The sequence below is a fragment of the Pseudomonas putida genome, assembly GCA_041071465.1.
Classification (GTDB): domain Bacteria; phylum Pseudomonadota; class Gammaproteobacteria; order Pseudomonadales; family Pseudomonadaceae; genus Aquipseudomonas; species Aquipseudomonas putida_P.
This window is the reverse complement of the sequence record CP163498.1, coordinates 2,495,515-2,610,857: the sequence shown is the minus strand read 5'-3', so window position 1 is coordinate 2,610,857 and position 115,343 is coordinate 2,495,515. Positions and strand designations below refer to the sequence as shown.

The 115,343-nt window shown below is 61.6% G+C and carries 100 protein-coding genes, 2 tRNA genes and 4 pseudogenes (2 of these 106 only partly in view); 52 read left to right on the top strand and 54 right to left on the bottom strand.

Translation table 11 applies throughout. The features are described from left to right. Positions 1-145, bottom strand: the start of a protein-coding gene (gene bioB / locus AB5975_12030) for a biotin synthase BioB (GenBank protein ID XDR22469.1). It extends 914 nt beyond the left edge of the window; the window shows 145 of its 1,059 coding nt (coding positions 1-145); the start codon lies at positions 143-145; its stop codon lies beyond the left edge, outside the window. A gap of 89 nt (positions 146-234) precedes the next feature. Here bioB and AB5975_12025 point away from each other — a divergent pair, with 89 nt between their 5' ends. The 6 genes and pseudogenes from AB5975_12025 to rarD all read left to right on the top strand — a co-directional run bounded on the left by AB5975_12025 (position 235) and on the right by rarD (position 6,711). Next, the gene (locus tag AB5975_12025; protein ID XDR22468.1) at positions 235-966 is read left to right on the top strand and encodes a phosphoribosyltransferase family protein; all 732 of its coding nucleotides are present in this window, start codon (positions 235-237) and stop codon (positions 964-966) included. Between the two features lie 58 nt (positions 967-1,024). Beyond that, positions 1,025-1,789: a TOBE domain-containing protein gene (locus tag AB5975_12020; GenBank protein ID XDR22467.1), complete on the top strand. Its 765-nt coding sequence runs from the start codon at positions 1,025-1,027 to the stop codon at positions 1,787-1,789. A gap of 157 nt (positions 1,790-1,946) precedes the next feature. Next, a pseudogene (locus AB5975_12015) lies at positions 1,947-2,923 on the top strand (serine/threonine protein kinase). A gap of 272 nt (positions 2,924-3,195) precedes the next feature. Then, a complete protein-coding gene (locus tag AB5975_12010; protein ID XDR22466.1) occupies positions 3,196-4,269 on the top strand; it encodes a hypothetical protein in 1,074 nt (357 codons plus the stop codon). Positions 4,270-4,286: 17 nt separating this feature from the next. Next, positions 4,287-5,639, top strand: a complete 1,353-nt coding sequence (locus tag AB5975_12005; GenBank protein XDR22465.1) for a hypothetical protein — start codon at positions 4,287-4,289, stop codon at positions 5,637-5,639. Between the two features lie 184 nt (positions 5,640-5,823). After that, complete coding sequence (rarD, locus tag AB5975_12000; protein XDR22464.1) at positions 5,824-6,711, top strand: EamA family transporter RarD; 888 nt, start codon at positions 5,824-5,826, stop codon at positions 6,709-6,711. Positions 6,712-7,046: 335 nt separating this feature from the next. On the opposite strand, the gene AB5975_11995 is transcribed toward rarD, so the two are convergent. Then, positions 7,047-7,565 (bottom strand): glycine cleavage system protein R, encoded by a 519-nt coding sequence (locus tag AB5975_11995; GenBank protein XDR22463.1) that lies wholly within the window; start codon positions 7,563-7,565, stop codon positions 7,047-7,049. 449 nt (positions 7,566-8,014) lie between these two features. On the opposite strand from AB5975_11995, the gene AB5975_11990 reads away from it, so the two are divergent. After that, a complete protein-coding gene (locus tag AB5975_11990; GenBank protein ID XDR22462.1) occupies positions 8,015-10,192 on the top strand; it encodes a malate synthase G in 2,178 nt (725 codons plus the stop codon). A 34-nt stretch (positions 10,193-10,226) separates the two neighbouring features. Here AB5975_11990 and AB5975_11985 read toward each other — a convergent pair whose 3' ends face one another. Next, positions 10,227-10,766, bottom strand: coding sequence for a response regulator (locus AB5975_11985; GenBank protein XDR22461.1), 540 nt, complete (start codon positions 10,764-10,766; stop codon positions 10,227-10,229). Positions 10,767-10,882: 116 nt separating this feature from the next. Here AB5975_11985 and AB5975_11980 point away from each other — a divergent pair, with 116 nt between their 5' ends. The 7 genes from AB5975_11980 to AB5975_11950 all read left to right on the top strand — a co-directional run bounded on the left by AB5975_11980 (position 10,883) and on the right by AB5975_11950 (position 19,192). Further along, entirely contained in the window at positions 10,883-12,820 is a 1,938-nt protein-coding gene (locus tag AB5975_11980; protein ID XDR22460.1) for a DUF294 nucleotidyltransferase-like domain-containing protein, read from the top strand. Further along, positions 12,817-13,527, top strand: coding sequence for a PolC-type DNA polymerase III (locus tag AB5975_11975; protein XDR22459.1), 711 nt, complete (start codon positions 12,817-12,819; stop codon positions 13,525-13,527). The genes AB5975_11980 and AB5975_11975 overlap by 4 nt, the downstream gene beginning before the upstream one ends. A gap of 200 nt (positions 13,528-13,727) precedes the next feature. Further along, positions 13,728-14,246, top strand: a complete 519-nt coding sequence (locus AB5975_11970) for an RNA polymerase sigma factor (GenBank protein XDR22458.1) — start codon at positions 13,728-13,730, stop codon at positions 14,244-14,246. Further along, positions 14,243-15,199, top strand: a complete 957-nt coding sequence (locus tag AB5975_11965; GenBank protein ID XDR22457.1) for a FecR domain-containing protein — start codon at positions 14,243-14,245, stop codon at positions 15,197-15,199. Before AB5975_11970 ends, AB5975_11965 begins: the two co-directional genes overlap by 4 nt. A gap of 218 nt (positions 15,200-15,417) precedes the next feature. After that, positions 15,418-17,850, top strand: a complete 2,433-nt coding sequence (locus AB5975_11960; GenBank protein ID XDR22456.1) for a TonB-dependent siderophore receptor — start codon at positions 15,418-15,420, stop codon at positions 17,848-17,850. Positions 17,851-17,906: 56 nt separating this feature from the next. Then, positions 17,907-19,019, top strand: coding sequence for a PepSY-associated TM helix domain-containing protein (locus AB5975_11955; protein XDR22455.1), 1,113 nt, complete (start codon positions 17,907-17,909; stop codon positions 19,017-19,019). Beyond that, positions 19,016-19,192: a hypothetical protein gene (locus tag AB5975_11950; protein XDR22454.1), complete on the top strand. Its 177-nt coding sequence runs from the start codon at positions 19,016-19,018 to the stop codon at positions 19,190-19,192. The genes AB5975_11955 and AB5975_11950 overlap by 4 nt, the downstream gene beginning before the upstream one ends. A gap of 44 nt (positions 19,193-19,236) precedes the next feature. On the opposite strand, the gene AB5975_11945 is transcribed toward AB5975_11950, so the two are convergent. The 8 genes and pseudogenes from AB5975_11945 to glnE form a co-directional block, all read right to left on the bottom strand. After that, positions 19,237-20,679 (bottom strand): lipopolysaccharide kinase InaA family protein, encoded by a 1,443-nt coding sequence (locus tag AB5975_11945; GenBank protein XDR22453.1) that lies wholly within the window; start codon positions 20,677-20,679, stop codon positions 19,237-19,239. Beyond that, on the bottom strand, positions 20,679-21,431 hold the full coding sequence (locus AB5975_11940) for a lipopolysaccharide kinase InaA family protein (GenBank protein XDR22452.1): 753 nt from the start codon (positions 21,429-21,431) through the stop codon (positions 20,679-20,681). Before AB5975_11940 ends, AB5975_11945 begins: the two co-directional genes overlap by 1 nt. After that, a complete protein-coding gene (locus AB5975_11935) occupies positions 21,428-22,162 on the bottom strand; it encodes a lipopolysaccharide kinase InaA family protein (GenBank protein ID XDR22451.1) in 735 nt (244 codons plus the stop codon). Before AB5975_11935 ends, AB5975_11940 begins: the two co-directional genes overlap by 4 nt. Continuing rightward, positions 22,162-22,968: a lipopolysaccharide core heptose(I) kinase RfaP gene (rfaP, locus tag AB5975_11930; protein XDR22450.1), complete on the bottom strand. Its 807-nt coding sequence runs from the start codon at positions 22,966-22,968 to the stop codon at positions 22,162-22,164. The genes AB5975_11935 and rfaP overlap by 1 nt, the downstream gene beginning before the upstream one ends. Next, positions 22,965-24,089: a glycosyltransferase family 4 protein gene (locus AB5975_11925; protein XDR22449.1), complete on the bottom strand. Its 1,125-nt coding sequence runs from the start codon at positions 24,087-24,089 to the stop codon at positions 22,965-22,967. The genes rfaP and AB5975_11925 overlap by 4 nt, the downstream gene beginning before the upstream one ends. Then, positions 24,089-25,146: pseudogene (waaC, locus tag AB5975_11920) on the bottom strand (lipopolysaccharide heptosyltransferase I). The gene AB5975_11925 and the pseudogene waaC overlap by 1 nt, the downstream one beginning before the upstream one ends. Beyond that, entirely contained in the window at positions 25,147-26,196 is a 1,050-nt protein-coding gene (gene waaF, locus AB5975_11915) for a lipopolysaccharide heptosyltransferase II (protein ID XDR22448.1), read from the bottom strand. A 133-nt stretch (positions 26,197-26,329) separates the two neighbouring features. Next, a complete protein-coding gene (glnE, locus tag AB5975_11910) occupies positions 26,330-29,263 on the bottom strand; it encodes a bifunctional [glutamate--ammonia ligase]-adenylyl-L-tyrosine phosphorylase/[glutamate--ammonia-ligase] adenylyltransferase (protein XDR22447.1) in 2,934 nt (977 codons plus the stop codon). A gap of 383 nt (positions 29,264-29,646) precedes the next feature. Here glnE and aceE point away from each other — a divergent pair, with 383 nt between their 5' ends. From aceE to AB5975_11885, 5 genes are all read left to right on the top strand, one after another. Then, a complete protein-coding gene (aceE, locus tag AB5975_11905; protein XDR22446.1) occupies positions 29,647-32,292 on the top strand; it encodes a pyruvate dehydrogenase (acetyl-transferring), homodimeric type in 2,646 nt (881 codons plus the stop codon). Positions 32,293-32,305: 13 nt separating this feature from the next. Further along, a complete protein-coding gene (gene aceF, locus AB5975_11900) occupies positions 32,306-33,943 on the top strand; it encodes a dihydrolipoyllysine-residue acetyltransferase (GenBank protein ID XDR22445.1) in 1,638 nt (545 codons plus the stop codon). A 271-nt stretch (positions 33,944-34,214) separates the two neighbouring features. Beyond that, on the top strand, positions 34,215-36,905 hold the full coding sequence (locus AB5975_11895; protein XDR22444.1) for a putative bifunctional diguanylate cyclase/phosphodiesterase: 2,691 nt from the start codon (positions 34,215-34,217) through the stop codon (positions 36,903-36,905). A 163-nt stretch (positions 36,906-37,068) separates the two neighbouring features. Further along, the gene (msrA, locus tag AB5975_11890) at positions 37,069-37,737 is read left to right on the top strand and encodes a peptide-methionine (S)-S-oxide reductase MsrA (protein XDR22443.1); all 669 of its coding nucleotides are present in this window, start codon (positions 37,069-37,071) and stop codon (positions 37,735-37,737) included. A 3-nt stretch (positions 37,738-37,740) separates the two neighbouring features. Next, the gene (locus AB5975_11885) at positions 37,741-38,364 is read left to right on the top strand and encodes a glutathione S-transferase (protein ID XDR22442.1); all 624 of its coding nucleotides are present in this window, start codon (positions 37,741-37,743) and stop codon (positions 38,362-38,364) included. 166 nt (positions 38,365-38,530) lie between these two features. Here AB5975_11885 and creD read toward each other — a convergent pair whose 3' ends face one another. From creD to AB5975_11865, 4 genes are all read right to left on the bottom strand, one after another. After that, complete coding sequence (gene creD / locus AB5975_11880; protein XDR22441.1) at positions 38,531-39,859, bottom strand: cell envelope integrity protein CreD; 1,329 nt, start codon at positions 39,857-39,859, stop codon at positions 38,531-38,533. 165 nt (positions 39,860-40,024) lie between these two features. Next, positions 40,025-41,461, bottom strand: a complete 1,437-nt coding sequence (gene creC / locus AB5975_11875) for a two-component system sensor histidine kinase CreC (GenBank protein ID XDR22440.1) — start codon at positions 41,459-41,461, stop codon at positions 40,025-40,027. Further along, positions 41,461-42,141, bottom strand: a complete 681-nt coding sequence (gene creB, locus AB5975_11870; GenBank protein ID XDR22439.1) for a two-component system response regulator CreB — start codon at positions 42,139-42,141, stop codon at positions 41,461-41,463. The genes creC and creB overlap by 1 nt, the downstream gene beginning before the upstream one ends. A gap of 181 nt (positions 42,142-42,322) precedes the next feature. Then, entirely contained in the window at positions 42,323-42,823 is a 501-nt protein-coding gene (locus AB5975_11865; GenBank protein ID XDR22438.1) for an ATP-dependent zinc protease, read from the bottom strand. Positions 42,824-43,005: 182 nt separating this feature from the next. Here AB5975_11865 and AB5975_11860 point away from each other — a divergent pair, with 182 nt between their 5' ends. Both AB5975_11860 and AB5975_11855 read left to right on the top strand, forming a co-directional pair. Further along, the gene (locus tag AB5975_11860; GenBank protein ID XDR22437.1) at positions 43,006-43,893 is read left to right on the top strand and encodes an acyltransferase; all 888 of its coding nucleotides are present in this window, start codon (positions 43,006-43,008) and stop codon (positions 43,891-43,893) included. A 243-nt stretch (positions 43,894-44,136) separates the two neighbouring features. Beyond that, positions 44,137-45,510: an APC family permease gene (locus AB5975_11855; protein XDR22436.1), complete on the top strand. Its 1,374-nt coding sequence runs from the start codon at positions 44,137-44,139 to the stop codon at positions 45,508-45,510. 234 nt (positions 45,511-45,744) lie between these two features. On the opposite strand, the gene AB5975_11850 is transcribed toward AB5975_11855, so the two are convergent. Next, positions 45,745-46,326, bottom strand: a complete 582-nt coding sequence (locus AB5975_11850; GenBank protein XDR22435.1) for a DUF2780 domain-containing protein — start codon at positions 46,324-46,326, stop codon at positions 45,745-45,747. A 200-nt stretch (positions 46,327-46,526) separates the two neighbouring features. Here AB5975_11850 and AB5975_11845 point away from each other — a divergent pair, with 200 nt between their 5' ends. Beyond that, a complete protein-coding gene (locus AB5975_11845; protein XDR22434.1) occupies positions 46,527-47,477 on the top strand; it encodes an RHS repeat-associated core domain-containing protein in 951 nt (316 codons plus the stop codon). A gap of 156 nt (positions 47,478-47,633) precedes the next feature. Here the strand turns inward: AB5975_11845 and AB5975_11840 are convergent. Beyond that, positions 47,634-47,883, bottom strand: a pseudogene (locus AB5975_11840) (formaldehyde dehydrogenase, glutathione-independent). A gap of 106 nt (positions 47,884-47,989) precedes the next feature. Between AB5975_11840 and AB5975_11835 the strand changes: the two are divergent. Beyond that, positions 47,990-48,934 (top strand): RHS repeat-associated core domain-containing protein, encoded by a 945-nt coding sequence (locus AB5975_11835; protein XDR22433.1) that lies wholly within the window; start codon positions 47,990-47,992, stop codon positions 48,932-48,934. 42 nt (positions 48,935-48,976) lie between these two features. Here AB5975_11835 and fdhA read toward each other — a convergent pair whose 3' ends face one another. The 7 genes and pseudogenes from fdhA to AB5975_11800 form a co-directional block, all read right to left on the bottom strand. Continuing rightward, positions 48,977-50,176 carry a formaldehyde dehydrogenase, glutathione-independent gene (gene fdhA / locus AB5975_11830; protein XDR22432.1) on the bottom strand — a complete coding sequence of 400 codons (1,200 nt, stop codon included), beginning with the start codon at positions 50,174-50,176 and terminating at the stop codon, positions 48,977-48,979. A 274-nt stretch (positions 50,177-50,450) separates the two neighbouring features. Next, on the bottom strand, positions 50,451-51,308 hold the full coding sequence (purU, locus tag AB5975_11825) for a formyltetrahydrofolate deformylase (protein ID XDR22431.1): 858 nt from the start codon (positions 51,306-51,308) through the stop codon (positions 50,451-50,453). Positions 51,309-51,320: 12 nt separating this feature from the next. Next, positions 51,321-51,953, bottom strand: a complete 633-nt coding sequence (locus AB5975_11820; GenBank protein XDR22430.1) for a sarcosine oxidase subunit gamma — start codon at positions 51,951-51,953, stop codon at positions 51,321-51,323. A 174-nt stretch (positions 51,954-52,127) separates the two neighbouring features. Next, entirely contained in the window at positions 52,128-55,142 is a 3,015-nt protein-coding gene (locus AB5975_11815) for a sarcosine oxidase subunit alpha (protein ID XDR22429.1), read from the bottom strand. Then, positions 55,139-55,474 carry a sarcosine oxidase subunit delta gene (locus AB5975_11810; protein XDR22428.1) on the bottom strand — a complete coding sequence of 112 codons (336 nt, stop codon included), beginning with the start codon at positions 55,472-55,474 and terminating at the stop codon, positions 55,139-55,141. The genes AB5975_11815 and AB5975_11810 overlap by 4 nt, the downstream gene beginning before the upstream one ends. Positions 55,475-55,488: 14 nt before the next feature. Then, on the bottom strand, positions 55,489-56,739 hold the full coding sequence (locus AB5975_11805) for a sarcosine oxidase subunit beta family protein (GenBank protein ID XDR22427.1): 1,251 nt from the start codon (positions 56,737-56,739) through the stop codon (positions 55,489-55,491). Positions 56,740-56,754: 15 nt separating this feature from the next. Beyond that, a pseudogene (locus tag AB5975_11800) lies at positions 56,755-58,007 on the bottom strand (serine hydroxymethyltransferase). A 339-nt stretch (positions 58,008-58,346) separates the two neighbouring features. Between AB5975_11800 and AB5975_11795 the strand changes: the two are divergent. Further along, complete coding sequence (locus AB5975_11795) at positions 58,347-59,387, top strand: low specificity L-threonine aldolase (protein ID XDR22426.1); 1,041 nt, start codon at positions 58,347-58,349, stop codon at positions 59,385-59,387. Between the two features lie 53 nt (positions 59,388-59,440). Here AB5975_11795 and mcpH read toward each other — a convergent pair whose 3' ends face one another. The 3 genes from mcpH to AB5975_11780 all read right to left on the bottom strand — a co-directional run bounded on the left by mcpH (position 59,441) and on the right by AB5975_11780 (position 62,113). Continuing rightward, complete coding sequence (mcpH, locus tag AB5975_11790) at positions 59,441-61,378, bottom strand: methyl-accepting chemotaxis protein McpH (GenBank protein ID XDR22425.1); 1,938 nt, start codon at positions 61,376-61,378, stop codon at positions 59,441-59,443. Between the two features lie 205 nt (positions 61,379-61,583). Beyond that, entirely contained in the window at positions 61,584-61,886 is a 303-nt protein-coding gene (locus AB5975_11785) for a cell division protein ZapA (protein XDR22424.1), read from the bottom strand. Then, the gene (locus AB5975_11780) at positions 61,883-62,113 is read right to left on the bottom strand and encodes a hypothetical protein (protein XDR22423.1); all 231 of its coding nucleotides are present in this window, start codon (positions 62,111-62,113) and stop codon (positions 61,883-61,885) included. The genes AB5975_11785 and AB5975_11780 overlap by 4 nt, the downstream gene beginning before the upstream one ends. A 265-nt stretch (positions 62,114-62,378) precedes the next feature. Between AB5975_11780 and AB5975_11775 the strand changes: the two genes are divergently transcribed. Continuing rightward, positions 62,379-64,004 (top strand): methyl-accepting chemotaxis protein, encoded by a 1,626-nt coding sequence (locus AB5975_11775; protein XDR22422.1) that lies wholly within the window; start codon positions 62,379-62,381, stop codon positions 64,002-64,004. Positions 64,005-64,048: 44 nt separating this feature from the next. Here the strand turns inward: AB5975_11775 and gbcB are convergent, their stop codons facing one another. Beyond that, positions 64,049-65,149, bottom strand: coding sequence for a glycine-betaine demethylase subunit GbcB (gene gbcB, locus AB5975_11770; GenBank protein XDR22421.1), 1,101 nt, complete (start codon positions 65,147-65,149; stop codon positions 64,049-64,051). A gap of 295 nt (positions 65,150-65,444) precedes the next feature. Here gbcB and gbcA point away from each other — a divergent pair, with 295 nt between their 5' ends. Then, positions 65,445-66,737 (top strand): glycine-betaine demethylase subunit GbcA, encoded by a 1,293-nt coding sequence (gene gbcA / locus AB5975_11765; protein ID XDR22420.1) that lies wholly within the window; start codon positions 65,445-65,447, stop codon positions 66,735-66,737. 45 nt (positions 66,738-66,782) lie between these two features. Here gbcA and AB5975_11760 read toward each other — a convergent pair whose 3' ends face one another. The 7 genes from AB5975_11760 to AB5975_11730 all read right to left on the bottom strand — a co-directional run bounded on the left by AB5975_11760 (position 66,783) and on the right by AB5975_11730 (position 76,121). Continuing rightward, complete coding sequence (locus AB5975_11760) at positions 66,783-67,604, bottom strand: RHS repeat-associated core domain-containing protein (protein ID XDR22419.1); 822 nt, start codon at positions 67,602-67,604, stop codon at positions 66,783-66,785. A gap of 681 nt (positions 67,605-68,285) precedes the next feature. Continuing rightward, the gene (locus AB5975_11755) at positions 68,286-69,056 is read right to left on the bottom strand and encodes an electron transfer flavoprotein subunit beta (GenBank protein XDR22418.1); all 771 of its coding nucleotides are present in this window, start codon (positions 69,054-69,056) and stop codon (positions 68,286-68,288) included. Between the two features lie 10 nt (positions 69,057-69,066). Then, the gene (locus tag AB5975_11750) at positions 69,067-70,299 is read right to left on the bottom strand and encodes an electron transfer flavoprotein subunit alpha/FixB family protein (protein ID XDR22417.1); all 1,233 of its coding nucleotides are present in this window, start codon (positions 70,297-70,299) and stop codon (positions 69,067-69,069) included. Next, the gene (dgcB, locus tag AB5975_11745) at positions 70,299-72,251 is read right to left on the bottom strand and encodes a dimethylglycine demethylation protein DgcB (protein ID XDR22416.1); all 1,953 of its coding nucleotides are present in this window, start codon (positions 72,249-72,251) and stop codon (positions 70,299-70,301) included. Before dgcB ends, AB5975_11750 begins: the two co-directional genes overlap by 1 nt. 208 nt (positions 72,252-72,459) lie before the next feature. Beyond that, a complete protein-coding gene (gene dgcA, locus AB5975_11740; GenBank protein ID XDR22415.1) occupies positions 72,460-74,520 on the bottom strand; it encodes a dimethylglycine demethylation protein DgcA in 2,061 nt (686 codons plus the stop codon). Positions 74,521-74,535: 15 nt separating this feature from the next. Continuing rightward, positions 74,536-75,066 carry a DUF5943 domain-containing protein gene (locus tag AB5975_11735; protein ID XDR22414.1) on the bottom strand — a complete coding sequence of 177 codons (531 nt, stop codon included), beginning with the start codon at positions 75,064-75,066 and terminating at the stop codon, positions 74,536-74,538. A 77-nt stretch (positions 75,067-75,143) separates the two neighbouring features. Then, complete coding sequence (locus tag AB5975_11730) at positions 75,144-76,121, bottom strand: dipeptidase (GenBank protein XDR22413.1); 978 nt, start codon at positions 76,119-76,121, stop codon at positions 75,144-75,146. Positions 76,122-76,405: 284 nt separating this feature from the next. Here AB5975_11730 and AB5975_11725 point away from each other — a divergent pair, with 284 nt between their 5' ends. After that, positions 76,406-76,807, top strand: a complete 402-nt coding sequence (locus AB5975_11725; protein XDR22412.1) for a lysozyme inhibitor LprI family protein — start codon at positions 76,406-76,408, stop codon at positions 76,805-76,807. A gap of 81 nt (positions 76,808-76,888) precedes the next feature. Here AB5975_11725 and AB5975_11720 read toward each other — a convergent pair whose 3' ends face one another. Next, positions 76,889-77,833, bottom strand: a complete 945-nt coding sequence (locus AB5975_11720; protein XDR22411.1) for a GlxA family transcriptional regulator — start codon at positions 77,831-77,833, stop codon at positions 76,889-76,891. Between the two features lie 146 nt (positions 77,834-77,979). Between AB5975_11720 and choX the strand changes: the two genes are divergently transcribed. From choX to AB5975_11695, 5 genes are all read left to right on the top strand, one after another. Next, a complete protein-coding gene (gene choX / locus AB5975_11715; protein XDR22410.1) occupies positions 77,980-78,924 on the top strand; it encodes a choline ABC transporter substrate-binding protein in 945 nt (314 codons plus the stop codon). A 125-nt stretch (positions 78,925-79,049) separates the two neighbouring features. After that, entirely contained in the window at positions 79,050-79,934 is an 885-nt protein-coding gene (locus AB5975_11710) for a 3-keto-5-aminohexanoate cleavage protein (GenBank protein ID XDR22409.1), read from the top strand. 18 nt (positions 79,935-79,952) lie between these two features. Then, positions 79,953-80,918: an L-carnitine dehydrogenase gene (locus AB5975_11705; protein ID XDR22408.1), complete on the top strand. Its 966-nt coding sequence runs from the start codon at positions 79,953-79,955 to the stop codon at positions 80,916-80,918. A 10-nt stretch (positions 80,919-80,928) separates the two neighbouring features. Beyond that, a complete protein-coding gene (locus tag AB5975_11700; protein ID XDR22407.1) occupies positions 80,929-81,405 on the top strand; it encodes a thioesterase family protein in 477 nt (158 codons plus the stop codon). Positions 81,406-81,670: 265 nt separating this feature from the next. Continuing rightward, complete coding sequence (locus AB5975_11695; GenBank protein ID XDR22406.1) at positions 81,671-81,928, top strand: hypothetical protein; 258 nt, start codon at positions 81,671-81,673, stop codon at positions 81,926-81,928. A 58-nt stretch (positions 81,929-81,986) separates the two neighbouring features. Here AB5975_11695 and AB5975_11690 read toward each other — a convergent pair whose 3' ends face one another. Together AB5975_11690 and AB5975_11685 are read right to left on the bottom strand one after the other, a co-directional pair. Continuing rightward, complete coding sequence (locus tag AB5975_11690) at positions 81,987-83,093, bottom strand: GlxA family transcriptional regulator (protein XDR22405.1); 1,107 nt, start codon at positions 83,091-83,093, stop codon at positions 81,987-81,989. 449 nt (positions 83,094-83,542) lie between these two features. Next, a complete protein-coding gene (locus AB5975_11685; GenBank protein XDR22404.1) occupies positions 83,543-84,919 on the bottom strand; it encodes an L-serine ammonia-lyase in 1,377 nt (458 codons plus the stop codon). Positions 84,920-85,361: 442 nt separating this feature from the next. On the opposite strand from AB5975_11685, the gene AB5975_11680 reads away from it, so the two are divergent. The 3 genes from AB5975_11680 to choV all read left to right on the top strand — a co-directional run bounded on the left by AB5975_11680 (position 85,362) and on the right by choV (position 88,414). Continuing rightward, on the top strand, positions 85,362-86,309 hold the full coding sequence (locus tag AB5975_11680; GenBank protein XDR22403.1) for a choline ABC transporter substrate-binding protein: 948 nt from the start codon (positions 85,362-85,364) through the stop codon (positions 86,307-86,309). 81 nt (positions 86,310-86,390) lie between these two features. Next, positions 86,391-87,239 (top strand): choline ABC transporter permease subunit, encoded by an 849-nt coding sequence (gene choW / locus AB5975_11675; GenBank protein XDR22962.1) that lies wholly within the window; start codon positions 86,391-86,393, stop codon positions 87,237-87,239. Continuing rightward, a complete protein-coding gene (choV, locus tag AB5975_11670) occupies positions 87,236-88,414 on the top strand; it encodes a choline ABC transporter ATP-binding protein (GenBank protein XDR22402.1) in 1,179 nt (392 codons plus the stop codon). The genes choW and choV overlap by 4 nt, the downstream gene beginning before the upstream one ends. A gap of 119 nt (positions 88,415-88,533) precedes the next feature. Here choV and hisF read toward each other — a convergent pair whose 3' ends face one another. From hisF to AB5975_11640, 6 genes are all read right to left on the bottom strand, one after another. Further along, on the bottom strand, positions 88,534-89,304 hold the full coding sequence (hisF, locus tag AB5975_11665; protein ID XDR22401.1) for an imidazole glycerol phosphate synthase subunit HisF: 771 nt from the start codon (positions 89,302-89,304) through the stop codon (positions 88,534-88,536). Positions 89,305-89,314: 10 nt separating this feature from the next. Beyond that, complete coding sequence (hisA, locus tag AB5975_11660) at positions 89,315-90,052, bottom strand: 1-(5-phosphoribosyl)-5-[(5-phosphoribosylamino)methylideneamino]imidazole-4-carboxamide isomerase (GenBank protein ID XDR22400.1); 738 nt, start codon at positions 90,050-90,052, stop codon at positions 89,315-89,317. Positions 90,053-90,079: 27 nt separating this feature from the next. Further along, positions 90,080-90,340: a DUF2164 domain-containing protein gene (locus AB5975_11655; GenBank protein ID XDR22399.1), complete on the bottom strand. Its 261-nt coding sequence runs from the start codon at positions 90,338-90,340 to the stop codon at positions 90,080-90,082. Beyond that, positions 90,340-90,978 carry an imidazole glycerol phosphate synthase subunit HisH gene (gene hisH / locus AB5975_11650; GenBank protein XDR22398.1) on the bottom strand — a complete coding sequence of 213 codons (639 nt, stop codon included), beginning with the start codon at positions 90,976-90,978 and terminating at the stop codon, positions 90,340-90,342. The genes AB5975_11655 and hisH overlap by 1 nt, the downstream gene beginning before the upstream one ends. Further along, a complete protein-coding gene (gene hisB, locus AB5975_11645) occupies positions 90,979-91,572 on the bottom strand; it encodes an imidazoleglycerol-phosphate dehydratase HisB (GenBank protein XDR22397.1) in 594 nt (197 codons plus the stop codon). Positions 91,573-91,742: 170 nt separating this feature from the next. Continuing rightward, positions 91,743-93,404 carry an OFA family MFS transporter gene (locus AB5975_11640; GenBank protein XDR22396.1) on the bottom strand — a complete coding sequence of 554 codons (1,662 nt, stop codon included), beginning with the start codon at positions 93,402-93,404 and terminating at the stop codon, positions 91,743-91,745. Positions 93,405-93,711: 307 nt separating this feature from the next. Here AB5975_11640 and AB5975_11635 point away from each other — a divergent pair, with 307 nt between their 5' ends. From AB5975_11635 to AB5975_11620, 4 genes are all read left to right on the top strand, one after another. Next, the gene (locus tag AB5975_11635) at positions 93,712-95,958 is read left to right on the top strand and encodes an AsmA family protein (GenBank protein XDR22395.1); all 2,247 of its coding nucleotides are present in this window, start codon (positions 93,712-93,714) and stop codon (positions 95,956-95,958) included. Next, positions 95,955-97,022, top strand: coding sequence for an A/G-specific adenine glycosylase (mutY, locus tag AB5975_11630; GenBank protein ID XDR22394.1), 1,068 nt, complete (start codon positions 95,955-95,957; stop codon positions 97,020-97,022). Before AB5975_11635 ends, mutY begins: the two co-directional genes overlap by 4 nt. Further along, complete coding sequence (locus tag AB5975_11625; protein ID XDR22393.1) at positions 97,019-97,291, top strand: oxidative damage protection protein; 273 nt, start codon at positions 97,019-97,021, stop codon at positions 97,289-97,291. Before mutY ends, AB5975_11625 begins: the two co-directional genes overlap by 4 nt. A 90-nt stretch (positions 97,292-97,381) precedes the next feature. Beyond that, positions 97,382-97,457: transfer RNA gene (locus tag AB5975_11620), tRNA-Phe, on the top strand. Between the two features lie 136 nt (positions 97,458-97,593). On the opposite strand, the gene AB5975_11615 is transcribed toward AB5975_11620, so the two are convergent. Together AB5975_11615 and AB5975_11610 are read right to left on the bottom strand one after the other, a co-directional pair. Further along, positions 97,594-97,896 (bottom strand): addiction module antidote protein, encoded by a 303-nt coding sequence (locus AB5975_11615; GenBank protein ID XDR22392.1) that lies wholly within the window; start codon positions 97,894-97,896, stop codon positions 97,594-97,596. Between the two features lie 9 nt (positions 97,897-97,905). Continuing rightward, entirely contained in the window at positions 97,906-98,196 is a 291-nt protein-coding gene (locus tag AB5975_11610) for a type II toxin-antitoxin system RelE/ParE family toxin (protein ID XDR22391.1), read from the bottom strand. Between the two features lie 149 nt (positions 98,197-98,345). Between AB5975_11610 and ppk2 the strand changes: the two genes are divergently transcribed. Together ppk2 and AB5975_11600 are read left to right on the top strand one after the other, a co-directional pair. After that, positions 98,346-99,326 carry a polyphosphate kinase 2 gene (gene ppk2, locus AB5975_11605; GenBank protein XDR22390.1) on the top strand — a complete coding sequence of 327 codons (981 nt, stop codon included), beginning with the start codon at positions 98,346-98,348 and terminating at the stop codon, positions 99,324-99,326. A 60-nt stretch (positions 99,327-99,386) separates the two neighbouring features. Next, the gene (locus AB5975_11600; protein ID XDR22389.1) at positions 99,387-99,830 is read left to right on the top strand and encodes a hypothetical protein; all 444 of its coding nucleotides are present in this window, start codon (positions 99,387-99,389) and stop codon (positions 99,828-99,830) included. A 76-nt stretch (positions 99,831-99,906) separates the two neighbouring features. Here AB5975_11600 and gabP read toward each other — a convergent pair whose 3' ends face one another. After that, positions 99,907-101,292: a GABA permease gene (gabP, locus tag AB5975_11595; protein ID XDR22388.1), complete on the bottom strand. Its 1,386-nt coding sequence runs from the start codon at positions 101,290-101,292 to the stop codon at positions 99,907-99,909. Positions 101,293-101,933: 641 nt separating this feature from the next. On the opposite strand from gabP, the gene AB5975_11590 reads away from it, so the two are divergent. The 8 genes from AB5975_11590 to AB5975_11555 all read left to right on the top strand — a co-directional run bounded on the left by AB5975_11590 (position 101,934) and on the right by AB5975_11555 (position 107,591). After that, positions 101,934-102,707: an ABC transporter ATP-binding protein gene (locus tag AB5975_11590; GenBank protein ID XDR22387.1), complete on the top strand. Its 774-nt coding sequence runs from the start codon at positions 101,934-101,936 to the stop codon at positions 102,705-102,707. Positions 102,708-102,718: 11 nt separating this feature from the next. Next, positions 102,719-103,471, top strand: a complete 753-nt coding sequence (locus tag AB5975_11585; protein ID XDR22386.1) for an ABC transporter substrate-binding protein — start codon at positions 102,719-102,721, stop codon at positions 103,469-103,471. Between the two features lie 54 nt (positions 103,472-103,525). Continuing rightward, positions 103,526-104,218 carry an ABC transporter permease gene (locus AB5975_11580; protein ID XDR22385.1) on the top strand — a complete coding sequence of 231 codons (693 nt, stop codon included), beginning with the start codon at positions 103,526-103,528 and terminating at the stop codon, positions 104,216-104,218. Next, entirely contained in the window at positions 104,218-104,907 is a 690-nt protein-coding gene (locus AB5975_11575) for an ABC transporter permease (GenBank protein XDR22384.1), read from the top strand. The genes AB5975_11580 and AB5975_11575 overlap by 1 nt, the downstream gene beginning before the upstream one ends. Positions 104,908-104,971: 64 nt before the next feature. Further along, entirely contained in the window at positions 104,972-106,177 is a 1,206-nt protein-coding gene (locus tag AB5975_11570) for a methyltransferase (GenBank protein ID XDR22383.1), read from the top strand. A 416-nt stretch (positions 106,178-106,593) separates the two neighbouring features. Beyond that, entirely contained in the window at positions 106,594-106,842 is a 249-nt protein-coding gene (locus AB5975_11565) for a hypothetical protein (GenBank protein XDR22382.1), read from the top strand. Between the two features lie 98 nt (positions 106,843-106,940). Beyond that, positions 106,941-107,016, top strand: a tRNA-Thr gene (locus AB5975_11560). A gap of 368 nt (positions 107,017-107,384) precedes the next feature. Beyond that, entirely contained in the window at positions 107,385-107,591 is a 207-nt protein-coding gene (locus AB5975_11555) for a helix-turn-helix transcriptional regulator (GenBank protein ID XDR22381.1), read from the top strand. A gap of 122 nt (positions 107,592-107,713) precedes the next feature. On the opposite strand, the gene AB5975_11550 is transcribed toward AB5975_11555, so the two are convergent. From AB5975_11550 to AB5975_11535, 4 genes are all read right to left on the bottom strand, one after another. Further along, positions 107,714-107,962, bottom strand: a complete 249-nt coding sequence (locus AB5975_11550; GenBank protein XDR22380.1) for a pyocin activator PrtN family protein — start codon at positions 107,960-107,962, stop codon at positions 107,714-107,716. Beyond that, positions 107,959-108,288, bottom strand: a complete 330-nt coding sequence (locus AB5975_11545; GenBank protein XDR22379.1) for a hypothetical protein — start codon at positions 108,286-108,288, stop codon at positions 107,959-107,961. The genes AB5975_11550 and AB5975_11545 overlap by 4 nt, the downstream gene beginning before the upstream one ends. 337 nt (positions 108,289-108,625) lie before the next feature. After that, the gene (locus AB5975_11540; protein ID XDR22378.1) at positions 108,626-108,829 is read right to left on the bottom strand and encodes a hypothetical protein; all 204 of its coding nucleotides are present in this window, start codon (positions 108,827-108,829) and stop codon (positions 108,626-108,628) included. Between the two features lie 222 nt (positions 108,830-109,051). Continuing rightward, entirely contained in the window at positions 109,052-109,297 is a 246-nt protein-coding gene (locus tag AB5975_11535) for a hypothetical protein (protein ID XDR22377.1), read from the bottom strand. A 1,482-nt stretch (positions 109,298-110,779) separates the two neighbouring features. Here AB5975_11535 and AB5975_11530 point away from each other — a divergent pair. Continuing rightward, positions 110,780-111,340, top strand: coding sequence for a hypothetical protein (locus tag AB5975_11530; protein XDR22376.1), 561 nt, complete (start codon positions 110,780-110,782; stop codon positions 111,338-111,340). Positions 111,341-112,133: 793 nt separating this feature from the next. Here the strand turns inward: AB5975_11530 and AB5975_11525 are convergent. Then, the gene (locus AB5975_11525; GenBank protein ID XDR22375.1) at positions 112,134-112,748 is read right to left on the bottom strand and encodes a recombinase family protein; all 615 of its coding nucleotides are present in this window, start codon (positions 112,746-112,748) and stop codon (positions 112,134-112,136) included. Positions 112,749-113,001: 253 nt separating this feature from the next. On the opposite strand from AB5975_11525, the gene AB5975_11520 reads away from it, so the two are divergent. Further along, positions 113,002-113,985, top strand: coding sequence for a hypothetical protein (locus AB5975_11520; GenBank protein ID XDR22374.1), 984 nt, complete (start codon positions 113,002-113,004; stop codon positions 113,983-113,985). After that, on the top strand, positions 113,951-114,550 hold the full coding sequence (locus AB5975_11515) for a hypothetical protein (protein ID XDR22373.1): 600 nt from the start codon (positions 113,951-113,953) through the stop codon (positions 114,548-114,550). Before AB5975_11520 ends, AB5975_11515 begins: the two co-directional genes overlap by 35 nt. 108 nt (positions 114,551-114,658) lie before the next feature. On the opposite strand, the gene AB5975_11510 is transcribed toward AB5975_11515, so the two are convergent. Together AB5975_11510 and AB5975_11505 are read right to left on the bottom strand one after the other, a co-directional pair. After that, positions 114,659-114,982 (bottom strand): hypothetical protein, encoded by a 324-nt coding sequence (locus tag AB5975_11510; protein ID XDR22372.1) that lies wholly within the window; start codon positions 114,980-114,982, stop codon positions 114,659-114,661. Continuing rightward, positions 114,979-115,343, bottom strand: the 3' portion of a protein-coding gene (locus tag AB5975_11505; protein XDR22371.1) for a tape measure protein. 3,463 nt of this gene lie beyond the right edge of the window; only the last 365 of its 3,828 coding nucleotides appear in the window; its start codon lies beyond the right edge, outside the window; its stop codon occupies positions 114,979-114,981. The genes AB5975_11510 and AB5975_11505 overlap by 4 nt, the downstream gene beginning before the upstream one ends.

Sequence of the window (115,343 nt, the reverse complement as noted above, 5' to 3'; positions counted from 1 at the left end):
AAACCTGCACGCGGTTTGGGTCGAAATGCGCGCGGTGTACGGTCTGCGCCTGGAACAGCAAGTCATTGAACGGTTGCTGGAACAGCGCCTTGACCTCGGCCAGGGACCAGTCGTGACGTGTTGTTGCAGTTGTGCTGGCGCTCATCGGCGTTTCCTTGTTTAGGCTGTAGCTGGCGCCGGGACAGGAAAGCCCGCCAGCGCATCACGGATAGCTCGCATAGTCATGGAAGGCCTATGAACTGTCAACCACACTGGAAAAGGCTGGTTTACAAGTGCTCACTTATTAATCAAACGTGTTTGCTGTGCGATGAGCCTGCCGAGCAGCGCTACCCATTGTGCACCGCCTGCGAGCAGGAACTGCCCTGGCTGGGTGATCACTGCCAGCATTGTGCCCTGCCCTTGCCCATGGCCGGGCTGACTTGCGCCCAGTGCTGCCGCCGCTTGCCGGCCTTCGATCAGGTCATTGCCCTGTGGCACTACGGCTTTCCGGTGGACACGTTGATCAGCCGCTTCAAGCACAATCGTCAATGGCCATTGGGGCGCTTGATGGCTGAGTTACTCGGGCATGGGCTGCTGCACCGCTTTGCCGAAGGGCTACCGCGCCCAGACCTGCTGTTGCCTGTGCCCTTGGCAAGCCGTCGACTGCGCGAGCGAGGGTTCAACCAGGCGGGGATGCTTGGGCGTTGGTTGTCTTCGCAACTGCGGCTACCTTGCGATGAGCGATTGCTGATGCGCACGCGCGAAACGACTGCGCAGCAACAGCTGACTGCCAAGGCAAGGCGACGCAACTTGCGTCAGGCGTTTGCGGTCACTGGCAAGCTGACAGGTAAGCATGTCGCTGTTGTCGACGATGTGTTGACCACCGGTGCCACCGCGCAGGCCATTGCTCAGGTGCTGCGCAAGGCCGGAGCGCGACAGGTAGATGTGTATTGCCTGGCACGCACGCCCAAACCAGGGTATGCATGACCTGTGCAGTCCTACACAATTCACCTTCAGGCCCATCACCTACAACGACTCAATGCTCATGCCGCTGCCTACTCTGCTTACCCAGCACATCGCCCGCCGCCCCCAGCGCATCGCGCTGCTGCAGCACATTGCCGAACAAGGCTCGATCACCCGCGCCGCCAAGGCAGCGGGCATCAGCTACAAGGCGGCCTGGGATGCCATCGACGAGCTCAACAACCTGGCCAGCCAACCCCTGGTCGAGCGCAGCACCGGTGGTCGAGGTGGTGGCGGTGCGCGCTTGTCGCCGGAAGGCGAGCGGGTGCTGCGCCTGTATCAAAGGTTGCAGGCCCTGCAGGCGCAAATCCTCGAAGCCGCCGAAGAGTCCAGCGACCTCGACCTGCTCGGGCGCCTGATGCTGCGCACCAGTGCGCGCAACCAGCTGCAGGGCCAGGTCAGCGGCCTGCGCCGCGAGGGCCGGTATGACCGCGTCAGCCTGGCGTTGGGCGGCGGGCTGGAAATCGATGCGCTGATCACGCACGACAGCACCGCGCGGCTGGAGCTGACGCTGGGGACGATGGTAGTAGCGCTGCTCAAGGCCGGGTGGGTGCGGTTGTTGGCGCAGGGGGAGCAAGCCGAGGTCGGCAGCAACTGCTTGAGTGCTACGGTGGAAGAAGTGTTGGCAGCGGATGACGGGCCCAGCGAGGTCCGACTGGCATTGGGTAATGGGCAGACGCTGTGTGCCATTGCCGAAGCGGATTGGTTGGCCGGGCTACAAGTGGCGGCTGGTAGTTCGGTGCGGGTGCAGTTTAATCCGTCCGTTGTGCTGATCGGGGTACCTGCATAGCCTGGGCGGGCCTCTTCGCGGCTAAAGCCGCTCCCACAGGGACCGCGTCGCCTGAAGGATGCTCACAAAACCTGTGGGAGCGGCTTTAGCCGCGAAGAGGCCGGTACAGGTATAACGCTGTACCATGGGCTCCATGCCGCCTATCCCCGGAGCCATCATGTCCCACCCCTTCGACACCCTCACCCCCGACCTGGTCCTGGACGCCGTGGAAAGCCTGGGCTTCCTCAGCGATGCCCGCGTGTTGGCGCTGAACAGCTACGAGAACCGCGTCTACCAGGTGGGCATCGAAGACGCGCAGCCGCTGATCGCCAAGTTCTACCGCCCAGGCCGCTGGAGCGATGCGGCCATTCTTGAGGAACACAGCTTCACCGCTGAACTGGCCGACTGTGAAGTGCCGGTGGTTGCGCCGATGCAGCACGACGGCCGCACCCTGTTCGAACACCAGGGCTTCCGTTTCACACTTTTCCCCCGCCGCGGCGGCCATGCCCCGGAGCCAGGCAACCTCGATCAGCTTTACCGCCTTGGCCAGTTGCTCGGCCGTCTGCATGCCGTGGGTGCCAGCAGGCCATTCGAGCACCGTGAAGCCCTGGCTGTGGACAACTTCGGCCACGCCTCGCTGAACACCCTGCTGGAAGGTGGTTTTGTCCCTCGCGAACTGTTGCCGGCCTTCGAGTCCGTGGCACGCGACCTGCTCAAGCGGGTGGAGGACATCTACGCCCGTACACCGCATCAGCTCATCCGCCTGCACGGCGACCTGCACCCCGGCAACCTGATGCACCGCGACGAGGTGTACCACGTGGTCGACCTCGACGATTGCCGCATGGGCCCGGCGGTACAAGACCTGTGGATGATGCTGGCCGGCAACCGCGAGGAGCGCCTTGGGCAGCTGGCCGAGCTGATCGACGGCTACAACGAGTTCCACGACTTCGACCCGCGCGAACTGGCCTTGATCGAGCCCCTGCGCGCCCTGCGTCAGTTGCACTACAGCGCTTGGTTGGCAAGGCGCTGGGACGACCCGGCATTCCCCCACCCAGCTTCCCGTGGTTCGGCCAGCCACGTTACTGGGGCGACCAGATTCTTGCCCTGCGCGAGCAGATGGCCGCGTTGGACGAACCACCGCTGAAGTTGTTCTAGTGCTTGCATCAGAAATGATTTAGCTAGCAATACCCTGACACGCCAGCCGGCAGGCGAGATGCCGGCACCCCACCTGAAACTTCTCTATGGGCTGAACACCTAGCATTTTTGCCAGTAGGCAAATAATTAAAGCAGGCGTAGAAAATATTAAGCGGACCACTCAAATTAATGTTGGCAAGCCAACTAGCGCCCCCTGTCGGCTACCACTGGCCGCCTCATAACCAGGCTGGAACGGGGCGCCTTGCAGGCAGCTTAATTAAAGAGAGAAGACGATGAATAATTTTGTACGCCAGTCACTTGAAGATTTTCTGAACGAGATAGCCAAAGCACGGAAAAATTTTGGCTACCCCGTGATCGTGGCATTCGATAGAAAAACAGCAAACAATGTACTGAAACAGGAGTTTATTGAGCGCTACACGGGAGAGCTATTCCTGGACCCGATGAACAGTGAGGTCGATATCGAATCAGGCGTTTCTTATCATCAGTTGAGTGACTTCTGCCTGGACCAGCCAAGGCTGACATTTGAGAATGCAGACCTCAGCGATTCTAAAGCTACGCTGATGATGCGAACGGTCAGAGGCAAGCAGCTTCAGCTAAGTCAAGCGGTAGGCAGCACGCGCCGGCAGGTCACACGCTTGGCGAAGGCTTCCCCTATCAATGGGCCATCGCTTGTATTCGATATCGAGTTGAAAAACACTAGGAATGCAGTATCGGAGAATGGCAGAGTTTACTTCAGCTATGCTGCAGGTACTAACTATGCCTTCTACGGTGGCACAACACAATTCGAACTAGACAAACTGGGGTTGCATTTCAAAGAATACTTTGAAGCCTACACGGTACAACCCGGACAGCGAGAAATCATCGAGTACACACTGGGTGAACTAGCTAATCTAGCAGACCTTATACTCAAGCCAAAGGATTTCAAGATTCGCACCCACGGCGCACCCGGCACACGGCTTAGAAACCAGGCGTCCTTTGGTGACGGGGCCGTTGTTTTATTTGTAGAGCTCGAAGGGTTCGACAGTTCGAATGCCATCCCACCCGATCGAAACGACAAGCTGCCATACCTCTTGCCAGACGGTTACAGTGCAAACGTGCTGATCAACTCTGATTTCATAACGAAAAATCTGATAATCAAACAACTGAAGGAATCTGCTTCGGGTATCAGTCTACTTGACTGGGCACCCCTACTTACAGGCGGCTTAGGCTACAGGGCAACGGGAGAACTCTCTATTGATGGCTTTGAATTTTATGACAACGCTGGGCCAAACGTCACAACATTCACCAAATACAACGCCACCTACACCTGCCCCCCGAACATGACACAGCCAAAAATTTTAGAATAACTTTCAAAAACGACCTAATGATCGTCGATTGGAACGACGAACATCGCGCAGCTGGAAGGGCATATACACCGCGCTCGGGTCTCGATCCGATTATAGAGGACGGCGAATTTGTAAACAGCTGGAGCATACGCCTTGAATACAAGTTCACCATTGAAACAATTGAAGGCAAGCATTCGCTGGCACTCGAAAAAACCAAACAGGACTACACCTATAACTTGATGGCCACCGGAGACCTTGGGAAACACGTGCATTATGGCGAAAGAGTATACCGCCTTTGCTACGAACGGTCCGAACCCAAGTTTAAAGAGTTTCTGGATAGCATCATGTCTGGATTTACAACGCTTGACGTGGAGATTGACACGTTCATCCTATCATCACTGCTATTCCGAAACTCCCAGGTTGCCCTTGACTCCGTGCATTGGCCAAATGATTTGCTCACGGTAGGTCAATTGGCCCCTGATCGCACCAAGTTCAGCATTTCCACAAGTGACAACACCGCGATCGATCAAGGTGAAACAAGCGTACTGACCGGTGGCCGCATTGCCTTCACGACCGAGCCCGCTACCCCAGGCGTAGTCTGGAGCGTACAGCACCTCCCTGATTACACCGGTGACGACCTGAAAGGTGAGATCGACCCTGGAACGGGTGTGTACACTGCACCCGCTGCCGATACGTTCGACGACAGCTTCATCAAGGTCATCGTAACTGCCAAGTCTGGCGATAATGTTGCCCATGCCCTGGTAAGCGTGCTGCGAACTACCGTGAGTGTCTATCCGTCCGTCATGACGCTGAATCTCGGTGCCTACAACGATATCCTGGCGGGCGAGATGAACAAAGGCGCGATCAACTGGGCCGTCGAAGGGTTTGGCAAGCTTGAGGACATCGACAACGGCGACCCTTTGGCACAAGCGTCGAAAAGGTATCTAGCCCCCACTGTAGGCGAAGTCCCAGACTGGGACGACAGCATGCCATTGCTCGATATGTACATACGCCACAGCCGCATCAAGGTCAGCAGTGGGGCCACCAGCAAGTACGTTGATGTACTCCTGCCGATAGCTATTCAAGACAATCACTGGCTGGAGGCCACGCGGGCTGGCGAAGGTGTGAGGTTTGAGTTTTGGTGGAAGCCGAAAAGCAGACCCGCAGAGCTGGTGGACCCAGAAAATACGTCGTGGCACGTTCGCGTCGGTAGCGGCACCTGCATCGACGGTGTTTACACACCAGACCCATCAAAGGCGGAAGAGTACGCCGTTATTGTGGCAACAAACGACGTAACAGAAGATTACGCCAGCATGATCCTGCCACTGCCCTTCATCGACGTTGAACAGTTCATGGCGCTTCATGCGCCTGATGAAGCCAAGGCGGTTTAACGCCAGTCGTTCAACAACCGGCAATGATCGATGCAGCGATCATTGCCGGTTCAGGTATCAATGTCACGACCTCCAAAAACCAGGGCCAAGCCCTCGTTCCCACATTTAATTCGTCGCAGCACAACCGGCCAACCTGTGCTGAAATACCCCGCGCTATATTTAGCTAGCTGAGCAAGGATTCTGCATGCACGCCGCAAACCCGCGTCGCGGGTACACTTTGGGCCTGAGCGCCTACATCATCTGGGGCCTGTTCCCCATTTACTTCAAGGCGATACAGAGCGTCCCGGCGGTGGAGATCATCGTCCACCGGGTGCTCTGGTCAGCACTGTTCGGCTCGCTGCTGCTACTGGTGTGGAAACACCCCGGCTGGTGGCGTGAGCTGCGCGACAACCCACGCCGGCTGGGCATCCTGGCGTTGAGCGGGGCACTGATCGCCGGTAACTGGCTGACTTACGTGTGGTCGGTGAACAACGGGCGCATGCTTGAGGCCAGCCTGGGTTACTACATCAACCCGCTGATCAATGTGTTGCTGGGCATGCTGATTCTTGGCGAGCGCCTGCGCCGCCTGCAATGGCTGGCGGTGGGCATGGCCGCCGTGGGTGTGGCCCAGCAGGTGTGGCAAGTGGGCAGCCTGCCTTGGGTGTCGCTGGTGCTGGCACTGAGCTTTGGCTTTTATGGGCTGATCCGCAAGCAGGCACCGGTGGCCGCACTGCCGGGGCTGGTGGTGGAAACCTGGATGCTGGTGCCGCTGGCCCTGGGCTGGCTGCTGCTGCACCCGGCGGCGATGAGTGCCCAGGGGGCGTTCTACACCAGCAGCGAAGCACTGTGGTTGATGGCTGCCGGGCCAGTAACGCTGGTGCCGCTGGTGTGCTTCAACGCTGCGGCGCGGCACCTGCCGTATACCACCCTGGGCTTCTTGCAGTACCTGGCGCCGACCTTGGTGCTGTTGCAGGCGGTGCTGTTGTTCGATGAGCACCTGTCGTCGAGCAACCTGATAGCGTTCATGTTCATCTGGGCGGGTTTGGCGATTTACAGCGTCGATGCCTGGTTGAGTTTGCGCAAACGCAGCTGATCAAAAAACAACCAAAACTCTGCAGGCCATGTGGGCCGTGCCCTGCAGAGACATCTCCAAAGGTTATCCACACCCTCGTCCCCGTGCTTTGTGCACAAGCTGCTGATATTTGGGTGTTTTTTGAACAAAACCGTGTAAGGCTGATGGTACCTGGGCTGGAGAGGTACACCCCCAGGTTATCCACAGGGCCTTCCCCGTGATATCGGGATAACCGCAGGGGGCTGCTTTGCAGCCCATCGCGACACAAGGCCGCTCCTACAGGGGACCGCGTAACCCCTGTAGGAGCGGCCTTGTGTCGCGATGGGCTGCAAAGCAGCGGCCCCGGCAATCTCGGATCAATCCTCCGCCCGCAACTGCAACTCCACCATCAAGTCATCCGCCAGGCTCTCCAACTTTTGCTGCAGTTCATCCAGCGACAGGGTCAACGGCAGCGCCAGCAACGCATCGGCATGGAAAAGAGGCTCGCTGCTCATCGGCGCAGGCCGCACCTCAGTGGTGAACCGCTCAAGGTTCACCCCCAGATCCGCCAGCAACCGCGTAATGTCTCGCACGATCCCCGGCCGGTCATTACCCACCAGCTCCATGGCAATCGGCTTCCAGGTACACGACGGCTCGATCCCGCTTTCGGCAATCAGCACGCGAATGTCATACCGGGCCAGCCCCTGCAGTGAGGCCACCAGTTCTGCGTAGTTTTCGGCCGGCACCGCCACCCGCAAGATGCCGGCAAACTGCCCGGCCATGCGCGACATGCGGCTTTCCAGCCAATTGCCACTGTGGTCGGCGATGCACTGGGCAATGCGTTCGACCTGGCCGGCCTTGTCAGGGGCAATAACAGTCAGTACAAGATGATCCACAAGCCCTTCCTCGTGTCGAACCGCGCCGGGCGGCAGAAAATCGGGGGATCGACTCAGTATAGGCAAGGCGCGGCAACCTGCCGCAGGGCAATCCGCACAACGAATCGTGTACTGTTTCAAGATTTATCTGGAACAATCCACCTGTTTTTTGCGAACATACCCACTCCCAGCGTGACCATACGCGACCAACGGGTCGCAGAACGGCGCTTTTAGTCTGATTTTGCCCCGCCTACTGCTTCATGTAGTATCCCGTGGCGCGGACTACAAAACGTCGTTTGGATGTCTGCCAAGGCGCCTGTGAAAATACGCACACTGCCCGCCAGCCCGTCTGGCCGGCCGCACCCAGCCGCGCCCGGCACAACCGGGGAGCACGCACGGGTGCCGTGTTTAGAGAAGCGCTACAGGCTTAATACAGAAGAGCGAAATAGCTGAGCAGAGTGAGGCAAGCAATGACTGGATACGTTCAAGTCGGTGGCCTTCAGGTCGCCAAGGTCCTGTACGACTTCGTGAACAACGAAGCCATCCCAGGGACCGGCATCGTCGCCGAGCAGTTCTGGGCGGGTGCAGAGAAGATCATCAATGACCTCGCTCCAAAGAACAAAGCCCTGCTCGCCAAGCGCGACGAGCTGCAAGCCAAGATCGACGCCTGGCACCAGGCACGCCAAGGCCAGGCCCACGACGCCGTAGCCTACAAAGCATTCCTCCAGGAAATCGGCTATCTGCTGCCACAAGCTGACGATTTCCAGGCCACCACTCAGAACGTGGACGAAGAAATCGCCCACATGGCCGGCCCGCAGCTGGTGGTGCCGGTAATGAACGCCCGCTTCGCCCTGAACGCCGCCAACGCCCGCTGGGGTTCGCTGTACGACGCCTTGTACGGCACCGACGCCATCAGTGATGAAGGCGGCGCCGAAAAAGGCCAGGGTTACAACAAGGTCCGTGGCGACAAGGTCATCGCCTTCGCCCGCGCCTTCCTCGATGAAGCCGCGCCACTGGCCGCTGGCTCGCACGTCGACTCCACCGGCTACCGCATCGAAGGCGGCAAGCTGGTTGTTGCCCTCAAAGGTGGCAGCAACAGCGGCCTGCGCGACGACGCCCAACTGATCGGCTTCCACGGTGACGCCGCCGCACCGACCGCTGTGCTGCTCAAGCACAACGGCCTGCACTTCGAAATCCAGGTCGATGCCAACACCCCGGTCGGCAGCACCGACGCCGCCAGCGTGAAAGACATCCTGATGGAGTCGGCACTGACCACCATCATGGACTGCGAAGACTCGGTTGCCGCCGTCGACGCCGACGACAAGGTCGTTGTCTACCGCAACTGGCTGGGCCTGATGAAAGGTGACCTGGCCGAAACCGTGAGCAAGGGTGGCAAAACCTTCACCCGCACCATGAACCCGGACCGCGAGTACGCCGCGCCCAACGGTGGCAGCGTGACGCTGCACGGCCGTTCGCTGCTGTTCGTGCGCAACGTTGGCCACTTGATGACCAACCCGGCGGTACTCGATGCCCAAGGCAACGAAATCCCCGAAGGTATCCAGGACGGCCTGTTCACCAACCTGATCGCCCTGCACAACCTCAACGGCAACACCAGCCGCAAGAACACCCGCAGCGGCAGCGTGTACATCGTCAAGCCGAAAATGCACGGCCCGGAAGAAGTGGCCTTCGCCGCCGAAATCTTCAGCCAGGTCGAAGACCTGCTGGGCATGCCGCGCAACACCGTCAAGGTCGGCATCATGGACGAGGAGCGCCGTACCACGGTCAACCTCAAGTCCTGCATCAAGGCGGCCGCCGAGCGCGTGGCGTTCATCAACACCGGTTTCCTCGACCGCACTGGCGATGAAATCCACACCTCGATGGAAGCCGGCGCCGTGGTGCGCAAGGGCGCCATGAAGAACGAGAAATGGATCGGCGCCTACGAGAACAACAACGTCGACGTTGGCCTGGCCACCGGCCTGCAAGGCCGTGCGCAAATCGGCAAGGGCATGTGGGCCATGCCTGACCTGATGGCAGCCATGCTCGAGCAGAAAATCGCCCACCCACTGGCCGGTGCCAACACCGCCTGGGTGCCGTCGCCGACTGCCGCCACCCTGCACGCCCTGCACTACCACAAGGTGGACGTGCAGGCGCGTCAGCGTGAACTGGCTTCGCGTACCCCGGCCTCGGTGGACGACATTCTGGCCATCCCGCTGGCCGCCGACACCAACTGGTCGGCCGAAGAAATCCGCAACGAGCTGGACAACAACGCCCAGGGCATCCTCGGCTACGTGGTGCGCTGGATCGACCAGGGCGTGGGTTGCTCGAAGGTGCCGGACATCAACAACGTCGGCCTGATGGAAGACCGTGCCACCCTGCGCATCTCCGCCCAGCTGCTGGCCAACTGGCTGCGCCACGGCGTGGTCAGCCAGGAGCAGGTGCTGGAAAGCCTCAAGCGCATGGCCGTGGTGGTTGACCAGCAGAACGCTGGCGACGCCCTGTACCGTCCGATGGCGCCGAACTTCGACGACAACGTCGCGTTCCAGGCGGCCGTGGAGCTGGTAGTGGAAGGTGGCAAGCAGCCGAACGGCTATACCGAGCCGGTGCTGCACCGCCGTCGCCGCGAGTTCAAGGCGCGTAACGGGTTGTAAACCGCAAGGGGCCGCATTGCGGCCCCTTTCTGCTTCACTGCATTTTCAGTTCTTTTTTCACCAGTTCCAGCAGCTTGCCCAGGTCCACCGGCTTGAGCAGGAAATCCACCACTCCCAGGTGCATCACATCCACCGCCTCTTTCACATCGGTGTCGCCCGACACCACGATGATCGACAACGCCGCCCACTTTGACTCGCGTATCTGGCGGATCAAGTCCATCCCGTCCTTGGGTTCCATGCGCAAATCCGTGATCATCAGTGCGATTCTGGGTTCCCAGTGCAACTTCCAAAAAGCCTCCTGGGCACCATCGGCGGTCATGCTGTCGATACCCCTGCTTTTCAGGTAATAGCCTAGAGCCTCGCTGTTCACTGGGTTGTCATCAACGATCAACACCAACGGTTTTGGCGCGACAGGCGCACTCACCACGGCCAATGCCTCGCGTTCGGCGTCGCTCAGGATGTCGGTTTGCTCAGGCATGGCCATCTCGTCAAAAAAATTCTGCTTCAGCATTAGGACCGCATTACTTGCGTAACCCGTTTCGCCTTTCGTCGGGTCTCTGACAGGGGTACTCATAGACTTACGTCCAATGGGCACCACCCCGCCGCAAGCCGACCATGGAGGCAGAAAACAACAGGGCCGGCACCTATATATAGATATATATAGTTCGGCGTAGCGATACGGTCAGTTTCATGAGCAAAAAGGACGCCTACAGCCAGGCGGGCAGGACAGCAGTACTGCAGAACATTCAAGGCACCCTGCAGTTTCTGCAGCGCTTTCCGCCGTTCAACCAGATGGAGCACAGCCACCTGGCCTACCTGGTCGAGCAGTGCCAGCTGCGCTTCTACGCCGGTGGCGAAAGCATCGTCAAACCTGCCGATGGGCCGGTCGAGCACTTCTACGTCGTCAAGCAGGGCCGCGTGGTTGGCGAGCGCCAGCACCTGGTCAAGCCTGGCGTGGAGACCACCTTCGAAATCACCAGTGGCGAATGCTTCCCGCTGGCCGCCCTGCTGGGCGAGCGGGCGACCCGCACCGAGCACCTGGCCGGTGAAGACACCTTCTGCCTGCAGTTGAACAAGGCCGCGTTCATCCGCGTGTTCTCGATGTCTGAAGTGTTTCGGGATTTTGCCCTGCGTGGAGTGAGCAGCCTGCTTGACCAGGTCAACCAGCAAGTACGCCAGCGTGCGGTGGAAACCCTCGGCACCCAGTATTCGTTGAACACCCCCCTGGGCGAACTGGCCATGCGTCACCCGGTGGTGTGCAGCGGCGACACGTCCCTGCGCGAAGCCGTGCGGCTGATGCACGAGCAACAGGTGGGCAGCATCGTGGTGGTCGACCCGCAGCGCTACCCCACCGGCATATTCACCCTGCGCGACCTGCGCCAGGTGGTGGCCGCGGAGGATGCCGACCTGGGTGCGCCCATCGACCGGCACATGACCGCCAAGCCGTTCTACCTCAGCCCCCAGGCCAGCGCCTTCGACGCTGCCATGGCCATGACCGAGCGGCATATTGCCCATGTGTGCCTGGTGGAAAACCGGCGCCTGTGCGGGGTGGTTTCCGAGCGCGACCTGTTCTCTCTGCAACGGGTCGACCTGGTGCACCTGGCGCGCACCATTCGCCATGCGCCTCGGCTGGATACCCTGGTCTCGCTGCGCGGTGAAATCAGCCAACTGGTCGAGCGCATGCTGGCCCATGGCGCATCGTCGACCCAGATCACCCAGATCATCACCCTGCTCAACGACCACACCGTGTGCCGGGTGATCGAGCTGGCCCTGGCCGAGCGTGGCGACCCCGGCGTGCCCTTCAGCTGGCTGTGCTTTGGCAGCGAAGGGCGACGCGAGCAGACACTGCATACCGACCAGGACAACGGCATCCTCTTCGAAGCCATCGACAAGGCCGAGGCCGACGCCATCCGCGCCCGCCTGCTGCCACTGGCGCAATACATCAACCAGTGCCTGGCCCAGTGCGGCTTTACCCTGTGCAAGGGCAACGTCATGGCCGGCAACCCTGACTTGTGCCTGTCGCGCAGCGAATGGGCGCGGCGCTTTGCCGGCTTTGTTCGTGAAGCCAGCCCGGAAAACCTGCTGGGTTCGAGCATCTACTTCGACCTGCGGGTAGTGTGGGGCGACGAACAAGGCTGCGAGCAACTGCGCCAGGGCCTGCTTCAGCAGGTCGCCGACAACCGCATCTTCCAACGCATGCTGGCCGACAACGCTCTGCGCCAGCGCCCGCCGGTAGGTCGCCTGCGCGAGTTCGTGCTGACCCGCCAGGGCAACGACAAGGCCGCCACCCTCGACCTCAAAGTCCAGGGCCTGACGCCCTTCGTCGATGGCGCCCGCTTGTTGGCCCTGGCCAATGGCATTGGCGCCTGCAATACCCTGGAACGCCTGCGCCAATTGGTGGCCAAGGGCGTGATCGAGCCGCTGGACGGCGCCGCCTATGAAGAGGCCTACCACTTCATCCAGCAGACCCGCATGCAGCAGCACCAGCGCCAGACCCGCGACAACCTGCCGTACTCCAACCGGCTTGACCCGGACAACCTCAACCACCTGGACCGGCGCATCCTGCGCGAATCCCTGCGTCAGGCCCAGCGCCTGCAAAGCAGTCTGGCCTTGCGGTATCAGCTATGAGCCTGTTCGCCTGGCTGCGCCCCAGTGCGCCCGAACTGGACTCCATCACGCGCCAGCGCCTGGCCCGACACGCCAAACCGGCGCCCCTGGGTGTGTGCAGTTTGCGCGAGCAGCGCTGGGTGGTGCTGGACCTGGAAACCAGCGGGCTCAACCCCAACCGTGACCAGGTGCTGTCGATCGGGGCGGTGGCCATCGAGGACGGTGCCATCGACTTTGCCCAGCAGTTCGAGCGCACCTTGCACCGGCCGTTGCAGAAAACCAACGCCAGCGTGCTGATCCACGGCTTGGGCCCCAGCGCTCTGGCTGCAGGTTGCGACCCAGCCGAGGCCTTGCTGGATTTGCTCGATTTCATGGGCGACAGCCCGGTGCTGGCGTTTCACGCGCCATTCGACCAGCGCATGCTGGCACGGGCGTTGAAGGAAAGCCTTGGTCATCGCTTGCAATCTGTTTTTCTCGACGTTGCCGAGCTTGCGCCGATGCTCAACCCCGACACGGTGTTGCGCGAAGCCGGGCTGGATGACTGGGTGGCGCGCTTTGGCTTGCAAGTGGAAGAGCGCCACCACGCCAGCGCCGATGCCCAGGTGACTGCAGAGCTGGCACTGATCCTGTTCAGCCAGGCCCGGCGCCAGCAGTTGGACAGCCCGTTGCAGCTGGAACAGCGACTGCGCAGGTGGCGGCGGCGCAACGTGCAAAGTCACGGTTTGTAGGGTTTGAGTGCGGCAGGGCCTGTCAAATCGAGCGCCGCCCGGGGGCGCTCGATTTCACAGGCGCTAAAACACTCAAGCCAATCCCATCACCCTTCCCCATGATGGCAATCCGATAAGCGTCCATTGCACCCACCCCCTCCCCTCTGCAACAATCGCGAATAATTATCGTTAGTTAATACATTCGTTCCGGGGGACGCTGCTTGTCTTCTGCACAGAGCCCACACGCCGATCTGGTCGATTCGCTGTACCGCGACCATCGCGGCTGGCTGCTCGCCTGGCTGCAACGCAGCATGGCCTGCCGCCAACGTGCCGAAGACCTGAGCCAGGACACCTTCGTGCGCCTGCTGGGTCGCGAGCGACTGGACACACCCCGCGAACCCCGCGCCTTTCTCGCCGCCGTGGCCAAGGGGCTGATGTTCGACCACTTTCGCCGCGCCGCGCTGGAACAGGCCTACCTGGCCGAGCTGGCGCTGATCCCGGAAGCCGAACACCCCTCGCCAGAAGTGCAGCACCTGATCCTCGAAGACCTCAAGGCCATCGACCGCCTGCTCGGCAAGCTGTCGAGCAAGGCCCGCGCGGCGTTCCTGCATAACCGGCTGGACGGCATGGGCCATGCCGAAATCGCCGAGCGCCTGGGCGTTTCGGTATCGCGTGTGCGCCAGTACATCGCCCAAGGCATGCGCCAGTGCTACGTGGCCCTGTACGGGGAGCCGACGTGAGCAACGCACCGGTTTCGTCCCGGGTACTGGAAGCCGCCATCGCCTGGAAACTCAGCCTCGACGACGCCAGCGGCACACCGGATGAGCGCAACGCGTTCATGCGTTGGCATGCCGCCAGCGAAGAACACGCGCGTGCCTGGCGCCAGCTGGGCGCCATGGACCAACGTGTCAGTGCTGCGGCCGGCCCGGCACGCCAGGCCCTGCTGCAATCGCGTGTCGGCCTGCGGCGACGCATCGGCAAGGTTGGCGGCGGGCTGGCCGGTATGTTCCTGCTCGGTTCGCTGCTGGCCTGGGTCGGTGCCCCGTCGCTGGCGCCCAGCTACTGGCTGGCCGACCAGCGCACCGCCACGGGCGAACTGCGTACCTTGCGCCTGGAAGACGGCACACTGCTGAGCCTGAACACCCACACCGCCGTGGATATCGACTATGCCGGCGAACAACGGGTGATTGTGCTGCACCAGGGCGAAATCTCGGTCGAAACCGGCCACCAGGACCCGCGCCCGCTGCTGGTGCGCACCGACGACGGTCGCCTGCGGCCATTGGGCACACGCTTCCTGGTACGCCGCGAAGCTGAAGGTACACGCCTGGAAGTGCTGCAAGCCTCGGTCGCCGCCATGCCGCATAACAGCGGCGACGAACACGTGCTGCGTGAAGGCCAGCAAGTGCTGATGAATGCCAACGGCCTCGGCCAGGTCGGCACGGTGCCAGCCGGTGCCGATGCCTGGACCCGCGGCATGCTGGTGGTCGACAACGTGCGCCTGGGCGACCTGCTGGCCGCGCTGGGCCAGTACCGCAGCGGCTACCTCGGGGTGGACGCCAGGGTCGCCAACCTGCGCGTGACCGGCAGCTTCCCGCTGACCGACACCGATCTGGCGCTGGCATCGCTAGTGCCGGCATTACCGGTGAAGATCGAGCGGCATACCCAGTGGTGGGTCAACGTCGTTCCCAAATAAACCCGCACCGCCCTCATCGCGGGTGACCCCTTTCCCACAGCCCCCCACCCGTTTCAGGCCGTGTGAAACACCTGTGGGGGCGGGTTAACCGCGAAGCGGCCAATGCAGGCAAAAACCAATTTCAAATAATTCTCACTTTTTTTCAGATTCACCCTGTCACTTTTCAAATCTCGCTCGGCAAGGAAGCAGCAAGCACTTACCCGTCGAGGAACCGCCGCATGTCCCGTGCCGTAGATCGTATCCTGCGCCCCAGCCTGATGGCCCTGGCCATCGCCGTGGCCGCACCGCTGGCCAGCACTGCCTTGTTCGCCGCCGAGCAGTCCGCTCCGCGCGCCTACAACCTGCCCAGCGCGCCACTGGCCACCACCCTCAACCAGATCGCCAGCCAGGCCGGTATTGCCTTGGCCATCGACCCGGCACTGGTCAGCGGCCGCTCCTCGGCCCCGGTAAGCGGCCAGTACGACGGCCTCGGCGCCCTGCAAGCCGCCCTGCGCGGTACTGGCCTGCAGTTGCAACAGAGCAGCGCGGGCAGCTACAGCCTGGTGGCCGTCCCGGATGGCACCCTGGCGCTACCAGAAACCACAGTAGACGCGGCGAGCGTTTCTGAAAACGCCTGGGGCCCGGTAGACGGATACCTGGCCAAGCGCACCGCCGCTGGCACCAAGACCGACACCGCGCTGGTCGAAGTCCCTCGCTCCATTTCCGTCGCCACTCGCGAGCAGATGAAAGACCGCGGCGTGCACAGCCTGGATGATGCCGTGCGCTACATGCCTGGCATCGTGTCCGCCAGCTTCGGCAGCGACACGCGCTACGACTGGATGCGCGTGCGCGGTTTCGAGCCCACTCAGTTCCTCGACGGCCTGCCACTGCCACGCGGTGTGTACGCCAACCCGAAAGCCGAAACCTGGAACCTCGACCGCCTTGCCCTGTTGCGCGGCCCGGCGTCCTCGCTGTATGGCCAGACCCCACCCGGCGGCCTGCTGGACATGGTCAGCCGTCGCCCACAAGCAGAAAGCGAGCATGAGATCGAACTGCAGTACGGCAGCGACAACCATCGCCAGATCAACTTCGCCAGCACCGGCAAAATCGACGATGAAGGCCGCTTTCTGTATGGCGTCAGTGGGGTAATCCGCGACGGCGGCACGCAGATCGACCACATCGACGACAAGCGCTACAACATTGCCCCGAGCCTGACCTGGAACATCGACGAGGACACGACGCTGACCTTGCTCACCCAGTTCACCCGCGACGATACCGGTGCCACCAGCCAGTTCCGCCCTATCCAGGGCACCAAGATCGACATGCCATTCGGCAAAATCTCGCACCACAAGAACCTCGGTGACCCGGACTACGAGTTCTACGACCGCACCTATTACGCGCTGGGCTATGCCTTCGAGCACCGTATCAACGACGTCTGGCAGTTCCGTCAGAACCTGCGCTACACCAAGACGGACTTGTCGTTCCAGACCATCACGCCCGGCAGCTATTACGAGCCCGGTGGCCCGGTGAAAGACGATGGCACGGTCAGCCGCATGTCCACCAACACGGACGAAGACATCAGCCAGTTCGCCGTGGACAACAACTTCCAGGCCGACTTCACCACTGGCGACATCAGCCACACCCTGCTGCTCGGCCTGGACCACCAGCGCATCAACACCAATTACCTGTCGATCTTCGGCTTCAACGTGCCGGACAGCAATGTCATCAACCCGGTCTACGGGGTGCCGATCACTCGCCCGGACCGCTCCACGGCGTTCTACGACTACAACCAGAAATCCCGTCAGACCGGCTTGTATGTCCAGGACCAGATGGCGCTTGGCAACTGGCGCCTGACCTTGGGCGGTCGTGAGGACTGGGTGCATACCGGTACCAAGTACTTCAACCAGGGCGATGCCACCAATACCCAGCGCGACAAGAAGTTCAGCGGCAACGCGGCCATCAGCTATGTCTTCGATTCGGGCTTCGTGCCGTACCTGTCGTATGCCGAGTCGTTCCAACCTACCAGCAATGCCAGCGCTTCAGCGACCGAGTCGCTCAAGCCGACCGAAGGCCAGCAGTGGGAGCTGGGCATCAAGTACCAACCACCGGGCTCCAACACCCTGCTGTCGGCAGCCGTGTATGACCTGACCCAGAAGAACGTCTCGGTCACCAACAACGTCGGTGGCGTAACCGTCACCAGCCAGACCGGCGAAGTGAAAGTTCACGGCCTGGAGCTTGAAGCGGTTTCCGACGTTACCGAAAACCTGAAAGTGATTGCCGCTTACACCCTGGCAAAATCTGAAGTACAGGACGGCCTGTACAAAGGCAACCGCCTCCAGCTGATGCCGAACCAGCAAGCCTCGGTATGGGGTGACTACACCTGGCACTCCGGCGTGCTCGACGGCTTTGGCATTGGCCTAGGCGCGCGTTACACCGGCAATACCTATGGCGACCAAGGCAATACCTACCTGGGCAAGGCCAAGGCCTACACGGTGTTCGATGCATCCGTGCACTACGATCTGGGTCGCCTGGACACCAGCCTGAAGGGCGCGTCGGTGGCGGTCACTGCCACCAACCTGTTGAACAAGGATTACCTCTCTACCTGTGACTCGTACTACTGCTACTACGGCGATGAGCGCAGCGTTGTCGCCAGCGCCACTTACAAGTTCTGAGTGAGCTGGGGCCGCTTTGCGGCCCCAGGCTCCAACAGACAACAATCGGTACCGTGATGAAAAGCCCAACCATCCGCCGCTGGTCCGTGATCCACACCTGGAGCAGCTTGGTCTGTACCCTGTTCCTGCTGTTACTGGCAATCACCGGCCTGCCGCTGATCTTCCACCACGAACTCGAACACCTGCTCGGCGACGCCCCCGAACTGCGTGAAATGCCAGCAGGCACCCCACACCTCGATTTGCAGCAGCTCGTACTCAAAGCGCAGCAGCACCGACCCGGCGAGGTCATGCAGTACTTTGGCTACGAAGAGGACGAACCCAACGGCGTGGTGGCCATCACCGCCGCCACCGCTGGCACCGACCCCAACCTGTCGCACACCTTCATGCTCGACGCCCGCACCGGCGAAGCAGTGGCAATGCCCGCCGCCAATGGCGGCTTCATGATGGTGATGCTGCGCCTGCACGTGGACATGTTCGCCGGCTTGCCCGGCAAACTGCTGCTGGCCTTCATGGGTGTATTGTTCATCGTCGCGATCGTTTCTGGCACCGTGCTCTATGCGCCGTTCATGCGCCGCCTGGACTTCGGCACCGTGCGCCACGAAAAGTCCCGCCGCCTGCGCTGGCTGGACCTGCACAACCTGATTGGCGTGGTCACCCTGGCCTGGGCATTGACGGTAGGCGTGACCGGTGTGATCAGCGCCCTGTCCGACCTGGTCATCGCGGCTTGGCGCAACGACAGCCTGGCCGCCATGGTTGCCCCCTACCGCGACGCCCCGCCGCTCACCGAGCGCGCACCCGCCACACGCCTGCTGGAAATTGCCGAACAGGCCGCCCCCGGCATGCGCCCGGATTTCATCGCCTTCCCCGGCACGCGCTTCTCCAGCGAGCACCACTATGCGGTGTTCATGAACGGTGCCACGCACCTGAGCTCGCACCTGTTCACGCCGGTACTGATCGATGCCCGCACCCTTGAGGTGACAGCGGTCGGCGAGCGCCCCTGGTACATGGACGCCATGGGCCTGTCGCAACCCTTGCATTTCGGCGACTACGGCGGGCGGCCGATGCAAATCCTCTGGGCGGTGCTCGACGTGCTGACCATCATCGTGCTCTGCAGCGGCCTGTACCTGTGGTGGGGCAAGCAGCGCAAGCCCAGGGAGGCGCGTGCATGAGCCACAAGTCGCAAACCACTGCGCGCATTTTCGCCTGGCCGGCGCTGATCGCCTTGCTGGGCGCCCTGGGGCTGTTCGCCGCCTTGCTCGGTGATGGCGGCTGGGATGGATTGTCCTGGCTAGGCCTTGGGCTACCTGCGTGGTTCTCGATACGCGGCCTGTGGCGCCGCTGAGGTAGCCCGCTGAAACCGGGTGTTGCCGAACGATTACCCGCGGATCATTCGGCCAGCTTGGGCAGCAGCCGGTCTAGCCGCTGATGCAAGGCACTGCCGCTCGGCCAGTTACGCAGCAGCCGCGCCCGGTCACGGGCGTAGGCCGGGGCGAAGCTGAGCTGGGTAGCGTGCTGGCACATGGCGTCGAGGTCGATCAGCGACCACCGGCCGTTGTCCCAGAACAGGTTATGGCCCTTGAAGTCGCCATGGCTGATGCGTTCGCGGATCAGCTGCTGCATCACATGCACCAGGGCGTCTACCTGTTCCTCCGGTGCATCGCCGTTCTCCACGAACGGTGCGAAACACGCGGTGAGGTCCGGGCCATCGACGTACTCGGTCACCAGGTAAGCACGGCTGCGCAGCCCCATGACCCGTTGCTCCAGCACCGCCAACGGTTTGGGTGTGGCAATGTCGAGGAACTCCAGACGATGGCCCTCGATCCACGAATGCCAGGCACGGCTCGGGCGCCAAAAGCGTTTGAACCAATGCGCGGTGTTCTTGATGTTGTAGCGCTTGAGCACCAGCTGACGACCGTTCACTTCGATGCGTGCCACACTGGCGGCGCCACCGGTCTTGTACAGATGGCCCTTGTCGATCAGCGTATCGGCCTGCGCCAGCACCGGCTGCATGGCACTGACTTCACTGCGGCGGATCGCCTGCAACCCCGAGAGGCTGCGCTGGACGCTGAACAAGCTGCACTCGCGGCCGGCCTTTTCCAGGTAGTCCTTCTGCCGCCAGTTGCGCACCTTGTCTACCTGTTTCTGCAGGGCTTCCAGCGGTAGCGCATGCTCGGCATTGGCCAGCAGGTAGTGCACCAGCAGCTCTTCGATGAACGGCTCCAGGCGCTTGGGCAATTGGGCGAAGAACACGCCGAGGTTTTCCAGCACACGCGGACGCGACAACTGTTGGCCAGGTGTTTCGGCCTTGATGCCAGCGCCGTCGATCAAGTACAACTTGCCGCCATGGCGCAGCAGGTTGTCCAGGTGCAAGTCTTCCTGCCACAGGCCTTGGGCGTGCATGTGCGCAACGGCGGTGAGCGCTTCGCCTAGCACCAGGTGCTGTTCGTCACCCAGCACGGGCAGGTTTTCAACTGCGGCCCAGGCATCGGCCAGGCTTTCGGCACCGTCGAGGAATTCGAACAGCAGCCAGCCGCCTTCGCCTTCCTTGAGGCCGTCGGCCAGCAGCTTGGGCGTGGTCAGGCCCTGCTCGGCCAGCAACTTCACACCTTGCAGCTCGCGCTGGAAATGCCTAGCCGCGTTGCCGCCTACCAGCAACTTGGCCAGCACCGGGGTGCCGCGCCACACACCAGCGCCCACATAACGCTGGCCTGGCAACACGCGCAGCAAGCTGAGCAGTTGCAGGTCAGCGCTGCCAGCGGCATCGGCCAGGGTGATGCTCAGCGGCAACGACGGGTTGCGGCCGGCATCTTTCAATTCAGACAAACGCATCAGCGGGCCTCTTTTTCACGACGGCGTTGCGTCAGGCGTTGCAGCCAGGTATTCACCAGCGAACCATCGGCCGGCTGTGCCAGGTACGTGGCCAGCAAGGTACGCACATCCTGCTCGCTCCAGGCCTGGGCGCGGCGCAGCAGCGGCTCCAGGTCCTTGAGGCGGTCGCGCATGCCGAACAGCAATGGCCGGGTCTTTTCCAGGTCGATCAACTGCGCGTCCCAACCGTCGCGGCGTTGGCGCAGGAAGATGTGCTTGGGGTAGAAGCAGCCATGCACCTGGCCGGCGCTGTGCAGTGTGCGCGCCAGCTGGCCGCAGGCCTGCAGGATACCGTTGCGTTCGGCGTCGCCCAGCTGTGGCCATTGGGCCAGCAGGCCGTCGAGGTCGGCCCACTCGTCCAAAGCGCGGGTCATCAGGATGGCCCGGTGCTTGCCGCCCTGCTTGCGCTCACCATAGAACACTGCCTGCAACGCAGGAATGTGCAGCTTCTGGTAGCGGCTGATGTTGCGAAACTCACGGGCAAAGGTCGGCTCGCCGAACGGCCGGTGCAGGGTGCGGGTCAGGTAGTCGCTCTGGCGCTTGAGGTAGTAGCCCTTGCCTTCGAGTTCCAGGCGAAACACGCTGCTCCAGCCGCCACGGCCGGTGTTGGGTTCGTCCACAGCCTCGAGTTGCAGCGCCCACAGCGCCTCGAAGTCGTCCAGGCCATGGCGTTTGAGCAGCGCGAGGTCCGCGCTGGCCAGGTAATCGGTCATTCCCTTCCCTCGAAAAAGCCCAATACCTGGCGAATGCGCTTCTTGTCGCGCACATTCAGCCGGTCGCGGCCACGGTATTGCAGGTAGAAGCGCAGGCGTTGGGTGGCGGACAGGTGGTATTTGGCCACCTTGTCCAGGCATGCCAGGTCCTTGATCATCCGGTGTCGCCACATGAAACCGCGCCAGAAGTCGCCGGTGGGGCAGTCGATGAAGAATAGCGTGCCCTGGTCATCGACCAGCAGGTTGCGCCACTTCAGGTCGTTGTGGGCGAAACGGTGCTCGTGCATTACCCGGGTATGGCGCGCCAGCTGACGGCTGACATGGTCGACCCAGGCACGGTCGGCCAGGCGCGCATCGTGGCGCTCGGCCAGTGCCGACAGGTCTTCGGTGCGCGGCAGTTCACGGGTGATCATCGCCCCACGGCCAAATGCCAGGCCGTTGCGCTCCAGGCCCCAGGCCACCACCTCAGCAGTGGGGATGCCCCACTTGGCGAACTGTTTGAGGTTCTGCCATTCGGCCTTGATGCGCGGCCGGCCCAGGTAGCGACGCATGTGCTTGCCGGCCCCGGTGTAGCGCTTGACGTAGTAGTTGACCCCGCTGCGTTCGATACGGACCACTTCGCTGAGCGGGTCGCGGGTCAGGCGTTCGCCCTGGATGGCAAATACCGCATCGAGGCTGCCGAAGTCCGTCGCCAGGTGTTCGTAACCCGGCGCCAGTGTCCAACTCGCCATCAGAGTGCATCCCCATAGCGTTGCTTGCGATCGTAGAGTTTCTGCGCCTTGCGCTCCAACCAGGCGAGCAACGCGGCTTCGTCCTTGAGGACTTGGCGCAGCGGGCGCTGGAAGTAACCGCGCAGGAAACGCAGCTTGTCGCGCTGGGTCAGGCCGATGTCCAGCGCCGAGAAGTACAGCGCGGCCAGGTCCTTGTCACGCCAGCGGCGGCTGATTGTCGCCCGGGTTTGCGCGCGGTGCAGGTCGATCACCGACAGTTTGAAGTCATCCGCCGTCACCGGTCGGTCGGTGTGCAGCAGGAAATGGCAGATATAGCAGTCGCGGTGGTTGACCCCAGCGCGGTGCATACCGCCAGTCATCTTCGCCACTTCGGCGATCAGCGCGCGCTTCAGGCGCGGCTCGGGCGGCTGCTTGACCCAGTCGATGCTGTAGTCTTCAAGGCTGATGGTTGGCGCCAGTTCTTCGGTGATGATGAACGAGTGCTGCGTGGCCGGGTTGCTGCCGCGCTCGCCGTAGGCGACGGCGGTCATGGTCGGCACACCCACCTCATGCAGGCGCTGGATGGCCCGCCACTCCTGGCCGGCGCCGAGCACTGGCAGCTTGGCCGTGAACAAGTTCTTGAAGATTTCGCCCCAGCCAATGCCGCGGTGGATCTTGACGAAGAACCCCTCGCCCTCCACCTCGGTACGCAGCGTGCGGCGCCCTTCCAGTTCGCGATAGACCTCGCCTTGCAGCGCTTCTACGGCGTCGAAGGCATCACGCCCGGCCCACAGGCGTTTGAAGGGTTCGGCCACTATCAGCTTCATGCGGTTTTCTGCCCCAGGATCACGTCGGCAGCATGCTGCGGCATGCTGTACAGATCGGCGGTTTCTGCATATGCCAGGCCGTTGCGCGACCAGCTGGCGCGGGCCTGCGGGTCTTCGAGCATGCGCTGCAAGTAACCGTTGAGCTGTTCCTGCTCGAACGGCTCGTCCAGCACCAGGCCACTGTCGGCCTCGGCGATGTAGTGGGCGTAGCCGCACACCTTGGACACCAGCACCGGCAGACCGGCCACCAGCGCTTCGAGCAGCACTGTACCGGTGTTCTCGTTGTACGCCGGGTGAATCAGCAGGTCGGCACCCAGCAGGAAGCGCGGAATGTCGCTGCGGCCCTTGAGGAACTGCACCTGGTCGCCCAGGCCCAGGGTGGCGCTTTGCAGCTGGAACACCTTGGGGTCGTCCTGGCCGATCACCATCAGCTTCGTGCGTTTGCGCAGGGCCGACGGCAGCGCGGCCAGGGCCTTGAGGCTGCGGTCCACACCCTTGGTCTTGAAGCCCGAACCAATCTGAACCAGCAGCAGGTCATCCTCGCCCAGGTTGAATTCCTTGCGAAACTCGGCGCGAATCTCGGCGGCATTGGCCGGCGCACGGCGGTCCTGGGAAATACCCGGTGGCAGCAGGTGGAAGCGTTCCACCGGGGTGCCGTAGTGCTTGATGAACAGCGGCTGCTGCACTTCGGAAATCATCAACACTTCGGTATGGGCGTCCTTGGCGAACACCGCGCGCTCATACTCGGCAAAGTGCCGGTAGCGGCCCCAGCGGCGGTACAAGCCACCGCGCAAGGTCTGCGCCTTGTCCTCGAAGCAGCCGTCGGCAGCGTAGTACACATCCAGGCCCGGCATTTTGTTGAAGCCGATCAGGCGGTCGACCGGGCGCTTGGCCAGGTCGGCGGCCATCCAGGCACTGAGTTTCTCATTGCGGCGGTGGTTGAAAATCGCTTTCACCGGCGCCACCAGCACTTCGAAGCCCGGCGGAATGTCACCCTCCCAGATCAACGTGTACACACGGATCTGGTGGCCCCGCTTCTGGCATTCCAGGGCAATGCGCATGAAATCGCGCTGCAGCCCGCCGAAGGGGAAATATTTGTAAAGCACGAAAGCCAGTTGCATCAACGGACATCCTCAGCCAGCAGCAACGCGCTCAAGCGGCCCGCCACATGCTCGGGATTCAGGCGAGTGAAGCACAGCGGCCACTCGCGTTTCAGATCGAACCGGCGCAGGTCGTCGGCGCTCGGTTTGTAGGTGCACTTCTTCTGCAGGCAGGGAGCGCATGGCCAGTCACTGGCCTGGTGAATCTGGGTCCGTCCGTAGGCGCCAGTCAGGCCCGGGTTGGTCGGGCCGAACAGCGAAATGGTGGGCACATCGAGTGCCGCCGCCAGGTGGCCAAGGCCGGTGTCGACCGCCACGCAGGCTTTTGCCGCCGCCAGTACGCGCGCGACGCCGGCAAGGTTCAATTTGGGGAGCACCTGGCAGTTGTTCAAGCCCTGAGCGATACGCTCGGCCCGCGCCTTCTCGGCCGGGTTGCCCAGGGCAGACGCACTTCCAGCTTACGCCGGCCCATGCGCTCGGCCAGTTCGCGCCAGTAGGCTTCGGGCCAATGTTTGGTCGCCCAGGTGGTACCGTGCAGGAACACCACATAAGGCGCAGCCGGCGGCAACTGCAGGCGGTCGAGGTCCAGGCCGTAGTTGCCAATGCCCTCCGGCAGGTCGTAGGCCAGGGCCATGGCGAACAGCTGGCGTACCCGTTCCACGGCGTGTTGGCCGGTGGCAACCGAAAGGCGTCGGTCGTAGAAGCGGCTTGCCCAGCCTTCGCGTGCCGAATAACGGTCCAGGCCGGCGACCGTGGCCTTCACGTAGCGGGTCAGCCAGGCCGACTTGACCAAGCCCTGGGCATCGATAACCAGATCGTACTTGCGCTCGCGCACCCGTTGCTTGAACGCCTTCCACTCACCACTCTTGATGGTTTGCCACACGTTCTTGCGCCAGCGGCGGATGGCCACCGGGATCACTTGGTCGACCGCCGGGTGCCAGCTGGGGATTTCGGCGAAGCCTTCTTCAACTACCCAGTCGAAACGGATACCCGGAATGGCATGAGCGGCATCGGTGAGTGCCGGCAGGGTGTGGATCACATCACCCAGCGACGAGGTCTTGATGATCAGTACCCGCACTTAGTCGACCTCGGCCACGGTATCGATCAGGTCCGGCCCGCTCAGGCTGTGCAGGGCGGCGATGACTTTGCCCGGTTCCAGCAGGCGCAGGCAGTTGTAGTGGCCGAAGCGGCAGGTGCGGTCAAAGCATGGGCTGCACTCGATGCCCGTGCGCACTACTTCTACCTGTTCGGCCAGCGGCGGGGTGAAGCCGGGCGAGGTCGAGCCGTACACCGCCACCAATGGGCGATTCAGGGCTGCGGCCACGTGCATCAGGCCGGAGTCGTTGGACACCACGGCATGGGCGCAGGACATCAGGTCGATGGCTTCGGCCAGCGAAGTTTCACCGGCCAGGTTGGACGATTCTTCACGGAACCCCGGGATCAGCCGGTCACGTATCTGCTCGCCGACCGGGTGATCGTTCTTCGAGCCGAACAGCCACACCTGCCAGCCCTGGCGGATCATCGCGTCGGCCACGGCGGCATAGTGCTCGGCGGGCCAGCGCTTGGCCTCGCCAAACTCGGCGCCAGGGCACAGCGCCAGCACCGGGCGGTCCAGCTCCAGGCCGAACTTGGCCAGGGCGGCGTCACGGCTTTGCGCTTCGATCTGCAGGCTGGGGCGCGGGTACGGCTGCGGCAGCTCAGCGCCGGGGGCGTAGGCCAGGGCCATGAAGCGCTCGATCATCAGCGGGTAGCGGGCCTTGTCCAGTTTGCGCACATCGTTCAACAGGCCGAAGCGCATTTCGCCGCGCCAGCCGGTGCGTTTGGGGATGCCGGCAAAGAACGGCACCAATGCCGACTTCAGCGAGTTGGGCAGCAAAATGGCCTGGTCATACTGGCCGGCCAGGGACTTGCCGATGCGCCGGCGCGTGGCCAGCTCCAGCGCGCCGTGGCCGAGCGGGAAGCTCAAGGCCTGGCGCACTTCAGGCATGCGCTCCAGGATCGGCCGGCTCCACTCGGGGGCCAGTACGTCGATCACGCAGTCGGGGTGCTGCTGTTTCAGGCACTGGAACAGGGTCTGCGCCATCACCATGTCGCCGACCCAGCTGGGGCCAATGATCAGTATTCTCATGCTTAGTCCAGAAACGCTCGGGGAGGCTACAGGCTGTGGTACAGCCTGGCCTCCCCTCTTTATATTCAGGCTATGTGGCGGACAGTGTACCACTCAGGCAGGTCCATGGCTGATCGCGGCCCCTGCGGGACCTTCAAGCCAACCCCAATTCACCCCAGATCCGCCGCACTTCGCGGCGCTCGTCGGCAAACTGCGCCGCATCGATCACCCCGGCCTGCTTCTGCAAAGCCTGGCGGTGCGAAGCCGAGCGGAACGCCTTGTACACTTCACGCAACAGCACCGCGTCACTGGCCGGCATCAAGTTCGCCTGCTCCAGCTCTTCCAGAATGCGGATGTTATCGGTCCATCGGAGTATGGCCGGGTGGTCGTGGGACCAGGCCAAAGCGGCGTATTGCACCATAAATTCGATATCGACGATACCGCCTGCATCCTGCTTGATATCGAAGGGCACACCGGCCTCGAAGGCGTTGGCCGCAGTACCGGCAGCCGTCGCCTTGGTACCCAGGTTGTCACGCATCTTGGCGCGCATGTCACTCACTTCGCCGCGCAGTTTTTCCAGGTCGCGGGGCTGGCCGAGCACCTTGGCGCGCACACCTTCGAACGCCGTGCCGACCTGCTTGCAGCCCACCAGCACCCGCGCCCGTACCAGCGCCTGGTGTTCCCAGGTCCAGGCCTCGTTCTGCTGGTAACGCTCGAACGCGCCCAGCGAGCTGACCAGCAGCCCCGAGGCGCCGGACGGGCGCAAACGCATGTCCACGTCATACAGCTGGCCCGAGTTGGTCTGGGTGGTCAGCAAGTGAATGATGCGCTGGCCCAGGCGCGTGAAGAACTGCGCGCTGTCGATCGGCTTGGCGCCGTCGGTTTCGGCCTGCGGGTCGCCGTCATGGATAAACACCAGGTCCAGGTCCGAACCGTGGCCAAGCTCCAGGCCGCCGACCTTGCCGTAACCAATGATGATGAACCCGGGGTCGCACAGGCTGCCGTCGCTGCGCTTGGGCTGGCCGTGGCGGGCCACGGTCTGGCGCCAGGCCAGGGCCAGCACCTGGTCGAGAATGGCTTCGGCCAGCCAGGTCAGGTAGTCGCTGACTTTCATCAGCGGCAGGTTGCCGCTGATTTCCGAAGCAGCTACGCGCAGGCTATGGGCCAGTTTGAAGTGGCGCAGCGCTTCCATCTGCTGCTCGAGGTCGTCCTCGGGGATACGCGTCAGGCGTTCGCGCAGCTCACTGGCCAGCTCTGGCGCCAAGGGCGGGCTGAACAAGCGGCCTTCATTGAGCAGCTCATCAAGCAGCAGCGGGTAGAGCGCGATCTGCTCGGCAATCCATGGGCTGGCAGCGCACAGGGTCAGCAGGCGGCGCAAGGCACCTGGGTTTTCGGTCAGCAGCACCAGGTAGGCCGAGCGCCGCGCCACGGCCTCGACCAGCGGCAACACCCGCTCCAGCACCAGGTCGGGGTTGTCATGCTCCACCGCCTGGGCCAGCAACCGTGGAATAAATGCGTCCAGGCGCTCACGGCCAATGCGCTGCATCGAGCGCAGCTGTGGGCTGGAGCGCAACCCGGCCAAGCGCCGCAAGGCCTCGACGGGCTGTTTGAAGCCGGCTTCTTGCAGCTGCCGGCCAGCGGCTTCTTCATCCTGCGCCTGCTCCCACAGCGGCGACCACTCGCCCCCCACCACCAGCTCGCCCTCGCCGTCTTCATCATCCGGGTCGGCGATGACCTGGCGGAAGTGCCAGTCGATACGGCCACGCCAGTACATCAGCTGGTCGTGGAAGCTCTGCCAGTCGGCAAAGCCAAGGATATACGCCACCCGCGCCTGGTCGGTCTCGCTCTCGGGCAGCATCTGCGTCTGGCGGTCGGCGATGGCCTGGATGGCGTGCTCGGTGTAACGCAGGAATTCATAGCCCTCGCGCAGCTCGGCGACCACTGCCGGCGGCAGATAACCCTGGCCTTCCAGCGTGGCCAGCACTTTGAGCAACGGCCGCTGCTGCAGGCTGAGGTCGCGCCCGCCGTGGATCAGCTGGAAGGCCTGGGCGATGAATTCCACCTCTCGGATGCCACCGGCACCCAGCTTGATGTTGTCGGCCATGCCCTTGCGCCGCACTTCCTGCTGGATCAGTTGCTTCATGGTGCGCAGCGCTTCGATCGCGGAAAAATCCAGGTATCGGCGGTACACGAACGGGCGCAGTACTTCCTGCAACTGCGCGCCGGCGGCCTGGTCGCCCGCCACTACCCGCGCCTTGATCATCGCGTAGCGCTCCCAGTCGCGGCCCTGGTCCTGGTAGTACTGCTCCAGTGCGTTGAAGCTGAGCACCAGTGCGCCGGCCGAACCATACGGGCGCAGGCGCATGTCGACGCGGAACACAAAGCCGTCGACGGTCACTGGGTCCAGTGCCTTGATCAGCCGTTGGCCAAGGCGGGTAAAGAACTCCTGGTTATCCAGCGAGCGCTTCACCCCTTCGGTTTCGCCGCCTTCGGGGAAGCCGAAGATCAGGTCGATGTCCGACGACAGGTTCAGCTCCACCGCCCCAAGCTTGCCCATGCCCAGCACCACCATGTGCTGCGGCTGGCCGCTGCGGTTGCCGATGGGCGTGCCGAACTGCTGGCAATGGCGCGGATACAGCCATTGGTAGGCTTCGTCGATGGCCGCATCGGCCAGGTCCGACAGGTCGCGGCAGGTTTCGCCCAGCTCGGCTTGGCGGGTGATGTCGCGCCAGATGATGCGCAGCTGCTGGCGGTTGCGCGCGCGGCGCAGGTTACGCGCCAGTTCGTCTTCGCTCTGCGCCGCCTGGGCAGCCTCGGCAATTTGCCCGCGCAACTCACCCGGGGCGTAACGCCGCTCCAACTCGCCACTGGCCAGCAGGGCAAACAGCATGGCCGGGTCGCGCTGGGCCACCCCCAGGACATAATCGCTGGCGGCGGCAACCTGATCGAACTGTTGCCGATGGGCTGGGCTCCAACCGTTCAGGTCAAGATCGGGGTGGGCAGCCACGGCATCGCTGATGAATTGCCGGTTGCGAACGACCAGTGGTTGCAGGGTGACGGGCAGATCGGAGGGCAAAGGTAGGCGCATGGTCTATCCTTGATCGGCGTGAAATAGAGGGGGAAAAGCGGCCAAGGGGAAGCCGGACCACGGTTGGACTGTCGTACAAAAGTTGGAAATAGCTGAAAAAAACGAAAACTTGGCAACAAACATCAAGAACCACCCGTTCGCGACACAATGCCAACCAACATGAACGTTTTTCCTCACAAGCCAAGGTGCGACCAAACGTCGCACAAATGTAGTTTTACTACTACTCGTGTCGTGCAAAAGCATGAAATGCGAACGCAAATGTAGTAAAACTACAACGCGCCGGAAGACACCCCGGTAATCCAAGAATTCACGACGTCTGCCCATAAGGCCAGTCGCAATCTCAGGCAATCGATTCTGGTTGCCTTTCCGCCCTGGAGCAAGCCATGCAAGACCTCGATCCAATCGAAACCCAGGAATGGCTGGATGCCCTGGAGTCGGTCCTCGACAAAGAAGGCGAAGACCGCGCTCATTACCTGATGACCCGTATGGGCGAGCTGGCCACCCGCAGTGGCTCCCAGCTGCCGTATGCGATCACCACGCCATACCGCAACACCATCCCTGTCACCCACGAAGCACGCATGCCTGGCGACCTGTTCATGGAACGCCGCATTCGCTCGATGGTGCGTTGGAACGCCTTGGCCATGGTCATGCGCACCAACCTGAAAGACTCGGACCTGGGCGGACACATCTCCAGCTTCGCCTCCAGTGCCACCCTGTACGACATCGGCTTCAACTACTTCTTCCAGGCCCCGACCGAAGAACACGGTGGCGACCTGATCTTCTTCCAGGGCCACGCTTCGCCAGGCGTCTACGCCCGTGCCTTCATGGAAGGCCGCATCAACGAAGACCAGATGAACAACTTCCGTCAGGAAGTGGACGGCAACGGCCTGTCTTCGTACCCGCACCCATGGCTGATGCCTGACTTCTGGCAGTTCCCGACCGTATCGATGGGTCTGGGCCCGATCCAGGCTATCTACCAGGCACGCTTCATGAAGTACCTGGAAGCCCGTGGCTTCATCCCGGCCGGCAAGCAGAAGGTCTGGTGCTTCATGGGCGACGGCGAGTGCGACGAGCCGGAATCCCTGGGCGCAATCGCCCTGGCCGGCCGTGAGAAGCTGGACAACCTGATCTTCGTCATCAACTGCAACCTGCAGCGCCTCGACGGCCCGGTTCGCGGCAACGGCAAGATCATCCAGGAACTCGAAGGCGTGTTCCGTGGCGGTGGCTGGAACGTCAACAAAGTCGTCTGGGGCCGTTTCTGGGACCCACTGCTGGCCAAGGACACCAACGGTGCCCTGCAGCGCCGCATGGACGAAGTCATCGACGGCGAGTACCAGAACTACAAAGCCAAAGACGGCGCGTACGTTCGTGAGAACTTCTTCAACACCCCAGAGCTCAAGGCCATGGTCGAAGACCTGTCCGACGAAGAGATCTGGAAGCTCAACCGTGGCGGCCACGACCCGTACAAGGTCTACGCGGCCTACCACCAGGCTGTGAACCACAAAGAGCAGCCGACCGTCATTCTGGCCAAGACCATCAAGGGTTACGGCACCGGTGCTGGCGAAGCCAAGAACACCGCGCACAACACCAAGAAGGTCGACGTCGACAGCCTGCGTCACTTCCGTGACCGCTTCGACATCCCGGTCAAGGATGCCGACCTTGAGAACCTGCCGTTCTTCAAGCCGGAAGAAGGTTCCGCCGAAGCCAAGTACCTGGCCGAGCGCCGCGCAGCCCTGGGTGGGTTCGTGCCGCAGCGCCGTGCCAAGAGCTTCAGCGTACCGACCCCATCCCTGGAAACGCTGAAAGCGATCCTGGACGGCTCGGGCGACCGTGAAATCTCCACCACCATGGCCTTCGTGCGTATTCTGGCGCAGCTGGTCAAGGACAAGGAAATCGGCCAGCGCATCGTCCCGATCATCCCGGACGAAGCCCGTACCTTCGGTATGGAAGGCATGTTCCGCCAGTTGGGCATCTACTCCTCGGTCGGCCAGCTCTACGAGCCAGTCGATAAAGACCAGGTGATGTTCTACCGCGAAGACAAGAAGGGCCAGATCCTCGAGGAAGGCATCAACGAAGCCGGCGCCATGTCGTCGTTCATCGCTGCCGGTACCTCGTACAGCTGCCACAACCAGCCGATGCTGCCGTTCTACATCTTCTACTCGATGTTCGGCTTCCAGCGTATTGGCGACCTGGCCTGGGCCGCTGGCGACAGCCGCACCCGTGGCTTCCTGATCGGCGGTACCGCCGGCCGTACCACCCTCAACGGTGAAGGCCTGCAGCACGAAGACGGTCACAGCCACATGATGGCGGGCACCATCCCGAACTGCCGCACCTACGATCCAACCTACGGCTACGAGCTGGCGGTGATCATCCAGGACGGCATGAAGAAGATGACCGAAGAACAACAGGACATCTTCTACTACATCACCGTGATGAACGAATCCTACCAGCAGCCAGCCATGCCGGCCGGTGTCGAGGAAGGCATCATCAAGGGCATGTACCTGCTCGAAGAAGACACCCGCGAAGCCGCGCACCACGTACAGCTGATGGGCTCCGGCACCATCCTGCGCGAAGTCCGCGAAGCGGCGAAGATCCTGCGTGAAGAGTTCAACGTCGGTGCCGACGTGTGGAGCGTCACCAGCTTCAACGAACTGCGTCGCGACGGCCTGGCCGTGGAACGCGCCAACCGCCTGAAGCCTGGCCAGAAGCCACAGCAGACTTACGTCGAAGAATGCCTGAACGGCCGCAAAGGCCCGGTCATCGCCTCTACCGACTACATGAAGCTGTTCGCCGAGCAGATTCGCCAGTGGGTACCGAGCAAAGAGTTCAAGGTTCTGGGTACCGACGGTTACGGTCGCAGCGACAGCCGCAAGAAGCTGCGTCACTTCTTCGAAGTCGACCGCCACTTCGTGGTGCTGGCTGCCCTGGAAGCCCTGGCTGACCGTGGCGAGATCGAACCTAAGGTTGTTGCAGACGCTATCGTCAAGTTCGGTATCGACCCGGACAAGCGCAACCCACTGGACTGCTGAGGAGTATTTTTAAGTGAGCGAACTCATTCGCGTACCTGACATCGGCAGCGGTGAAGGTGAAATCATCGAGCTGTTCGTCAAAGTCGGTGACCGTATCGAGGCTGACCAGAGCCTGCTGACCCTGGAGTCCGACAAGGCCTCAATGGAAATCCCGGCCCCCAAGGCCGGCGTCATCAAGGAACTGAAGGTCAAGCTGGGCGATCGCCTGAAAGAAGGCGACGAGCTGCTGGTTCTGGAAGCCGAGGGCGCCGCTGCTGCGGCCCCTGAGGCTCCGGCCGCTGCCGCTGCGCCGGCTGCTGCTCCAGCGCCTGCCGCCGAAGCCGCCCCTGCTCCGGCCGCAGCTCCGGCTGCCGCCAGCGTGCAGGACATCCACGTGCCGGACATCGGCTCGTCGGGCAAGGCCAAGATCATCGAAGTGCTGGTCAAGGTCGGCGACACCGTCGAAGCCGACCAGTCGCTGATTACCCTGGAGTCCGACAAGGCCTCCATGGAAATCCCGTCGCCGGCTGCCGGCGTGGTCGAAGAAGTCCTGTGCAAGCTGGAAGACGAAGTCGGCACTGGCGACCTGATCTTCAAGCTCAAGGTTGCTGGCGCTGCACCTGCTGCCGCTCCGGCACCTGCCGCAGCTGCTGCCCCGGCCAAGGCTGAGGCTGCTCCGGCCGCCGCACCTGCCGCTGCCGCCCCGGCTGCAGCCCCTGCACCGGCTGCTACCGCACCGGCCGCAGGCAGCAACGCCAAGGTTCACGCAGGCCCGGCTGTTCGTCAGCTGGCCCGTGAATTCGGTGTCGACCTGGGCGCAGTCGCGGCCACTGGCCCGCACGGCCGCATCCTGAAAGAAGACGTGCAGGTCTACGTCAAGGCGATGATGCAGAAGGCCAAGGAAGCGCCGGCAGCTGCTGGTGCAACCGGCGGCGCTGGCATCCCGCCGATCCCTGCCGTGGACTTCAGCAAGTTCGGTGAAGTGGAAGAAGTGGCCCTGACCCGCCTGATGCAGGTCGGTGCCGCCAACCTGCACCGCAGCTGGCTGAACGTGCCGCACGTGACCCAGTTCGACTCCGCCGACATCACCGAGCTGGAAGCCTTCCGCGTTGCGCAGAAGGCCGTGGCCGAGAAGGCTGGCGTGAAGCTGACCGTGCTGCCACTGCTGCTCAAGGCCTGCGCCTTCCTGCTCAAGGAACTGCCGGACTTCAACAGCTCGCTGGCGCCAAGCGGCAAGGCCATCATCCGCAAGAAGTACGTGAACATCGGCTTCGCCGTGGACACCCCGGATGGTCTGCTGGTCCCTGTGATCAAGAACGTCGACCAGAAGAGCCTGCTGCAACTGGCCGCCGAAGCCGCGGCGCTGGCTGAAAAAGCCCGCACCAAGAAGCTGTCGGCCGACGAGATGCAAGGCGCTTGCTTCACCATCTCCAGCCTCGGCCACATTGGCGGCACCGGCTTCACGCCGATCGTCAACGCGCCGGAAGTGGCTATCCTGGGCGTCTCCAAGGCGACCATGCAGCCGGTCTGGGATGGCAAGGCGTTCCAGCCGAAGCTGATGCTGCCGCTGTCGCTGTCCTACGATCACCGTGTGATCAACGGCGCTGCCGCTGCGCGCTTCACCAAGCGCCTGGGCGACGTGCTGGGCGATATCCGCACCATGCTGCTGTAAAGCTGCCCACTGCCCCTGCGTGCAGGGGCAGTACCCTTTTCGAGCTGCCACGCTCGTACCTCAACCCCGTCGATTGGCGGGGCTTTTTTTTTCCGCCGATTGGGATCCCCGGACGCCAAAAATCTCAAGGCGAACTAATATTCCCGACCAGACAGCCGATAACCCGTCCACAGCATCGCACATGGCCGCTTGCCAGCCCTCGGGACATGATGCAACCTTGCCAGATCCAACGCCGCCCAAGGGCCGCGTTCCCTCTTCAAGCGAGTCTTCGATGAAAAGCCAACCCGATGCCGCCAGCCGTGTGGCGGCCGAGGTCGTGACGCAGTTACCCGTGCCTTCGCGGCTGGGCATGCTGCGTTTCGAAAGGCTCAACGAAGCCACTTGGGCCATGCTCTACCTGGACCCGGCCTGCGAGCGTCAGTTCGGCCTGCAGGCCGGCGACCTGTGCGCCCTGGTAGACGCCCCGTACGCCAGCCTGATGGAGCCCGAAGCACGCTACCGGCTGCACGACGAGATCCAGCTGCAGCTGGCCCAGCGCGGCTACTACCGCGTGCGCTATACCCTGCACACCCCAAGTGCGTCGATGCGCTTGCTGGAGGCCGGTGAAGCCTACAAGCAGCACAACCGCCAGTTGCTGCGCGGTTACCTGAGCGTGCTCGACGACCAACAGGACGACACCGGCGAACCCGGCGCCAGCGACCTGGAATCACGCAACAACCGCCTGCAACTGGCCCTGCAACTGAACCAGCGCGCCCAGCAAGAGCAACTGGAACACCTGGAGCGTGTGCGTGGCCAGCAGGACCTGATCCTGCGCCTGGCCCGCCAGCGCTACAGCGCCGGCAACTCGCTGCTGGAAGCGGCCCAGCTGATTACCCAGAGTGCCTGCGAAATCTACAAGGTCGACAGCGCCAGTATCTGGCACCTGGAAGACCAGCGCCTGGAACCGATCATCGCCTGGTACCGCGATGCGCAGGAGCATCGCCAGCCCGAAGCCATCGATGCCAGCCGCTTCCCCGACTACCTCGACGCGCTGCACGCCAGCCGCGCCATCGACGCCCACAACGCCGGCCACGACCCACGCACCCGCGCCCTGGCGCAAAGCATGCGCCCGGAAAACAAGGCCATGCTCGACGCCAGTATCCGCGTCGATGGCCAGGTGGTCGGCGTGCTGTGCCTGGAGCAGACCGGCCAGGCACGGGCCTGGCAGTCGGACGAAATTGCCTTTGCCGGCGAGCTGGCCGACCAGTTCGCCCAGGTCATCACCAACCACAACCGCCGCGCTGCCACCAACGCCCTGCACCTGTTCCAACGTGCGGTCGAGCAAAGCGCCAGCGCCTTCCTGCTGGTCAACCGCGACGGCCGGGTGGAGTACGTCAACCCAAGCTTCACCGCCATCACCCAGTACAGCACCGACGAAGTGCAGGGCCGCCAGCTGGCTGAGCTGCCAGCGCTGGAAAACCTCAGCGAACTGCTGTTCGACTCGCCGTCGAGCCTGGCCATGGGCAACAGCTGGCAGGGCGAGTTCAAGAGCCGGCGCAAGAACCTGGAGCCGTACTGGGGGCAGTTGTCGATTTCCAAGGTGTACGGTGACAACCGTGAGCTGACCCACTACATCGGCATCTACGAAGACGTCACCCAGACCAAGCTGGCCCAGCAGCGTATCGAGCGCCTGGCCTACACCGACAACCTGACCAACCTGGGCAACCGCCCGGCGTTCATCCGCAGCCTCGACGAACGCTTTGCCCGTGATGGCGAAAGCGCGATGTGCCTGCTGCTGGTGGACATCGACAACTTCAAGCGGATCAACGACAGCCTTGGCCACCAAACCGGTGACAAGCTGCTGATCAGCTTGGCCCGGCGCCTGCGCAACAGCCTTCACGCCGGTGGCATCCTGGCCCGTTTTGCCAGTAACGAATTCGCCGTGCTGCTCGACAACACCAGCCTGGAAGATGGCCAGGGCGTTGCTCTGCAGTTGCTGCGCACCCTCGACAAGCCGATGTTCGTCGACAACCAGCTGATCAACGTCACCGCCTCGGTAGGCCTGGCCTGTGCACCGTTGCACGGCGTCGACCCGGCCAGCCTGATGAAAAATGCCGGCCTGGCGCTGCACAAGGCCAAGGCCAACGGCAAACACCAGGTGCAGGTGTTCACCGAAGTGCTCAATGCCGAAGCCAGCTACAAGCTGTTCGTCGAGAACAACCTGCGCCGCGCCCTGACCCAGAACGAGCTGGAGGTGTTCTACCAGCCCAAGATCTGCCTGCGCAGCGGCCGCCTGCTGGGGCTGGAAGCCTTGCTGCGCTGGAACCACCCAGAGCGCGGCATGATTCGCCCGGACCAGTTCATCAGCGTGGCGGAAGAGACCGGCCTGATTATTCCCATTGGGAAATGGGTGGTACGCCAGGCGTGCCGCATGAGCCAGCAACTGCGCGAGGCAGGCATGGGCAACCTGCACGTGGCCATCAACCTGTCACCCAAGCAGTTCTCCGACCCGGACCTGGTGGCGTCGATCAGCACCATCCTCAAGGATGAAGCCCTGCCCCCGCACCTGCTTGAGCTGGAGCTGACCGAAGGCCTGCTGCTGGAGGCCAGCGAAGACACCCACCGCCAGCTGGACGAGCTGAAGGCCCTGGGCCTGACCCTGGCCATGGACGACTTCGGGACCGGTTATTCGTCGCTGAGCTACCTGAAGAAGTTTCCGATCGACATCCTCAAGATCGACCGCAGCTTCATCAACGAAATCCCCGACAACCAGGACGACATGGAAATCACCTCGGCGGTGGTGGCCATGGCCCACAACCTGAAGTTGAAGGTGGTGGCCGAAGGGATCGAGACGCCGGAGCAACTGGCGTTCCTGCGTCGGCACCGCTGCGACGTGGGCCAGGGTTACCTGTTCGACCGGCCAATTCCGGGGCGCGAGCTGGCTGAGCGGTTGAAGCGCTATCCGCGTGGCCCGGTGGCCTGACAGCCACGCAAACCTCGGGCACTATAGAGCCCATACGGGCCCTTTCGCGGGTAAACCCGCTCCCACAGGTACGCCACAGTATTCGAAATCTGTGGGTTGCCTGTGGGAGCGGGTTTACCCGAATGCCCCAGCCCCTATCTCAAAGCCATACAGAGGAACGGCCATGGTCCTGCGTTCGGAAATCCTGGTGAACAAAAACGTCATGCCAACTGCGGAACAGGCCCTGCCTGGCCGCGAAACGCCAATGAGCCTGCCCGAGTTCCACTACGTGTTCGAAGGCACCCCACTGCTCGGTCCATTCTTCGAAGGCGCCATCGACTTCGCCATCTTCGGCCTGGGTTGCTTCTGGGGCGCCGAGCGCCGCTTCTGGCAGCGTGAAGGCGTGGTCAGCACGGTGGTCGGTTACGCCGGCGGCTTCACCCCACACCCCACCTACGAAGAGGTCTGCTCAGGCCTGACCGGCCACACCGAAGTGGTGCTGGTGGTGTTCGACAAGGACAAAGTCAGCTACCGCGAGCTACTGGCAATGTTCTGGGAGCTGCACAACCCGACCCAGGGCATGCGCCAGGGTAACGACGTCGGCACCCAGTACCGCTCGGCCATCTACTGCACCAGCCCAGAACAGCTGGAACAGGCCAAAGCCAGCCGCGACGCGTTCCAGGCCGAGCTGAGCAAGGCCGGCTTCGGCGAGATCACCACCGAAATCGACCAGGCACCCACCGTGTACTTCGCCGAGGCCTACCACCAGCAGTACCTGGCCAAGAACCCGCAGGGCTACTGCGGCATTGGCGGCACCGGCGTTTGCCTGCCACCCAGCCTGCAGGGCAACTGAACAATGGCCACGATGACACTGTTCCACTCGCCGTTGTCGCCCTTCGTGCGCAAGGTCATGGTGGTATTGCACGAAACCGGCCAGCTCGAGCGCGTGCAGCTGCAGCCGGTGAACATCAGCCCGGTGAGCGGCGACCCGCAGCTCAACCAGGACAACCCGATCGGCAAAATCCCAGCCCTGCGCCTGGACGATGGCACTGTGCTGCATGACAGCCGGGTGATCTGCGAGTACCTCGACCTGCAACACGTCGGCCTGCCGCTGCTGCCGCGTGAGGGTTCGGCGCGTTGGCGGCGCATGACGCTGGTATCGCAGGCCGATGCAATCATGGATGCGGCGGTGTCGTCGCGCTATGAAAGCTTCCTGCGGCCCGAGGAAAAACGCTGGGACGGCTGGCTGCAGGCGCAGGGCGACAAGATCCGCCGTAGCCTGGCTAACCTTGAGCAGGAGCATTTGCCCGAGCTGATGTCCGGTTTCGACCTGGCGGCGATTGGCGTGGCCTGTGCGCTGGGGTATCTGGACTTGCGTCAGCCCGAGTTTGGCTGGCGTGAGCGCCAACCTGGGTTGGCTGCGTGGTATGCCGAAGTGGCCAAGCGGCCGTCGATGGTCGCCACATCCCCAGTGGCCTGAAGGGCCTCTTCGCGGGTAAACCCGCTCCCACAGGGTACAGCGCCAATTTCAAATTGTGCGGCATACCTGTAGGAGCGGGTTTACCCGCGAATGCCTCACTTCGGTATCACAGGAAACAGCTGCCCAATCCTGAAGGCCAACCACCGCCCGATTTCTCTGTCCTCCCTCATGCCGCTCTCCCCACCCGCGCCCAGTCCAGCCGCCGGGTCAGCACCATGAACACCCCCAGCAAGCCAAAGCACAGCAGCGACCCCATCAGCAGCGCATAATCTTCGGCACTCAACAGCCCGTAAAGCAGCGCGTACAGCGCCGCCAACCCTGCCGCAAACCCCACCCCTCGCCCCAGGCTGCGCAACACATGGCTGAGGTAGAAGCCGATCAACAGCACACACGCCGAAGCCGACAGCCCATACGCCAGGCCAAAGCCGATGTGCTCGGACAACGACAGCAACAACAGGTAGAAGAACGCCAGCGCCACACCCACCAGGATGTACTGCACCGGGTGCACACTCAGGTTTTTCAGCACCTCGAACAGGAAGAAGCCGGCAAAGGTCAGCGCGATGAATAACAACGCGTATTTGATCGCCCGCTCGCTTTTCAGGTACTGGTCCACCGGGTCGATAAAGCTCACGCCAAAGCTGCGCTCGTTGAAGTCTTCGCACTGGCCGGCGGTGGCGCATTGGCGCAGGGCATCTTCAAGGTTGGTGGCGAAGAACGACGTCTGCCAGTGAGCGCTGAAGCCCTGGGCATCGATGTCGCGGCGGTTGGGCAGATAGCTGCCGACGAAGCTCGGGTGCGGCCAGTTTGCACGCATGGCCACGCTGCTGGTGCGGCCCACCGGCACGACGTGCAACTGCCCGGTGCCTTGTAATGCAAGGTCGAAGCCGTAGCTGAATTCCCGTGCTTGCAGGCCATCCAGCATCGGCAGGCTGGCATGCACGCCACCGCGCATCCAGTCGAGCTGGGTGCCGGCCTCGAACGGCAGCCTCTGCTCGTCGATGCTCAGTTCCAGGCCATTCTCGATGCCGCGGATATCGCTGATGCCCACCACCAGGAAAGGTTTGTCGAAGCGGTAGTCGTCGAAGTCCTTGTCGATGCCCCAACTCTCCGGGAGCTTGAAGCGGCCACTGATACGCCCCTTGGCATGGAACAGCCGCGCCTGGTAGATACCGCGGGCACGCAGTTCGGTGTCCACACCCAGGTCGGCGTCGAAGGTTTCCGGCAGAAAGTACAAGTGGCCGGCAATGGTGCTGGTTTCCTGGGTGCGTTCGCCGTCCTTCTCGATCCAACGGCGCTGGTACTTGCGATAAGGCACCACCAGCAGCGGGCCACTGAGTTGCTGGTCGAAGCTGGCACTCTGGGCGATGTCGCGCAGTACGTTGTCGCGCAGGGCCTGGCGTTCATCGATCAGGCCGTTGATCAGCAACAGCGGAATGAGCAGCAGCAAGATGAGCACGGCGATCATGCCGAGCTTGTAACCGAGGGTCTTGTTCATGGGGCCTCCTGTGGCAGTGGGCGCAGTGTCTGCGCCTTGCGTGGAGGCCTTGGGGAGCTTGTGTGGAGATTGTGTGTTTTTGGGTCCGCGCATTATTCGAAGTTTGCGCGGTCCCTGTAGGAGCGGCCTTGCGTCGCGATGGGCTGCGCAGCAGCCCCGGCTATCTCAACTAATACGCCGCACCGGCAACCACAACCGCACCCGCACCCCGCCATCAACGTTATCCACCGCCAACGCTCCGCCATGCAGTTGCATCACCTCGGCCACGAAATTCAGCCCCAGCCCGGTGCTCTTGCGCCCGCTCCCCGGCCGCGGCAGCGAGTAGAACCGCTCGCTGACCCGCCCAATGGCATACGCCGGTATCGCGTGCCCCTGGTTGAACAGGCTCAATGCGACCCGCTCACCATCGCGCTCCAGGTCGAACAGCAGCGCGCCACCTTCGGGGGTGAAATCCAGCGCGTTGTCGAGCAGGTTGGCCAGCGCCTGGCGCATCAGGAACGGATCGCACAGCAAACGCAACCCGGCAGGCACACGCTGGCGCACGTGCAGGTTGGCACCTTCGATTCGCGCCGCATGGGCCAGCAGCAATTCATCGACAAGCGCCGCCAGCGCCACCTGCTGTTCATCCTCCAGCGCCTGCATCTGCTCGACCCTGGCCAAGTTGAGCAGGCGCTCGATCATCTGCTGCAAGCGTTCGCTTTCGCGCTCGATATTGCCGGCAAAGCGTGCCCGTTGCTCGGCAGGCATATCGTCGCCCTGCAACAGCTCGGAAGCCCCCCGAATGGCCGCCAGCGGGCTTTTCAGCTCGTGGGTCAGGGTGTGTACGTAGCGCTCGACATAGGCCTTGCCCTCCAGCTGGGTGCGCATGCGTTCCACCGCCTGTGCCAGGTGCGCCAGCTCGCCCCCCTTGTAGTGCGGCAATGCGGCCCGTTCACCCTCGCTGACCGCCTGGGCATAACGCGCCAGCCGCCGCAGCGAACGCGCCAGCCACCACGACAGCGCAGCGCCGATCAGCAAGCCCAGGCCGATCAGCCCCAAGCCCAACGTAAGCAAGCGCCGCTCGGATCGGTCGATGTACGGTTGCAGCGAGCTATTGGGTTTGGCCACCGTGACAACGCCGATGATCCTGCCGTCGTCGATGATCGGTGCGCCAACGTGCATCACCGAGGTGCTTTCATCACTGGGGTCGCTGCGGGTGGAGCGGGCGCCGTACTGGCCACGCAAGGTCAGCAACACGTCATTCCACTGCGAGTAGTCCTTGCCCAATGCCTCACCGCTGGAGTCCAGCAACACGATGCCCTTGGCGTCAGTGACGTAGATGCGGTGGCTGACCTGGTTTTTGGCCAGGCCCCAAATCTGCGCACCCGGGCTGCGCGAGCCGTAGGCTTTGAGCACCTCGGGCAGACGCCCCTGGTTCAGGGTGCCGGCCTTGACGTCATCACGCAGGATCTCCGCCAGCAGGTTGGCGGTGTCTACCAGGGTTTCTTCGGAAGACTGACGCACGACCGGGCGTATCTGTTCGCGTACGGTGTTGAGCAAGAAATAGCCCGCCAACCCCACGAACAGGAAGTACACCAGGAAGATCCGGATGCCCAGGCGCATCAGGCATGTTCCGGGCTGTAGCTGTAGCCGAGGCCACGGTGGGTCTGGATTGGCTCGCCGCCACTGGCCACCTGGCGCAGCTTGGCGCGCAGGCTCTTGATATGGCTGTCGATGGTGCGCTCGTAGCCCACGTCGCTGGCCACGCCCAGGGCATCGAGCAGTTGTTCGCGGCTGAATACGCGCTGTGGTTGCTCCAACAGGCATTGCAGCAGTCGGAATTCGTGGCGCGTCAGTGTGAGGGGCTGGCTGCGGTAGGTGATCTGCATGCGCAGGGTGTCGAGCTGGAACAGCGCGGCATCGGTCGCGGGCTCGGCCCTGGGGGCCATGCGCTTGAGAATCGCCCGCACCCGTGCGGCCACTTCACGCGGGCTGAAGGGTTTGACCACATAGTCGTCGGCACCGATTTCCAGGCCTACCACCCGGTCGATCTCGCCGTCGCGGGCGCTGAGGAACATCACCGGCACTTCGCTGAAGCGGCGCAATTGGCGGCAGGTTTCAAAGCCACTGATGTCGGGCAGGCCGATGTCGAGGATGATCAGGTCGGCCGGGCGCTGGCGTTGCTGGTCGAGGGCGGCACTACCGAGGGTCACCCATTCGGTGCTGTGGCCATCGGCCTGCAGGGCGTAGAGCAGGGTGTCGGCGATGGCGGCTTCGTCTTCGACAATGAGGATATGGGGCATAGTGCGCGGCCTGTGTAAATGTCGATGGCGACGCACTATTGTGTAGGAGCGGCCTTGTGTCGCGAAAAGGGCCGCAGAGCGGCCCCGGCAATATCTGCATCAACGCTTGGATCGTGGGGCCGCTTTGCGGCCCTATCGCGACACAAGGCCGCTCCTACAAGGGGACCGGTCTGGCTTCAGGTCAGCAGTCAGGCTTGCCAGCGGTGAATTTCTTGGCCGGGTTGACTGCGGCCTTGAACTCGCGCAATGCCTTGGAACCCACCAGCAGCGGGTAGTTGAAGCTGCTGCGATCCACCAGGTTCACTTCCACGGTGCGCTTCACATCACCCAGACACAGCTCCAGGTCGACCACCGGGCGCTTGGAGATTTCCGGCGCATCGCCCTCCTCCTCTTCATCGGCACGGCCCTTGATCTTGCTGATGCGCGAGACCTTGTGCTCGTACACCTTGCCGTCCGAGTCCTTGGTCGCCAGGCGGAAGCGCACCCACTCCTCGCCATCGCGGTTGAACAGTTCGATATCCTTGGCCGACAACGAGGCGGTGAACGCACCGGTGTCCATCTTGGCTTTCAGGGTTTCGCCAAGCTCAGGCAGGGCGATGTTCTCGTAACGGCCGTAGATCGTGGGCTCGGCAGCCATTACCGGCATGGCCAACAATGACAACAGAGCAAGCAGAGGTTTCACAGGCAGGCTTCCTTGAGAAGGGTCAGTGCTTAGACTGCAATGGCTGAATAGGTTCGCTGTGACAAGCCTAACCAACATAATGTGAAACATTTGTCCCTGCCGACGGGCATTGGACATTTGGCGTAGGCCATTGCGCTGCTTATCATTGCCAATCGTTCATCTCCCACAACAAGAGTTTCTTTATGCGTCGCCTGCTGACCGGCATTCTCACAACCACCCTGCTGCTGCTCAATACTGTGGTGTTGATCTGCCCGCTGCTGGTCTTCGCCCTGCTCAAACTGGTGTTGCCGGGCCGTGGGCGTGATTACGCATCATGGGCGGTGATGTGGGTGGCGGAAACCTGGTCGGAGATCGACAAGGCCATCTTCGCCCTGTGCATCCCGACCCAGTGGGACATTCGCGGCGTCGAGAACCTGCGCAAGGACACCTCGTACCTGGCCGTGAGCAACCACCAGACCTGGGTCGATATCCCCGCGCTGATCGAAAGCCTCAACCGCCGCACACCGTTCTTCAAGTTCTTCCTGAAAAAAGAGCTGATCTGGGTCCCGCTGCTGGGTCTGGCCTGGTGGGGGCTGGATTACCCATTCATGAAGCGCTACAGCAAGGCGTTTCTGGAAAAGCACCCCGAGCTCAAGGGCAAGGACCTGGAAATCACCAAGGCGGCCTGCGAGCTGTTCAAGCGCCAGCCAGTGACGGTGGTGAACTATCTGGAAGGCACGCGCTTTACCGAAGCCAAACGCCAGGAACAGCAGTCGCCGTATCGTTACCTGCTCAAGCCCAAGGCCGGTGGCGTGGCGTTCGTGCTGGCGGCACTGGGCGAGCAACTGGATGCCTTGCTGGACGTGACCATCGTCTACCCCGGCAACAAGGCACCGGGGTTCTGGGCGTTGCTCAATGGCAGCATTAGCCGGGTGATTATCGACATTCAGGTGCGCGAACTGGACCCGGCATTGTGGGCGGGTGATTACGAGAATGACCCGGAGTTTCGGCAGACGGTACAGGCTTGGGTGAATCAGCTTTGGGTGGAGAAGGACCAGCGGATTGAGCAACTGCGCCAGGAAATGCGTTGAGATTTTTGTTTTCTGGACCGGCCAATTCGCGGTAAACCCGCTCCCACAGGTACTGCATTGCCTTTGAAAACTGTGCGGTCCCTGTAGGAGCGGGTTTACCCGCGAATTGGCCGGAACAGGCAGTGCAAATATCCAATTAAAACCTTGGCTAATAATCAGCATTAGGATTACTTCTTTGTCACACCCTACCTAAGTGGATAAAAATCGATCAAAGCACAACTACAAAAAAGCTTGGATCGATCAATGGCCAACCCACCCCGCTCCGCCCCCGCCCCCGCCCCCGCCCCCGCCCCCGCCCAGCTTCGCCGTGTCCTCGGCCTGCCCGCCCTGGTATTTTTCGGCCTGGTCTATATGGTCCCACTGACCATCTTCACCACCTACGGCATCGTCACCGAACTCACGGGGGGCCGCACTGCCGGCGCCTACCTGGTCACCCTGGTGGCCATGCTGTTCACCGCCGCGTCCTATAGCTTCATGGTCAAGCGCTTCCCGGTCGCGGGCTCGGCGTACTCCTACACCAACATGGCGTTCGGCCCCAACATCGGCTTCCTCGCCGGTTGGTCGCTGCTGCTCGACTACCTGTTCCTGCCGATGATCAACTACTTGCTGATCGGGCTGTTCCTCAACATCGCCTTCCCCGCAGTGCCCGCCTGGGCCTTCGTGCTCGCCTGCATTGCCCTAGTGACAGTGCTGAACGTGGTCGGCATCAACTCGGTGGCCAAGACCAGCAACCTGATCGTCGGCGCGCAGATCGTGTTCATCGGCGTGTTTGTCGCACTGTCCTGCCAGGCCTTGGCTGGCCAGCCGCTCGACCTGCTGTCGCCGCTGCTGGGTGACGGCAGCAAACCGGGCTTCGGCCACCTGATGGCTGGCGCAGCGGTGTTGTGCTTGTCGTTTTTGGGCTTCGACGCCGTCTCGACCTTGGCCGAAGAATGCCGCGACGCACGCCGCGACGTGCCACGGGCGATCATCCTCACCACCCTGTTTGCCGGTTTGCTGTTCACCGTGCTGGCCTATGTCAGCCAGCTGGTGTTGCCGGGTAGCAGCTTCGCCAATGCCGATGCGGCGGCCAATGAAGTGATGTTCAAGGCGGGCGGGCAGTTCCTTACCAACTTCTTCACTGCCGCTTATGTGGCGGGCAGCCTGGGTTCGGCGCTGGCTTCGCAGGCAGCGGTGTCGCGCATTCTGTTCACCATGGGCCGTGACAACGTGCTGCCACGGCGTAGCTTCGGTTACCTGTCGCCGCGCTTTGGCACGCCGGTGTTCGCCATTGCGTTGGTGTCGGCGTTCTCGCTGCTGGCGCTGGTGATCGACCTGTCCACCCTCGCCTCGCTGATCAGCTTTGGCGCACTGGTGGCGTTCTCGGCGGTGAACCTGGCGGTGGTGAAAACTCATCTGATGGACGACACCAGCCAGCGCAATGCCAAGAACCTGCTGCGCTACGGTGTGGTGCCATTGGTGGGGTTGGGGCTGACCTTGTGGCTGTGGACCAGCCTGTCGGCGCTGACGCTGGTGATTGGCCTGTGCTGGTTTGCGCTAGGCCTTGTGTACCTTGCCGTACTGACCGCAGGCTTCCGCCGCCCGGTGCGCCTGGTGGATTTCACCGAAGCGGCCTGACCTGCCGAGACGACGCAAAACCGCTTTTTCTTGTAGGAGCGGCCTTGTGTCGCGAAAGGGCCGCGCAGCGGCCCCAGGGATTTCCGCTTCACCTCGAAGATTGCCGGGGCCGCTTTGCGGCCCTTTCGCAACACAAGGCCGCTCCCACAGGTACAGCGCCAGGCTTGAAGTCTGCGAAAAACCTGTGGACGCTAACTTGCCGGCGATAGAGCCGCCGCTGGCAACCCAAAAACCTCAGACCGAAGGCTGGGTCAACGGCGCCGGGGTTGTCCATAGGCTACCCAGGTTCTGCAACAACGACCCAGCAATCCCTTGCTGCCCCAGGTACTGCAGAATCAACGGCGCAAACTGCCCGATCATCCCGGTATCCATGCCCAGCGCCTTGAACGCAGTGTCCAGGTCGCTGCGGTTTTCCACGTTGCTGCCCAGCGCATTGCTCAATGCCGACTGGCTTTCGCTGTTCTTGCCCAGCAAATCGCCCAACCCACTCAACCCACCCAGCGCATTGGCCCCGGCCAGCAGGTCCAGCCCCGGCACGGCCTTGGTCAGTTGCCCATAGTCATCGCTGCTCAGATTGTTGCGCGCCAACCCCAGCATTGCACCCGCCCCACCTACGGCCTGTTCGGGGGTGATCTTCAATTCACTGCCCAGGGTGTTGAGCAAATTGGCCTGTGCCTCGGGCGCCTGCACTTGGGCTTGCTGGCTCTGCTTCTGGTTTTGCATGGCCGACACGGCGTTGGCGGCATCGCTGAGGTTGAAGGCGAACACCGGGCTTGCGGCCAGGGTCATCAGGGTTGCCAAGGTGAACGCTTTCATCGGGAGGGACCTCGTTGGCCATGGATGGGATGGGCTGGGAAACGGACTTTTGACCGCAACATTAGTGGTTTGTTCCTGGATCAAGATCGAATACACGCTGGGCTATGAGTGACCTGTCATTTCTGCCAGTAGCAGTTGGCAGACGGCTCCTAAATAATAAAAATTCAAATCAGCCGTGCTTAGAATTTGAGGTAACGATCATGAAGAGAAAACCCTCTACCGCAGCGTTTTTCTATCGAAACCACAATACTGTAACCAAAGTTTCCAGCTCCAGCAGCACAACCATTTTTGGCACTGATTCACGGCCCCTCGGCCAAAAAACTTCTGAAACAAGCGAAGCAAAACTACTGCTTGTCGACGACAAGAACTCCATATACAGCGCGAGCGAAGTGAATAACATAGCCACTCAATACTCCCCATACGGCCATGCAACCAATCTGCCGTTCCTACTTGGTTACAATGGTGAGTTAGCGCAAAATCATGCTTCAATCTATATGCTCGGCAACGGATACCGAGTTTATATACCTCAGTTAATGCGCTTCATTTCGCCAGACGGGAAAAGTCCGTTTGGTCGAGGCGGTGTGAATGCTTATGCCTACTGTTCAAACGACCCGATTAATTACACCGACCCGTCCGGCCAAGCGAGAAACCCACTGCGAACCCCTGTAGCACTCACGCTGACCAAGTCGAGACGTGTCGTGAACGGTAAGCTCTACAGAGTGGAAAATATTCAAGGTAATAAGAGATTCGTACCTGCTCCGGCCTTGAGCGAGTCAGAAAAAATTCACCTAAAAGGTTTCATAGACGAACAAACAGGTGAAATCGATCGGACTCGCGCAAGAATAAATCAAATAAAACACTCACATGGACGCCCGATACAAGAAGCTGAAAATCTTGAAGCCATCATAGATAAAGGCAACGCCTCGCGAAAAACATATACTGACGCGCTTAACTGGACCAAAGATCGCCGCGCTGTAAAAAACACAATAGCTGATATTGAATCTCGCATCTCCGAGGCGCGCACAAAACTTACCGATATAACAACCAAGCACTCAGCCCACCTAGAAAAATATCGTACTTATAACGAACACCACAAACAGCTTACTAGCGACTTAGAAAATGCAAACGCAATACTGCGAGCGAGCTCGTAGTGTGGCAAAGCTCTTGCCGGTTGGGGGCCGAGGCTGGCATCTTCGCAAGCAAGCTCGCGCCTGCAAGAGCGGAATATGCCTGGAGGTTAGTTAAGGCATTGGATCTGTCATGAAAAGGGCCCCTCGATCTGAGGGGCTCTATTTACTCGACGGTTGTTACGCCGCACCCCACATCTTATGCGGATCAATCACAAACTTCTTCGGCACACCCGCATCAAACTCACCATACCCTTCCGGCGCCTGATCCAGGTTGATCACCTGCACGCCCACCACTTCAAGCAATATTGATCCGGCCCCACATGATCGCCTGCATCAGCTGGCAGTTGTACCTCATGGTCAGGGGCTGGCCAGTGTGGAAGCTGTGCGACTTCGCCCAACCCTGGCCAAAGCAGACGCTCAGCGCGCCGCATCCGGCCAACGCCTGATATTTCTGCCAGTATCAAAATCCCTTCGACTGTTCAGAATGGGCATCAAGCAGCCTCCATTTATCCAACACGGCAGAGACTTGAATCATGAGCAAAGCGTCGAACAGTTCGCTTTTCTTCTACCAGGGCGACAAGCTGATCACCGTGAAACAAGTCGATAAGCATCGCGCCATCTTCCGCAATGCGGAACAACCGCTGGCTGAGCAGCAGACGAATGGAGACCGCAGCATTGCATTGCTGGCCACCAACGATAAGGGTTCGGTTCTCAGTGTTGAGAGCGAGGGTGATAAGGAGGACCACCCTTACTCAGCCTATGGGCACGACCCATCTCTGCCCTCGTTAAGGACTACGACTGGCTTCAATGGTGAGGTTTTCGACATTGGTTCGAACTGCTATCTGCTTGGGCTTGGATACCGCGCCTACTCACCACGTCTCGGACGCTTTGTTGCTGCAGATAACTGGAGCCCTTTTGGTCAGGGGGGCCTGAACGCTTACTGCTATTGTGAGGGCGACCCAGTAAACAGCAGCGACCAAAGCGGCCACATGCGTGTTTACCTAGCTAATGGTCAGATAATGAGGACTAGCAAGAATGCAGCGATTTCCGCTGGTTCCTGGTTGAAGCCGTTAGATTTCAACAGAACAGCTCATCGAAAGGCACTTATTGACACAAAATTGCAGATGCCTCGCAGGGTAAAAGCCGACAACTCGGTCACTGAAGGGCGTACCCACATCAGGGTGTTTGAGCTATTCCAAAACCCAGGCAGCAGTACTGAAGTAGCTCACGTCCGGGCAATGGATATGCAGACATTCAAGCGCAATCGCGCGGAGATTGGCGTGTTAACCAGACTGCATGACGAAGGCGACAGAGCCCCAGCCTTGAATTATCTGGCTAGGGCCGCAGCGCTCATGAACGAAAATGAGAAATTGTCCCAGATTGGCGAAGCGCTTTGGCGCAAAGGCATTACGCCAAATTGGCCGACTACCACACTACCTGCTGATGCCAGGCGCGAGATCAGAAAGTCGAACTCTTGATAGTGTAAAAATGCCCTCAAAAGAGGGCATCTTTATTTGGCCTTAAGCCGCGCCCCACATCTTGTGCGGGTCGATCACAAACTTCTTCGGCACACCCGCATCAAACTCGCCATACCCTTCCGGCGCCTGATCCAGGTTGATCACCTGCACACCCACCACCTCAGCAATATTGATCCGATCCCACATGATCGCCTGCATCAGCTGGCGGTTGTACTTCATGGTCGGGGTCTGGCCGGTGTGGAAGCTGTGCGACTTCGCCCAGCCCAGGCCGAAGCGGATGCTCAGTGCGCCGATCTTGGCGGCGGCATCCACCGCACCCGGGTCTTCGGTCACGTACAGGCCTGGAATACCGATGCTGCCGGCAACGCGGGTCACCTGCATCAGCGAGTTCAGTACAGTGGCCGGGGCTTCATGCTTGGCACCTTCGTGACCATGGCCACGGGCTTCGAAGCCAACGGCGTCAACGGCGCAGTCCACTTCTGGCTCACCGAGGATGTCGACGATCTGCTCATGCAGCGGGGTGTCCTTGGACAGGTCGACCACCTCGAAGCCCTGGGACTTGGCGTGGGCCAGGCGGGCAGGGTTCAGGTCGCCCACGATCACGCAGGCAGCGCCCAGCAGGCGGGCCGAGGCAGCGGCGGCCAGGCCGACTGGCCCAGCGCCCGCGACGTAAACGGTGCTGCCTGGGCCTACGCCAGCAGTCACGGCACCGTGGTAGCCGGTTGGCAGGATGTCGGAGAGGCAAGTCAGGTCACGGATCTTTTCCATGGCCTTGTCGCGCTCTGGCAGTTTCAGCAGGTTGAAGTCGGCGTACGGCACCAGCACGTATTCAGCCTGGCCGCCAGTCCAGTCGCCCATGTCGACATAGCCGTAGGCACCACCAGCACGGGCTGGGTTAACGGTGAGGCAAACACCGGTGTGCATCTCTTTGCACGAGCGGCAGCGGCCACAGGCGACGTTGAACGGTACCGATACCAGGTCGCCGATCTGCATGCGCTCGACGTCGCTGCCCTTCTCGACGATTTCACCAGTGATTTCATGGCCCAGAACCAGGCCGACCTGGGCAGTGGTACGGCCACGGACCATGTGCTGGTCGGAGCCGCAGATGTTGGTGGAGACCACCTTGAGGATGACGCCGTGTTCGATCTTCTTGCCGCGCGGGTCCTGCATTTTCGGGTAGTCGATCTTCTGCACTTCGACCTTGCCGGCGCCGAGATATACCACTCCACGATTGCCAGACATGCTCTTACCTCGCTTGATTTTTATTTATGCAGCGGTGGTTGAACGCGCCGCCATCCATGGGCGGCATGTGTTTCTGGAATGCAGGGAATTGTGGGCCTGATGGGGCGAGATGCACTGACTGAAAACGACAGGGGGATGCCTTTTTACGGCAGACCAAAAGCTGGGGCCACTTTGCGGCCCTATCGCGACACAAGGCCGCTCCTACAGGGGAACGCGATCGCCTGTAGGAGCGGCCTTGTGTCGCGACAAGGCTGCGCAGCAGCCCCAGAATTGTTCAGAGAACGACCGTCCGGTTGGCGTTGAGGAACACGCGCCGCTCGATGTGATACCCCACAGCCCGCGCCAAGGTCAGGCACTCGATGTCGCGCCCTTTGGCAATCAGGTCTTCCGGGTAATGGCTGTGGTCCACCACCTCCACGCCCTGGGCAATGATCGGCCCTTCGTCCAGGTCGTTATTGATGTAGTGCGCCGTGGCCCCGACCATCTTCACGCCCTTGTTGTACGCCTGGTGATAAGGCTTGGCACCCTTGAACCCAGGCAACAACGAATGGTGAATGTTGATCGCCCAGCCATCCAGGCGCCGGCACAGCTCGGGCGACAACACCTGCATGTAGCGGGCAAGGATGACCAGCTCGGCGCCGGTCTCCTCGATCACCTGCAGCACTTTGCGCTCTTGCCCAGGCTTGTCCTTGGGGTCGAGGGCAAAGTGGTAATAGGGAATCTTGTGCCACTGGGCCAGGGGTTCGAGGTCGGGGTGGTTGGACACCACCGCGACCACGTCCATGCCCAGCTGGCCGATGCGCTGGCGATACAGCAAGTCGTTCAGGCAGTGGTCGGCCTTGGACACCATGATCACCACCTTGGGGCGGTGGTTCGGGGCGGTCAGCTCGAAAGCCATGCCGAACGCTTCGCTGCGCTCGGCGAGGCCGGCGCGAAAGCCGTCCTCGTCGAAGGCATCAGGGGCACGGAACTCCACGCGAATGAAGAACCGCCCAGACTGCCGGTCATCGAAGGAGTGGTGCTCCGTCACGTAGCAGCGCTGCTCGAAGAGGTAACGCGTCACCACGTCGACGGTGCCGAGCATGCTCGGGCAGTCGGCGGTGAGAATCCAGGTATCCGGTGCCCGACTCATGTTCTGCTCTCCTTAAGCCTCGATGCTCAGGCCGTACTCGGCCGAAGCGTCCTGCAGCCACAGCCACCAGTAGTCGGCGAAGCTGCGGCGAATCACCAGCTCCCAGGTGTCTTCGGCGGTGCGGCGGATCACCAGTTGCGATTTGGCGAACACGGTGCCGACAGCCTTGCCCACCGGGAAGTTGTTCGGGTGAACATCATAGCTGGTGGACTTCATCAGCACTTCGCGCACGTTGGGGCCGCGCAGTTCCAGCAGGCTTTGCCCGCCGCTGACGTTGACTACCTGGATATGCTGGCCGTCAAGGGCCGCGCGCAGCTTTTGCTCGACCGCCAGTTCCTGGCCGCCGGGCACGATCAGCAGCCACTCGTCAGGGCCGACCCATTGCAGCGACATGTCGTTGTTGGCGACCACGGTCAGCGCCACGGGCAGCTCCAGGCCCAGGGCCTTGTGCACGCCGGCGGCGAATTCCGGGTTGTGGCCATCACCGCGAAGGGTGAGGTGGCCGAGGAACTTGCGTTCACGCAGGGTCACGCCTGCGTTCTTGCGGCCTTTGCCAACCAGGCTGGCCAGGTCGGCGTGGTGCAGTGGCGACTGGGCCTTGGCCTCGGCGCCGGGGTTTTGCTGGAAGACGTTGATAGCGCTCATTTCTTACCTGCCTTGAATTCTGTAGGTCGCATGCGGTGCCATGGCGGGTGGTGCATCCTGTGGGAGCGGGTTTACCCGCGAATGCGAGGGTGGATTCACCGCCCTCTTCGCGGGTGAACCCGCTCCCACAGGGCCCTCATTACCAGCCCGGCACCGTTTGCCATCCGGGGGCCTTTAGACGTTCTGCCGCTCACCCTTCGGATCGAAGAACACCGAAGACACGATCTCCGCCTCGATCACGCTGCCATCCGCCTGCGGCGAGTAGACTCGCTCGCCCATGCGCTTGAGGCCGCCTTTGACCACACCCATGGCAAACGAGTAGCCCAGGGAGTTGGAGGCATAGCTGGAGGTGACGTGGCCAACCATGTCCATCGGGATCGGCTGTTTCGGGTCGAATACCAACTGAGCGCCTTCCGGCAGCCACTTGGTCGGGTCGACCGGCTTCAGGCCTACCAGCTGCTTGCGGTTCTCACGCACGCAGTCTTCGCGGTTCATGCCACGCAGGCCGATCCACGAGAACGGTTTGTTGCGGCCAACGCACCAGCTCATGTTCAGGTCGTCCGGGTTCATCGAACCGTCGGTGTCCTGGCCAACGATGATGAAGCCCTTCTCGGCACGCAGTACGTGCATGGTCTCGGTGCCATACGGGGTCAGGTTGTACTTCTTGCCGGCCTCGATGATCTGTTCCAGCACGCCCATGGCGTAGTTGGCCTGCACGTTGACTTCGTACGACAGCTCGCCGGTGAACGAGATACGGAACACACGGGCCGGTACGCCGCCAACGTTGCCTTCCTTCCAGGTCATGAACGGGAAGGCTTCCTTGTCCATGTCGATGTCGGTCAGCTCGCTCAGCAGCTTGCGGCTGTTGGGGCCGGACAGGGTCATGGTGGCCCAGTGGTCGGTGACCGAGGTGAAGTACACCTTCAGCTCCGGCCATTCAGTCTGGTGGTACAGCTCCATCCACTGCAGCACGCGCGCGGCGCCGCCGGTGGTGGTGGTCATGATGAAGTGGTTGTCGCCGACGCAGGCGGTTACGCCGTCGTCGAAGACCATACCGTCTTCCTTGCACATCAGGCCGTAGCGGGCCTTGCCCACGTCGAGCTTGGTCCAGGCGTTGGTGTAGATGCGGTTGAGGAACTCACGGGCGTCCGGGCCCTGGATGTCGATCTTGCCCAGGGTCGAGGCGTCCAGCAGGCCCACGCTGTCGCGTACGGCCTTGCATTCACGGGCCACGGCGGCATGGATGTCTTCGCCGGCTTTCGGGAAGTACCACGGGCGCTTCCACTGGCCGACGTCTTCGAACTCGGCGCCGTTCTTCACGTGCCAGGCATGCAAGGCAGTGAAGCGCACGGGCTCGAACAGGTGACCACAGTGACGGCCCGCTACCGCGCCGAAGGTGACCGGCGTGTAGTTGGGGCGGAACATGGTGGTGCCCATTTCCGGGATGGTGATGCCGATCGAACGGGCGGCGATGGCCAGGCCGTTGATGTTGCCCAGTTTGCCCTGGTCGGTACCGAAGCCCAGCGCGGTGTAGCGCTTGACGTGCTCGACCGACTCGAAGCCTTCACGGGTGGCCAGCTCGATACCCGCTGCAGTCACGTCGTTCTGCTGGTCGACGAACTGCTTCGGCCCTTTGGTGCCTTTGTCGTGCGGCACCTGGAACAATGCCACGGTGGCCTCTTCCTTGCGCGCCACGGTTTTTGGCAGGGTGCCAACGGTTGCCTTGAAGCCCGCTTCGGTAGCTGCGCGCACACCGCCTTCGAAACCATCGGCAATCACATCGCCAAGGGCGTAGACACCGTTGATGCCCCCGACGCATTCGCGTTTCTGCGGTGCATCGCCCGGCACGAAGCCGAGAATGTCGTCACGCCATACCGGGCGACCGCCCAAGTGCGAGGCGAGGTGGACGATCGGGCTGTAACCGCCCGAGGACGCGATCAGGTCACACTCGAGGGTTTCGCCTGGGCTGGTGACTTTGTGCGCCTGCACATCGATGGCCGCCACGCGGGCGCCGGTGACGTGCTTGCTGCCTTTGGCCTCGACCACGGCGCTGGAAGTGAGGATGCGAATGCCTTTTGCACGGGCCTCTTCAACCAGCGAGCCACGTGGGTTGTGGCGGGCATCAGCGATGGCGACCACCTGCAGGCCGGCGTCGTGCCAGTCCAGCGCGGCGCGGTAGGCATGGTCGTTGTTGGTCGACAGCACCAGCTTGCGGCCAGGGGCCACACCGTAGCGGCGAACGTAGGTGGACACGGCACCGGCCAGCATGTTGCCCGGCACGTCGTTGTTGCCATACACCAACGGGCGCTCATGGGCGCCAGGCGCCAGTACCACACGCTTGGCACGCACACGGTGCACGCGGTGGCGAACCTGGCCGATCGGGGCGCGGTCGCCGAGGTGGTCGGTGAGGCGCTCGTGAATGGTCAGGAAGTTATGGTCGTGGTAGCCGTTGACCGTGGCACGTGGCAGCAGGGTTACTTCCGGCAGGCCTTCCAACTCTTTGACCACGGCGTTGACCCAGTCGGCGGCAGGCTTGCCGTCAAGGGTTTCGCGGGTGTCGAGCAGGCTACCGCCGAACTCTTCCTGCTCGTCGGCCAGGATCACGCGGGCACCGCTGCGCGCAGCGGCCAGTGCGGCGGCCAGGCCAGCAGGGCCGGCGCCGACGATCAGCACGTCGCAGTGCTGGTTCATGTAGTCGTAGCTGTCCGGGTCGTTCTGCAGCGGCGCACGGCCAAGGCCTGCTGCCTTACGGATGTACTTCTCGTACGTCATCCAGAACGATTTCGGGTACATGAAGGTTTTGTAGTAGAAGCCCGGCGGCATCATGCTGCCGCCTACCTTGCCGAGGATGCCCATGACGTCGTTGTTGACGTTCGGCCAGCCGTTGGTGCTGGTAGCGACCAGGCCTGCGTACAGCGCCTGCTGGGTGGCACGCACGTTAGGGATCTGGGTGGCTTCGCTGGAGCCGATCTGCAGGATGGCGTTCGGCTCTTCGGTGCCGGCGGCGATGATGCCGCGTGGGCGCGAGTACTTGAAGCTGCGGCCAACGATGTCGACACCGTTGGCCAGCAACGCGGCGGCCAGGCTGTCGCCGGCATAACCCTGGTAGGTCTTGCCGTTGAAGGTGAAGTTCAGGACCTTGCTGCGGTCGATACGGCCGCCGCTGGCGAGGCGATAGGTCTGGCTCATACTTTTTCCCCTTGGCCTTTGACGGTCGACGGTGCGTTCGCCGCTTTACCATTGGCGGTCACTTGCGGCTTCTCGCCAATCTTGTAGGTTTCCAGAATTTCGTAGGTCACGGTGTCGCGAGTGACGTTGAAGTACTGGCGGCAGCCGGCAACGTGGTCCCACAGTTCATGGTGAATACCGCGCGGGTTGTCACGGTAGAACATGTAGGTACCCCACTCCTCGTCGGAGCAGGCGTTAGGGTCCAGCGGGCGGGCGATGTGCGCCTGGCCAGAGGCGTGGAACTCTTCTTCGGAGCGCAGCTCGCCGCAGTGGGGACAGAAAATATGCAACATGACGGTGTCTCCGGTTAGTGGGCGACGGCGGCGGCGCCGTGTTCGTCGATCAGTGCGCCGTTGTAGAAACGGTCCATGGAGAACGGCGCGGCCAATGGGTGCATTTCGCCCTTGGCCAGGCTCGCGGCGAAGACGTTGCCCGAACCCGGGGTCGCCTTGAAGCCGCCAGTACCCCAACCGCAGTTGAAGAACATGTTCTTGACCGGGGTCTTGGTGATGATCGGGCAGGCGTCCGGCGAGGTGTCGACGATGCCGCCCCACTGGCGGTTCATGCGCACGCGCGAGAGGTTGGGGAACATTTCGACGATGGCCTGCAGGGTGTGCTCGATCACCGGGTACGAACCGCGCTGGCCGTAGCCGACCCAGCCGTCGATACCGGCACCGATCACCAGGTCGCCCTTGTCGGACTGGCTGATGTAGCCGTGTACGGCGTTGGACATGATCACGCTGTCGATGATCGGCTTGATCGGCTCGGATACCAGCGCTTGCAGCGGGTGCGATTCCAGCGGCAGGCGGAAGCCGGCCAGCTTGGCCATGTGCCCGGAGTTACCAGCGGTGACTACGCCGACGCGCTTGGCGCCGATGAAGCCTTTGTTGGTTTCCACACCGATGACCGCGCCGTTTTCCTTGCGGAAGCCGATCACTTCGGTTTGCTGGATCAGGTCAACGCCCAGGGCGTCGGCAGCACGGGCGAAGCCCCAGGCCACGGCATCGTGACGGGCCACGCCGCCACGGCGCTGCACGGTTGCGCCAAGGATCGGGTAACGGGTGTTCTTCGAGCAGTCCAGGTACGGGATTTCGGCCGCGACCTGGGCGGTGTTCAGCAGCTCGCCATCCACGCCGTTCAGGCGGTTGGCGCTGACACGGCGCTCGGAGTCACGCATGTCCTGCAAGGTGTGGCACAGGTTGTAGACGCCGCGCTGGGAGAACATCACGTTGTAGTTGAGGTCCTGGGACAGACCCTCCCACAGCTTCATGGCGTGCTCGTACAGGTGGGCCGACTCGTCCCACAGGTAGTTGGAACGCACGATGGTGGTGTTACGGGCGGTGTTGCCGCCGCCCAGGTAACCCTTCTCGATCACGGCGACGTTGGTGATGCCGTGCTCTTTGGCCAGGTAGTAGGCCGTGGCCAAGCCATGGCCGCCACCGCCGACGATGACCACGTCGTACACCTTTTTAGGGGTTGGCGTGCGCCACATGCGCTGCCAGTTCTCGTGGTGGCTGAGGGAGTGCTTGAAAAGGCCGAAGCCCGAGTAACGTTGCATGGTGTGTGACTCCACTCAGCGGTAAACAGGGAAATCTGCGCACAGCGCCGCGACGTTCTTCGCCACATCGGCTTCGACGTCTGCGTCACCGAGGTTGTCGAGGATGTCGCAGATCCAGCCGGCCAGGGCCACGCACTGGGCGACCTTGAAGCCACGGGTGGTGACGGCCGGGTGCCGATGCGCAGGCCCGAGGTGACGAACGGCGACTGCGGGTCGTTCGGCACGGCGTTCTTGTTGACGGTGATGTGCGCGCGGCCCAGGGCGGCGTCGGCATCTTTACCGGTAAGGCCCTGACGGATCAGGCTGACCAGGAACAGGTGGTTGTCGGTGCCACCAGACACCACGTCGTAGCCACGGTCGATGAACACCTGGGCCATGGCCTGGGCGTTTTCGATCACTTGCTGCTGGTAGGCCTTGAAGCCTGGCTCCAGCGCTTCCTTGAAGCACACGGCCTTGGCGGCGATGACGTGCATCAACGGGCCGCCCTGGGCGCCTGGGAATACAGCGGCGTTGAGCTTCTTCTCGATCTCTTCGTTGGACTTCGCCAGGATCAGGCCACCACGCGGGCCACGCAGGGTCTTGTGGGTGGTGGTGGTGACCACGTCGGCGAACGGGATCGGGTTCGGGTACAGGCCAGCGGCAACCAGGCCGGCAACGTGGGCCATGTCGACGAACAGCAGCGCACCGACCTTGTCGGCGATGGCGCGGAAGCGAGGGAAGTCGAGGGTCTTGGAGTAAGCCGAGAAACCGGCAACGATCATTTTCGGCTTGTGCTCGACCGCCAGGCGCTCGACTTCGTCGTAGTCGATCAGGCCGGTGTTGGTGTCGATGCCGTATTGCACAGCGTTGTACAGCTTGCCCGAGGACGACACTTTGGCGCCGTGGGTCAGGTGGCCGCCGTGGGCCAGGCTCATGCCGAGGATGGTGTCACCGGCCTGCAGCAGGGCCAGGTAGACCGCGCCGTTGGCCGACGAGCCGGAGTGCGGCTGGACGTTGGCGTAGTCGGCACCGAACAGCTGCTTGGCGCGCTCGATGGCCAGGGCTTCTACCTTGTCCACGTGCTCGCAGCCACCGTAGTAGCGCTTGCCCGGGTAGCCTTCGGCGTATTTGTTGGTGAGGCCGCTGCCTTGGGCCTGCATGACGCGCTTGCTGGTGTAGTTCTCCGAGGCGATTAGCTCGATGTGATCTTCCTGGCGCTGTTCTTCGGCATTCATCGCCGCCAGCAGTGCGTCGTCGTAACCCTGGATCTGGTCTTGCTTGCTGAACATCGTGTATCTCCCGGCAGCGATCGTTTTTTGTCGTAAGGCACTGTGGCCCTTTGTGGCGATGGTATGACTGGCGGGGTCGGGTCAGATGCCTGCGCACGCCTTGCAATGGCGCGTTTACGACATTCGTTGTTGTGCCGTTTGTGCCGGCCCTTTCGCGGGTGAACCCGCTCCCACAGGTACGGTGGTGCTCTGAAGGCTTGTGGTATCCCTGTGGGAGCGGGTTTACCCGCGAAGAGGCCAGCACAGATAACCCAGAAATCCGCCAATGCACAGCTTGTATAGGCAACCGCTGAATCGATGGTTTAGAGTGCTGTTCTGCGTCGTTCACAGGACCGTGTCATGACAGATAAGAGCCAACAATTCGCCAGCGACAACTATTCCGGTATCTGCCCCGAAGCCTGGGCAGCGATGGAGAAGGCCAACCACGGCCACGACCGCGCCTATGGCGACGATCAGTGGACCGAGCGCGCCTCGGAATACTTCCGCAACCTGTTCGAAACCGACTGCGAGGTGTTCTTCGCCTTCAACGGAACTGCCGCCAACTCCCTGGCCCTGGCCTCGCTGTGCCAGAGCTACCACAGCGTGATCTGCTCCGAGACCGCCCACGTCGAAACCGATGAATGCGGCGCGCCGGAGTTCTTCTCCAACGGCTCCAAACTGCTGACGGCGACCAGCGTCAACGGCAAGCTGACGCCGCAGTCGATCCGCGAAGTGGCGCTCAAGCGCCAGGACATCCACTACCCCAAGCCCCGCGTGGTGACCATTACCCAGGCCACTGAAGTGGGCACGGTGTACCGCCCCGACGAGCTGAAGGCGATCAGCGCCACCTGCAAGGAGCTGGGCCTGAACCTGCACATGGACGGCGCGCGCTTTACCAATGCCTGCGCGTTCCTGGGCTGCAGCCCGGCCGAGCTGACCTGGAAGGCCGGCGTCGATGTGCTGTGCTTTGGCGGCACCAAGAACGGCATGGCGGTGGGTGAGGCGATCCTGTTCTTCAACCGCCAGCTGGCCGAAGACTTCGACTACCGCTGCAAGCAAGCCGGGCAACTGGCGTCGAAAATGCGCTTTTTGTCGGCGCCCTGGGTGGGCCTGCTGGAAGATGGCGCCTGGTTGCGCCATGGCAACCACGCCAACCATTGCGCGCAGCTGCTGGCCTCGCTGGTGAGTGACTTGCCAGCGGTGGAGCTGATGTTCCCGGTGGAGGCCAACGGGGTGTTCCTGCAGATGCCGGAGCATGCGATCGAAGCGCTGCGGGGCAAGGGGTGGCGGTTCTATACCTTCATTGGTAGCGGCGGGGCGCGCTTCATGTGTTCGTGGGATACCGAGGAAGCGCGCGTGCGCGAGCTTGCGGCGGATATCCGTAGCATCATTACCGCCTGAAAGCACGCTGGGAGGGCTTTGCCCTCCAAGGGCCGCAAAGCGGCCCCAGCAATTTAAAGCCTGAACCCACCCATCTGCCGCGCCAGATCATCAGCCAACCCACGCAACGCCTGGCACTCCTCGCGACACCCTTGCACCTCCGCCGCCGTTTCCCGCGCCAGGTCGGAAATCCCCTGCACCGTCCGGTTGATTTCCTCGGTCACTGCCGACTGCTCTTCCGTCGCCGTGGCCACCTGATGGTTCATATCACTGATGTGCTCCACCTGGTCGGTAATCGCGCCCAGCGACGCCCCGGTGCGCTGGCTCGACTCCACACCACTGCCAGTCGCCTGCTGCCCCGCCTGCATCGAACTCACCGCCGACCCCGCGCCCTGCTTCAGGCGCTGGATCATCTGCTGCACTTCGTCGGTGGACAGCTGTGTGCGCCGGGCCAGCGTGCGCACCTCATCGGCCACCACGGCAAAACCGCGCCCCATTTCCCCTGCCCGCGCAGCCTCGATAGCCGCGTTAAGTGCCAGCAAATTGGTCTGCTCGGAAATACTACGGATAACCGCCAGAACTTCATCGATCGAGGCGACTTCGTCGGCCAACTGAGTGACTGCATCGGCAGCCTTGCCGATGTCGCCCGACATGCCCTCGATACCCCGAATCGAGCGTTGCACCACCTCGCGCGCCTGCAACGCCTCGTCCCGCGCCGACTGCGAGGCTTGCGCCGCATCGCCGGCATTGCGGGCGATGTCCTGCACGGTCAGGCCCATCTCGTGCACGGCAGTAGCGACCATTTCGGTCATCTCTTGCTGCCGCCCCGAGCGCTCGGCCGTGTTGTCCACCACCTGAGTTACCTGCTCTACGGCCCGGTGCAGCCGCTCGGAGGTGCTCAACACCTCACCGATAAGGCTGCGCTGGCTGTCGAGAAAGCGGTTGAACCCCCGGGCCAGGTCGCCCAACTCATCCTGGCGCGAATCATCCAGGCGGTGGCTGAGGTCTCCTGCGCCGCTGCCAATCTGCACCAACGCGCCGGTGACGCGGCGGATCGGCCGTACCAGGCCACGCGCCAACAGCACCACCAGCAGCAGTGACAGCAGGGCCACGGCGCCACCGATCAGGCTGGTCAACCAGACGGCCTGATGCATTTGTGCATAGATTTCCGACTCTGGCACTTCGGCCACCAGGGTCCAGTTAAGGTCGCGCAGTGGCAAACCAAGCGCCAGGTAGCTTTCGCCGTCACGGCTGAAGCGGCGGCTGCGCAGCCCCTCGCCTCCAGTCATGACACCCTTGGCTGCGTCCGCCCCAAGCTGCTCGGTGAGCTGGCGTTTACCACTGAAGGCTGCGTCTGGATGCACCTGGATCAGGCCATCGTTGCGCACCAGAAACACTTTGCCGTGTTCGCCGAAACTGAAATCGTGGATCAGCTTCGACAGCTCGGTCATGCGCAGGCCCATGCCGGCCACGCCGACCAGCTGGCCATTTTTTTCCACGCGGTAATCGATGAACAGCGCCAGCTCGCCGGTGGCACCATCGATGTCGATGTTGATCAACCGCTCGGCGCCGCTATCGATGTAGCCGTAGAACCACTTGTCCTTGGGGTTGCTGCGGCTGAGGGTGCGGTCCAGGCCGTTCTCGTTGTAGTAGTGGCCGGTTTCAGTCGCCGCGAACAGGGCAGTGAAGGCCTGGTTGCGCTGCTTGGCGGCGGTCAGGTATTCGGTGAATTGCGCTGCCTGGGCGGGCTCTTCACCAGCCGCCAGCCAGTCACGCAGCAAGGTGTTGCCGGCGATGTCTGCCGCTGCCACCAAAGGCTGGCCGAGCATGCGTTCGATGTCGTTGCGGATGGCTTCGATACTGGCTGGCAAGGCAGTGTCGACCAGGTAGCGCTCGGTGAGGCGGTTGAGCGCCACGGTGAAGATGACGACCACGACCAGGATGCTCGCCAGCAAGGCGGCGCCCATGCTGGTGATCAATTGCCACTGGATGCTCTTACGCCAGATACGCATGCCCTACTCCCCGCACATTATTGTTTTGCGGAAAGTGTATACACTTGCGTATCCAGTTAATCCAGTGACCTGGAACAATGAGTTGGGCCTTTGGGGCTGCTGTGCAGCCCATCGCGACACACGGCCGCTCCTACAGGGAAACGTATAACTGTTGTAGGAGCGGCCTTGTGTCGCGAAAGGGGCGCGAAGCGCCCCCAGCTATCGATCAGGACTCTGCAATGGTCCGCACGATGGCGTCCACCGTGGCGTCGATCTGCGCCTGGGTACGCGCTAGGGTCTGCTGATGCTCTTTCTGCAGCTCAACCTGCTTGGAGCACAGGTTGAGGGCAGCCAGCACCAACAGCTTGTCGCCGATCAGGGTCGGGTACTGACGCTTGGTTTCGTTCAGGGCAGTGTTGAGCATCCGTACCGCCTGGGCCAGGGTTTCTTCCTGACCTTCGGGCGCCTTGATCGAATAGTCGATGCCGAGAATCGACACCACATTGATCGGCTGCTCTTGCAGTCTCATGCGCCGACAACGCCCGCGCTGGCGCGCTCGACCAGGGCCTGGATGCGCGCTGCGGTAGCGCCGTTCTTCTCTTCCTGCTCCATCAGCGACAGCTGCAGGGTTTCGTTCTCTTCCTTGGCCTGGGCCAGTTCCTGGCCGAGGGCGGTGTTCTGCTCGGTGAGTTGAGCGTTTTTCTGCATCAGGTCGCTGACCAGTTGCTCGATTTGATTCAGGGAAGCTTCCAGCATGGGTCTATCTCAGGTTGTTGCGAGGGGCGCACACGATAAAGAAAAGTGCCGCCCATCGCCATTAAATATCGGATTCATAAGGTGTCGAACCCGCAGATTGACAGGGTAACCGCCCCCTTGTTCCGACCTGAGTCAACCGCCGGTCAGGAAAAGGTTAGCTACCTCACAATTTTTGCCGGTCGCACTCAAGACTGGCCGGTCACGACCGATAGCCCGGCAAGTCATGTTTTGTCGCACTTTCCCCCTTGCCTGGATCCTCCTCTCCATGTCCCTACGCAACATGAATATCGCCCCGCGCGCGCTGCTCGGCTTCGCGCTTATCGGCCTGCTGATGCTCGGCCTTGGTATCTTCTCCCTGGTGCAGATGGGCAACATCCGCCAGGCTGGTGTTGCCATCGAGCAAGTCAGTGTGCCCAGCATCAAGATCCTCGACGAACTCACCGCGCTGAACCTGCGCATGCGCACGCTTTCCTACCGCCTGCTGCTCAACCGCGAACCGGAAACCCAACGCGATACCCTCAACCTGCTGGACCAGCGCAACAGCCAGATCGACCGCGCGCGCCAGGCTTACCTGCCGATGATCGGTGCCGCCGACGAACAGGCCGCGTTCGACCAGTACGGCCTGTTGCTCAACCAATACCGCCAGTTGGAAGCGCGCATGCGCACACTGAGCCAGGCCGACCGCCTGGACGAATTGCGCGACCTGCTCAACCGCGATTTGCTGGCCAACTCAGAGCAGATCAACAAGGTCATGGACACCCTGGTACGCATCAACACCGACCAGACCCGCGCCACCAATGACAAGGCCGCCAGCCAGTACGCCGCTGCTTTCGCCCTGGTGATCGGCCTGCTGGTTGCCGCCACCGTCCTGACGTTCGCCTGCGCCTTCCTGCTGACCCGCAGCATCGTCAAGCCGATCGAAGATGCGCTCAAAAGCGCCGAACAGGTCGCCGACGGTGACCTGACCCACATCATCCGTGCCGAAGGCACCGACGAAGCCGCTCGCCTGCTGCGCGCCATGGCCCGCATGCAGGACAAGTTGCGCGACACCCTGCAACAGATCGCCGGCTCCGCCACCCAGCTGGCCTCGGCGGCCGAAGAGCTGAACGCCGTCACCGACGAAAGCGCCCGCGGCCTGCAACAGCAGAACAACGAGATTGAACAGGCCGCCACGGCCGTGACCGAAATGACCAGCGCTGTGGAGGAAGTAGCGCGCAATGCCGTGAGCACTTCGGAAGCCTCCAGTGAAGCCAGCCGCTCCACCGGCGACGGCCGTGACCTGGTGATGGAGACCGTGGGCGCCATCGAGCGCATGAGCGGCGATGTGCAGGCCACTGCCAAATTGATCACTCACCTGGCCGAGCAGTCGCGCGACATTGGCAAGGTCCTCGACGTGATCCGTGGCCTGGCCGACCAAACCAACCTGCTGGCGCTGAACGCCGCCATCGAGGCCGCACGTGCTGGCGAAGCGGGCCGTGGTTTTGCCGTTGTGGCGGATGAAGTTCGGGCATTGGCCCACCGCACCCAGCAGTCGACCAGCGAAATCGAGCGGATGATCGGCAGCATTCAAGGGGGCACGGAGGAAGCTGTGGAGTCGATGCGCACCAGCACCGAGCGTGCCGAATCCACCCTGAACATCGCCCGTGGCGCGGGCATGGCACTGGACACCATTGCCGGCGCGGTGGCGCAGATCAACGAGCGTAACCTGGTGATTGCCAGCGCGGCGGAGGAACAGGCGCAGGTGGCGCGGGAAGTGGACCGCAACCTGGTGAACATCAACGACCTGTCGGTGCAGAGTGCCACCGGGGCGCATCAGACCAGTGCGGCGAGTGCTGAATTGTCGCGCCTGGCCGTGGACCTGAATGGGTTGGTGGCACGGTTCCGTACCTGACCTGAAGTACCTGGGGGCGCTTTGCGGCCCCAGGTACTATCGGGTCAGTAATCGATCCGCACATCCCCTTTCGGCACACTGCAGCACGACAGGATGTAGCCCTCGGCTTCGTCCTCCTCGGTAATGCCGCCGTTGTGCTCCATTTCCACTTCGCCGCCCAGCTTGAGCACCTTGCAAGTGCCGCAAATGCCCATGCCGCAGGCTTTCGGGATCATCAGGCCAACCTTGGCCGCCGCCGCATGCACGGTCTCGCCTGGGGCAATGCGAATGCTCTTCTCGCTGCCGATGAACTCCACCAGGTTAAGGTCGGACACATCCAGCTCCGGCGCTTCGGCTGCCTGCTCGGCATGCTCGACCGCATCGGCCTTGGCCTCGGCCGGCGTGGCACCGAACGATTCCTCGTGGTAGTTCTTCATGTCGAAGCCGACCGCTTCGAGCATGCGCTTTACCGCCGTCATGTAAGGCGTCGGGCCGCAGCAGAACACCACGCGTTCCATGTAGTCCGGTGCAATCAGTTCCATCAGCCGCTGGTTCAGGTAACCGCGATAACCCGCCCATGGCTCGCCCAGGCCGTGCTTCTCGCAAATGATGTGCAGGCTGAAGTTGGGGATACGCGAGGCCATCTGTTCCAGCTCGCGGTGGTAGATGATGTCCTTGGGTGAGCGGGCGCTGTGCACGAACACCATGTCGACATTGGCGTTGGTGTCGTAGAACCAGCGCGCCATCGACATGACCGGAGTAATGCCCACACCGCCGGACAGGTACAGCGCCTTGCCCGCCGGGAAGTCGATGGCATTGAACAACCCCACCGGGCCATGCACCGGCAGCTCGGCGCCTTCGTGCATGGTGTCGTGCAGGAAGTTGGACACCAGGCCGCCCGGCACACGCTTGACGGTGATCGAGAAGCTGTAGGGCACCGACGGCGAACTGGAAATGGTGTAGGAACGCATCACCGGTTTGCCTTCGATCTCCAGCTCCAGGGTAACGAACTGCCCCGGCTTGAAGAAGAACATGATCGGCTGGTCGGCCATGAAGCAGAAGGTGCGCACGTCCCAGGTCTCCTGGATGACCTTGACGCAGCGCACGATGTGGCGGCCGTTGGCCCAGGTCTGGGTAGTGACCGGATTGAGGAAGGTATCGGACATGTTCATCTCCAGCAGCCGACTATTGGGCTTTTTATGGCTTGGATAATGCGCAAGCTGAGGGCGACGTACATTCCTGCCAGCGACATCGGCGTGCTTATCGCGACCAGCCCCGCGCTACAAGGGCTGGCGCGTCGTAATTCAATTCGGCCATGTCGCCCATGGATACGGTTCGCGGCGCCTTCGGACGCACACTCCACGGCAAAACAACTAGCTGTTTTTCGATAGACAGCCTTGCGGCACCACAACAACGATTAGCCACCTTTTGCCGGCCGCACACGGCCCCGAGGAATACACGATGGACGTCACCGCAACCCTGAGCCTGGGCGATCCACTGGAACCTGCACGCAAGGCCACCGCCGAGATGCTGCAGACCCGCGAGCGCACCTACTCGCTGCCCCAGCCTTTCTACACCGACGAGCGTCTGTTCCAGATCGACATGCAGGAGATCTTCCAGAAAGAATGGCTGATCGCCGGCATGACTTGCGAAATTCCGGCAAAAGGCAACTACATCACGCTGCAGATCGGCAACAACCCGATTCTGGTGGTGCGTGGCGCCGAGGGTAAGGTGCACGCCTTCCATAACGTCTGCCGGCACCGCGGTTCGCGCTTGTGCGTCAGCGACAAAGGCAAAGTGGCCAAGTTGGTCTGCCATTACCACCAGTGGACCTATGAACTGGACGGCCGCCTGCTGTTCGCGGGCACCGAGATGGGCGCCGACTTCGACATGAAGCAGTACGGTCTGAAGCCTGTGAACGTGAAGGTCGCTGGTGGCTACATCTTCATCAGCCTGGCGGAAAACCCACCCGCCATCGACGAGTTCCTGGCCACCCTGGAACACTACATGGAACCCTACGACATGGAGAACACCAAGGTGGCGGTGCAAACCACCTTGATGGAAAAAGCCAACTGGAAGCTGGTGCTGGAAAACAACCGCGAGTGCTACCACTGCAGCGGCTCGCACCCGGAGCTGCTGCAAACCCTGCTGGAGTGGGACGACACCAACGACCCGCGCGCCAGCCAGGAATTCAAGGACCACGTGGCCGCCTCCGCCGCCGCCTGGGAAGCCGAAAAGATCCCGTACCTGCACAAGAGCCACGGCCTGCGTAACCGTATCGTACGCATGCCGCTGCTCAAGGGCACCGTGTCGATGACCATGGACGGCAAGCAGGCCTGCCAGAAGCTGATGGGCCGCATCAAGAACCCGGACCTGGGCTCGATGCGTATCCTGCACCTGCCGCACTCCTGGAACCACTGCATGGGCGACCACATGATCGTGTTCACCGTGTGGCCGATCAGCGCCCAGGAGACCATGGTCACCACCAAATGGCTGGTGCACAAGGACGCCGTGGAAGGTGTGGACTACGACCCTGAGCGCATGCGCAAGGTGTGGGACGCCACCAACGACCAGGACCGCCGCCTGGCCGAAGAGAACCAGCGCGGGATCAACTCCACGGCTTACCAGCCAGGGCCGTACTCGAAAACCTACGAGTTTGGCGTGGTGAACTTCATCGACTGGTACAGCGGGCGGATGCTGAACAACCTGGGGGCGGAGCCGGCGGCGTATCTGAAGGAAGTAACCGCGCAGTAAAAGAGCACATCGTACAGAGGAAGGGCTGCCACGCAGCCCTTTCGCTCAAGCTGACGGATGCCTTTTCCTGAGCCCCATCGTCTGCCTTTGGAAGGCCCAAGCATCCTCTCCGTTAGCAAGCCTAGTCTCTCCAGCCAAAGCAGCTCGGCCAGCGAAAGAACGCTCGGCTACTGTAGTTCTCACCGCCAATCCCTCGCGAGTAGGCGTGCTTATACTTTCTAACGGTATGTTTGGTTGGGTGTCAGTTGGCAGTCCTCCCGTCATCAGGCCGTAATTTGTCCTTATCTGCTCCAAAGGCTTGGCTTGAGGTCCAACTGCAGCGTTGATGGCTCGAGCAGATACAGCAGTCAAACTGACCCCAAGTCCGACATTCGCTCCAAAAATGGCACTCTCGACGCCGGCGAACTGGGCACCTGAACTCGCAAGGCTCAATACAGATCCGAAAGTACTGATTCGTGAAGCATTGAGCCCCACGCGATTGGTTGGCGTCGGCCCCAAAAAATTATAGGTCAACGTTACTGTGTTCGACGCCATGCTCAAGCCTCGCAAGGATAGCGTGGCCCACTCGGACACCTTACCCGTCGGATCGTGGCGGTTGACTGGATCACCACCGCAATATGCATAGGCATTCAGTCCACCCTTACCGAAAGGGCTGTGGGAGTCTTGGGCGTGAAAACGCATCAAAACAGGATTGTAAGCCCGGTAGCCATTGCCAAGGTGATAACAGCCGGTCAGCAGATCCAGCGGTTGAGCGGCAAAACACAAAAGCGCCCCTTCGCGATCTCGTAGGAAGCCATACGGTAGGTAAACTCTGACAGCGCATCCTGGCCCGCCCAGGTTCGATGCTTGCTTGTCGAGCGCCAGCAAGTACCTGCAATTCATGCGAGAACCTCATTTATGATGACGACTCACAGTAGCACTGTGTATGGCTGTTTCTAACTGGTAGAAATGACAGTTCGGTGGGCTTTATCCACAGCTCCAGAAGGTATCAGCAAATGCTGAGTCAACCTGTGCCCAACCCAATTGATCCCAGGTGAAGTTCAATATTTGATCAAAACCCTACAAGCCACGATTCAAGCGGCGTCTAGCGTCTTCCATACACCTTGTCCACAGCTCAGCCAACAGACTTTGTTGGTAACTGCATACTCTCACTGAGGGGGCTGTGGATAACTTATCCAGACGTTATAATTTTCAACAATTCAAAGACTTTATCGTCTGAATGATCGTTTTTTGATCAACGCCATGAAACCCAGTATTTATGGGGCTTTTAGCCGCTATCGAACAGATTATCCACAGACCGACTAACAGCGACTGTGGGCAAGAACCATGAGAATTCTGAAAAGCACCCATGCAAAGACTGGGTGAAGCTTGATCGTTTTTCGATCAACTACTTGAAGGCATCGCCATACAAGGGCTGCAGCCATGCGCCAACACTTTATCCACAACTTGGCAAACAGATTTGGTGGGCAAAAGCATTCGATCGATACTGTGAATGGGATGTGGGAGCGGCCTTGTGCGCTCCCACAAAAGACCTCCAAGCCTCTGGCTTCAGCGCAGCACGCCCTCTTCCACCAGCAACTTGAGGATGGCCTCGGCACCTTCCTGTGGCGAAACATCCTTCAGCACCTTGCCGCCACCGCCACTGGCCTTGGCCGTTGCCGCTTTCATGCGATCCGCACCGCTCTTGGCCTTGATCACCTTCAGCCGCTTTGGCCGCGGGCGCGCCGGTTGCAGCTCGGCCTCAGCCAGCAGTTCATCGTCAACGATGGCCACATTGCGCGCCGCCAGTACACCCCGACGCGCCGGCCCGAAGGCACTCTGGCGCGGCTTGGGCGCCGCGTTATCCACAGTCGCCAGCAACGGCAGGCGCACTTTCAGCCGGCGCCGCTGGCCACGCGGCAGCGCCTGCAATACCTGGGCGGTGCCATTGTCGATCGACTCCACCTCGGCCAGCCCCACGATCAACGGCCAGCCGAGCTTTTCGGCCAGCAGAAACGGCAACATGCCCGATCCTTCACCCGTTTCGGCTTGGCTACCTGTCAGCACCAGCTGTGCCCCGGCATCGCGCAGGTAATCCCCCAGCACACCCAGCACATCGGCACCAGCCGGCTGCTCCAGCACATCCAGATGGTCCAGGCCCATGCCCAGGTAGGCGCGCAGCGCCTCTTCCTGTGGGTCGCCGGCATGCACCACCTGCAAGTTATCCCCAGCCAGTTGCAAACCCAGTTCCACGGCGCGGGCATCCTGCTCGGCGCGGCGGGCGCGGCCAGAGCTTGGGTGGGCACCGATGGAAACCAGGCTGATCACTTTCGTACTCATGCTCGTGCCCTTATGCCGCGTCGCGCTGGCCGCCGCTGCGGAAGTTGTCCACAGCCTCGATCAGTGCCTTGAGAATCGCCGAACTGTCGCCAATTACCGACAGGTCGGCCCGTTTGATCATGTCGCAGCCCGGGTCCATGTTGATCGCCACCACCTTGTCGCAGGCACCGATACCCTGCAGGTGCTGGATCGCGCCCGAGATACCCACAGCCACGTACACGCGCGCGGTGACCCAGGTACCGGTAGCACCCACCTGGCGGTTGCGCGGCATGAACCCGTCGTCCACCGCCACCCGCGAAGCGCCTTCGGTAGCCCCGAGGGCAGCGGTGGCCTGGTGGTACAGGTCCCAGTCCTTGACCCCGTTACCACCCGAGACAATGAACTCGGCCTCGGCCATGGCAATGGTGGCCGGGTCCACGGCCACCGAGCCGAGGTCTTCGATACGCGACAGGCTGCGCGCCACGCTTGTGGACAACTCCACCGGCAAGGCTTCGTGGCGGGTTTCGCTGACGGGCTCGGCGCACTCGGCCGACGCCAGGATCAGGCGCGGCACAGCGCGTTGCAGGTCTTGCTGGCCGGCACCGGCGCGGCCAATGCATTGACCATCCTTGACCTGCCACACCCGCGTCGCCGGGCGCTCACCCAGCGCGGCGCCCAGGCGCCGACCCAGTTCGCCGCCACCGGTGCGGCTGTCGGGCAACAGCCAGTGGCGCGGGGTGAACTGGTTATCCACAGCCCGCAGGCCTTGTACCAGTTGCTCTGGTGCATAACCTTCGAAAGCCTCGCCCTCGATGACCAGCAGGCGGTCGACCCCGGCTGTGGAAAAGTTGCTTTCCTTGTGCTCGTTGAAAACCACCGCCAGCACCGCACCGTCGCTGCCGGCCAGGCTGTGGGCCAGGCCAAGCAGGTCGCGGTCGTGGCTGCTCAGGCGGCCACCGACCATGTCCGGTACCACGGCGATGTAGAACGCCGGTGCCGGTACCTGATGCAGTGGCAGCGTGACCTCGGCGGCCGCCGTGCGACGCCCGCCCACACCGGTGCCCTGCTGGGCGCCGCTGCGGTCGATACGCTTGATGCCGGCAGGGCCAATGAAGCCTGCGGCGATCGCATGGGGGTTCTTGCGGAGGATGCCGTTGGGCCCCATCCAGCGAGTTTGCTGTGTCTGCATTGCCGCATGCAGCGGGTGCAGGCGGTTACGGGCGATCCACTCGGCGCGTGGGTCGCGGCGGATAATGTCGCTCATCAGTGCACCTCCGCAGGTTCACGTTTAGCCGTTTGCGGCTTTGGGCCAGTGGGCGCGTCCTCTTCGATCAGCACGTCGGCCACCAGCTCGGCCAGGTCCTTGATCTGCGGGCGCGGCTCGACCACACCTTCGAGCATGGCGGTGCACTGCGGGCAACCCACGGCCACCAACTCGGCCTCGGTCTCGCGGATGTCGTCCATGCGCATGTCCGGGATACGCTGCTTGCCAGGGATGTCGGTGATCGGCGCACCGCCACCACCACCGCAGCAACGGGAGCGGAAGCCCGAGCGCTGCATCTCGCGCACTTCGATACCCAACGCCTTGAGCACTTCGCGCGGGGCTTCGTACTCGCCGTTGTAGCGGCCCAGGTAGCACGGGTCGTGGTAGGTGACGCTGCCGCCCTTGTGCTGGCCGAGGTTGAGCTTCTTGGCCGCGATCAGTTCGGCGATGTAGGTGCTGTGGTGCTGCACCTGGTAGTCGCCGCCCAGGGCGCCGTATTCGTTCTTCAGCACATGGAAACTGTGTGGGTCGCAGGTGACGATGCGCTGGAACTTGTACTTGCCCAGGGTCTGGATGTTGCGCTTGGCCAGTTGCTGGAAGGTCGCTTCGTCGCCCAGGCGGCGCGCCACGTCACCGCTGTCGCGCTCTTCCAGGCCAAGCACGGCGAAGTCCACGCCCGAAGCCTTGAGCACTTTGACGAACGAGCGCAGGGTGCGCTGGTTGCGCATGTCGAAGGCACCATCGCCCACCCAGAACAGGACTTCGGTGGATTGCACCTCCGACAGCAGTTGCAGGTTCAGGTCAGCGGCCCAGTTCATGCGCCCGCCAGGGGCGAAGCCGCCAGGGTTGTCGGTGGCGATCAGGTTGTCCAGCACCTCGGCACCCTTGTTCGGGGTGGCGCCCTTTTCCAGGGTGAGGTGGCGGCGCATGTCGACGATGGCATCGACGTGCTCGATCATCATCGGGCATTCCTCGACGCAGGCACGGCAGGTGGTGCACGACCACAGCGTTTCGGCGTCGACCAGGCCATTGACGATCGGCTGGTGCGGATTGCCGCCGTGTTCACCAATCGGCTTGCCAGGGTACGGGCTGCCGGCGAACTGGGCGTCAGTACCCCCGGCCAGGCCGATGACCATGTCCTGGATGAGTTTTTTCGGGTTCAGCGGCTGGCCAGCGGCAAAGGCCGGGCACATGGCCTCACATTTACCGCACTGCACGCAGGCATCGAAGCCCAGCAGCTGGTTCCAGGTGAAGTCCACCGGCTTTTCAACGCCCAGCGGAGCATTCGGGTCTTCCAGGTCCAGTGGCTTGAGGCCGGTAGAACGGCCGCCGCCAAAACGCTCGGCACGGCGGTGCCAGGCCAGGTGCAGGGCACCGGCGAAGGCGTGCTTCATCGGGCCGCCCCAGGTCATGCCGAAGAACAGCTCCGACACGCCCCACAGTACGCCCAGGCCAAGCACGACGACCATCACCCAGCCGCCGGTATTGGCCGGCAGGATGCCAGCGACCGGCAGTGTGGCGATGAAGAAGCTCGCGGCAAACGCCAGCAGGCTTTTCGGCAGGCGCATCCACGGGCCCTTGGACAGGCGCGAAGGCGGGTTGAGGCGGCGTTTGAAGACAAAGATGGCACCGCTGAACATGATTACCGTGGCCACCAGCAATGCGTAGCCGAGGATTTTGCTCTGCAGGCCGAAGCCGTGCACCAGGATCGCCAAGGCCGCCGACAGCACGAAGCCGCCCGCCGTGGCCACGTGGGTCTTGGACATGTACTTGTCGCGCTCGACCACGTGGTGCAGGTCCACCAGGTAACGGCGCGGCATGGCCAGCAGGCCGCCTATCAGGTCGACCTTGGCGGCTCGGCCACGCCGCCACATGCGCACCCGGCGCAGGGCGCCGAGCACTGCCAGGCCAAGGGCAGCGAACAGCAGGATGGGTAGAAGGGTGTTCAACATGGGAGGCTCCCACAACAGCTAGATTCTTGCGCCACCCCGAAGGCCAGCGCGGACCCCATGTAGGAGCGGCCTTGTGTCGCGAAAGGGCTGCGTAGCGGCCCCAAAATCTATGCTGCTATGGCGATCTTGGGGCCGCTACGCGACCCTTTCGCGACACAAGGCCGCTCCTACACAGGGGGCCAGTCCCGCCTCTAGAAAGGCGGTGCGATCAGAAGTCCTTGCACAGGCGCAAGGCGTCGTAGATCGCTGCATGCACGTTGCGCTGGGCCACGCAGTCGCCAATGCGATACAGCAGGTAACCTTCGCCCGGCTGGCTGAGGATCGGCTGTGGCTTGATGGCAAACAGCGCCTCCACATCGATCTGGCCCTTGTTGCGTGAGCCATCCTTCAGCGCGTAGTACAGCTCCTCATCAGGCCGCACGCCGTTCTCCACCACCACCTGATCGACCACGCGTTCTTCCTTGGCGCCGGTGTATTCGTTCTCCAGCACCGCCACCAGCTTGTCGCCTTCGCGGTAGACCTTTTCCAGCATCATGTCGCCGGTCATGATCACTTCTTTGGGGTACATGCTGCGGTAGTAGGTCGGGAAAGTGGTGCCGCCCATGGCCACGCCCGGCTTGATGTCGTCGGTGACGATCTCGACCTGGCTGCCCTTGTCGGCGATGAAATCGGCCACCGACATGCCGGTGAACTCGCAGATGGTGTCGTACACCAGCACGTTCTTGCCCGGTGCAACCTTGCCGTCGAGCACATCCCAGCTGCTGACCACCAAGCCTTCGGCAGCGCCCCAGTGCTCGTTCTGCTCCAGGAACGAATGCCCGCCTACCGCCAGTACGATGACGTCCGGGCGCAGGTCCTGGATGGTGGCCACATCAGCGGCGGTACCCAGGCGCAGGTCCACTTTCAGGCGCGCCAGCTCCAGCTGGTACCAGCGGGTGATACCGGCAATCTGGTCACGCTGCGGGGCCTTGGCGGCGATGGTGATCTGCCCGCCAATCTGGTCTTTTTTCTCGAACAGGGTCACGTCGTGGCCGCGCTCGGCAGCCACCCGGGCCGCTTCCATGCCGGCAGGGCCGGCGCCAACCACCACCACCTTGCGTTTGACGCCGGTGGTTTTCTCGATGATGTGCGGCACGCCCATGTATTCACGGGAGGTCGCGGCGTTCTGGATGCACAGCACATCTAGGCCCTGGTACTGGCGGTCGATGCAGTAGTTGGCACCGACGCACTGTTTGATCTGGTCGATCTGGCCCATCTTGATCTTGGCGATCAGGTGCGGGTCGGCCATGTGCGCACGGGTCATGCCGACCATGTCCACATAGCCGCCTTCGAGGATGCGCGTGGCCTGGTTCGGGTCCTTGATGTTCTGCGCATGCAGCACCGGGACCTTGACCACTTCCTTGATACCGGCCGCCAGGTGCAGGAACGGCTCCGGCGGGTAGCTCATGTTGGGGATGACGTTGGCCAGGGTGTTGTGGGTGTCGCAACCCGAGCCAACCACACCGATGAAGTCGAGCATGCCGGTGCTGTCGTAGTACGCGGCGATCTGCTTCATGTCCTCGTGGCTGAGGCCGTCAGGGTGGAACTCGTCGCCACAAATACGCATGCCCACGCAGAAGTCGTCACCGACCTCGGCGCGCACGGCTTTCAGGACTTCCAGGCCGAACTTCATGCGGCCTTCGAAGGTGCCGCCCCATTCGTCGGTACGTTTGTTGACCCGCGGGCTCCAGAACTGGTCGATCATGTGCTGGTGCACCGCCGACAGTTCCACACCGTCCAGGCCGCCCTCTTTGGCACGACGCGCAGCCTGCGCGTAGTTGCCGATCACCCGCCAGATCTCTTCCACTTCGATGGTTTTGCAGGTGGCGCGGTGCACGGGTTCACGGATACCCGACGGCGACATCAGGGTCGGCCAGTTGAAGCCGTCCCAGCGCGAGCGACGGCCCATGTGGGTAATCTGGATCATGATCTTGGCGCCATGCTTGTGCATGGCGTCGGCCAGGTTCTGGAAGTGCGGGATGATGCGGTCGGTCGACAGGTTGACCGACGCCCACCATTCCTGCGGGCTGTCGATGGCGACGACGGACGAACCGCCGCAGATCGCCAGGCCGATGCCGCCCTTGGCCTTTTCTTCGTAGTACTTCACGTAGCGGTCGGTCGTCATGCCGCCGTCAGTGGCGTAGACCTCGGCGTGCGCGGTGCTGAGCACACGGTTGCGGATGGTCAGCTTGCCGATCTGAATCGGCTGGAACATTGCTTCGAATGCCATGACGCTATCTCCGGCTTACAACGGCTTTGTTACGAACAGGCCATCTTCGTGGCCTTCTTCCGACCCGCCGTAGACCTGTTCGGCCACGGTGCGGATCTTGCTGCCGCGGGCAGCGAGAATCTGGTCCATCGCGCCGGCGAACCAGCCGGTGAACATGTAGTCGACCTTGCGGCCACACTTGCCATACACGTACACGAACGCCGAATGCTTGAGCTTGACGCTGCAGGTGCCTTTATCCAGGTCGATGTCCTGGATTTCGAACAGGCCCCAGCCACGCTGGCTCAAGCGCTTCATGTAGTGCTCGAACACCGCTACGCCTTCCAGGCCATGGCATTCGGCCTCTTTTTCGCACCAGTGCCAGGCGGACTTGTAGCCAGCCTTGTAGAGGATCTCGGCGTAGGCGTCAGCGCCCAGCACTTCCTCGATGCCGATGTGGTTGTTGACGAAGAAATGGCGCGGCACATACAGCATCGGCAAGGCGTCGCTGGTCCAGACACCGGTTTCGCTGTCGACTTCGATTGGCAATTGCGGGGCGATCTTGGCCATGGAAACTCAACTCCATAAAAATTTTTATTTGGGTGCCCCGGCGTTGCTGGCAGGGGCTATCAGGCTTGGAGAGCGGCTTACTCGCCCCAGACGTCCTTGAGGACGTTGACCCAGTTCTCGCCCATGATCTTGCGCACCACGCGCTCGGAGTGGCCGCGCTTGAGCAAGGTTTCGGTGAGGTTGGGGAATTCGCCGACGGTACGGATGCCCAGCGGGTTGATGATCTTGCCGAAGTTGGTCAGGCGTCGGGCGTAGCCCTTGTCGTGGGTCAGGTACTCGAAGAAGTCCTGGCCGTGGCCCTGGGTGAAGTCGGTACCGATACCGATGGCGTCTTCACCGACGATGTTCATGGTGTACTCGATGGCTTCGGCGTAGTCGTCGATGGTCGAATCGATGCCTTTGGCCAGGAACGGCGCGAACATGGTCACGCCAACGAAGCCGCCGTGGTCGGCAATGAACTTCAGCTCTTCGTCCGACTTGTTGCGCGGATGCTCTTTCAGGCCCGAGGGCAGGCAGTGCGAGTAGCACACCGGCTTTTTCGATTCGAGGATGACTTCTTCGGACGTCTTGGAGCCGACGTGGGACAGGTCGCACATGATGCCTACGCGGTTCATTTCCGCGACGATCTCACGACCGAAGCCCGACAGGCCGCCGTCACGCTCGTAGCACCCAGTGCCTACCAGGTTCTGGGTGTTGTAGCACATCTGCACGATGCCCACGCCCAGTTGCTTGAACACGTCCACATAGGCGATCTGGTCTTCGAACGCGTGGGCGTTCTGGAAGCCGAAGAGGATGCCGGTCTTGCCCAGTTCCTTGGCCTTGCGGATGTCGGCGGTGGTGCGCACCGGCATGACCAGGTCACTGTTGTCGCGGATCAGCTTCTGGCTGGCGGCGATGTTGTCGACGGTAGCCTTGAAGCCTTCCCAGACCGACACCGTGCAGTTGGCCGCGGTCAGCCCGCCTTTGCGCATGTCCTCGAACAGCTCGCGGTTCCATTTGGCAATGATCAGGCCGTCGATGACGATGCTGTCGGCATGAAGTTCGGCTGGGCTCATCAGGCTGTCCCCTTTTATTGAATGGTTGGCGCCAAACCTTGTGCCGGCGCTTTGGGGCCAGCATATGCCTGTGCCCAAAGGCGCCCCGATGCAAAAACGACAGGGGGTTTGCCGAAAGCGTCAACGCGCGACAACACGCCCTCTGGCGCGGCGCCTGGCGATGAGAGACAGTCTCGATAACGACCTTTCTGGCTGCTTTATGAACATTTCGTCAGAGAGCTACCGCCTTGCCCTCGGCTGAGCGAGAATCCCTGCGATTCGTCAGCCTGTTGAGGAGAAAACGGATGAAATCATTGGCATGGCTGGTACTGCTGGCTGTCGTATCGGGCGCCCAGGCCGGCGAGGAAGAAAGCACCCCGTGCGACAACGTCGAAACCGACCAGCAGACCTACGCGTGCGCGGCGTTCAACAAGCAGACTGCCGAGCGCGAACTGAAAGCGGCGTATGACGACCTGATCCAGCGCATCCGCGATCAATATGCCGAAGAAGGCGACCAGGCCACCGCGCTGATCGGGCGCATGGACGCGGCCGAAAAACTGTGGACACAGTTGCGCGATGCGGATTGCAAGGTCGAGACCTATGCCGAAAAGCCAGGGAGCAAGGCGTTCCAGGCGGCTTGGGATACCTGCGTGGCGCAGCGCAGTGATGACCGGTCGGAATACCTGCAGAGCATTGGTCAGCAATAGGGGCTGCCGATGACGTGGGAGCGGCCCTGGGTCGCGAAAGGGCCGCAAAGCGGCCCCAGGTTTTGGGGCTGCCCAAGACCCTCATAGCGCCCGAGCCAAGCGATCCTCCCGCGGGCAACGCTGATACCGCGCCCGGTAGCAGCGGGTAAAGTACGAAGCGGACTCGAACCCGCAGGCTACCCCCACCTCCAGCACGCTCATGTCGGTCTGGCGCAACAGCTGCCGCGCCTTGTCCAACCGCAGGCGCAAATAAAACCCACTGGGTGTGTCGTCCAGGTGCACACGAAACAGCCGCTCCAGCTGGCGCCGGGTCACCTGCACCGCTTCAGCCAGCACCTGGGTATTGAGCGGCTGCTCGGTGTTGCGCTCCATTTCGCCAATCACCTTCACCAGTTTCTTGTTGCTGATGCCATAGCGGCTGGCAATCTGCATGCGCTGATGGTCCTGTCGCTGGCGGATACGCCCGAGCACGAACTGCTCCGACACCTGCACCGCCAGCTCGCTGCCATGGGCCTGTGCAATCAGGTCGAGCATCAGGTCGATCGATGCCGTGCCGCCAGCACAGGTGATGCGCCGTCGGTCGATCTCGAACAGCTCTTGGGTTGCCTGCAGGCTCGGGTAGTTTTCCTTGAACGCCTCCAGCGCCTCCCAATGCACGGTAGCCCGGTGGCCATCGAGCAAGCCAGCTTCCGCCAGCACCACAGCGCCGGTATCGATGCCGCCCAGAATCACCCCGTCATGGTCCAGGCGGCGCAGCGCCTGCTGCAGTGGCGGCCCATAGCAGGCCAACGGGTCGAAGCCAGCCACGATCAGCAAGATGCCGCCCGGCTCGCCGGCCGCCAACGCCGCATCGGCGTTCACCGACATGCCATTGCTGGCCTGCACAGCGCCACCGTCCAGGCTCAGCACCTGCCAGCGATAGGACGGGCCTTTGAAGCGGTTGGCCACCCGTAGTGGCTCAAGGGCACTGATGAAGCCGATTGCCGAGAAGCCTGGCAACAACAGGAAATGAATGATTTGCGGCATTGCATGCTCCACGGCAAAGGTGGTCGCCTCCGTGCAACTGTTGGTCGCCAGGGTGCGATTTTTCACCCTGCCAGCAGCGTAGCGTGTTCACACGGCCCAGAGAGGTCGGAACCCATAACAATATGCACTGCCGATGGAGAGCCACCATGCACAGCTTGATCCGCCGCAGCCTGTTGACCCTTGCCCTGAGCAGCATCGCCACTTCCCCGCTTTTCGCCGCAGAGCCTGCGGCCTGCAAAAACGTCCGCTTGGGCGTGGTCAACTGGACCGACGTCATCGCCACCAGCGCCATGGCCCAGGTGCTGCTCGATGGCCTGGGCTACCAGACCAAACAGACCAGCGCCTCGCAGCAGATCATCTTCGCCGGCATACGCGACAAACGCCTGGACATGTTCCTGGGTTACTGGAACCCGATCATGACCCAAACCATTACCCCGTTCGTCGATGCTAACCAGGTCAAAGTACTGGACAAGCCAAGCCTGGAGGACGCCCGCGCCACCCTGGCCGTACCGAAATACCTCTACGACAAGGGTTTGAAGACCTTCGCCGACATCCACAAGTTCGAGAAAGAGCTGGGTGGCAAGATCTATGGCATCGAACCCGGCTCCGGTGCCAACACCCAGATCAAGGCGATGATCACCAAGAACCAGTTCGACCTGGGCAAGTTCCAGCTGGTCGAGTCCAGCGAGGCCGGCATGCTGGCCGCCGTCGATCGCGCCGTGCGGCGCAAGGAAGCCGTGGTGTTCTTCGGTTGGGCGCCGCACCCGATGAACGTGAACATCGACATGGCCTACCTGGGTGACAGCCAGGATGCGCTCGGCCCTGACGAAGGCCGCGCGACGGTGTGGACGGTGACTGCGCCGGATTACGCCGAACGCTGCCCCAATGCCCACCGCCTGCTGGCCAACCTGAACTTCAGCGCCGAGGACGAGAGCCGCATGATGCAGCCGCTGCTCGACCACAAGGATGCGCTGGAATCGGCCCGCCAATGGCTCAAGGACCACCCCGACGACAAGGCCCGCTGGCTTGAGGGTGTGACCACCTTCGATGGCAAGCCGGCTGCGGACAATCTGAAGCTTACCGCTAACTGATCCGGCGCTTTCGCAGCACAAGGCTGCTCCTACAGGTACAGCGCCAAGTTCAGGGTCACTGCTGACCCTGTGGGAGCGGGCTTGCCCGCGAAAAGGCCAGCACAGACACCACAAGGAACCGCACCATGAACCACGACGTCATCATCACCTGCGCCCTCACTGGCGCTGGCGACACCGCCTCGAAAAGCCACCTGGTCCCGGTCACCCCCAAGCAGATCGCCGAATCCGCCGTCGAAGCCGCCAAAGCCGGTGCCACCGTGGTCCACTGCCACGTCCGCGACCCGCAAACCGGCCGCTTCAGCCGCGACGTGGCGCTGTACCGCGAAGTCATGGAACGCATCCGCGAAGCCGATGTGGACATCATCGTCAACCTCACTGCCGGCATGGGCGGCGACCTGGAAATCGGCCCCGGTGAAACGCCCCTGGAGTTCGGCCCAGGCACCGACCTGATCGGCCCTCTGGAGCGCCTGGCCCACGTCGAGGCGCTGCTGCCGGAAATCTGCACCCTCGACTGCGGCACGCTCAATTTCGGTGACGGCAACTCGATCTACGTTTCAACCCCCGCACAACTGCGCGCCGGGGCCAAGCGCATCACCGAACTGGGGGTGAAGGCCGAGCTGGAAATCTTCGACACCGGCCACCTGTGGTTCGCCAAGCAGATGATGAAGGAAGGCCTGCTCGAAGACCCGCTGTTCCAGCTGTGCCTGGGCATCCCGTGGGGCGCGCCGGCCGACACCACCACCATGAAAGCCATGGTCGACAACCTGCCAGCCAACGTCACCTGGGCTGGCTTCGGCATCGGCCGCATGCAGATGCCCATGGCAGCGCAAGCGGTGCTGTTGGGCGGCAACGTGCGGGTCGGCCTGGAAGACAACCTGTACCTGGACCGTGGTGTACTGGCCAGCAACGGCCAACTGGTGGAACGCGCAGCCGAGATCATCACCCGCATGGGTGGCCGTGTACTCAGCCCGGCAGAAGGCCGGGAAAAAATGAACCTCAAGCGCCGCTGATCTTTTCAGGAGACCGATATGCCCTTCATCACCGAGATCAAGACTTTCGCCGCCCTGGGTAGCGGCGTGATCGGCAGCGGCTGGGTCGCCCGCGCCCTCGCCCATGGCCTGGACGTGGTCGCCTGGGACCCGGCCCCCGGCGCCGAACAAGCCCTGCGCAAACGTATCGCCAATGCCTGGCCGGCGCTTGAAAAGCAAGGCCTGGCACCTGGCGCATCACAAGACCGCCTGAGGTTCGTGGCCACCATCGACGAATGCGTGCGCAACGCCGACTTCATCCAGGAAAGCGCACCAGAGCGACTGGACCTCAAGCTCGACCTGCACGCGAAGATAAGCGCGGCGGCCAAGCCTGACGCAATTATCGGCTCAAGCACTTCGGGCCTGTTGCCCAGCGAGTTCTACGAGTCGTCCACTCACCCTGAGCGCTGCGTGGTCGGTCACCCGTTCAACCCAGTCTACTTGCTACCTCTGGTAGAAATCGTCGGCGGCAACCGCACCTCGCCAGAAGCCATCGAAGCGGCAAAAACCATCTACACCACCCTCGGCATGCGCCCCCTGCATGTGCGCAAGGAAGTGCCAGGCTTCATCGCCGACCGCCTGCTCGAAGCGCTGTGGCGCGAGGCGCTGCACCTGGTCAACGACGGTGTGGCGACTACCGGCGAGATCGACGATGCGATCCGCTTTGGCGCCGGCTTGCGCTGGTCGTTCATGGGTACCTTCCTCACCTACACTCTGGCCGGTGGCGATGCCGGTATGCGCCACTTCATGTCGCAGTTCGGCCCAGCGCTGAAACTGCCTTGGACCTACTTGCCAGCACCGGAGCTGACCGACCAGTTGATCGACGATGTGGTAGACGGCACTTCTGAACAACTGGGTGAACGCAGCATCGCCGCACTTGAGCGCTACCGTGATGACACGCTGCTGGCGGTGCTGGAAGCGGTGAAAACCAGCAAGGCCAAACACGGCATGGCTTTCGGCGACTGAGGACCACGCAATGCCTGCACTGATCACTTACCGCACCCCAGTCCAGGAGGACTGGGTCGACTACAACGGGCATCTGCGCGATGCCTTCTACCTGCTGATCTTCAGCTACGCCACCGATGCGCTGATGGAGCGCATCGGCCTGGATGCCGACAGCCGTGGGCAGAGTGGCAATTCGTTGTTCACCCTGGAAGCGCACATCAACTACCTGCATGAAGTAAAGCTAGGCACCGAGGTGTGGGTGCAGACGCAGATCATCGGTTGCGATCGCAAGCGCCTGCATGTCTACCACAGCCTGCACCGGGCCGGGTTCGACCAGGTGCTGGCGGCCAGTGAGCAGATGCTGCTGCATGTGGACCTGGCGGGGCCAAAGGCGGCGCCGTTCAGTGAGCAGAGTGCCGGGTTGCTGCAAGGGTTGCTGGAACAGCAGCAGGATCTGCCGCCGGCCGAGTTCGTGGGCCGGGTGATATCCCTGCCTGCAGCACGGTAAGAAAAAAATAGCCCCGGAAAGCCGTGAGCATCCGGGGCAAAGCGCGAGCAACATCCACTGTGCATGAGTGAGGGTGACCAAACCCTCGGTTGCTGTAGATGGCTTGAGTGTGCGCAGTTCCCGCCAGGTGGATTTAGCCGTAAACGACCTGTTCTTAGCCAAAGCAGCCATGCCGGCATTCTGTTGTTGCGGGCATGTCGTGGTCGTCACAGAATCGGTCGTAAATCACAGCAGCACTCTCTTAGCGATAAAAGGGACAACAGCCATGATGCATGCGGATTTGATTGATCAGGACGACCTGGCAGGCCACCTGCGCGCACGCGGGTTCGAGATACCCGCCGGGGCCAGTGCCGAACAAGCCTGCGAAGCGGTGGTGCGTGGGCTGACCGAGCCCAATGCACGGGCGCTGAAGGGGATGGTGGAGCAGATGTATACCGGTAGTGCGACGATTCTGCCGGCGGTGCGCCAAGCCATCGACAAACAGCTGTTGCCGGCGTTGGCGCAGTTCAACAAGCGCGCTTGATCGGGTTTTCCTGCACTGGCCTCTTCGCGGGTTTACCCGCGAAGAGGCCAGTGCTGTTTCATAGCCTTACACTGGCAAACGTCGATTCGTTGCGCGCCTGGCTCAGGGCCGCCATCGGCCCGCTGTGCGGCGACAGGGTCATGGCCTGCGGGATCGGCATCATCGCCACCTGCTGGGCGGTGTTGGAGCCCACGCGCTCGTCACGCGGCGGAATACCGAAGTACTCGCGGTAGCACTTGGAGAAGTGCGGGGTCGACACAAAGCCACACACCGATGCCACTTCGATGATCGACATCGGCGTCTGCTTCAGCAACTGGCGCGCACGGATCAGCCGCAGCTTCAGGTAGTAGCGCGACGGCGAGCAGTGCAGGTACTTCTGGAACAGCCGCTCGAGCTGGCGTCGCGACACCGACACGTACACCGCCAGTTCGTCCAGGTCGATCGGTTCTTCGAGGTTGGCCTCCATCAGCGCGACGATTTCCTGCAGCTTCGGCTGGTTGGTGCCGAGCATGTGCTTGAGCGGCACGCGCTGGTGGTCCTGCTCGTTGCGGATGCGCTCGTAGACGAACATCTCGGAAATGGCCGCCGACAATTCGCGGCCATGATCGCGGCTGATCAGGTGCAGCATCATGTCCAGCGGCGCGGTGCCACCGGAGCTGGTGAAGCGGTTACGGTCAAGGGTGAACAGGCGGGTGCTCATGTTCACCCGCGGGAAGGCCTCCTGCATCGCGGCCAGGCATTCCCAGTGCACGCTGCAGTCGAAGCCATCGAGCAGGCCGGCGCAGGCCAGCGCCCAGCTGCCGGTGCACACCGCGCCCAGCCTGCGCGACTGACGGGCCTGGGCTTGCAGCCAGGTAACGTGTTCACGGGTGACCGACCGCTGAATGCCAACCCCGCCGCAGACGATCACGGTGTCGATGGGCGGTGCATTGCTGATGGCGGCATCCGGGGTGATCTGCAAGCCATCGCTGGCCCATACCTGGCCACCGTCGACCGTCAGGGTGTGCCAGCGATACAACTCGCGCCCAGACAGCTGGTTGGCCATGCGCAGCGGCTCGACGGCCGATGCCAGGGAAATCAGGGTGAAGTTGTCCAATAGAAGAAACCCGATGGACTGGGGTGCTGTGCGGTTCTGGGTTGGGTTCCCGGAGGTGTACGACGTCATCGCGATTTCTCCTCACACAAATGCAGGGTGTGCCTCAGGCGGGCACTGATTTCTTGTTATTACCCCGATTCATGTGCCGGGGCTTGGTGGCCAATATCAACGCAAACGCCGTGCCTGAAATTGAACGGCTATCCAAAAAAACCTGAAAACGACGCCTTTATTCGGCAAATCAGGTGCTTTGATCGAGTTGGCCTGGTGTTCGCAAACGGGCGTGCTAGGCGCCATGCGTGTAACGGCTGAGCAATTTGGTGACACGCGCAGTGTAGGTTGCCCAGAAACGACACTCTTGAGTGTCACCGACAACACGAGTACTGATAACGACACCCGACGATCGGTAGGCGTCGTGCGCACCATAAAGAGGCATTGGTGATTGTGCTGCACCTGCATCAACCTCAAGGGCCTCTTCGCGGGTAAAACCGCGAAGAGGCCCTTGAGGGGGGATCAAACCATTAGCATTCGATAGCACTGACAGCCAGGCCACCGCGCGAGGTTTCTTTGTACTTGTCGTGCATGTCGGCCCCGGTATCGCGCATAGTGCGGATTACCTGGTCGAGAGAAATGAAGTGCTCACCGTCCCCGCGCAAGGCCATCTGCACCGCGTTGATGGCCTTTACCGCAGCAATCGCGTTGCGCTCGATGCACGGCACCTGCACCAGCCCACCGACCGGGTCGCAGGTCAGGCCGAGGTTGTGCTCCAGGGCAATTTCAGCAGCGTTTTCCACTTGTGGCGGGGTAGCCCCGAGCACTTCGGCAAGGCCCGCTGCAGCCATGGCACAGGCCGAGCCGACTTCACCCTGGCACCCCACTTCGGCACCGGAGATCGAAGCGTTCTTCTTGCACAAGATGCCCACCGCAGCAGCACCGAGGAAGAAGTCGACCACGCTCGACTCGTCCACTTCATCGCTAAAACGCATGTAGTAGTGCAATACCGCCGGAATGATCCCGGCCGCGCCATTGGTAGGCGCGGTGACCATGCGCCCGCCGGCGGCGTTTTCTTCGTTGACCGCCAGGGCGAACAAGTTGACCCACTCCATGGCGCTCATGGTCGAGCCGATCACGTTGGGCTTGCCGATTTCCTGCAGGCTGCGGTGCAGCTTGGCGGCGCGGCGGCGCACATTCAGCCCGCCAGGTAGCGTGCCTTCGTACTTGAGGCCGTTGTTGACGCATTCCTGCATGGCCTCCCAGAGCTTGTGCAGGCCTGCGCGAATCTCTTGCTCGCTGCGCCAGACCTTCTCGTTGGCCATCATCAATTGCGACACGCTGAGGTCGTTTTGCTTGCACAGGCGCAGCAGTTCAGCGGCGCTGTTGAAGTCGTACGGCAGCACGGTCTGGTCGGCATCCAGCACGCCGCTGGCGGCCTGGGCAGCATCGACCACGAAACCGCCGCCCACCGAGTAGTAGGTGTCGCGGTGCAGCTCACCCTGCTCGCCTTCGGCAATCAGAGTCATGGCATTGGGGTGGTATGGCAAGTTCTCGTCCAGCAGCAGCATGTCGCGGGCCCAGACGAATTCGATGGGTAGCCGGCCGTCCAGCTGCAGGGTGTCGGTTTCGCGCAGGTCGGCGATGCGCGGCACGATCTGGGTCGGGTCAATGGCGTCAGGCCATTCGCCCATCAGGCCCATGATGGTGGCGTTGTCGGTGCCGTGACCGATACCGGTGGCCGACAGCGAGCCGTAAAGACGCACCTCGATCCGTTTCACACGCTCCAGCTCGCCGCGTTCGCGCAGGCCCTGAACGAACAGGGCGCCAGCACGCATGGGGCCGACGGTGTGGGAGCTGGAGGGCCCGACACCGATCTTGAACAGGTCGAACACGCTGATGGCCATTGTCGAATCACCTCTTGCTGGGCTTGTCTCTGCGCGCCATGCGCAGGGCGGGGCAGCTGCTAGGCTGAAACAGCGGGCCGCCTTGAATGCCAGCATCATCGGGCTTTTACCGCCCCCCTCGCCGTCTGCAACCGACGTACTTTTGTCCAGCAGCGCCGCGCTGTTCGTTGCCTTCTCCACGCCGTTTTCCAGCGGCCTGGTGACGCAAAAATGCGGCCGAAGGGGTGGAAAAATCCATAAGCGACATCGCCCGTACTGGATACGACCCGTTCCGTACTGGATACGACCCTACCAGTAGGCGATTGCCCGGCGCTGGAGGATTATCGAAAGCGACTCGTAAAGCACGGCCACGCATCCTGCCCTCTGCAGGCCTGGTCGACCGGACCTTCAGAAAGCCCGGCGACCCACGCGAACCCGAAGACAAAATCACAGGAGTCCATCCATGAAAGGTTCACCCTCGCTGTTGCTGGTTGCGTTGCTGTCCACGCCATTGCTGGCCCAGGCCGCCGAACCCGAGCAGTGTCAGACGGTACGTTTCTCCGATGTCGGCTGGACCGACATCACAGTCACGACCGCGACCACCAGCGTTGTGCTCGAAGCCCTGGGTTACAAAACCCACACCACCATGATCTCGGTACCGGTGACCTACAAGTCGCTGGCCACCGGCAAGGACCTGGACGTGTTTCTCGGCAACTGGATGCCGACCATGGAAAACGACATCAAGCAGTACCGCGACGCCGGCACGGTGGAAACCGTGCGCGCCAACCTGGAAAACGCCAAGTACACCTTGGCCGTGCCCCAGGCGCTGTATGACAAGGGCCTGAAGGATTTCAGCGACATTCCCAAGTTCAAGAAAGAACTCGACAGCAAGATCTACGGCATCGAACCCGGCAACGATGGCAACCGCACCATCCAGAGCATGATCGACAAGAACGCCTTCGGCCTGAAGGACGCCGGTTTCAAGATCGTGCAATCGAGCGAGGCCGGCATGCTGTCGCAGGTCGACCGCGCGCAGAAGCGTGGCGAAGCGCTGGTGTTCCTGGGCTGGGAACCGCACCCGATGAACACCCGCTTCAAGATGCAGTACCTGACCGGCGGGGACGAATTCTTCGGCCCCGACTTCGGCAAGGCCACCGTGCTGACCAACACCCGCAAGGGCTACGCGCAGGAGTGCAGCAACGTTGGCCAGCTGTTGAAGAACCTGTCGTTCGAGCTCAAGGATGAAAGCACCATGATGGGCTATGTCCTGGACGACAAGATGAAACCCGAAGCCGCCGCCAAGAAATGGATCAAGGACAACCCAGGCAAGCTGGATGCCTGGCTGGCCGGCGTGACCACCGTGGATGGCAAACCTGGCCTGGAGGCGGCCAAGGCCAAGCTCACGCAATAACGAACCACGCAATAGCGCTACCTCGGGGCAGGACCGTGCCTGCCCCGGGTTGATTTCAATCTATGCAGGTGGAAGCTCGCTATCATGCTTATCGATCAGAAAATACCCCTGGGCCAGTACATCGCGTCGTTCGTCGAGTGGCTGACCCAGAACGGCGCGAATTACTTCGACGCCATCGCGCAAGGCCTGGAGTTCATGATCCATGGCGTCACCAGCGCCCTGACCTGGTTCAACCCGTTCGTTCTCATTGCCCTGTTCGCCGCCCTGGCGCACTTGATCCAGCGCAAATGGGCGCTGACCGTGTTCGTTGCCCTGTCGTTCCTGTTGATCCTCAACCTGGGCTACTGGCAGGAAACCATGGAAACCCTGGCCCAGGTCACCTTCGCCACGGTGGTGTGCGTGGTAATCGGCGTGCCGCTGGGCATCCTCGCCGCGCACAAACCGATGTTCTACACCGCCATGCGGCCGGTGCTCGACCTGATGCAAACGGTGCCCACCTTCGTCTACCTGATCCCAACCCTGACCCTGTTCGGCCTGGGCGTGGTGCCGGGGCTGATCTCCACCGTGGTATTCGCCATTGCCGCGCCTATTCGCCTGACTTACCTGGGCATCTGCGACGTGCCGCAAGAGCTGATGGACGCCGGCAAGGCCTTTGGCTGCTCGCGTCGCCAACTGCTTACCCGTATCGAACTGCCGCATGCGATGCCCAGCATCGCCGCCGGCGTCACCCAGTGCATCATGCTGTCGCTGTCGATGGTGGTGATTGCCGCCCTGGTCGGCGCTGACGGCCTGGGCAAACCTGTGGTCAACGCACTGAACACCGCCGATATCTCCCTGGGCTTCGAAGCGGGCCTGGCGATCGTGCTGCTGGCGATCATGCTCGACCGTATCTGCAAGCAACCGGAACTGCCGGTAAGGGGTGAGGCATGAGCATCATTCGTTTCGAAGACGTCGACGTCATTTTCTCCAACAAGCCACGCGAAGCGCTGTCGCTGCTGGACCAAGGCAAGACCCGCGAGCAGATCCTCAAGCAGACCGGCCTGGTGGTTGGCGTCGAGAAGGCCAACCTGGATATCAACAAGGGCGAGATCTGCGTGCTGATGGGCCTGTCCGGCTCGGGCAAGTCGAGCCTGCTGCGCTGCATCAACGGCCTCAACACCGTCAGCCGTGGCAAGCTGTTCGTCGAGCACGAAGGCAAGCACATCGACATTGCCCACTGCTCCCCGGCCGAGCTGAAGATGATGCGCACCAAGCGCATTGCCATGGTGTTCCAGAAGTTCGCCCTGATGCCCTGGCTGACGGTGCGCGAGAACATCAGCTTTGGTTTGGAAATGCAGGGCCGCCCGGAAAAGGAACGGCGCAAGCTGGTCGACGAGAAGCTTGAGCTGGTGGGCCTGACCCAATGGCGCAACAAGAAGCCGGACGAGCTGTCAGGCGGCATGCAGCAGCGCGTGGGCCTGGCCCGTGCACTGGCCATGGATGCCGACATCCTGTTGATGGACGAACCGTTCTCGGCCCTCGACCCGCTGATCCGCCAGGGCCTGCAGGACGAACTGCTGGGCCTGCAGGCCAAGCTGAGCAAGACCATCGTGTTCGTCAGCCATGACCTGGACGAGGCACTGAAGCTGGGTACCCGTATTGCGATCATGAAGGACGGGCGGATCATCCAGTACAGCAAGCCGGAAGAAATCGTGCTCAACCCGGCCGACGAATACGTGCGCACCTTCGTCGCCCACACCAACCCGCTGAACGTGCTGTGCGGCCGCAGCCTGATGCGCAGCCTGGACAACTGCAAGCGGGTCAATGGTTCGGTGTGCCTGGACCCCGGTATCGATTCGTGGCTGGACCTGGGCGAAGGCGGCGCGCTCAAGCGTGCTCGCCAGGGCCAGAACGGGCTGGACATGCAGAACTGGGCACCGGGGCAGGATGTGGAGCTGCTGGAGCGCAGACCGACCGTGGTGCACGCCGACATCGGCATGCGCGAGGCGCTGCAGATTCGTTATCAGACTGGCAACAAGCTGGTGCTGCAGGATAACGACAGGGTGGTGGGGATTCTTGGGGATACCGAGCTTTATCACGCGTTGCTCGGCAAGAATCACGGGTGATGCAATTGGGGCCGCGTTGCGGCCCATCGCGACACAAGGCCGCTCCTACAGAGATACGCATTACCCTGTAGGAGCGGCCTTGTGTCGCGATAGGAGGGCAAAGCCCTCCCAGCGATCTGTCAGCGAACGACGATCCCGCGCGAAGCCATGTAGGCCTTGGCTTCCGGTACCGTGTACTCGCCAAAGTGGAAGATACTGGCCGCCAGCACCGCGCTGGCATGCCCTTCCAGAATACCGTCAGCCAGGTGCTGCAGGTTGCCCACACCACCCGAGGCAATCACCGGAATACCCAGCGCATCACTGATGGCACGGGTAACGCCCAGGTCGAAGCCGTTCTTCATGCCGTCCTGGTCCATGCTGGTGAGCAGAATCTCGCCTGCACCCAGGCCTTCCATCTTCTTCGCCCACTCCACTGCATCCAGGCCAGTCGGCTTGCGCCCACCGTGGGTGAAAATCTCCCAGCGCGGCTTTTCACCCGGCCCGGACACTTTCTTGGCATCGATGGCGACAACGATGCACTGCGAACCGAAACGGTCCGCAGCCTCGCCCACGAACTCCGGGTTGAACACCGCAGCCGTGTTGATCGAAACCTTGTCGGCACCGGCGTTGAGCAGGTTACGGATGTCCTGCACGGTACGCACGCCACCGCCCACGGTCAGCGGGATGAACACCTGGCTGGCCATGCGCTCGACGGTATGCAGGGTAGTGTCGCGGCCATCGACGCTGGCGGTGATGTCGAGGAAAGTGATTTCGTCGGCACCCTGCTCGTTGTACCGACGGGCGATTTCCACCGGGTCGCCGGCATCACGGATGTTCTCGAACTTGACGCCCTTGACCACCCGGCCGTTGTCCACGTCCAGGCAAGGGATGATGCGCTTGGCCAGTGCCATGGTTCAGTCCTCAGCCTTGGTAGTTGTCGCAGAAGGCCTGGGCCTCGGCGACATCGAGCGTGCCTTCGTAGATGGCACGGCCTGTGATGGCGCCGACAATGCCTGGCGCCTTGGCGTCGAGCAGGGCCTTGATGTCGCCCAGGTTGTGAATGCCGCCAGACGCGATCACCGGAATGCGGGTGGCTTCGGCCAGCGCCTTGGTGAACGGCACGTTGCAGCCCTGCATCATGCCGTCCTTGGCGATGTCGGTGTAGACGATCGCCGAGACGCCATCGGCCTCGAAACGCTTGGCCAGGTCGATGACCTGCACCGAGCTGACTTCGGCCCAGCCGTCGGTGGCGACGAAGCCGTCCTTGGCATCCAGGCCAACGATGACCTTGCCTGGGAAGGCCTTGCACGCTTCGGCGACGAACTCGGGCTGCTTGACCGCTTTGGTGCCGATGATCACGTAGCTGACGCCAGCCTTGACGTAGTGCTCGATGGTTTCCAGCGAACGGATACCGCCGCCGATCTGGATCGGCAGAGTCGGGTAACGTTTGGCGATGGCGGTAACCACTTCACCGTTGACCGGTTGGCCTTCGAAAGCGCCGTTGAGGTCGACCAGGTGCAGGCGGCGGCAGCCACCCTCGACCCACTTGGCGGCCATGCTCACCGGGTCGTCGGAAAATACCGTGGAGTCTTCCATGCGGCCCTGGCGCAGGCGCACGCAGGCACCGTCCTTCAGATCGATAGCGGGGATAATCAGCATCTTGGGAACCTGTCTATTTGTTGGGTTTCAGGGCTTCTCGAGTGCCCACAGGTCGCTTTCGATGCTCTCGAACCGCTCCTTGAGGTGCAGCTGAACATCGGCAATCGCCCTGTTGTAGTAATGGGGTGCAATTTCCTTGGTGAACAGCTCGAGGACTTCGGCCACCTCGAACGACCCCAGCTGCAGCTCGAAGCGGTCTTCAAGGAAGCGCTTGAGCGTGTCGAGCGCATCGCGCTCCTGCTCGGGGGCCAGGGTCATGATCGGGGCCTTGGTCTTCGACCTGCTCATTACCAGCGCCCGTCCCAGGCGACGAAGTTCTGCAGCAACTGCAGGCCATGGGTATGGCTCTTCTCCGGGTGGAACTGCACGGCAAAGCGCGAGCCATCAGCCAGCGCGGCGGCGAAATCGACGCCATAGTGGCCGCGACCGACCACCTGGCCCGGCTTGCCGGCATTGATGTAGTAGCTGTGCACGAAGTAGAAACGTGCGCGGTCGGGGATGTCGTGCCACAGCGGGTGGTCGATGGTCTGGGCAACTTCGTTCCAGCCCATGTGCGGCACCTTCAGGTGCTCGCCGTCTTCTTGCAGGTCTTTGCCGAAGAAACGCACCTGGCCGGGAAACAGACCGATGCAATCGACACCGGTGTTTTCTTCGCTGTGTTCGAGCAGCGCCTGCATACCGACGCAGATACCGAGGAACGGGCGGTCCTGGCTGACTTCACGTACCAGGCTGTCGAAGCCCAGGCGGCGGATTTCGGCCATGCAGTCGCGAATCGCACCCACACCTGGGAACACCACGCGGTCGGCCTCGCGGATCACTGCGGCATCGCTGGTGACCAACACCTTACCGGCACCTACGTGCTCAAGCGCCTTGGCCACCGAGTGCAGGTTGCCCATGCCATAGTCGATTACGGCTACCGTCTGCATTTACAGGCACCCTTTGGTGGAAGGCATCTGCCCGGCCATGCGCTCGTCGAGGGTAATGGCCATGCGCAGAGCGCGGCCGAAAGCCTTGAACACGGTTTCGATCTGGTGGTGGGTGTTGTGGCCACGCAGGTTGTCGATGTGCAGGGTGACCAGGGCATGGTTGACGAAACCCTGGAAAAACTCCTGGAACAGGTCGACATCGAAGCCACCAACGCTGGCGCGGGTGTACGGCACGTGCATCTGCAGGCCTGGGCGGCCAGAAAAGTCGATGACCACGCGCGACAGCGCTTCGTCCAGCGGCACGTAGGCATGGCCGTAGCGGAAGATGCCTTTCTTGTCACCGATGGCCTGGGCGAATGCCATGCCCAGGGTAATGCCAACGTCTTCGACGGTATGGTGATCGTCGATATGCGTGTCACCCTTGCACTCGATATCCAGATCGATCAGCCCATGGCGGGCGATCTGGTCCAGCATGTGTTCAAGGAAAGGCACACCGATATCGAATCGGGCCTTGCCACTGCCATCGAGGTTGATCGAGCACTTGACCTGGGTTTCCAGGGTATTGCGCTCGACGGAAGCCTTACGTTCGACCATCACCAGCTCCGCAAAATCATTGGGCGAAAAGGGCTCCATTATAGGCCCAGAACGCGCCAGCTTGAAACGCGGATGACATATGGCAAAGCGAGGAATTACGCGGGCTAGATGCCGCTACAGGTCTATACAACCAGGTAATTGGGGCTGCCTTGCAACCCCAAAGGAGCGGCTCAGTGGAACAGCACAGCTGTCTTCTGCAAGGTTACCCACACCCCCCAGGCCAACGGCACGACCACCACAGCCCAGGCCAGCAGCACCAGTGGCAGGCTGCCCGGCGCCGCTTTCCACTCCAGCGAGCGTGCACTGTCGGCGCCCTTGTCATGGCTCAACGCCCGCTCGGCGGCCAGCTCTGCATCGCTCATGAAATGCTTGTCGGCCACCGGGCGTACCAGCATGTTGCAGATAAAGCCCAGCACCAGCAGGCCAGCGAGGATGTACAAGGTCATGTCGTAAGCCGCTGCCCGCTCCACACCCGCGGCCAACTGAGACTCACGCAGATAAGTGATCAACACCGGCCCCAGCACCCCCGCCGCCGCCCAGGCCGTCAGCAGACGACCATGAATGGCGCCGACCATCTGCGTACCGAACAGGTCAGCCAGGTACGCCGGCACGGTCGCGAAACCGCCACCATACATCGACAGGATGATGCAGAACGCGGCCACGAACAGCGCCACGTTACCCAGGTGCCCCATGTTCGGCACCAGGCTGTAAAGGCCAACGCCCAAGGCGAAGAAAGCGAAGTAGGTGTTCTTGCGGCCGATGTAGTCGGAGAACGACGCCCAGAAGAACCGCCCGCCAATGTTGAACAGGCTCAGCAAGCCGGTGAAACCGGCAGCGATCGCGGCAATCTGCGCCAGCTGGGCAGTGTTCAGCTGGCTGAAGGTCAGTTCGTTGCCCAGCAGCTTGCCGGCGAACACCTCCTGCAGCAGCGGCGAAGCCATGCCAAGAATGCCGATGCCTGCCGACACGTTCAGGCACAACACCAGCCAGATCAGCGCAAACTGAGGCGTCTTCCAGGCCACGCTGACGTGCACGTGACGGTCGGTGACCATGGCGTTGCCGGCCTTTTTCACCGGGGCCGTCCAGCCTTCAGGCTTCCAGCCGGTCGGCGGGACACGATATGCCAGAGCGCCGGCAGTCATGAACACGAAGTAGATCGCCGCCATGGCGACGAAGCTCTGCCACACGCCAACTTCATGCTCGTTGCCAAAATGCCCCATCAGCGCGGTGGCCAGCGGTGCACCCACCATGGCCCCGCCGCCAAAGCCCATGATCGCCATGCCGGTGGCCATGCCGCGCTTGTCCGGGAACCACTTGATCAGGGTCGACACTGGCGAGATATAGCCCAATCCCAGGCCGATACCGCCAATCACGCCGGAGCCCAGCCACATCAGCCATAGCTGGTGGGTTTTCACGCCGATTGCCGAAAGCAGCATGCCGCCACACCAGCACAGGGCCGAAACCAGGCCAGCCTTGCGCGGGCCGGCGTGCTCCAGCCAACCGCCCAGCACCGCCGCCGAGCAGCCGAGAAAGACGAAGAACAGGGTGTAGATCCAGCTCAGCATCGAGATCGGCCAGTCGCATTCGGCGCTGAACATCCGGGCCATGAAGCTCATGTCTGCGGCACAGGCAACGGGGGCGGTGATGCCGAGGGCTTGCGACAAAGGCAACCAGAACACCGAGAAGCCATAGGCCATGCCGATGCACAAGTGAATGGCCAGGGCGGCGGGTGGCACCAGCCAGCGGTTGAAGCCCGGGCGGGCGATGATGCGCTCCTTCGACAGGAAGCCTGGCGCACTGGCCGAGGAGCCCGTCGCGACGGTACTGGTCATGGATCTGATCCTTGTTATAGGGAGGGTGCTCGCAAAGCGGCGCAAGGTTAGCAGAGCCAAGTAGCGTGAAAGCAATCTGATATCGTGATTTATTGCTTGGCTGAAACGGTCCTCTTTCCTGTGCCAGCCTCTTCGCGGGTAAACCCGCGAAGAGGCCGGCACAGGCGAACATCTGCCCGCCGAAAGCCGTACCATCTGCTGAAAACGTAGGATATGCCCTGTATCTCTGGTCGAATACGCAGGGACAACCCTCGCGGCGTTATACTCTGCCGCCTGAATTTCACTAACGGACTACAAGGACTCGCCCATGAAAGCGTTCGGCAAAATCCTGGGACTGGGGCTTCTCGGGTTGCTGCTGATCATCGTGGCGCTGGGCTTCGCCCTGACCCACCTCTTTGATCCCAACGACTACAAAGACGAGATTCGCCAGCTGGCACGCGACAAGGCTCACGTGGAGCTGACCCTCAACGGCGATATCGGCTGGAGCCTGTTCCCATGGCTGGGCCTGGAGCTGCACGAAGCCAGCATCGCCACCTTGGCCAAACCCAAGGAACCGTTCGCCGACCTGCAGATGCTCGGCCTTTCGGTCCGTGTACTGCCATTGCTGCGCCGCGAAGTGCAAATGAGCGATGTACGCGTCGAAGGCCTGAACCTGACCCTGGCGCGTGACGAACAGGGCCATGGCAACTGGGAAGACATCGGCAAGCCGCTGCCTGCGCAAAACGGCACAACCGCCGGTGCACCCGCGCAGCCACCTGCCGAGCAGAAGCCCACGACCGCCGACAACAACGACCGCGCCGTCAAGCTGGACATCGACAGCCTGACCGTGAACAACGCCCGCGTGCAGTACACCGATGCCAAGACCGGCCAAAGCTATAGCGCCGAAAGCATCCAGCTGAGCACCGGCCCGGTCCATGAAGGCGCCAACATTCCGCTCAAGGCCAGCGCCTTCATCAGCGCCAGCCAACCGAGCATCAAGGCCCGCACCGAGCTGGCCGGCGAACTGCGCTTCGACCGCAAGCTCAAGCGCTACAACTTCGAAGACATGCGCCTGTCGGGCGAAACCTCGGGTGAACCCACTGGTGGCAAGACCGTGACCTTTGCCGCCCAAGGCCAACTGCTGGTAGACCTGGCTGCCAATGTGGCTTCGTGGAACGGCCTGAAAGTCTCCGCCAACCAGCTGCGCGCCCTCGGTGAGCTGAACCTGCGTGACCTGGACAAAGCACCCCAGCTGAGCGGCGGTCTGTCCATCGCCCAGTTCAACCTGCGCACCTTCCTCGACAGCATCGGCCGCCCACTGCCGGCCACCAACGACCCGGCCGCCTTCGCCAAGCTGGAGCTGGTGACTCGCCTGCAGGGCACGCCCAACAGCCTGGCCCTGGAAGACCTGGCGGTGAAGCTGGACGACAGCACCTTCAGCGGCCGCGTGGCCGTCGAAGACTTCGCCAAGCAGGCCCTGCGCCTGCAGCTCAAAGGCGACACCTTCAACGCCGACCGCTACCTGCCGGCCAAGAGCGAAGAAGCCAAGGGCGCCACCGCTGCGCGCCAGGCCGAGGTGAAGCAACAGGAAGCCAGCGCCGTGGCCGGTGCCGGCACCACGCCACTGCCCAATTCCCCAACTCAAGTGGCCTGGAGCGACGACAAACTGCTGCCGGTGGACCGCCTGCGCGCCCTCGACCTGCAGGCCGACCTGGCCTTCGGTTCGTTGACCCTGGACAAGCTGCCGATCGAAGACGCCCAGCTCAAGGCCATTGGCCAAGCTGGCCTGTTGACCCTGCAAACCCTGCGCGGCGAACTGTACAACGGCACCTTCGAAGCCAAGGGCACGGTCGACGTGCGCCCTGCCGTGCCACAACTGGGCGTGAACACCAACATCCAACGGGTGCCGGTGGAGCACTTCATCAAGACCGAAGGCAAGGAGCAGACGCCACCGGTCAAGGGCCTGCTGACCCTGACCAGTGATCTGACGGCCACCGGTAACAGCCAGAAGGCACTGGTCGACACCCTGAACGGCAGCGCAAACTTCACCATCAACGACGGTGTGCTGGTCAATGCCAACCTGGAACAGCAGCTGTGCCAGGCCATCGCCACCCTCAACCGCAAAACCCTGAGCGGCGAACCACGCGGCAAGGACACCCCGTTCCAGGAGCTGCGCGGCAGCCTCGTGGTACGCAATGGCGTCGCCAGCAACCCGGACCTCAAGGCCCGCATCCCAGGCCTGACCGTCAACGGCCATGGCGACCTCGACCTGCGCGTGCTGGGCATGGACTACAACGTGGGTGTGATCGTCGAAGGCGACCAGCGCGCCATGCCGGACCCTGCCTGCCAGGTCAACGAACGGTATGTTGGCGTTGAAGTGCCGCTGCGCTGCCGCGGCCCGCTGGAACTTGGCGCCAAGGCCTGCCGCCTGGACCAGAACGGCCTGGGCAAGGTGGCGGCCAAGCTGGCCGGCAACCGCCTGCAAGACAAGATCGACGAAAAGCTTGAAGAAAAACTTGGAGACAAAGTGAGCCCGGAAGTGAAAGACGCGCTCAAGGGGCTGTTCAAGCGATGAGCCCCGAGCAGTTCTCCAGCGCTGTGCTGGATTGGTATGACGAGCACGGCCGGCACGACCTGCCCTGGCAACAGGGCATCACCCCGTACCGGGTATGGGTGTCAGAAATCATGCTGCAGCAGACCCAGGTCAGCACCGTGCTCAACTACTTCGACCGCTTCATGCAGGCCCTGCCGACCGTGCAGGCCCTGGCCGAGGCGCCGGAGGACGAAGTGCTGCACCTGTGGACCGGGCTGGGCTACTACACCCGTGCCCGCAACCTGCAAAAGGCCGCGAAGATCGTCGTCGAACAACATGGCGGCGAATTCCCGCGCAGTGTCGAGCAGCTTACCGAGCTGCCCGGCATCGGCCGCTCCACGGCAGGTGCCATCGCCAGCATCAGCATGGGCATCCGCGCGCCGATCCTCGACGGCAACGTCAAGCGCGTGCTGGCCCGCTACAGCGCCCAGGCGGGCTACCCCGGCGAGCCCAAGGTGGCCAACCAGCTGTGGGCCACCGCCGAGCGCTTCACCCCACAATTGCGCGCCAACCACTACACCCAGGCGATGATGGACATGGGCGCCACGCTGTGCACGCGCAGCAAGCCCAGCTGCCTGATCTGCCCGCTGCAGCGCGGCTGCGAAGCGCACCTGCACGGTGAAGAAACCCGCTACCCCGAGCCCAAGCCGCGCAAAGCGCTGCCGCAACGGCGCACCCTGATGCCTCTGCTGACCAACCCCGAAGGCGCCATCCTGTTGTATCGCCGCCCCTCCAGCGGCCTGTGGGGTGGTTTGTGGAGCCTGCCGGAGCTGGATGACATTGCCCAACTCGAAGACCTGGCCTATCAGCACGGCCTACGCCTGGCTGGCAGCCACGCCATGGATGGCCTGACCCACACCTTCAGCCACTTCCAGCTGGCGATCGAGCCCTGGCTGGTGCGCGTCGACCCGGTCGGCGAGCACATGGCCGAGGCCGACTGGCTCTGGTATAACCTCGCCACCCCGCCGCGCCTGGGCCTTGCCGCCCCGGTAAAAAAGCTGCTTGAACGCGCGGCCGACGAACTGATTGCAGGAGACGCCCGATGACCCGCACCGTGATGTGCCGCAAGTACCAAGAAGAACTCCCAGGCCTGGAACGCCCGCCCTACCCAGGCGCCAAGGGCCAGGACATCTTCGAACACATCTCGCAGAAAGCCTGGGCTGACTGGCAGAAGCACCAGACCATGCTGATCAACGAAAAGCGCCTGAACATGATGAACGCCGAGGACCGCAAATTCCTCCAGGCCGAGATGGACAAGTTTTTCGCCGGCGAAGAATACGCCCAGGCCGAAGGCTACGTTCCACCGGCCGAATGACCCCAAAAATCGTAAGCGACGGAATTAATTTAAAATTTTTTCAAAAAGTCGTTGACGAGCGGTCCGGAAATCTATTTAATTCACCTCGTCGCCCAGATAGCTCAGTCGGTAGAGCAGAGGATTGAAAATCCTCGTGTCGGCGGTTCGACTCCGTCTCTGGGCACCACCTTCAAGCTTCTGGTGGTTGCAAAGTTACCCGAAGCGACAACAAGAAACCCGCCTAGTGCGGGTTTTTTGTTGCCTGTGATTTTTGCTGCAGGCTTGGCAGCCAACTGACTTAGCTACCAAATTCAATCCGGACGTTACCCTGCAGTGGGTGGTAGCACCTCGGCATGAAGCCTCACCCCAAGCGCCGCCATCACTTTCATGATGGTCGCCAAGCTGGGGTTACCTTCAGCAGACAGCGCCTTGTACAACCCCTCCCGCGTGAGCCCGGTATCGCGCGCCAGTTGAGCCATACCACGAGCACGAGCGATATCACCCAAGGCAGCAGCAAGCAGTGCAGGGTCGTTTTCCTCCAGACAGGCTTCGAGGTACAAGACCATGTCCTCCTCTGTCTTCAAATGGTCCACAGCATCCCATTTGGTCAATTTGATATTTTTCATGATGGCCTCCTAGAGGTCGCGAGCCAGCTTGAGAGCCGATTTGATATCCCTGGCCTGACTAGCCTTATCGCCACCCGCCAGGAGGATGATCACTTCATAACCTCGTCGAACGAAATACACCCGATAGCCCGGACCATAGTCGATCCGAAGCTCGGATACCCCTTCAGCAACCGGCCTACAGTCACCCATCACTCCAAGACCCACCCGTCGTAACCGGACAGTTATGCGTGCTTTCGCACGCGGGTCCCGCAAAGCAGCGAACCACGTTCGGTAGGTGTCGGTTTGAATTAATGTATGCATGGGAGGAATGTAAACCGTAGTTCACACTACAGCCAATTGGTAGCTGTTTCAAACTGTTTATAGGCACCCAGTTGACCAGCATCAAATGGCCATCACTCGCCACAATTTAAGGTGCTGGATGGACATCCGAATCGACTAGCAAGGACCCCATGAGCGAAGAATCCCCCCTACTGCTCCCCGCCCCCGGCGAACCTGCCGTCACCCCAGTCCGCACGCGCCGCCCACGCCAGCGCAAGCCGGAACCGACGATCACCCGCATCAGCCAGCAACCCGCAGCGCTGGAAGTGGCTACCGCCCCCAGGGGCAGCAATGAAGACAGCACCTCGGCGCGCCTGCCGGCCAGCTACCCCTACCGCACCCGGCTGCGCCGCCAGGACTACGAGAAGGCCAAGCACGCGCTACAGATAGAGCTGCTGAAGGTGCAGAGCTGGGTAAAGGACACCGGCCAACGTGTGGTGATTCTGTTCGAGGGGCGCGATGCCGCCGGCAAGGGCGGCACCATCAAGCGCTTCATGGAGCACCTCAACCCACGTGGCGCTCGAATCGTCGCGCTCGAAAAGCCTTCCGAGCAGGAACAGGGCCAGTGGTATTTCCAGCGCTATATCCAGCACCTGCCCACGGCGGGTGAAATGGTGTTCTTCGACCGCTCCTGGTACAACCGCGCCGGGGTAGAGAAGGTGATGGAGTTCTGCACGCCACTGCAGTACCTGGAATTCATGCGCCAGGCGCCGGACCTTGAGCGCATGCTGTGCAACAGCGGCATCCTGCTGTTCAAGTACTGGTTTTCGGTGAACCGCGAAGAGCAGCTGCGCCGCTTCATCTCGCGCCGCGACGACCCGCTCAAGCACTGGAAGCTGTCACCTATCGACATCAAGTCGCTGGACAAGTGGGAAGACTACACCGCCGCCAAGGAAGCGATGTTCTTCCATACCGACACTGCCGATGCACCGTGGACAGTGATCAAGTCCGATGACAAGAAGCGTGCGCGGCTCAACTGCATCCGCCACTTCCTGCACTCGCTGGACTACCCCGACAAGGACCATAGCGTGGCCCATGCGCCGGATGAACTGCTGGTCGGCAGGGCATCGCACGGGTTCGAAGAGGATGAGCCCGCCCCGCTGGCGAGTTGAAACGCCGAGGCAGCTGCGCTTCAATACGCGCAATTTCCGAACACCCCAAGGATTCACCCCATGGCCACCCCTACCAAGCAACAGAAACGCGCCAAACGCGCCGCCAGCAAGGCCAAGCAGAACCGCATGGTGCGCAGCGGCCAGGCGGTCAAGGCCAGTGCCGGCGACAGCGCCAGCGTCGAGCAGGTGTACAACAAGGCCATGGAGTCGGGCAGCTACGACGCGATGTTCAACAAGATGAAGGAAGCCCAGGAGGGCGGCCTGGTACCGATGATCTCGGTGTTCCTGGTGGACCCGCTGCTGGCCCTGGTACTCAAGGGGCACAAGGAAGAGCACGCCACCGACTACATCGTGCTGGTGTTCAACGCCTACCGCAAATGGCTGGACGGCGCTGACGAAGAGGCCACCATGGCCTGGCTGGAGAGCGATGAGTTCCAGGAGGCCTATATCGCCGCTTCCGAACTGATTGCCAAGCAGCAGCAACAGCAGAAGCAGTTCGGCTGACAGGGCCGTTTAACCTGCCAACGAAAAAGGCCGTGCCCCTCACAGGGCACGGCCTTTTCATCTCAGCCAGCGCGGATCAGTTATCCAGCGCCACCCGTCCGGCAGCCTCACGCTTGCGGTGCACCAGCAAGCCAGCTGCCACCACACCAATGCTCAGCAGCGCAGTCGCGATGATTTCGGCACGGTGATCTTCACGCAACGCCATTACCACCAGAATGGCAACGATGAAGGCAATGGTCGCCCAGGTCAGGCCCGGGAACAGCCACATCTTGAATGTGATTTTCTCGCCGCGGGCTTCACGCTGGGCACGCATGCGCAACTGCGACACGGCAATCACCAGGTACACCAGCAGCGCAATGGCGCCCGAACTGGCCAGCAGGAACTCGAACACCTGGGCCGGGGCCACGAAGTTGGCGAACACGCAAAGGAACGCCGCTGCCGTGGACAGCAAAACCGCCACGTGCGGGGTAGCCGCCTTGGTGGTGCGCTGGGCGATGGCCGGTGCGTCGCCACGCTTGCTCAGCGAGAACAGCATGCGCGACGAAGTGTACAGCGCCGAGTTCAGGCAGCTGGTCACCGCGATCAACACCACGATGTCGACGATCAGCTTGGCATTCGGTACGCCGATACGGCTCAGCACGGTCTGGTAGGAACCGGTTTCGGCCAGCGCTGGGTCGTTCCAAGGCACCAAGGCCACGACCAGGAAGATCGACACCAGGTAGAACAGGCAGATACGCCAGATCACCGAATTGGTGGCACGGCTGATCTGCTTGCCCGGGTCCTTCGACTCGGCAGCGGCGATGGTGACGATTTCAGTACCCATGAACGAGAACATGGTGGTCAGCATCGCGGCCAGCACGGCGCCCAGGCCGTTCGGCATGAAACCTTGGGTATCGAACAGGTGGCTGGCACCGCTCACCTGACTGTTTGGCACGAAGCCGAACAAGGCAGCACAGCCCACGGCGATGAAGCCGATGATCGCCAGCACCTTGAGCAGGGCGAACCAGAACTCGAACTCACCGTAGTTCTTAACGCTGCACAGGTTGGTCAGCGTCAGCGCCAAGGTAATGATGAGGGAGAATGCCCACAGGTCGACCGCAGGGAACCACGCATGCAGGATGGCTGCGGCGGCATTGGCCTCCAGCGGTATCACCAGCACCCAGAACCACCAGTACAGCCAGCCAATGGTGAAACCGGCCCAGCGCCCGATGGCGCGGTCGGCATATGTGGAGAACGAACCGGTGTCAGGCGAGGCGACAGCCATTTCACCCAACATGCGCATCACCAGCACCACCAGGGTACCGGCGGCGGCATATGCCAGCAGCACGGCAGGGCCGGCAGCTGCGATGGCGTGGCCGGAGCCTACGAACAGGCCGGCACCGATGACGCCAGCGATGGACAGCATGGTCACATGCCGTTGTTTGAGCCCCTGAGCGAGGTCATTGGAATTGTTACCGCTCATTGAAACTACCTTTGTAAGGAGTGGACCACTCCGACTGCGAGTACAAAGCGCACCAAGGGTTGGCCTAGGCGTCGCTGCAATCGGCGGTTTCCTACTGGCAATAAGCGCGCCATGTGCTGGATGCATTCGTCAGAAGTTTCTGCGGGCCTTTTAGGACGCGGCTTGGAGGGCTTTCGGCCAAGACTTGACCGAAAGAGCACCAAATCATCGGATTACTGAAATACCCACTTACAAATGCACCACAGGTGCTCCCCGGTAACACCTGTGCACCACCGCAATGCAAAAAAGTGCAACCTTGAGGTACAACCTTTAAAGCTAGCGACGCATTCGCGGGTAAACCTGCCCCCACTGGAATCGTTTGACCTAAAGGTCGGCTTTACCCCGCCAATGGGCCAAAACCGCTTCCATGAGCGGCCCAAAGGTGGCACCATCGCGCCTTTTTTCATCAAGGCTCTGGTGCTGGGCGACACCTTCGCGGACATCTGCGCGACGTTACGCTGTAGCGATGCGACAAACTGCCCCACCAGTGCCCACAGTCCCCGGCGACCCTGTTGGCCGTCATAATGCCGCTATGCTAGCTTGGCGCACGCCAGGAAGGCCGCCAATAGCTGGGAACGCACCCGAACACATGAGGACCGCACATGGCTCAGGCCACGCCCGCGCTGGAAATCCGCAATCTGCACAAACGCTACGGCGAGCAGGAAATTCTCAAGGGCATTTCGCTGACCGCACGCGACGGTGACGTGATCTCCATCCTGGGGTCGTCCGGCTCCGGCAAGTCCACCCTGCTGCGCTGCATCAACCTGCTCGAGAACCCGCACCAGGGCGAAATCCTGGTCGCCGGCGAAGCCCTCAAGCTCAAGGCCGCCAAGAACGGCGACCTGGTCGCAGCCGACAACCGCCAGATCAATCGCCTGCGCAGCGAAATCGGCTTTGTCTTCCAGAACTTCAACCTGTGGCCGCACATGTCGATCCTCGACAACATCATCGAGGCGCCACGCCGCGTGCTCGGCCAAAGCAAGGCCGAGGCCATCGAAGCCGCCGAAGCGCTGCTGAACAAGGTCGGCATCTACGACAAGCGCCACAGCTACCCCGCCCAGCTTTCCGGTGGCCAGCAACAGCGCGCCGCCATTGCCCGTACCCTGGCCATGAAGCCCAAAGTGATCCTGTTCGACGAGCCCACCTCGGCGCTCGATCCGGAAATGGTCCAGGAAGTGCTAAACGTTATCCGCGCATTGGCCGAAGAAGGCCGTACCATGCTGCTGGTGACGCACGAGATGAGCTTTGCCCGCCATGTGTCCAGTGAAGTCGTCTTCCTGCACCAAGGCCTGGTCGAAGAGCAGGGATCGCCGCAGCAGGTCTTCGAAAACCCGACCTCGGCGCGTTGCAAGCAATTCATGTCCAGCCACCGCTAACGGAGCAATACATGCACACTTACAAGAAGTTCCTCCTGGCAGCTGCTGCCACGCTGGTGATGTCGGCAAACGCCATGGCCGCAGAAAAACTGCGCATGGGTATCGAAGCCGCCTACCCACCGTTCAACAACAAGGATGCCAGCGGTAACGTGGTTGGTTTCGACAAAGACATCGGTGACGCCCTGTGCGCCAAGATGAAAGTCGAATGCTCGGTCGTTACCTCCGACTGGGACGGCATCATCCCGGCCCTGAATGCCAAGAAGTTCGACTTCCTGGTGTCGTCGCTGTCGATCACCGACGAGCGCAAGCAGGCCGTGGACTTCACCGAGCCGTACTACTCCAACAAGCTGCAGTTCATCGCGCCGAAAAACGTCGATTTCAAAACTGACAAAGAGTCGCTGAAAGGCAAGGTAATCGGCACCCAGCGCGCCACCCTGGCCGGCACCTACCTTGAAGACAACTTCAAGGGCGTCGACGTGAAGCTGTACGACACCCAGGAAAACGCCTACCTGGACCTGGTGTCCGGCCGCATCGACGGCATCCTGGCCGACAAGTACGTACAGTACGAGTGGCTGAAGAGCAAAGACGGCTCGAACTTCGAGTTCAAGGGCGAGCCGGTGATGGACAGCGACAAGATCGGTATTGCCGTGCGCAAAGGTGACACCAAGCTGCGCGACGACCTGAACAAAGCCCTGGCAGAAATCAAAGCCGACGGCACGTACAAGAAGATCAACGACAAGTACTTCCCGTTCAGCATCGAATGACCCGCCCTGACCGGCGCGCCCTTGCGGCGCGCCAGTCCCTAGAATGACCTGCCCATGAATATCGACCTGCACGGATTCGGTCCGGCCATGATGGCCGGCACCTTGATGACCGTAAAACTGGCGCTTTGCGCCTTGCTGCTGGGGCTGGTGCTGGGCCTGCTCGGCGCCCTGGCCAAGACCTCCCCGCTCAAGCCGCTGCAATGGCTTGGCGGCTTTTACTCGACCCTGGTTCGCGGCGTGCCCGAACTGCTGTGGGTGCTGCTTATCTATTTCGGCACCGTCGGGCTGATGAACAGCCTCGGCGAAGCCCTGAACATGCCTGGCCTTGAGCTGAGTGCCTTCGCGGCCGGCGTGATCGCCCTGGGCCTGTGCTTCGGCGCCTATGCCACCGAGGTGTTCCGTGGCGCCATCCTGGCGATTCCCAAGGGCCACCGTGAAGCGGGCCTGGCACTGGGCCTGTCCAAGGGCCGCATCCTGTCGCGGATCATCCTCCCGCAGATGTGGCGCATCGCCCTGCCCGGCCTTGGCAACCTGTTCATGATCCTGATGAAGGACACCGCACTGGTGTCGGTAATCGGCCTTGAAGAGATCATGCGTCATTCGCAGATAGGCGTGACCGTGACCAAAGAGCCGTTCACCTTCTACATGGTCGCGGCCTGCATTTACCTGGGCCTGACCGTCCTTGCCATGACCGGCATGCACTTCATGGAAAAACGCGCCGCTCGCGGCTTTGCGAGGGCCGAATAATGAATTGGGAAGTCATCTTCAAATGGCTGCCACGCCTGGCCGAAGGCGCAACCCTTACCCTGGAGCTGGTGGCCATTGCCGTGGTTGCCGGGTTGATCCTGGCCATCCCGCTGGGCATCGCCCGCTCCTCACGCCATTGGTACGTGCGTGCGGTGCCGTTCAGCTACATCTTCTTCTTCCGTGGTACGCCACTGTTGGTGCAGCTGTTCCTGGTCTACTACGGCCTGGCGCAGTTCGATGCCGTGCGCTCCAGCTCGCTGTGGCCGTACCTGCGCGATCCGTTCTGGTGCACGGTGCTGACCATGACCCTGCACACCGCCGCGTACATCGCCGAGATCCTGCGTGGCGCGCTGCAGTCGATCCCCAAGGGCGAGATCGAAGCGGCACGCGCGCTGGGCATGTCACGGGGCAAGGCACTGTTCTACATCATGCTGCCACGTGCTGCGCGCATCGGCCTGCCGGCGTATAGCAACGAAGTGATCCTGATGCTCAAGGCCAGCGCCCTGGCCAGTACCGTGACCCTGCTGGAACTGACCGGCATGGCCCGTACCATCATTGCGCGGACCTACCTGCCGGTGGAAATCTTCTTCGCGGCCGGGGTGTTCTACCTGGTGATCTCGTTCTTGCTGGTGCAGGGCTTCAAGCTGCTGGAGCGCTGGTTGCGCGTGGATGCCTGCCAAGGCCGCTGAGCCGTCCCGGCCTCTTCGCGGGTGCAACCGCGAAGAGGCCCTAAAACCCAACACACGTCCTCCCATGCCCAGTCACCTCCACAGCCACCACCTAAGCACCCGCTTCCAGGCACTCGACCAGTTCCTGATCGAGCACCAACAGCTGTGGAAACCCCGCCCCTTCACTACCCTGCACCTGGGCTGGGAAACCACCCACCCCGAACTGGCCACCCACCTGCGCCAATGCTCCCTGGCAGACGCCGAAGCCGATAGCACCGCTGACCACTTGCCCGCCCCATTCCCGCAACTGGCCCAGCAAGCCCAGCAGCTCTCCACCCTCGGCAGCCTCCCTCAGAGCGCTCGACCCTCCGCCGCCCACCGTCTGGACGTTGCTGTCCCCGGCCGCAAATGGCAGCAGATCGAAGCCTTCGCCAGCCACCTGGCCTTCCGTGAACCGCCGCAACACTGGCTGGACTGGTGCTCTGGCAAAGGCCACCTGGGCCGCCGCCTGTTGCAACCCGGCCAGCAGCTGACCTGCCTTGAGTACGACGCCGACCTGGTCGCCGCCGGCCAGGCCCTGAGCGCCCACCACCACGTGCCAGCGCAGCATGTGCATCAGGATGTGATGGCCAGCGACAGCGTCCGCCACCTGGCAGGCGACAAGAGCGTGGTCGCCCTGCACGCCTGTGGCGACCTGCATGTACGCCTGATGCAACTGGCCAGCCGGCAAGGTTGCCGGCAGTTGGCCGTAGCCCCCTGCTGCTACAACCGCACAGCCGTGCAGCAATACCAGGCGTTATCCACAGCCGCGCAAGCGTCCAGCCTGCAGCTGTCGCTGGACGACCTGGGCCTGCCCTTGAGCGAAACCGTCACCGCTGGCGCCCGCGTGCGGCGCCAGCGCGACACCTCGATGGCCCGGCGCCTGGGCTTCGACCTGCTACAACGCCAGCAGCGCCAGAGCAGCGAATACCTGCCGACGCCGTCGCTGCCGGTAGCCTGGCTGGAAAAGCCTTTCGAGCACTACTGCCGCGACCTGGCAGATCTGAAACAACTGCCTTTGCACGGCAACCCGGATTGGGCCGCCCTGGAGGCCGCGGGCTGGCAGCGCCTGGCCGAGGTACGCAACCTGGAGCGCGTGCGCAACCTATTCCGCCGGCCGCTGGAACTATGGCTGGTGCTCGATCGCGCCCTGTTTCTCGAAGAACAAGGCTATGAGGTGCGCCTTGGCCTGTTTTGCGACTACCCACTGACCCCGCGCAACCTGCTCATCCTTGCGGAACGCGACCGTTAGCCGCAGCACAACCTGTGGATAAGTCTGTGAACAAGCTTGTGATTACCTGTTGGAGCCAAGCGCTATTTCAAGCGCTTGGCTTATTCCAGCTTACGCGTCAAGCCCAACAAAAACAGGCGTTTGCGCAAAGACCAGCGGCGTAGCGATCCGGCATGCCTTTCGCGCAAGTCGGCAATGCCACTTGTGCATAAACATTTCTTGTGGTTGATGCAAGCGCTGTTTGCGCGGTCATTTATGGGTGTGAGAATTCCCGCGAAGAGCGCCTGACAGGCAACACAAGGCTAATGCCCAACCGCCGTAACGGTGTATCATCCGCCCCCCAAATCATTAAAAAGTGACGTCGCGCGCTGCCCGCCAGCCCCGCGACCTTCTGGCGTTGCGCCAGAACCGACAATGGACCAACGGACTTGACCATCGTGACTCGAGCCACCCCCCTCGCCCTGTTGACCTTCGCTCTGGCCCTGACCGGCTGCACCAACGGCACCGCGCCCCACTCCAACAGCAACCTGGGCTGGAACCACCCCGGCATGCAGCTGGGCGGTGATAACGGCCTGCCCCTGCGCACCGAAAGCCCTTGCCGCAAACGCGGCTGCGACAATGACAAGCTGTTCTTCAACCCAGGCAAAAGCGAGCCAAGCGTCAACACCATCCACCGCGGCTGGTAAGAAAATTCTCCTTTTGGGCCGGTAACTTAGGTCTTTTGCGAACAATCGCAAGGAAGTGGTTTACAGGCGCCAAACGATCGCTATAATGACGCCCCATTGCCGGTATAGCTCAGATGGTAGAGCAACTGACTTGTAATCAGTAGGTCCCGGGTTCGATTCCTGGTGCCGGCACCATATAGATCAACGACTTAGGCTCACCTCACGGTGGGCCTTTTTCGTTTCTGGGCTTTGAGCCTCCATTTTTCCCCGTTCATTCCCCGTTTCCGCTTACCTCTATTCTTGGCTGCTCACTGCCCGCGCACCGCGCCATCGTGACATTCCGTTAACAAAAGCTCTCCAGCCGGGCGGCGCACTCACAGTCCCCGCCGGGCCGGGAGTCACGCCAGGTTCACGACCCAGGCTCGGCATTGACCTGTGCAGGAGCGTCTATGGCACCTCAGTCGCGAGCGCTTGGCTAAAGTTAGAGGAGAGGCCGTCCGGGCTGTCACGAAGCCTTCCTGGTATTCGACGACCTCAATCCGCTGTCTACGACGGAGGAGCACATGGTCTCTGCCGAGAATGATCGCTTCATGCGTATCGCTGAAGTCACCCGAATTACCGCACTCAGCCGAAACACCATTTACAAGCGAATGAGGGAGGGGACATTTCCGAAGCAGGTGAGGCTTGGGCCAAACTCCGTCGCCTGGTTGCAGTCCGATATCTCCGCCTGGATGACCTCGGTGATGCCAGACAAACCAGAGGCCTCGTGAAGCTCACACCCTTCATCTGAAACAGACTGGGCCTGACGCCGGGGCGGTAAGATGGTATCGCCGCCGCGGCAATCAAAACTGCTATGCGCTCGCTGCACGAACGTAACGGGTCGCGGCGGCCCCTATCTCAAACTTTTCATTGCTTCCGCGCGTCTGGCGTCAATGTAAGAAGCCAGGTCCCCAATGTGCACACCACGCGCTGACTTCTGGCTTTTCTCGATCGAGATAAGTGGGAGCCGAATTTCGCCGCGCGCGATCTTGCCCTTCAGCTTTTCAACAGAGAGATGTGGGAAGTAATCGGTGCAGACCCGTTCAATTGGGATCACAACCATCCCATCGTACTGAGCGAGGAGTAAGAAGGTAGTGTTCACTGCGCGCCTCGACGCAGTTTCTTTCCGGTGGCGAGCCGTACCGCATCTTCAAACGCCTTCTTGGAAGCATCAATAGATTGCTGCTCATGATCCCGAGCAGCTTGCTTCAATTGCTGTCTCGGCTCCTTCTGGACGCGTGTGGCAGTAATGTACTCGTCTGCCCATGCGTCCAACTCGTAACGATCGAAGCCGACGCCCCTGACGCCAATGCGGAACTCTGCTACGAATGGCCTTACTGTTCTGTTGAACTCCTGCCTGCACATCCCTAGGTACTCAGGGGCGTCCCGGTACCTGAGAATTCTCGGCATTACCTGATCACGGCTCATGATAGGTGCACTCGGCCAACTGTGGTCTAACTCAGGCTAACAGTCCCGTTCCGCATGAGCTGCCTACATGACAATCGGCTTTTCTGCACTGACCAAGAGCCGGCTCATGCCGACAGGTAACCAGAAGGCGCAAATAGGGCAATCGCGTCGGTGGGAGGGGGGTTGTGTATAGCCATTGTTTAAGCGATGCCCAGGGGGTGGTGTATAGCCGGGCACCGCCACCCCGGAACCGTAAGGGTGGCGCTTCACCATCCAGTGACCGTGGCTGCTCGCCGGCGGGTGCTGCGATCTGACAGCAACCCCTTGCTCAAGCAGATACCGGAAAGTTTGCCGGGATCTACAGCCCCATCTGCCTGATGATCCTGCGCGGCTCCATTCCATCGCGAAGCGCCCGGCTGGCGTCCATGGTCATCTGGTCGAGCGCCTTGATCTCGAATGCCTCGGCCATGGCAGCGGCCTTCCTGACGATCAGTAGCGCCAGCTCTGGCGGGAACTGGACCGGCTCCGGTTGGGGTAGGTAGTCGCAGTCGATAACGGACATGTCGCGGCCCTCGATGTGATGGTGCTCAACGTGGCGAGCTGGGCACCGGATTATCTGATAACTACCCAGCATCCGGGTAGTTTGTACCAGACCCGCCCGGCCACCTGTTCCGGCCTGCTGTCAGGGTGCTGCTCTACCACCTGGTCGGCCAACTCTGCCGGGTAGCAGAATTGATAATCGAGTCGATCGAAATTGGTAGTTTCGTCGCGGTCAACATCTGGGCTATTTCACGCTGGTAAAAGTCGGCGGAGGTCGGCGCTTTCGCCCAGGTGTCACTGGTTTGTGAAGTCCGCTCTCACACTCTCGCAAGAACTCCCTCACCGTACCGACCCGCCAGCAAATCCGGCGGCCCTGCTTGAACGATGGCGGAAGCCAGGCCGCCCCCGCCTGCATCGCACTTCTGATTGCCGACTCTGATCGGCAGAGCAGCATGGCAAGCTCTGGGACGTGGATAACTTCGGGCTCCATATCCGACTCCTTACGCATTCCGGGGCCCTCTCTTCAGGGTGGTTCCAGATCAGGCTACCACTAACAAATCGTTGGGCGTTCTGAAACGACGGTCGGGACTAGCATGCGCTTTGGCTCGAAGAGGCCCAATCGGCCTAGCCCACATCCCGCTGGCCAGAGTGTCAGGGGCTGGCACTTTTTTGTCCCTGGCAAGCCTGGCATGTCAGGTTTTGTCAGGTTCTGGACCACCCGGTTTCTCTTGACGAGCAAGCCCGGAAACTCTTGACGCCCTCCGCTCCCACAGGTCGGCCAGAATCAGCGCCAGCCCTTGTACAGCAGGGGTTACAGACGATCCTGCTCAAGCGCCAGCGGCTGAATCCGTCAAGGCCCTGTCAAGGATTCCGTCAAGGCCTGTCAAGAATTTCGCCGCCCCTGGCCATTCTGGACGAGTAGACGCCGGTCGATGGTGGCCAGCCTCCCGCGCATCAGGTAAATCACCGCTCCCACGGCATTCCATCTGCTGGTGCTGGTCCTGATCCGTCCAGAGCCTGTCCAGAATTCGGGCTTTGGCATTAGACGGGACTGTCCGCGCCAGCCCATCACGCATTGGCCCAGGCCAGGCCCGGCAGGTGATCCAGCGAATGGGGCCGCAGGCCACCGTCTATCGCGGTCTAGTGCGGGTCTATTTTAACTTGGCGGCTCTGGACGAGCAGGCGGTCCGAGCAGATCACCACTAGGCCGGCAGTCACGACATCACGCGCCATAGCGCCAGCGCCACCGCCCAACACCAGCGACCCGTCCAAAGCTGTCCAAAATCCGTCAGGGGTCTGTCAGGGGTACGAGACGGCCAGGGCCTCTACTTTGACGGCCTATAGCACCGGACGGACCTCAGACGCCCACCCGGTGCTGGCTCCGTCTCATGCCTGTCTCACATTCCGTCAAAGCGTGGTCAAAGTGGTTCCCAGTCGATCAGGTGTGGCTTTTCCGGTGTGTCCGTAAAAGTGTGGAGTCGGTCCACCGTGTTGATTCCTACACAGTGTGTCGCTTTCGAAACGGTGGAACCTGAGAAAACCTGAGATTGGATCGGCTGGCGCTTGGTATGGGATTCGTAGTTTTGATGTGGTTGTTCACGGTGGGCGTGTCGGTGCGGTTGCCACTGGCAAGCCTGCAATACCGTGGAAACCAGAGTGGAAACTGGGGCTGGAAACCATAACTTTTGATAACAGGCAGGCCGCCCAGGTTCGCGCATAGACGATTGCGAACCATAGGCGCGAACCAGCCTAGTGCGCACGCCAGAATGCGTACCAGCGGTGCGTACCTGGCCGCGCACCACTACACAATCACGCACCGCGCTGCGTGAAGATCGTGCGTGAAGCAGCGCGCGAACCATCCATGAGTCGGTCTACTCCACCTTAGCCCGCATCCCGCGCCCCCTCCTCCTCAACCTTTCACCCTATCAGCCGTTAAATACTCACTGCGGCATTCAAAACAATGGGGACGTTTATGAAACGAGTCGAGCGGGATTTTATTACCTTGTTCAACTGTCTGTGGTACCGCGATTTCCCGGTTACTGAAGCAAACGATCTGGCGGGGCGCGCCGATTGGACCATCCACCTCGGATTGGTGGTGCGTCAGTGCGCTACGCTCCTTGGCGCGAGAGCACTGTTTGAGCAGGGCGGGCGCACCGACGCGGTACTGCGCTACCCCGAAGGCGACACTCTTTCGTTCGTCGAGTGGGAATGGAAGCGCGCGCATACTGATATCAATGAAATTTCCAAGCTGTTAGAGCGTGCCAGCCAGGCAGTGTTCCAGACCTTCATTGGCTATAGCAGGGTTGAAGACGTAGCGCTCACGCTGGAACGAATTCACACGCAATGGCAGGGCGCGGACAGGCCACTGATGGTTTTCCTCATCACTTATGAACTATCTGGTCGCAGCCGTCATTTCATGGAGCTGCATACCTACATGTTTGCCAAAGGGAAATACAAAAAGGTTCGTACTCAACCAGCACTACCGTGGAAGGTGAATAGGGCTAAAGCCAACAAAGCTACTGATGATGCATGACCACTGGCCACTTACCGCGAATGCTAGCTCAGCGACCTGGCTGATGTTGCCATCAGAGCGTCCCGGCGCCGGCGCTTGAACTCCGCCCTGTTCGCAAATGTTAGTGCCTGGCCTGGGCTGGCCAACCCGTCAGCCTGTTAAGAAATGTTGGTGTGCGGCGCTGGCGCTGGGTGGATCGGGCGCCAGGCCAGTCCGGTTACCAGGCGTGGTTACCATCGCTGGTTACCAGCTCCGCTCAGGTGGCATGACTGCGTGCAGATCCCGAGGAAAGGTAGGTCGACTTGGCGGCTGTACCACCAAAAACACCAGCCCCGTAATAGACTCGGGACACTTTCATGCTTGAAATGAAAACGTCCTAACCCCGGTACAAAAGAAGTCCTCAACCTGGTAGGGGCTCGGTTTAACTGAAAGGTGGCGTAGCCGTGGCTTTGACGCGGCATGCAATGGCATTCCTGTGGCACAACAATGGACTGAGAGTGCGAAGCTCATCTCATCGGCATCAGCAATGTCCAATCCGTGCTAATTCCGTGGCACAAGAACGCCATTTCATCGCCACTTCATAGCGCCATGCTCAGCACTAGCGACCTGTCAAAGCCTGTCATGATATCCACCTCGACGACTGGACCGCATGTTGACAAATGTTGACATCGGAGCGGGCGTTAGCGGGCCGGCCTGTTAGCAAAAGTTAGTATTTGCCTGGTTGATCGGCCCAGTTCCCTGTTAACAATTGTTACGGTTCAGCCGCCTGGCGAGATAGGTGGTTGTGATGCTGCCGGGCAGGAGCGATACGGTATCAGGCAGCAGTGTCGCGAATACGCAGTACAGTAGTTGTCGAGCAGTTCGCATGCCTGGCAGTGGCTCGGATACCTAGCCCGGCGCCCAGAAGCTCCTTCACACGCTTGTGAAGCTCCTCATCCACAGGCCGGCCTTGGTATTTGCCTTCAGCTTTAGCCTTCTGAATCCCCTGAGCCTGGCGCTCGCGGCGCTGCTCGTAATCCTTCCGGGCGATGGCGGCCATCATTTCGACCAGCATCGAGTTGATCGCGGATAACATGCGGTCGGTGAACTCATCGCCCTTCGTGTCGCGCATACCCTGGTGACTGGTAGGCAGGTCCAACGCCACGATGCGCAGGCCCTTGGCGTCGATCGCACTCTTGAGCTTCGCCCAGTCGTCGGCCGGCAGACGGGACAGGCGATCAATAGATTCGACAAGCAGCACGTCACCCTTCCGAGCGTCCTTGAGTAGGCGCAGCAGCTCCGGTCGATCTGCAGCGGCACCGCTGGCATTCTCCAAGTATTCGCAGGCAATGACCTTGTTGTGGTCGCTGGCAAACTTTTCCAATGAAGCCCGGGCGCGGCCGGCGTCTTGCTCGTCGGTGGATGCTCGAAGGTAGGCGCGAATGAACATGATGCAACCTGTATCAGTTAGGGTGTTGTCCTAACACTGTTGCATTTTGGGTGTTACTTATCAAGCAAAAAGGGCTGATTTGGTTAAATTAGACCGTATCAGCCCAAGCATACCTTGCGTAGCATACGAGCTAGAAGCTAAATTGCCATCACTCCTCGCCAGACATAAATTTAGCCGTGGAGCATTCCCAGGGAGGGGTTCCGCACTGCGATCTACCTCGCCCTGAGTTCGAACGATCTGCGAGGATTAGTAAGTGACAAAGAGATATCTCCGATTTTATGACCTGCGAGTCAAAGCTGCTGCCCGATATCACGTAAACGGCAAGCCTATTTCAAATACCGTTACAGCCTTTACGTTGCTGACAATTTTGCGCCAAGCGAAAGCTTTATTTGACGCGAGCAAGCTGACACATCGAGAAATCCCCGACAGCGTCAAGTATTACTTGGCTGACATTGAAATAGACGAAAATGCACAAAAGGCTACATTACTGATAAATAAGAGCGACCCAACCGAGCCCGATCAAACCATATCTAATCCGGTTTCAGGTGAACGCCAAGAGCTCTTAAAGCCGGATGGATTTGGCAATGATTACTCTGCTCATCTCTGCGTGAGCCTAGTCGCGCATCAACCAAACCTTTATTCCATGGTATATGAATCGCCTCGTGGAGGGATACCAGGAACCCAAATTCACAGTTTTCTAAATCACCTGCTACGAGAGTGTCGAAGTGGAAATAAGGCAGAATATAAGGTGCCCCATCCTGCCGGTGTAATGGAAGGCGGCGCTCCTCTAATGGTCAACGCGCTGCATAGCATAGAGTTAAACGGAAAAATTTCTGATGAGTTCTTGAATGATCTTGCAAACGGAACACTCGGACGTATCGAACTGGCTAATTATGAAAACCATGGACAGGTCTGGGACAATGGTGCAGGATTGAGCGAGGAGAAAAAAATAATCGTGTTGCGCCCGCAAATCGAAAATCTTCCACCCCAAGGTGTGATTGATGCTCTCAAACAGGCCTTTAACCGGGGCAACCAATTTGACTACAACGAAGCAGTCATACGGTTCAGAGACCCTTCGGATGAGGCGCACACAGTCAAGGTGAACACAGACGACTTCACGCTCACTGATAACGAGCGGTATGTAAAAAAGGCGTCAATCGATACCCCTGATACAAACTCGAATGGCTACGGAGAGATCGACGATGACATCAAAAGATCGCTTTACAACGCCTTATAAAGTTTTTCTCGGGCAACTATGCAGGCCATTTGCCTATTTAGCGATACGTCACGAACACAAAAAAATTATGGACTGGTTTTTCCCGGGGATTTTGGTTGGACTAAGCGCAATAGTACTACTGACCTGGGGAGAAAAAATCAATCTTTATGGAAGCTCAGGAGTTTTATCAAAGATACTAAGTTTTATACAGAACCTTCCTGGCTTTTATATTGCAGCGCTGGCTGCGATCGCTACATTCGGCCGTTCTGATATCGACAGCATAATCCCGGCTCCCACACCACTGATAACAGAATTTCGCGGCGGGGAGGAACAGGAAGTCGCTTTAACTAGGAGGCGATTCCTAAGCATGATGTTCGCATTTTTAACTGCCGAATGCGTGATAATAATACTTGGATCAATCGGGCTACTAACACTAGCTGGAGATCTAGACAAATCATCAATACCCTACGCCTCAACTATTGGAGCAGCAGCATTTCTCCTAATCATGCTATTCTTCTTCCAGATGATACTTACAACCTTCTGGGGTCTATACTATCTAGGAGATAAAATCCATAAAGTTGATTGAATGCTTGGACCGCCCCTAAACATTTCACGGGGCGACCCAGTAATTCTACAATTACGGAGAAGATCAAGCTGCATCGTTACTAGAGATACAGATAATCGGTGTACCGCCCTACCCCGGCAAATCACTGAAATGTTTTCTCAATTTTCCGTTCGGCCCCCACAGGTTGCCAACGGAGCGCGCGCAGCGAGCCCTGTAGTGTTCCTCGTATCGCCTGATTTTGAGCGCTATATCTGCGCCGATCGGACCTTCGTGATTAATTACGGCCAGTGTTCGCCCGATCATCGTTCCGACCAGCTCAAAGCGGGCCCTGATCTCGTGCATGGGCGCATTCGCATCATCGACCCAGGCACCGAACACGCGCACGAAAAGCTCAATTACCTGCTGATCCAGCTCCGGCCCCAGCTTTTCTTTGTCCCAATGAATATCTGTCAATTTGCGTTCCTCTGCATTCTGTAGAACTGTTCCATGGTCTCCGGGAAGCCACCCGAGCCAGTGGCTACTTGATCTCTAAACCTGTCTTCCACAGCCTGGATAAGCACCTCAAGCTGGCCGTTCTCGCCGGTGCGTGTCTGCACCACGGCATTGCTGTTGTTATAGATGTAGACCTCATGCTTAACCTGGGGAGCGGTCCCGGACTGCCCGGACTGCCCCGAACGCTGATTATCTGTCGGTGCGACTGACCGGCCAGCCACCGATACCCGCTCATTCGAGTTGATCGCCTCCAGCAGCGCCCGGTTACGCTTGGTCGCCGCGGCATTCACCACGAATTCGCCGTCACTCAGGCGGGCCATGA

Bases quoted from the DNA above. Each gene is read 5' to 3' on its own strand.
- AB5975_11895 (XDR22444.1), top strand. From the start codon at position 34,215: ATGAAAAGCCAACCCGATGCCGCCAGCCGTGTGGCGGCCGAGGTCGTG.
- waaF (XDR22448.1), bottom strand. From the start codon at position 26,196: ATGAGAATACTGATCATTGGCCCCAGCTGGGTCGGCGACATGGTGATG.
- AB5975_11855 (XDR22436.1), top strand. From the start codon at position 44,137: ATGGCCAACCCACCCCGCTCCGCCCCCGCCCCCGCCCCCGCCCCCGCC.
- AB5975_11580 (XDR22385.1), top strand. From the start codon at position 103,526: ATGAATATCGACCTGCACGGATTCGGTCCGGCCATGATGGCCGGCACC.
- AB5975_11960 (XDR22456.1), top strand. From the start codon at position 15,418: ATGTCCCGTGCCGTAGATCGTATCCTGCGCCCCAGCCTGATGGCCCTG.
- choX (XDR22410.1), top strand. From the start codon at position 77,980: ATGCACAGCTTGATCCGCCGCAGCCTGTTGACCCTTGCCCTGAGCAGC.
- AB5975_11625 (XDR22393.1), top strand. From the start codon at position 97,019: ATGACCCGCACCGTGATGTGCCGCAAGTACCAAGAAGAACTCCCAGGC.
- AB5975_11945 (XDR22453.1), bottom strand. From the start codon at position 20,679: ATGCGTTTGTCTGAATTGAAAGATGCCGGCCGCAACCCGTCGTTGCCG.
- AB5975_11530 (XDR22376.1), top strand. From the start codon at position 110,780: ATGAAACGAGTCGAGCGGGATTTTATTACCTTGTTCAACTGTCTGTGG.
- AB5975_11590 (XDR22387.1), top strand. From the start codon at position 101,934: ATGGCTCAGGCCACGCCCGCGCTGGAAATCCGCAATCTGCACAAACGC.
- AB5975_11835 (XDR22433.1), top strand. From the start codon at position 47,990: ATGAGCAAAGCGTCGAACAGTTCGCTTTTCTTCTACCAGGGCGACAAG.
- AB5975_12005 (XDR22465.1), top strand. From the start codon at position 4,287: ATGATCGTCGATTGGAACGACGAACATCGCGCAGCTGGAAGGGCATAT.
- creB (XDR22439.1), bottom strand. From the start codon at position 42,141: ATGCCCCATATCCTCATTGTCGAAGACGAAGCCGCCATCGCCGACACC.
- AB5975_11635 (XDR22395.1), top strand. From the start codon at position 93,712: ATGAAAGCGTTCGGCAAAATCCTGGGACTGGGGCTTCTCGGGTTGCTG.
- AB5975_11985 (XDR22461.1), bottom strand. From the start codon at position 10,766: ATGAGTACCCCTGTCAGAGACCCGACGAAAGGCGAAACGGGTTACGCA.
- ppk2 (XDR22390.1), top strand. From the start codon at position 98,346: ATGAGCGAAGAATCCCCCCTACTGCTCCCCGCCCCCGGCGAACCTGCC.
- AB5975_11570 (XDR22383.1), top strand. From the start codon at position 104,972: ATGCCCAGTCACCTCCACAGCCACCACCTAAGCACCCGCTTCCAGGCA.
- AB5975_11975 (XDR22459.1), top strand. From the start codon at position 12,817: ATGAGCCTGTTCGCCTGGCTGCGCCCCAGTGCGCCCGAACTGGACTCC.
- AB5975_11575 (XDR22384.1), top strand. From the start codon at position 104,218: ATGAATTGGGAAGTCATCTTCAAATGGCTGCCACGCCTGGCCGAAGGC.
- AB5975_11610 (XDR22391.1), bottom strand. From the start codon at position 98,196: ATGCATACATTAATTCAAACCGACACCTACCGAACGTGGTTCGCTGCT.
- msrA (XDR22443.1), top strand. From the start codon at position 37,069: ATGGTCCTGCGTTCGGAAATCCTGGTGAACAAAAACGTCATGCCAACT.
- AB5975_11925 (XDR22449.1), bottom strand. From the start codon at position 24,089: ATGCAACTGGCTTTCGTGCTTTACAAATATTTCCCCTTCGGCGGGCTG.
- AB5975_11950 (XDR22454.1), top strand. From the start codon at position 19,016: ATGAGCCACAAGTCGCAAACCACTGCGCGCATTTTCGCCTGGCCGGCG.
- AB5975_11525 (XDR22375.1), bottom strand. From the start codon at position 112,748: ATGTTCATTCGCGCCTACCTTCGAGCATCCACCGACGAGCAAGACGCC.
- AB5975_11730 (XDR22413.1), bottom strand. From the start codon at position 76,121: ATGAGCCCAGCCGAACTTCATGCCGACAGCATCGTCATCGACGGCCTG.
- glnE (XDR22447.1), bottom strand. From the start codon at position 29,263: ATGCGCCTACCTTTGCCCTCCGATCTGCCCGTCACCCTGCAACCACTG.
- AB5975_11540 (XDR22378.1), bottom strand. From the start codon at position 108,829: ATGTCCGTTATCGACTGCGACTACCTACCCCAACCGGAGCCGGTCCAG.
- AB5975_11820 (XDR22430.1), bottom strand. From the start codon at position 51,953: ATGAGCGCTATCAACGTCTTCCAGCAAAACCCCGGCGCCGAGGCCAAG.
- AB5975_11735 (XDR22414.1), bottom strand. From the start codon at position 75,066: ATGGCCAAGATCGCCCCGCAATTGCCAATCGAAGTCGACAGCGAAACC.
- AB5975_12010 (XDR22466.1), top strand. From the start codon at position 3,196: ATGAATAATTTTGTACGCCAGTCACTTGAAGATTTTCTGAACGAGATA.
- AB5975_11725 (XDR22412.1), top strand. From the start codon at position 76,406: ATGAAATCATTGGCATGGCTGGTACTGCTGGCTGTCGTATCGGGCGCC.
- AB5975_11705 (XDR22408.1), top strand. From the start codon at position 79,953: ATGCCCTTCATCACCGAGATCAAGACTTTCGCCGCCCTGGGTAGCGGC.
- AB5975_11535 (XDR22377.1), bottom strand. From the start codon at position 109,297: ATGGAGCCCGAAGTTATCCACGTCCCAGAGCTTGCCATGCTGCTCTGC.
- rfaP (XDR22450.1), bottom strand. From the start codon at position 22,968: ATGAAGCTGATAGTGGCCGAACCCTTCAAACGCCTGTGGGCCGGGCGT.
- AB5975_11955 (XDR22455.1), top strand. From the start codon at position 17,907: ATGAAAAGCCCAACCATCCGCCGCTGGTCCGTGATCCACACCTGGAGC.
- mcpH (XDR22425.1), bottom strand. From the start codon at position 61,378: ATGCGTATCTGGCGTAAGAGCATCCAGTGGCAATTGATCACCAGCATG.
- AB5975_11680 (XDR22403.1), top strand. From the start codon at position 85,362: ATGAAAGGTTCACCCTCGCTGTTGCTGGTTGCGTTGCTGTCCACGCCA.
- gbcB (XDR22421.1), bottom strand. From the start codon at position 65,149: ATGTCCGATACCTTCCTCAATCCGGTCACTACCCAGACCTGGGCCAAC.
- AB5975_11755 (XDR22418.1), bottom strand. From the start codon at position 69,056: ATGAGTACGAAAGTGATCAGCCTGGTTTCCATCGGTGCCCACCCAAGC.
- AB5975_11720 (XDR22411.1), bottom strand. From the start codon at position 77,833: ATGCCGCAAATCATTCATTTCCTGTTGTTGCCAGGCTTCTCGGCAATC.
- fdhA (XDR22432.1), bottom strand. From the start codon at position 50,176: ATGTCTGGCAATCGTGGAGTGGTATATCTCGGCGCCGGCAAGGTCGAA.
- AB5975_11750 (XDR22417.1), bottom strand. From the start codon at position 70,299: ATGAGCGACATTATCCGCCGCGACCCACGCGCCGAGTGGATCGCCCGT.
- AB5975_11860 (XDR22437.1), top strand. From the start codon at position 43,006: ATGCGTCGCCTGCTGACCGGCATTCTCACAACCACCCTGCTGCTGCTC.
- AB5975_11785 (XDR22424.1), bottom strand. From the start codon at position 61,886: ATGAGACTGCAAGAGCAGCCGATCAATGTGGTGTCGATTCTCGGCATC.
- AB5975_11990 (XDR22462.1), top strand. From the start codon at position 8,015: ATGACTGGATACGTTCAAGTCGGTGGCCTTCAGGTCGCCAAGGTCCTG.
- rarD (XDR22464.1), top strand. From the start codon at position 5,824: ATGCACGCCGCAAACCCGCGTCGCGGGTACACTTTGGGCCTGAGCGCC.
- AB5975_11775 (XDR22422.1), top strand. From the start codon at position 62,379: ATGTCCCTACGCAACATGAATATCGCCCCGCGCGCGCTGCTCGGCTTC.
- AB5975_11935 (XDR22451.1), bottom strand. From the start codon at position 22,162: ATGGCGAGTTGGACACTGGCGCCGGGTTACGAACACCTGGCGACGGAC.
- mutY (XDR22394.1), top strand. From the start codon at position 95,955: ATGAGCCCCGAGCAGTTCTCCAGCGCTGTGCTGGATTGGTATGACGAG.
- hisF (XDR22401.1), bottom strand. From the start codon at position 89,304: ATGGCACTGGCCAAGCGCATCATCCCTTGCCTGGACGTGGACAACGGC.
- AB5975_11615 (XDR22392.1), bottom strand. From the start codon at position 97,896: ATGAAAAATATCAAATTGACCAAATGGGATGCTGTGGACCATTTGAAG.
- hisA (XDR22400.1), bottom strand. From the start codon at position 90,052: ATGCTGATTATCCCCGCTATCGATCTGAAGGACGGTGCCTGCGTGCGC.
- AB5975_11655 (XDR22399.1), bottom strand. From the start codon at position 90,340: ATGAGCAGGTCGAAGACCAAGGCCCCGATCATGACCCTGGCCCCCGAG.
- AB5975_11685 (XDR22404.1), bottom strand. From the start codon at position 84,919: ATGGCCATCAGCGTGTTCGACCTGTTCAAGATCGGTGTCGGGCCCTCC.
- dgcA (XDR22415.1), bottom strand. From the start codon at position 74,520: ATGGCATTCGAAGCAATGTTCCAGCCGATTCAGATCGGCAAGCTGACC.
- AB5975_11940 (XDR22452.1), bottom strand. From the start codon at position 21,431: ATGACCGATTACCTGGCCAGCGCGGACCTCGCGCTGCTCAAACGCCAT.
- AB5975_11695 (XDR22406.1), top strand. From the start codon at position 81,671: ATGATGCATGCGGATTTGATTGATCAGGACGACCTGGCAGGCCACCTG.
- AB5975_11780 (XDR22423.1), bottom strand. From the start codon at position 62,113: ATGCTGGAAGCTTCCCTGAATCAAATCGAGCAACTGGTCAGCGACCTG.
- AB5975_11980 (XDR22460.1), top strand. From the start codon at position 10,883: ATGAGCAAAAAGGACGCCTACAGCCAGGCGGGCAGGACAGCAGTACTG.
- AB5975_11690 (XDR22405.1), bottom strand. From the start codon at position 83,093: ATGACGTCGTACACCTCCGGGAACCCAACCCAGAACCGCACAGCACCC.
- AB5975_11805 (XDR22427.1), bottom strand. From the start codon at position 56,739: ATGCAACGTTACTCGGGCTTCGGCCTTTTCAAGCACTCCCTCAGCCAC.
- AB5975_11850 (XDR22435.1), bottom strand. From the start codon at position 46,326: ATGAAAGCGTTCACCTTGGCAACCCTGATGACCCTGGCCGCAAGCCCG.
- AB5975_11545 (XDR22379.1), bottom strand. From the start codon at position 108,288: ATGAGCCGTGATCAGGTAATGCCGAGAATTCTCAGGTACCGGGACGCC.
- AB5975_11585 (XDR22386.1), top strand. From the start codon at position 102,719: ATGCACACTTACAAGAAGTTCCTCCTGGCAGCTGCTGCCACGCTGGTG.
- dgcB (XDR22416.1), bottom strand. From the start codon at position 72,251: ATGTTGAACACCCTTCTACCCATCCTGCTGTTCGCTGCCCTTGGCCTG.
- AB5975_11795 (XDR22426.1), top strand. From the start codon at position 58,347: ATGACAGATAAGAGCCAACAATTCGCCAGCGACAACTATTCCGGTATC.
- AB5975_11710 (XDR22409.1), top strand. From the start codon at position 79,050: ATGAACCACGACGTCATCATCACCTGCGCCCTCACTGGCGCTGGCGAC.
- AB5975_12025 (XDR22468.1), top strand. From the start codon at position 235: ATGAACTGTCAACCACACTGGAAAAGGCTGGTTTACAAGTGCTCACTT.
- AB5975_12020 (XDR22467.1), top strand. From the start codon at position 1,025: ATGCCGCTGCCTACTCTGCTTACCCAGCACATCGCCCGCCGCCCCCAG.
- AB5975_11810 (XDR22428.1), bottom strand. From the start codon at position 55,474: ATGTTGCATATTTTCTGTCCCCACTGCGGCGAGCTGCGCTCCGAAGAA.
- AB5975_11815 (XDR22429.1), bottom strand. From the start codon at position 55,142: ATGAGCCAGACCTATCGCCTCGCCAGCGGCGGCCGTATCGACCGCAGC.
- hisH (XDR22398.1), bottom strand. From the start codon at position 90,978: ATGCAGACGGTAGCCGTAATCGACTATGGCATGGGCAACCTGCACTCG.
- aceE (XDR22446.1), top strand. From the start codon at position 29,647: ATGCAAGACCTCGATCCAATCGAAACCCAGGAATGGCTGGATGCCCTG.
- purU (XDR22431.1), bottom strand. From the start codon at position 51,308: ATGAGTCGGGCACCGGATACCTGGATTCTCACCGCCGACTGCCCGAGC.
- AB5975_11885 (XDR22442.1), top strand. From the start codon at position 37,741: ATGGCCACGATGACACTGTTCCACTCGCCGTTGTCGCCCTTCGTGCGC.
- AB5975_11555 (XDR22381.1), top strand. From the start codon at position 107,385: ATGGTCTCTGCCGAGAATGATCGCTTCATGCGTATCGCTGAAGTCACC.
- AB5975_11600 (XDR22389.1), top strand. From the start codon at position 99,387: ATGGCCACCCCTACCAAGCAACAGAAACGCGCCAAACGCGCCGCCAGC.
- gbcA (XDR22420.1), top strand. From the start codon at position 65,445: ATGGACGTCACCGCAACCCTGAGCCTGGGCGATCCACTGGAACCTGCA.
- creD (XDR22441.1), bottom strand. From the start codon at position 39,859: ATGAACAAGACCCTCGGTTACAAGCTCGGCATGATCGCCGTGCTCATC.
- creC (XDR22440.1), bottom strand. From the start codon at position 41,461: ATGCGCCTGGGCATCCGGATCTTCCTGGTGTACTTCCTGTTCGTGGGG.
- gabP (XDR22388.1), bottom strand. From the start codon at position 101,292: ATGAGCGGTAACAATTCCAATGACCTCGCTCAGGGGCTCAAACAACGG.
- AB5975_11640 (XDR22396.1), bottom strand. From the start codon at position 93,404: ATGACCAGTACCGTCGCGACGGGCTCCTCGGCCAGTGCGCCAGGCTTC.
- AB5975_11515 (XDR22373.1), top strand. From the start codon at position 113,951: ATGACATCAAAAGATCGCTTTACAACGCCTTATAAAGTTTTTCTCGGG.
- AB5975_11700 (XDR22407.1), top strand. From the start codon at position 80,929: ATGCCTGCACTGATCACTTACCGCACCCCAGTCCAGGAGGACTGGGTC.
- AB5975_11845 (XDR22434.1), top strand. From the start codon at position 46,527: ATGAAGAGAAAACCCTCTACCGCAGCGTTTTTCTATCGAAACCACAAT.
- hisB (XDR22397.1), bottom strand. From the start codon at position 91,572: ATGGTCGAACGTAAGGCTTCCGTCGAGCGCAATACCCTGGAAACCCAG.
- choV (XDR22402.1), top strand. From the start codon at position 87,236: ATGAGCATCATTCGTTTCGAAGACGTCGACGTCATTTTCTCCAACAAG.